Origin of the sequence: Sedimentibacter sp. MB31-C6 (assembly GCF_035934735.1) — a bacterium.
GTDB lineage: Bacteria > Bacillota > Clostridia > Tissierellales > Sedimentibacteraceae > Sedimentibacter.
Genome location: NZ_CP142396.1, coordinates 1,614,802 through 1,730,144 on the forward strand (window position 1 = coordinate 1,614,802; position 115,343 = coordinate 1,730,144).

General features: G+C 30.6%; 109 protein-coding genes, 1 tRNA gene, 1 pseudogene, 2 riboswitches and 2 other annotated features (2 of these 115 only partly in view). Of the genes and pseudogenes, 88 read left to right on the plus strand and 23 right to left on the minus strand.

The features are described from left to right. Together U8307_RS07715 and U8307_RS07720 are read left to right on the plus strand one after the other, a co-directional pair. Positions 1-558, plus strand: the 3' portion of a protein-coding gene (locus U8307_RS07715) for a nitrilase family protein (protein ID WP_326906690.1). 306 nt of this gene lie to the left of the window's left edge; the window shows 558 of its 864 coding nt (coding positions 307-864); its start codon lies beyond the left edge, outside the window; its stop codon occupies positions 556-558. Between the two features lie 213 nt (positions 559-771). Continuing rightward, a complete protein-coding gene (locus U8307_RS07720; protein WP_326906692.1) occupies positions 772-2,328 on the plus strand; it encodes a DUF4153 domain-containing protein in 1,557 nt (518 codons plus the stop codon). A gap of 69 nt (positions 2,329-2,397) precedes the next feature. On the opposite strand, the gene U8307_RS07725 is transcribed toward U8307_RS07720, so the two are convergent. Then, positions 2,398-3,501: a ComEC/Rec2 family competence protein gene (locus tag U8307_RS07725; RefSeq protein ID WP_326906694.1), complete on the minus strand. Its 1,104-nt coding sequence runs from the start codon at positions 3,499-3,501 to the stop codon at positions 2,398-2,400. Positions 3,502-3,722: 221 nt separating this feature from the next. On the opposite strand from U8307_RS07725, the gene U8307_RS07730 reads away from it, so the two are divergent. Both U8307_RS07730 and U8307_RS07735 read left to right on the plus strand, forming a co-directional pair. Continuing rightward, on the plus strand, positions 3,723-4,208 hold the full coding sequence (locus U8307_RS07730) for an acyl-CoA thioesterase (protein WP_326906696.1): 486 nt from the start codon (positions 3,723-3,725) through the stop codon (positions 4,206-4,208). 174 nt (positions 4,209-4,382) lie between these two features. Continuing rightward, positions 4,383-5,036, plus strand: coding sequence for an HDIG domain-containing metalloprotein (locus U8307_RS07735; RefSeq protein WP_326906697.1), 654 nt, complete (start codon positions 4,383-4,385; stop codon positions 5,034-5,036). Positions 5,037-5,082: 46 nt separating this feature from the next. Here the strand turns inward: U8307_RS07735 and U8307_RS07740 are convergent, their stop codons facing one another. Then, positions 5,083-5,418 carry a DUF6954 family protein gene (locus U8307_RS07740; protein WP_326906699.1) on the minus strand — a complete coding sequence of 112 codons (336 nt, stop codon included), beginning with the start codon at positions 5,416-5,418 and terminating at the stop codon, positions 5,083-5,085. A 286-nt stretch (positions 5,419-5,704) separates the two neighbouring features. Between U8307_RS07740 and U8307_RS07745 the strand changes: the two genes are divergently transcribed. The 3 genes from U8307_RS07745 to yyaC all read left to right on the plus strand — a co-directional run bounded on the left by U8307_RS07745 (position 5,705) and on the right by yyaC (position 7,595). After that, positions 5,705-6,490 carry a DUF975 family protein gene (locus U8307_RS07745; RefSeq protein ID WP_326906701.1) on the plus strand — a complete coding sequence of 262 codons (786 nt, stop codon included), beginning with the start codon at positions 5,705-5,707 and terminating at the stop codon, positions 6,488-6,490. Positions 6,491-6,559: 69 nt separating this feature from the next. Continuing rightward, positions 6,560-6,979 carry an OsmC family protein gene (locus U8307_RS07750; RefSeq protein WP_326906703.1) on the plus strand — a complete coding sequence of 140 codons (420 nt, stop codon included), beginning with the start codon at positions 6,560-6,562 and terminating at the stop codon, positions 6,977-6,979. A 52-nt stretch (positions 6,980-7,031) separates the two neighbouring features. After that, a complete protein-coding gene (gene yyaC / locus U8307_RS07755; protein WP_326906705.1) occupies positions 7,032-7,595 on the plus strand; it encodes a spore protease YyaC in 564 nt (187 codons plus the stop codon). A gap of 107 nt (positions 7,596-7,702) precedes the next feature. Here the strand turns inward: yyaC and leuB are convergent, their stop codons facing one another. The 5 genes from leuB to U8307_RS07780 all read right to left on the minus strand — a co-directional run bounded on the left by leuB (position 7,703) and on the right by U8307_RS07780 (position 14,007). After that, the gene (gene leuB / locus U8307_RS07760) at positions 7,703-8,761 is read right to left on the minus strand and encodes a 3-isopropylmalate dehydrogenase (RefSeq protein WP_326906706.1); all 1,059 of its coding nucleotides are present in this window, start codon (positions 8,759-8,761) and stop codon (positions 7,703-7,705) included. Between the two features lie 63 nt (positions 8,762-8,824). After that, positions 8,825-9,319 (minus strand): 3-isopropylmalate dehydratase small subunit, encoded by a 495-nt coding sequence (gene leuD, locus U8307_RS07765; protein ID WP_326906708.1) that lies wholly within the window; start codon positions 9,317-9,319, stop codon positions 8,825-8,827. Positions 9,320-9,346: 27 nt separating this feature from the next. Then, on the minus strand, positions 9,347-10,606 hold the full coding sequence (gene leuC / locus U8307_RS07770; RefSeq protein WP_326906710.1) for a 3-isopropylmalate dehydratase large subunit: 1,260 nt from the start codon (positions 10,604-10,606) through the stop codon (positions 9,347-9,349). Positions 10,607-10,623: 17 nt separating this feature from the next. Continuing rightward, positions 10,624-12,141 (minus strand): 2-isopropylmalate synthase, encoded by a 1,518-nt coding sequence (locus tag U8307_RS07775; protein WP_326906711.1) that lies wholly within the window; start codon positions 12,139-12,141, stop codon positions 10,624-10,626. A gap of 87 nt (positions 12,142-12,228) precedes the next feature. Continuing rightward, positions 12,229-12,487 (minus strand) — a binding site (T-box leader). 143 nt (positions 12,488-12,630) lie between these two features. Beyond that, positions 12,631-14,007, minus strand: a complete 1,377-nt coding sequence (locus U8307_RS07780; RefSeq protein ID WP_326906713.1) for a S41 family peptidase — start codon at positions 14,005-14,007, stop codon at positions 12,631-12,633. 136 nt (positions 14,008-14,143) lie between these two features. Between U8307_RS07780 and U8307_RS07785 the strand changes: the two genes are divergently transcribed. The 4 genes from U8307_RS07785 to dnaB are packed head-to-tail and all read left to right on the plus strand — an operon-like array spanning position 14,144 to position 18,926. Then, complete coding sequence (locus U8307_RS07785; RefSeq protein ID WP_326906714.1) at positions 14,144-15,106, plus strand: DUF2232 domain-containing protein; 963 nt, start codon at positions 14,144-14,146, stop codon at positions 15,104-15,106. Between the two features lie 23 nt (positions 15,107-15,129). Further along, complete coding sequence (locus tag U8307_RS07790; RefSeq protein WP_326906716.1) at positions 15,130-17,142, plus strand: DHH family phosphoesterase; 2,013 nt, start codon at positions 15,130-15,132, stop codon at positions 17,140-17,142. Further along, on the plus strand, positions 17,139-17,585 hold the full coding sequence (rplI, locus tag U8307_RS07795) for a 50S ribosomal protein L9 (RefSeq protein ID WP_326906718.1): 447 nt from the start codon (positions 17,139-17,141) through the stop codon (positions 17,583-17,585). The genes U8307_RS07790 and rplI overlap by 4 nt, the downstream gene beginning before the upstream one ends. Before the next feature lie 9 nt (positions 17,586-17,594). Then, a complete protein-coding gene (gene dnaB, locus U8307_RS07800) occupies positions 17,595-18,926 on the plus strand; it encodes a replicative DNA helicase (RefSeq protein WP_326906720.1) in 1,332 nt (443 codons plus the stop codon). A 115-nt stretch (positions 18,927-19,041) separates the two neighbouring features. On the opposite strand, the gene U8307_RS07805 is transcribed toward dnaB, so the two are convergent. Next, positions 19,042-20,589 (minus strand): DUF3794 and LysM peptidoglycan-binding domain-containing protein, encoded by a 1,548-nt coding sequence (locus tag U8307_RS07805; RefSeq protein ID WP_326906722.1) that lies wholly within the window; start codon positions 20,587-20,589, stop codon positions 19,042-19,044. 470 nt (positions 20,590-21,059) lie between these two features. Between U8307_RS07805 and U8307_RS07810 the strand changes: the two genes are divergently transcribed. Further along, a complete protein-coding gene (locus U8307_RS07810; RefSeq protein ID WP_326906723.1) occupies positions 21,060-22,661 on the plus strand; it encodes a CTP synthase in 1,602 nt (533 codons plus the stop codon). 39 nt (positions 22,662-22,700) lie between these two features. Here the strand turns inward: U8307_RS07810 and U8307_RS07815 are convergent, their stop codons facing one another. Beyond that, positions 22,701-23,573 carry a DMT family transporter gene (locus U8307_RS07815; protein ID WP_326906724.1) on the minus strand — a complete coding sequence of 291 codons (873 nt, stop codon included), beginning with the start codon at positions 23,571-23,573 and terminating at the stop codon, positions 22,701-22,703. Positions 23,574-23,707: 134 nt separating this feature from the next. Between U8307_RS07815 and cls the strand changes: the two genes are divergently transcribed. Beyond that, entirely contained in the window at positions 23,708-25,153 is a 1,446-nt protein-coding gene (gene cls, locus U8307_RS07820) for a cardiolipin synthase (protein WP_326906726.1), read from the plus strand. A gap of 104 nt (positions 25,154-25,257) precedes the next feature. Continuing rightward, on the plus strand, positions 25,258-26,148 hold the full coding sequence (locus tag U8307_RS07825) for a diacylglycerol/lipid kinase family protein (RefSeq protein ID WP_326906727.1): 891 nt from the start codon (positions 25,258-25,260) through the stop codon (positions 26,146-26,148). 46 nt (positions 26,149-26,194) lie between these two features. Here U8307_RS07825 and U8307_RS07830 read toward each other — a convergent pair whose 3' ends face one another. Continuing rightward, positions 26,195-26,887, minus strand: a complete 693-nt coding sequence (locus U8307_RS07830) for a 5'-methylthioadenosine/adenosylhomocysteine nucleosidase (RefSeq protein WP_326906729.1) — start codon at positions 26,885-26,887, stop codon at positions 26,195-26,197. Positions 26,888-27,056: 169 nt separating this feature from the next. Here U8307_RS07830 and U8307_RS07835 point away from each other — a divergent pair, with 169 nt between their 5' ends. The 6 genes from U8307_RS07835 (at position 27,057) to U8307_RS07860 (ending at position 33,238) form a co-directional block, all read left to right on the plus strand. Continuing rightward, on the plus strand, positions 27,057-27,305 hold the full coding sequence (locus U8307_RS07835; protein WP_326906731.1) for a GIY-YIG nuclease family protein: 249 nt from the start codon (positions 27,057-27,059) through the stop codon (positions 27,303-27,305). A gap of 62 nt (positions 27,306-27,367) precedes the next feature. Then, positions 27,368-28,192, plus strand: coding sequence for a DegV family protein (locus U8307_RS07840; protein ID WP_326906733.1), 825 nt, complete (start codon positions 27,368-27,370; stop codon positions 28,190-28,192). A gap of 111 nt (positions 28,193-28,303) precedes the next feature. After that, on the plus strand, positions 28,304-29,167 hold the full coding sequence (locus tag U8307_RS07845) for a nitroreductase family protein (protein WP_326906735.1): 864 nt from the start codon (positions 28,304-28,306) through the stop codon (positions 29,165-29,167). Positions 29,168-29,268: 101 nt separating this feature from the next. Continuing rightward, entirely contained in the window at positions 29,269-30,177 is a 909-nt protein-coding gene (locus U8307_RS07850) for a D-2-hydroxyacid dehydrogenase (RefSeq protein WP_326906738.1), read from the plus strand. 29 nt (positions 30,178-30,206) lie between these two features. Beyond that, on the plus strand, positions 30,207-31,229 hold the full coding sequence (locus U8307_RS07855) for a DmpA family aminopeptidase (protein ID WP_326906739.1): 1,023 nt from the start codon (positions 30,207-30,209) through the stop codon (positions 31,227-31,229). 17 nt (positions 31,230-31,246) lie between these two features. After that, complete coding sequence (locus U8307_RS07860; RefSeq protein WP_442985513.1) at positions 31,247-33,238, plus strand: LTA synthase family protein; 1,992 nt, start codon at positions 31,247-31,249, stop codon at positions 33,236-33,238. Here U8307_RS07860 and U8307_RS07865 read toward each other — a convergent pair. Then, positions 33,224-34,087, minus strand: coding sequence for a hypothetical protein (locus tag U8307_RS07865; RefSeq protein WP_326906743.1), 864 nt, complete (start codon positions 34,085-34,087; stop codon positions 33,224-33,226). The genes U8307_RS07860 and U8307_RS07865 overlap by 15 nt on opposite strands. 296 nt (positions 34,088-34,383) lie before the next feature. Between U8307_RS07865 and U8307_RS07870 the strand changes: the two genes are divergently transcribed. Both U8307_RS07870 and U8307_RS07875 read left to right on the plus strand, forming a co-directional pair. Then, positions 34,384-34,608: a glutaredoxin family protein gene (locus tag U8307_RS07870; RefSeq protein ID WP_326906746.1), complete on the plus strand. Its 225-nt coding sequence runs from the start codon at positions 34,384-34,386 to the stop codon at positions 34,606-34,608. Between the two features lie 51 nt (positions 34,609-34,659). Continuing rightward, on the plus strand, positions 34,660-35,727 hold the full coding sequence (locus tag U8307_RS07875) for a 1-aminocyclopropane-1-carboxylate deaminase/D-cysteine desulfhydrase (protein WP_326906748.1): 1,068 nt from the start codon (positions 34,660-34,662) through the stop codon (positions 35,725-35,727). Between the two features lie 242 nt (positions 35,728-35,969). On the opposite strand, the gene U8307_RS07880 is transcribed toward U8307_RS07875, so the two are convergent. After that, on the minus strand, positions 35,970-36,155 hold the full coding sequence (locus U8307_RS07880) for a DUF1858 domain-containing protein (protein ID WP_326906750.1): 186 nt from the start codon (positions 36,153-36,155) through the stop codon (positions 35,970-35,972). A gap of 259 nt (positions 36,156-36,414) precedes the next feature. Here U8307_RS07880 and U8307_RS07885 point away from each other — a divergent pair, with 259 nt between their 5' ends. The 9 genes from U8307_RS07885 to U8307_RS07925 all read left to right on the plus strand — a co-directional run bounded on the left by U8307_RS07885 (position 36,415) and on the right by U8307_RS07925 (position 46,153). Continuing rightward, entirely contained in the window at positions 36,415-37,356 is a 942-nt protein-coding gene (locus U8307_RS07885; protein WP_326906752.1) for a hypothetical protein, read from the plus strand. Between the two features lie 38 nt (positions 37,357-37,394). Then, positions 37,395-37,478: riboswitch (ZMP/ZTP riboswitch) on the plus strand. 50 nt (positions 37,479-37,528) lie between these two features. Further along, positions 37,529-39,763 (plus strand): formate C-acetyltransferase, encoded by a 2,235-nt coding sequence (gene pflB / locus U8307_RS07890; protein ID WP_326911570.1) that lies wholly within the window; start codon positions 37,529-37,531, stop codon positions 39,761-39,763. Positions 39,764-39,770: 7 nt separating this feature from the next. Next, on the plus strand, positions 39,771-40,502 hold the full coding sequence (pflA, locus tag U8307_RS07895) for a pyruvate formate-lyase-activating protein (RefSeq protein ID WP_326906754.1): 732 nt from the start codon (positions 39,771-39,773) through the stop codon (positions 40,500-40,502). Between the two features lie 96 nt (positions 40,503-40,598). Beyond that, positions 40,599-41,789: an aldo/keto reductase gene (locus U8307_RS07900; RefSeq protein ID WP_326906755.1), complete on the plus strand. Its 1,191-nt coding sequence runs from the start codon at positions 40,599-40,601 to the stop codon at positions 41,787-41,789. 119 nt (positions 41,790-41,908) lie between these two features. Next, a riboswitch (SAM riboswitch) is annotated at positions 41,909-42,010 on the plus strand. A 73-nt stretch (positions 42,011-42,083) separates the two neighbouring features. Beyond that, positions 42,084-42,554, plus strand: a complete 471-nt coding sequence (locus U8307_RS07905) for a YbaK/EbsC family protein (RefSeq protein WP_326906757.1) — start codon at positions 42,084-42,086, stop codon at positions 42,552-42,554. Positions 42,555-42,654: 100 nt separating this feature from the next. Continuing rightward, on the plus strand, positions 42,655-43,665 hold the full coding sequence (locus U8307_RS07910) for a methionine ABC transporter ATP-binding protein (protein ID WP_326911571.1): 1,011 nt from the start codon (positions 42,655-42,657) through the stop codon (positions 43,663-43,665). Beyond that, entirely contained in the window at positions 43,655-44,320 is a 666-nt protein-coding gene (locus U8307_RS07915) for a methionine ABC transporter permease (protein ID WP_326906759.1), read from the plus strand. Before U8307_RS07910 ends, U8307_RS07915 begins: the two co-directional genes overlap by 11 nt. 51 nt (positions 44,321-44,371) lie before the next feature. Beyond that, positions 44,372-45,256, plus strand: a complete 885-nt coding sequence (locus U8307_RS07920; protein WP_326906761.1) for a MetQ/NlpA family ABC transporter substrate-binding protein — start codon at positions 44,372-44,374, stop codon at positions 45,254-45,256. Between the two features lie 141 nt (positions 45,257-45,397). Then, positions 45,398-46,153: a tRNA threonylcarbamoyladenosine dehydratase gene (locus U8307_RS07925; RefSeq protein WP_326906763.1), complete on the plus strand. Its 756-nt coding sequence runs from the start codon at positions 45,398-45,400 to the stop codon at positions 46,151-46,153. Positions 46,154-46,233: 80 nt separating this feature from the next. On the opposite strand, the gene U8307_RS07930 is transcribed toward U8307_RS07925, so the two are convergent. Together U8307_RS07930 and U8307_RS07935 are read right to left on the minus strand one after the other, a co-directional pair. Further along, positions 46,234-46,371, minus strand: a complete 138-nt coding sequence (locus U8307_RS07930; RefSeq protein WP_326906765.1) for an LDCC motif putative metal-binding protein — start codon at positions 46,369-46,371, stop codon at positions 46,234-46,236. A 93-nt stretch (positions 46,372-46,464) separates the two neighbouring features. Beyond that, entirely contained in the window at positions 46,465-47,025 is a 561-nt protein-coding gene (locus U8307_RS07935; protein ID WP_326906767.1) for an NADPH-dependent FMN reductase, read from the minus strand. Positions 47,026-47,256: 231 nt separating this feature from the next. Between U8307_RS07935 and U8307_RS07940 the strand changes: the two genes are divergently transcribed. The 4 genes from U8307_RS07940 to U8307_RS07955 all read left to right on the plus strand — a co-directional run bounded on the left by U8307_RS07940 (position 47,257) and on the right by U8307_RS07955 (position 51,233). After that, positions 47,257-47,625: an ArsR/SmtB family transcription factor gene (locus U8307_RS07940; RefSeq protein WP_326906769.1), complete on the plus strand. Its 369-nt coding sequence runs from the start codon at positions 47,257-47,259 to the stop codon at positions 47,623-47,625. A gap of 12 nt (positions 47,626-47,637) precedes the next feature. Then, positions 47,638-49,761 carry a heavy metal translocating P-type ATPase gene (locus tag U8307_RS07945; RefSeq protein ID WP_326906771.1) on the plus strand — a complete coding sequence of 708 codons (2,124 nt, stop codon included), beginning with the start codon at positions 47,638-47,640 and terminating at the stop codon, positions 49,759-49,761. A 369-nt stretch (positions 49,762-50,130) separates the two neighbouring features. Further along, positions 50,131-51,003, plus strand: a complete 873-nt coding sequence (locus U8307_RS07950) for a DegV family protein (protein WP_326906773.1) — start codon at positions 50,131-50,133, stop codon at positions 51,001-51,003. A gap of 140 nt (positions 51,004-51,143) precedes the next feature. Beyond that, positions 51,144-51,233 (plus strand) — tRNA-Ser (locus U8307_RS07955). 84 nt (positions 51,234-51,317) lie between these two features. On the opposite strand, the gene U8307_RS07960 is transcribed toward U8307_RS07955, so the two are convergent. Further along, on the minus strand, positions 51,318-53,033 hold the full coding sequence (locus U8307_RS07960; RefSeq protein WP_326906775.1) for a methyl-accepting chemotaxis protein: 1,716 nt from the start codon (positions 53,031-53,033) through the stop codon (positions 51,318-51,320). A 437-nt stretch (positions 53,034-53,470) separates the two neighbouring features. On the opposite strand from U8307_RS07960, the gene dhaS reads away from it, so the two are divergent. Then, entirely contained in the window at positions 53,471-54,013 is a 543-nt protein-coding gene (gene dhaS / locus U8307_RS07965; RefSeq protein WP_326906777.1) for a dihydroxyacetone kinase transcriptional activator DhaS, read from the plus strand. Here dhaS and U8307_RS07970 read toward each other — a convergent pair. Continuing rightward, entirely contained in the window at positions 54,010-55,074 is a 1,065-nt protein-coding gene (locus U8307_RS07970) for a hypothetical protein (protein WP_326906779.1), read from the minus strand. The two genes, dhaS and U8307_RS07970, sit on opposite strands and share 4 nt — an antisense overlap. Before the next feature lie 213 nt (positions 55,075-55,287). On the opposite strand from U8307_RS07970, the gene U8307_RS07975 reads away from it, so the two are divergent. From U8307_RS07975 to U8307_RS07995, 5 genes are all read left to right on the plus strand, one after another. After that, positions 55,288-56,664: a radical SAM protein gene (locus U8307_RS07975; RefSeq protein ID WP_326906780.1), complete on the plus strand. Its 1,377-nt coding sequence runs from the start codon at positions 55,288-55,290 to the stop codon at positions 56,662-56,664. Positions 56,665-56,856: 192 nt separating this feature from the next. Further along, positions 56,857-58,125 carry a CCA tRNA nucleotidyltransferase gene (locus tag U8307_RS07980; RefSeq protein ID WP_326906782.1) on the plus strand — a complete coding sequence of 423 codons (1,269 nt, stop codon included), beginning with the start codon at positions 56,857-56,859 and terminating at the stop codon, positions 58,123-58,125. A 417-nt stretch (positions 58,126-58,542) separates the two neighbouring features. After that, positions 58,543-59,541, plus strand: a complete 999-nt coding sequence (locus U8307_RS07985) for an ABC transporter substrate-binding protein (RefSeq protein WP_326906784.1) — start codon at positions 58,543-58,545, stop codon at positions 59,539-59,541. A 33-nt stretch (positions 59,542-59,574) separates the two neighbouring features. Next, positions 59,575-60,456 (plus strand): ABC transporter permease, encoded by an 882-nt coding sequence (locus U8307_RS07990; RefSeq protein ID WP_326911573.1) that lies wholly within the window; start codon positions 59,575-59,577, stop codon positions 60,454-60,456. Positions 60,457-60,458: 2 nt separating this feature from the next. Then, complete coding sequence (locus U8307_RS07995) at positions 60,459-61,250, plus strand: ABC transporter ATP-binding protein (protein ID WP_326906786.1); 792 nt, start codon at positions 60,459-60,461, stop codon at positions 61,248-61,250. A 43-nt stretch (positions 61,251-61,293) separates the two neighbouring features. On the opposite strand, the gene U8307_RS08000 is transcribed toward U8307_RS07995, so the two are convergent. After that, complete coding sequence (locus U8307_RS08000; RefSeq protein ID WP_326906787.1) at positions 61,294-61,515, minus strand: hypothetical protein; 222 nt, start codon at positions 61,513-61,515, stop codon at positions 61,294-61,296. A gap of 144 nt (positions 61,516-61,659) precedes the next feature. Between U8307_RS08000 and U8307_RS08005 the strand changes: the two genes are divergently transcribed. Both U8307_RS08005 and U8307_RS08010 read left to right on the plus strand, forming a co-directional pair. Continuing rightward, the gene (locus tag U8307_RS08005; protein ID WP_326906789.1) at positions 61,660-62,079 is read left to right on the plus strand and encodes a hypothetical protein; all 420 of its coding nucleotides are present in this window, start codon (positions 61,660-61,662) and stop codon (positions 62,077-62,079) included. Positions 62,080-62,106: 27 nt separating this feature from the next. Beyond that, on the plus strand, positions 62,107-63,093 hold the full coding sequence (locus U8307_RS08010; protein ID WP_326906791.1) for a C39 family peptidase: 987 nt from the start codon (positions 62,107-62,109) through the stop codon (positions 63,091-63,093). A gap of 29 nt (positions 63,094-63,122) precedes the next feature. Here the strand turns inward: U8307_RS08010 and U8307_RS08015 are convergent, their stop codons facing one another. Beyond that, positions 63,123-63,851, minus strand: a complete 729-nt coding sequence (locus U8307_RS08015; RefSeq protein ID WP_326906793.1) for an MBL fold metallo-hydrolase — start codon at positions 63,849-63,851, stop codon at positions 63,123-63,125. A gap of 15 nt (positions 63,852-63,866) precedes the next feature. Further along, complete coding sequence (locus U8307_RS08020) at positions 63,867-65,585, minus strand: ABC transporter ATP-binding protein (RefSeq protein WP_326906794.1); 1,719 nt, start codon at positions 65,583-65,585, stop codon at positions 63,867-63,869. A gap of 311 nt (positions 65,586-65,896) precedes the next feature. Here U8307_RS08020 and U8307_RS08025 point away from each other — a divergent pair, with 311 nt between their 5' ends. From U8307_RS08025 to U8307_RS08050, 6 genes are all read left to right on the plus strand, one after another. Next, entirely contained in the window at positions 65,897-67,423 is a 1,527-nt protein-coding gene (locus U8307_RS08025; RefSeq protein ID WP_326906796.1) for an ABC transporter substrate-binding protein, read from the plus strand. Between the two features lie 27 nt (positions 67,424-67,450). Continuing rightward, positions 67,451-68,410, plus strand: coding sequence for an ABC transporter permease (locus tag U8307_RS08030; RefSeq protein ID WP_326906798.1), 960 nt, complete (start codon positions 67,451-67,453; stop codon positions 68,408-68,410). Then, positions 68,410-69,246, plus strand: coding sequence for an ABC transporter permease (locus U8307_RS08035; RefSeq protein WP_326906800.1), 837 nt, complete (start codon positions 68,410-68,412; stop codon positions 69,244-69,246). Before U8307_RS08030 ends, U8307_RS08035 begins: the two co-directional genes overlap by 1 nt. Next, positions 69,239-70,186: an ABC transporter ATP-binding protein gene (locus tag U8307_RS08040; RefSeq protein WP_326906802.1), complete on the plus strand. Its 948-nt coding sequence runs from the start codon at positions 69,239-69,241 to the stop codon at positions 70,184-70,186. Before U8307_RS08035 ends, U8307_RS08040 begins: the two co-directional genes overlap by 8 nt. Positions 70,187-70,197: 11 nt before the next feature. Beyond that, on the plus strand, positions 70,198-70,998 hold the full coding sequence (locus tag U8307_RS08045) for an ABC transporter ATP-binding protein (protein WP_326906804.1): 801 nt from the start codon (positions 70,198-70,200) through the stop codon (positions 70,996-70,998). A gap of 83 nt (positions 70,999-71,081) precedes the next feature. After that, entirely contained in the window at positions 71,082-71,870 is a 789-nt protein-coding gene (locus tag U8307_RS08050) for a tRNA1(Val) (adenine(37)-N6)-methyltransferase (protein ID WP_326906806.1), read from the plus strand. Between the two features lie 57 nt (positions 71,871-71,927). On the opposite strand, the gene U8307_RS08055 is transcribed toward U8307_RS08050, so the two are convergent. Together U8307_RS08055 and U8307_RS08060 are read right to left on the minus strand one after the other, a co-directional pair. Further along, the gene (locus tag U8307_RS08055) at positions 71,928-73,115 is read right to left on the minus strand and encodes a YibE/F family protein (protein WP_326906808.1); all 1,188 of its coding nucleotides are present in this window, start codon (positions 73,113-73,115) and stop codon (positions 71,928-71,930) included. Positions 73,116-73,204: 89 nt separating this feature from the next. Further along, positions 73,205-74,728 (minus strand): FAD-dependent oxidoreductase, encoded by a 1,524-nt coding sequence (locus U8307_RS08060; protein ID WP_326906810.1) that lies wholly within the window; start codon positions 74,726-74,728, stop codon positions 73,205-73,207. A 167-nt stretch (positions 74,729-74,895) separates the two neighbouring features. Further along, positions 74,896-75,112, plus strand: a binding site (T-box leader). Positions 75,113-75,192: 80 nt separating this feature from the next. Here U8307_RS08060 and ileS point away from each other — a divergent pair. Next, positions 75,193-78,324, plus strand: a complete 3,132-nt coding sequence (ileS, locus tag U8307_RS08065) for an isoleucine--tRNA ligase (RefSeq protein ID WP_326906812.1) — start codon at positions 75,193-75,195, stop codon at positions 78,322-78,324. 206 nt (positions 78,325-78,530) lie between these two features. Continuing rightward, on the plus strand, positions 78,531-79,838 hold the full coding sequence (locus U8307_RS08070; RefSeq protein ID WP_326906814.1) for a metallophosphoesterase: 1,308 nt from the start codon (positions 78,531-78,533) through the stop codon (positions 79,836-79,838). Positions 79,839-79,841: 3 nt separating this feature from the next. On the opposite strand, the gene aroD is transcribed toward U8307_RS08070, so the two are convergent. Continuing rightward, entirely contained in the window at positions 79,842-80,600 is a 759-nt protein-coding gene (gene aroD, locus U8307_RS08075; RefSeq protein WP_326906815.1) for a type I 3-dehydroquinate dehydratase, read from the minus strand. Positions 80,601-80,622: 22 nt separating this feature from the next. After that, entirely contained in the window at positions 80,623-81,501 is an 879-nt protein-coding gene (locus tag U8307_RS08080) for a shikimate dehydrogenase (RefSeq protein ID WP_326906818.1), read from the minus strand. A 397-nt stretch (positions 81,502-81,898) separates the two neighbouring features. Between U8307_RS08080 and ptsP the strand changes: the two genes are divergently transcribed. The 37 genes and pseudogenes from ptsP to U8307_RS08265 all read left to right on the plus strand — a co-directional run. Continuing rightward, positions 81,899-83,647: a phosphoenolpyruvate--protein phosphotransferase gene (gene ptsP, locus U8307_RS08085; RefSeq protein WP_326906820.1), complete on the plus strand. Its 1,749-nt coding sequence runs from the start codon at positions 81,899-81,901 to the stop codon at positions 83,645-83,647. 3 nt (positions 83,648-83,650) lie between these two features. Then, a complete protein-coding gene (locus U8307_RS08090; RefSeq protein WP_326906821.1) occupies positions 83,651-84,235 on the plus strand; it encodes a flavodoxin family protein in 585 nt (194 codons plus the stop codon). Between the two features lie 63 nt (positions 84,236-84,298). Then, a complete protein-coding gene (gene rlmD, locus U8307_RS08095; RefSeq protein WP_326906823.1) occupies positions 84,299-85,669 on the plus strand; it encodes a 23S rRNA (uracil(1939)-C(5))-methyltransferase RlmD in 1,371 nt (456 codons plus the stop codon). A 448-nt stretch (positions 85,670-86,117) separates the two neighbouring features. Beyond that, complete coding sequence (locus tag U8307_RS08100; RefSeq protein WP_326906825.1) at positions 86,118-86,471, plus strand: ArsR/SmtB family transcription factor; 354 nt, start codon at positions 86,118-86,120, stop codon at positions 86,469-86,471. A 1-nt stretch (position 86,472) separates the two neighbouring features. Beyond that, positions 86,473-87,885 (plus strand): mercury(II) reductase, encoded by a 1,413-nt coding sequence (gene merA / locus U8307_RS08105; RefSeq protein WP_326906827.1) that lies wholly within the window; start codon positions 86,473-86,475, stop codon positions 87,883-87,885. Between the two features lie 20 nt (positions 87,886-87,905). Then, positions 87,906-88,409, plus strand: coding sequence for a Csac_0668 family 2Fe-2S cluster-binding (seleno)protein (locus U8307_RS08110; RefSeq protein ID WP_442985514.1), 504 nt, complete (start codon positions 87,906-87,908; stop codon positions 88,407-88,409). 605 nt (positions 88,410-89,014) lie between these two features. Beyond that, positions 89,015-89,383, plus strand: a complete 369-nt coding sequence (locus U8307_RS08115; RefSeq protein WP_058491311.1) for an ArsR/SmtB family transcription factor — start codon at positions 89,015-89,017, stop codon at positions 89,381-89,383. Between the two features lie 145 nt (positions 89,384-89,528). After that, positions 89,529-89,750, plus strand: coding sequence for a cation transporter (locus U8307_RS08120; protein WP_003145146.1), 222 nt, complete (start codon positions 89,529-89,531; stop codon positions 89,748-89,750). A gap of 15 nt (positions 89,751-89,765) precedes the next feature. Further along, a complete protein-coding gene (locus U8307_RS08125; RefSeq protein WP_066084863.1) occupies positions 89,766-91,610 on the plus strand; it encodes a heavy metal translocating P-type ATPase in 1,845 nt (614 codons plus the stop codon). Positions 91,611-91,861: 251 nt separating this feature from the next. Then, the gene (locus U8307_RS08130; protein ID WP_326906854.1) at positions 91,862-92,551 is read left to right on the plus strand and encodes a hypothetical protein; all 690 of its coding nucleotides are present in this window, start codon (positions 91,862-91,864) and stop codon (positions 92,549-92,551) included. Between the two features lie 14 nt (positions 92,552-92,565). Further along, a complete protein-coding gene (locus tag U8307_RS08135; protein WP_326906856.1) occupies positions 92,566-94,236 on the plus strand; it encodes an antirestriction protein ArdA in 1,671 nt (556 codons plus the stop codon). Beyond that, on the plus strand, positions 94,229-94,528 hold the full coding sequence (locus tag U8307_RS08140) for a DUF4314 domain-containing protein (RefSeq protein ID WP_326906858.1): 300 nt from the start codon (positions 94,229-94,231) through the stop codon (positions 94,526-94,528). The genes U8307_RS08135 and U8307_RS08140 overlap by 8 nt, the downstream gene beginning before the upstream one ends. A gap of 65 nt (positions 94,529-94,593) precedes the next feature. After that, the gene (locus U8307_RS08145) at positions 94,594-94,881 is read left to right on the plus strand and encodes a hypothetical protein (protein WP_326906860.1); all 288 of its coding nucleotides are present in this window, start codon (positions 94,594-94,596) and stop codon (positions 94,879-94,881) included. Between the two features lie 153 nt (positions 94,882-95,034). Further along, on the plus strand, positions 95,035-95,373 hold the full coding sequence (locus U8307_RS08150; RefSeq protein ID WP_326906861.1) for a hypothetical protein: 339 nt from the start codon (positions 95,035-95,037) through the stop codon (positions 95,371-95,373). Positions 95,374-95,391: 18 nt separating this feature from the next. Continuing rightward, positions 95,392-96,252, plus strand: a complete 861-nt coding sequence (locus tag U8307_RS08155) for a DNA adenine methylase (protein ID WP_326906863.1) — start codon at positions 95,392-95,394, stop codon at positions 96,250-96,252. After that, a complete protein-coding gene (locus U8307_RS08160) occupies positions 96,239-96,736 on the plus strand; it encodes a hypothetical protein (RefSeq protein WP_326906865.1) in 498 nt (165 codons plus the stop codon). Before U8307_RS08155 ends, U8307_RS08160 begins: the two co-directional genes overlap by 14 nt. 17 nt (positions 96,737-96,753) lie before the next feature. Next, positions 96,754-97,311: a YodL domain-containing protein gene (locus U8307_RS08165; protein ID WP_326906867.1), complete on the plus strand. Its 558-nt coding sequence runs from the start codon at positions 96,754-96,756 to the stop codon at positions 97,309-97,311. A gap of 33 nt (positions 97,312-97,344) precedes the next feature. Continuing rightward, positions 97,345-97,575: a DUF6133 family protein gene (locus tag U8307_RS08170; protein ID WP_442985515.1), complete on the plus strand. Its 231-nt coding sequence runs from the start codon at positions 97,345-97,347 to the stop codon at positions 97,573-97,575. A gap of 17 nt (positions 97,576-97,592) precedes the next feature. Then, positions 97,593-101,558 (plus strand): S-layer homology domain-containing protein, encoded by a 3,966-nt coding sequence (locus U8307_RS08175; protein WP_326906869.1) that lies wholly within the window; start codon positions 97,593-97,595, stop codon positions 101,556-101,558. A 14-nt stretch (positions 101,559-101,572) separates the two neighbouring features. After that, positions 101,573-101,803 (plus strand): DUF6133 family protein, encoded by a 231-nt coding sequence (locus U8307_RS08180; RefSeq protein ID WP_326906870.1) that lies wholly within the window; start codon positions 101,573-101,575, stop codon positions 101,801-101,803. After that, positions 101,793-102,221 (plus strand): A24 family peptidase, encoded by a 429-nt coding sequence (locus tag U8307_RS08185; RefSeq protein ID WP_326906874.1) that lies wholly within the window; start codon positions 101,793-101,795, stop codon positions 102,219-102,221. The genes U8307_RS08180 and U8307_RS08185 overlap by 11 nt, the downstream gene beginning before the upstream one ends. A gap of 12 nt (positions 102,222-102,233) precedes the next feature. Beyond that, complete coding sequence (gene cpaB, locus U8307_RS08190) at positions 102,234-103,076, plus strand: Flp pilus assembly protein CpaB (RefSeq protein ID WP_326906876.1); 843 nt, start codon at positions 102,234-102,236, stop codon at positions 103,074-103,076. Between the two features lie 2 nt (positions 103,077-103,078). After that, entirely contained in the window at positions 103,079-103,891 is an 813-nt protein-coding gene (locus tag U8307_RS08195) for an AAA family ATPase (RefSeq protein ID WP_326906878.1), read from the plus strand. Between the two features lie 104 nt (positions 103,892-103,995). Further along, positions 103,996-105,438: a CpaF/VirB11 family protein gene (locus tag U8307_RS08200; protein WP_326911579.1), complete on the plus strand. Its 1,443-nt coding sequence runs from the start codon at positions 103,996-103,998 to the stop codon at positions 105,436-105,438. After that, entirely contained in the window at positions 105,435-106,364 is a 930-nt protein-coding gene (locus tag U8307_RS08205; RefSeq protein ID WP_326906880.1) for a type II secretion system F family protein, read from the plus strand. Before U8307_RS08200 ends, U8307_RS08205 begins: the two co-directional genes overlap by 4 nt. Before the next feature lie 6 nt (positions 106,365-106,370). Further along, on the plus strand, positions 106,371-107,243 hold the full coding sequence (locus U8307_RS08210; RefSeq protein WP_326906882.1) for a secretion protein F: 873 nt from the start codon (positions 106,371-106,373) through the stop codon (positions 107,241-107,243). A gap of 11 nt (positions 107,244-107,254) precedes the next feature. Then, positions 107,255-107,650 carry a DUF4320 family protein gene (locus U8307_RS08215; RefSeq protein ID WP_326906885.1) on the plus strand — a complete coding sequence of 132 codons (396 nt, stop codon included), beginning with the start codon at positions 107,255-107,257 and terminating at the stop codon, positions 107,648-107,650. Between the two features lie 8 nt (positions 107,651-107,658). Continuing rightward, positions 107,659-108,204, plus strand: a complete 546-nt coding sequence (locus tag U8307_RS08220; protein ID WP_442985516.1) for a hypothetical protein — start codon at positions 107,659-107,661, stop codon at positions 108,202-108,204. Between the two features lie 96 nt (positions 108,205-108,300). Continuing rightward, entirely contained in the window at positions 108,301-108,864 is a 564-nt protein-coding gene (locus tag U8307_RS08225; protein ID WP_326906887.1) for a DUF6550 family protein, read from the plus strand. A 64-nt stretch (positions 108,865-108,928) separates the two neighbouring features. After that, positions 108,929-110,620, plus strand: a complete 1,692-nt coding sequence (locus tag U8307_RS08230; RefSeq protein ID WP_326906889.1) for a hypothetical protein — start codon at positions 108,929-108,931, stop codon at positions 110,618-110,620. Positions 110,621-110,645: 25 nt separating this feature from the next. After that, complete coding sequence (locus U8307_RS08235; protein WP_326906891.1) at positions 110,646-110,987, plus strand: DUF3852 domain-containing protein; 342 nt, start codon at positions 110,646-110,648, stop codon at positions 110,985-110,987. Positions 110,988-111,067: 80 nt separating this feature from the next. Continuing rightward, positions 111,068-111,673 carry a TetR/AcrR family transcriptional regulator gene (locus U8307_RS08240; RefSeq protein ID WP_326906893.1) on the plus strand — a complete coding sequence of 202 codons (606 nt, stop codon included), beginning with the start codon at positions 111,068-111,070 and terminating at the stop codon, positions 111,671-111,673. A gap of 3 nt (positions 111,674-111,676) precedes the next feature. Then, on the plus strand, positions 111,677-112,291 hold the full coding sequence (locus U8307_RS08245) for a GNAT family N-acetyltransferase (RefSeq protein ID WP_326906895.1): 615 nt from the start codon (positions 111,677-111,679) through the stop codon (positions 112,289-112,291). Positions 112,292-112,369: 78 nt separating this feature from the next. Next, positions 112,370-113,248: an AraC family transcriptional regulator gene (locus tag U8307_RS08250; RefSeq protein WP_326906897.1), complete on the plus strand. Its 879-nt coding sequence runs from the start codon at positions 112,370-112,372 to the stop codon at positions 113,246-113,248. A 197-nt stretch (positions 113,249-113,445) separates the two neighbouring features. Next, positions 113,446-114,348 carry a conjugal transfer protein TrbL family protein gene (locus tag U8307_RS08255; RefSeq protein WP_066084918.1) on the plus strand — a complete coding sequence of 301 codons (903 nt, stop codon included), beginning with the start codon at positions 113,446-113,448 and terminating at the stop codon, positions 114,346-114,348. 20 nt (positions 114,349-114,368) lie between these two features. Continuing rightward, positions 114,369-114,725, plus strand: coding sequence for a DUF7768 domain-containing protein (locus tag U8307_RS08260; RefSeq protein WP_326906900.1), 357 nt, complete (start codon positions 114,369-114,371; stop codon positions 114,723-114,725). Beyond that, a pseudogene (locus U8307_RS08265) lies at positions 114,722-115,343 on the plus strand (DNA cytosine methyltransferase) (its annotated part continues 801 nt past the right edge of the window); the annotation flags it as partial. The gene U8307_RS08260 and the pseudogene U8307_RS08265, both read left to right, overlap by 4 nt.

The following is a 115,343-nucleotide window of genomic DNA, read 5'->3' on the forward strand; positions in this document are numbered from 1 at the left end:
GGAGTTGATTTGTATAATACTGCTGTATTAATTGGACCTAACGGTTTAATTGGTAAATACAGAAAACTTCATTTATGGGAAGAGGAATTTTTATGGTTTGAACAGGGGAATCTTGGTCTTCCTGTTTTTCATACTCCAATAGGCAGAATTGGTATGATTATATGCTATGATATGTGGTTTCCTGAAACATATAGAATACTTGCAGCGCAAGGTACTGATATTATATGTATACCTACTAATTGGACAAATAATGAGACTTTGCCTAATAATATGAAAAATTTTGGTCCTATTTTAGCGATGGCAGCAGCTCATAGCAGTGGTATATATATTGCAGCCGCTGATAGAGTTGGAACAGAAAGGGAAATGGTATTTCCAGGCAGAAGTTTAATTGTTAAAACATCTGGTATTTCAATTGCTGGTCCAGCAGATGATACAGAGCAGATTATATATGGTGATTGTAATTTTGCAAGAACTAGGGCTCATGGACAAAATAAATATAATTCAACTAAGAAAGATAGAAGACTAGATATATATGATGAATTTTTAGGATATAAATAATAGTAAAGAAGAGAAAAAATGCAGAACATCTTAAGTTCTGCATTTTTTAGTTTCTTTTAAAGTACCTTTAATATTGTATTAATGTCATTCTGAACTTCATAAATGTTGGCACTCTTTTAGTCAATAATTATTTATTGAAATACGATAAATAATTATTGACTTATAACAAATATTTGTTATAATTAAAATACAAATAATTTATTGGGGGCTGTTATGTATCAAGAAAATAATCATTATATGCCGGTAATGTGCAAAGGAGTAGATATGGATAGTAAAATAAAAGTAAGATTATCTTTATATGGGATTCTTTCAACGATTACATATATATATTTAATTTTGACTCCAAATCCTGGAATCAGTGTTCCAGTATTTATAATAATTCAATTTGTTTCCGTATTTTTTATTGTAAAAAACAAGAAAGAGGTAAAAAATAATAAAGGTATTTTAATAATGATACCTATCTTTGTATTATCTTTAAACCGTTTTATAAGTGCAAACAACATGTGGCAAACAACGAATTTCTTTGTAATTGTGTTTTTGTACAGTGTTATGTTTCTAATGTTTAATGAAAACTTTAATTTAAAAAATTTAAACATAGCAAACATATTTAAAATTATTTTAAATATGTTTGTACCTTTCTTTCACTTTATAGTTCCATTTAAATGGGTAGCTGAAAAATCTAAAAATAAAGAAAAAAATTTGCTTATAAAAAGAGTATTAATAGGTCTTTTTATATCAATTCCATGTGTATTGTTTCTTATAATAATACTTTCATCTGCAGATTTAATATTTTATAAAAATGTTATTTCATTTAATACATGGATTGCAAAAATGTTAAACTTTTTTTATATTTTTAAGTTTATTATCGGTTCATTAGTAGGGTTGTATTTGTTCGGTCATTTATATTCTGTTTTTGTTGAAAATGATAATGATATTACTGAATTAAATTATGAAAATTCAAATTCTGTTAAACAAATAAATGGTGATGTTATTATTTTAAATATTTTGTTAGGTTCAGTATTAATTATTTACTCAATGTTTATTATCATACAATTTAAGTATTTATTTTCATCAGGAGAACTCCCTTATGACCTTAACTATTCAGAATATGCAAGACGTGGGTTCTTTGAGTTGGTCTTTTTAAGTATTTTAAATATAGCCTTAATATTATTAACTACATTTTTATTGAAGGAAAAAATATATGTTGAAAAAAGTAAGTGGGGACAATTAACGAAGCTTTTATTAATATACTTATGTATATTAACTGGTGTTTTGCTTATTTCTTCTTTTTATAGGATGTCTCTTTATGATGGTGTATATGGATTTACAAGATTAAGAATATTGGTTTATTTATTCTTGATATTTGAAGGATTTGGATTATTAGCAACATTGATTTATATAATTCAACATAATTTTAATATATTAGCTATATATGTAGTTATAAGCCTTGTTTATTATTTATCTATTAATATAGTTCAAATTGATACTATTATTGCTAAAAGAAATATAGATATGTATTTCAACGGGCAAACTGAAACAATTGATGTAAATTATTTAATGAGTTTATCAATTGATGCTGCTCCTCAAATAATGAGGTTAATAGATAAAGATGTTGAGATTATTACTAAATCTAAAGCTATATCTTACTTTATAGGAATAAAAGAAAAGTATAGTAATTTAGAATACAATTGGCAAAGTTATAATTTGTCTGTGGAAAAAGCAAAGAGGTTATTAGAAGCTAACAAAGATAAACTGCAGCCTTATTCGTAAACATCATAGCAGAGAGACTCAGTGCTCTCTGCTATAAACAGTCATGAATGTTATATATACCATGCTAAACTATGGGTTGCATCTTCCGCATGGTTTGTATCCTTGATTTATTGCTTCTTTTCTTTCAGAAAAGATTACTTTATTGGAATCTTTCATATCATCTACAGAACTACAACTTGAGTCATGAAATACGAAGGAATTTTTATTTCCAACATATTGAATATTCTTCTCTGATTCATTATTAGTGCTTGAATTACTAGTTTTTTCAGAATCTTGAGTTATAACAGATGCAGATGTATTAATTGAAATTGATTGACCATTAGAAGTAGCAATTATAGTTCCTGATTCATCGATTCTATAAATATCAGAGTTCATAGAAGAAAGTTTTGATAAAGTTTCTTCATGGGGATGTCCATAACTATTTCCTTTTTCAGAGAATATAATTGAATATTTTGGAGTTACAGCTTGTATGAAATCACGACTTGAACTAGTCCTACCTCCATGATGACCAACTTTAAGCAAGTCAGAATCTAAATCATACCCCTTTCTAATCATTTCCAACTCCGAAACACTTTCTGCATCCCCTGTAAATAAATAAGAGGTATCTTCATATGTAAGTTTAGTTACAACTGAATATTCATTTAATTCAGAGTAATACATTGTATTAGGTCCTAATACTTCAAATTTTAAATTTGGAGAGTCAATAATTACTAATCCACCCGATGCCATTGTTACTGGTATATTATTTTCATTTATGGAAGACAGTGTATTTTCGTATAGTTTAGAATCATAAGATACATCGGGCATATATACATTATCTATATCTATATTTTCTATTATATCTATTGCAGATCCAATATGATCTTCATGTGGGTGAGTTAAAATCATATATTCTATATCTTCAATATTTAATTTATCTAAATAATTGATAATAGTATCTGCATCTCCCATATTTCCCGCATCAATTAAAATTTCTTCTTCATTTGGCAACTCAATAATTGTACAATCTGCTTGACCTACATCTATAAAATGTATTTTAAGTTCTTTGTCTAATATACTTTCATTGATTTTTTCTGTTTCTGTTTCATTGTCTCTAGATACATTTGCGTTACAGGAAATGCTGGTAAAAACAAGCATTAAAATAAATAATAAAACAATTATTTTCTTTTTCATATCAAATTCATCCTTTTTTTTGTTTTTATACTATATATGTAATAAAGTGTTTATTATGCTATAGGGCGAAAGGTGTATTATAACATATTAAGATATCTTTTTAAACATGAAAAATTACTGAATATTGTCAACTTGATTTAGCAAATAGTAAACTAAACTAAAAATTAATAGTAATTTATAATACGATTTGTTATAATTATTATTGACATCAAAATAAAGAGGTGATTATCATAGATTCTAAAACAGTAGAACAAACAAAAGTAGAAGTAGGTTGTTTAATGCAGCCAGAACAAGCAAATATAGCAGGTAATATACATGGTGGAGAAGTTTTGAAGTTAATGGATAATTCAGCGGGGATAGTTGCTTCAAGACATGCAGGTTCTAATGTAGTAACTGCAAGAGTTGACAGGGTGGAATTTCATTATCCGATTCATATAGGTAATTTTGTTAATTGCAAAAGCAAGATGACATTTGTTGGTAGAAGTTCAATGGAAGTTTCAGTTACGGTTTTAGTAGAAGATGTATTTAAAGACGAAGAGCCTAAAGTAGCCTTAACTGGTTATTTTACATTTGTTGCATTAGATTCAGATGGAAAACCAAGAGTTGTTCCATCTTTAGAAATTACTAATGAAGAAGAACAAAAAATTTACGATGAAAGCCAAAAAAGATATATGGAATTTAAAAAGTACAAAAACAATATAGAGTAAAGTTATTTTTAATCTTCAGAATTTGAAAAAACTATAAACTATTATTTTACAGTTTATAGTTTTTTTATTAATTTACTAAAAATGTTACCATATTGTTAAAGGATAATTTAAAATTGGTGTGGTATGATAGAATTATATTAAAATATTTTAAAAAATATATGACGGAGGAAATTAGTGCATCTTAAACAAAGAAAATTAAATTATAATTTAACTGATGATGAAACTAAGGAATATTTGTTTTATGAAATGAATAATCATTTATTGCTGGATGAAAAACCATCTGAATATTTCAATAGCATTTTAAACACTTCTATATTAAAGAAACTTCCTTTTCATATGTTATATAATTTGAAAAATGCTGATCAGTCACCTGTACACCATCCTGAAGGTAATGCTTGGAATCATACGATGTTAGTTATTGATTATGCAGCAAAAGAAAAGATTAAAAGCAAAAATGAAAAAATATTTATGTGGGCTGCCTTATTACATGATATAGGAAAACCGGATACAACTAAAATTAGAAAAGGTAAGATTACTTCATATGACCACGATAAGGTGGGAGCTGTATTAGCAATGGAATTTCTAAGAGAATTTGTAACAGACGAACAGTTTATTAATAAAGTAGCTTCTTTAGTAAGATGGCATATGCAAATTCTTCATGTAGTGAAAGAATTACCATTTGCAGATATAAAAACAATGAAGGAAGAAACAGATTATAAAGAAGTTGCTCTTCTAGGTTATTGTGATAGATTGGGAAGGACAAATGTAAATAAAGAAAAGGAAAAACAAAACATTGATACTTTTCTAAAAAAATGCAGGGTATTTTAAATAAATCTGAATGTCATAAAGGCATTCAGATTTACAAAAATCACATTTAGTTATGTATTTTTTTCCCGATACTTCCTCCAACAAAGGATGTCGTTAGAATTAAGAACATATAACCGATATACATAATATTGAATTCGCTAAACAAGTAAATTATTAAAAATACAATTCCAGGTAATGATAGAGTAATTACAAATTTCTTATAAGTGCTTTTATATAATAAACCTAATATACAGCTTAAGGCACCATAAATTAATAATATTACAAAGGCTGTATTTAGTTTTTCAAATATGTCCCCGTCTGCAAATATTGATACTATAACACCAAAGAAACCTAATACAAAACCTATCATTGCAGTTATTAATATACCTATTTTCGTTTTCATAAGTTCACCTCTCCTAAGAGATTATTTCTTTTAAACTTACTTTAATCTAATCTAATAATAAAATTATACATTAAGTATAAGGTAAAAACAATAGAAAAACATGGTTATAGAAATTCTGAGTATTGAATAATATATATATGTTATCTTGAGTTGTGTGAAATTAATGGTAGAGTTGAATATAATTATATGATATAATATATAAGGTGAAAAATACCTTTACATATTTGTGGAGATATGGAATAAGGATTGATTATACGACAACTAATATATAGGGGGATATTATTAAATGTGGACTAGACCTGAGCTAAAATCATTAGCGAAGAGCGCTTTAAAGGGGAATTATTGGAAGTCATTTTTTATAAGTATCGTTATTTTAATTGCTGGAGGTGGAAACGGCGGAGGTAATTCAGGGTATAATTTTCACAAAGAAGATATCGAAGGGTTTATTAATTTTAATCCTAATGCTATTGGCATATTTATAACTATAGCTTTATTAATTTTCGCATTTCGTTTGCTTATTGGGTATTCACTAGAGGTTGGTGGAATGAAATATTTTGTTCGTAGCGCTCAATACAAAAACACTGATGGATGTATTGGCTTTGCTTTTGATGGCCAAAATTTTAAAGGTATTGTATCTGCTATGTTTCTTAGGGCATTTTATATATTTCTTTGGTCATTATTATATATTGCAGCTATAGTTATAGCAATTTTTAGTCGAAAATTTATATTATTGTTATTTTCCCTTGTGTTAATAATACCTTCTATTGTAAAAGTGTATGCTTATTATATGGTTCCTTATATTTTATCCGATAATCCTAATATTGGTGCTAAAAGGGCTATCGAACTAAGTAATGAAATGATGATGGGTAATAAATTTGAATTATTTTGTTTGCAGTTATCTTTTATTGGATGGATTTTACTAGGATTACTTGCCTTTGGTATTGGTGTTTTATTTGTTAATCCATATATTCATGCTACTAATGCCCAATTGTACTTAGTTTTAAGAAGAAATGTTTTAGAAAGTAATTATACTAGCTATGAAGAATTAAATTTAGAAGAAGATTTTATATAGTTATAGAGATTATATATGTTATTATGAAAATAATGAAATAGATTAAATGACTACAGGAGGATTCAAACAGTGTTAAAAACACAGATAAATGCTAAATTAATAGGAAACATGGCTTTTGAAATGGATATTAATGGCCATAAGGTAACAACTGATACTACAGTTGAAAATGGTGGTAATAATTTAGGACCAAGTCCTAAGGCCTTGCTATTGGCTGGGCTAGTAGGTTGTTCAGGTATTGATATAATGTCTATGATAGAAGAAAATAAAATTAATGTCGATGATTTGAATGTTTATATTGAATCTGAAACAAGAGATGAGGATCCTAAAATATATAATTATATAAAAATATTATATAAATTTAAGGGTAAAAATTTATCTTTTAATGAATTAGAGAAAATTGTAAAGCTTTCAATGGAAAAATATTGTGGTGTAGCTGCTATGCTAGAGAAAGTAGTACCAATTACTTATGAAGTTAAAATAGAAGAATGATAGCATAAAAGCACCCCCTCCCGTATATACTAAATACGAGGGGGTGTTTCCTTTGAATCCAATAGAAGTTCATTATAAAAACAATTTCGCAAATATTAAAATAGGTCATTATTTATCAGAGTATTTAAATCAACATACGGCGATTATATGTATAGGTACTGATAAATGTATTATTGATAGTTTAGGACCTTTAATCGGAACAATGTTAGTTAAAAAAAATATATCTGTAGACGTATTTGGAACTTTAGATAAGCCTGTCCATGCTTTAAATTTAAATGAAAATATAAAGACAATTAAAAATAAGAAATATAATAATGTATTAGCTATTGACGCATGTTTAAGTAATAAGAAAAAGCAGGGTATAATAGAGGTAAGGCATGGTCCTATTAATCCTGGTAAAGGAATTGGGAAATATCTGCCTGAAATTGGGGATGTGTCAATAATTGGAATAGTTGATTCTAGTGAGAAGGAGTTTAATGATTTAGTTCAAGATACTAGACTTTCTTTAATTTATGAAATGGCTGAAGTTATAAGCGAAGGTATATTAACTGCTTTTAATATGAATAATAATATAGGAGAATATTTATGTGATCAAGCATCTCTGAGCAGAACATAAAATGTTGTAGAGTATTTTTTGTTATTCTGAATTTAGTGAAGAATTATTTCTTGAATTTAAGAAATTCTTCACTGAATTCAGAATAGATTTAATGAATTTTTTTGAAATTAGATATTTTCAACTATAATATTACCCATTTCTTGTGTGGTAATAATTTTTTCGCCTATTTTACCGATATCAGGTGTTCTGAAACCATCCTTTAATGCTTTCTTAACGGCATGTTCGATGTTATCAGATTCTTTTTGAAGATCAAAAGAGTATTTTAACATCATTGAAATTGATAATATTGTTGCAATTGGATTTGCTTTGTTAGAACCTGCTATATCAGGGGCTGAACCATGTACAGGTTCATACATTCCAAAATTATTGTCCCCTAAAGATGCTGAAGGGAGCATTCCAATAGATCCTGTAATCATACTTGCTTCATCTGAAAGTATATCTCCAAACATGTTTTCAGTTACAATTACATCAAATTGTTTTGGATTTTTTACTAACTGCATTGCAGCATTATCAACATACATGTGGTTAAGTGTTATGTCAGGATACTTTTTTGCTATTTCATTTACAGTTTTTCTCCATAGTCTTGATGTTTCTAAAACATTTGATTTGTCAACACTTGTAACTTGTTTATTTCTTGTTTGAGCAATTTTAAATGCCTGGTGTGCTATTCTTTCTATTTCATACTTTGAATATTCCATAGAGTCACAAGCATAATCACCTTTTGAATATTTTTCACCAAAATAAATTCCACTTGTAAGTTCTCTAACTATGACTATATCCATACCCCCTTTTATTATTTCAGGTTTTAAAGGACAAGATTCTTTTAAAACGTCAAACATAACTGCAGGACGAATATTAGAATATAAATTTAATTTTTTTCTTAATTCAAGTAGAGCTTTTTCTGGACGTTCATTACCTGGAAGACTGTCCCACTTAGGTCCTCCTACAGCCCCAAGAATTACAGCGTCACTATTTCTACATATTTCCAAGGTTTCATTAGGGAGGTTTTTTCCTACTTTGTCTATTGCTATACCACCTGCTAATACTTCATTGAAATCAAAGTTGTGATTGTATTTATCACCTATTTTATTCAAAATTTTTATGGCCTCTTCAACTATTTCTGGACCAATACCGTCACCTTTAATTACTGCTATTTTATATATCATAATTATACTCCTGATTGTTTATTTTAAATGAACGGGACGCATACAATGCGTCCCCTACGACGATTAGTTTGATAGTTTTTTATGTACGTATCCTACTAATCCACCATTATCAATAATTTGTTGTATAAACTGGGGAAATGGTTCAGCATTATATATTTCGTTTTTTGTATGGTTAGTAATTTTGCCACTTTTAAAGTCTACAGAAACTATATCTTCATCTTGGATTTTTTCTGCAGCTTCATCACATTCAAGTATGGGAAGACCTATGTTAAAAGAATTCCTATAAAAAATCCTACTATAGCTTTTTGCTATTACACATGATACTCCAGCTGCCTTAATTGCTATCGGAGCATGTTCTCTTGAAGAGCCACAACCAAAGTTTTTTAAAGCTACAATAATATCCCCATCTTTTACATTTGTTGCAAAACCTTTATCAATATCCTCCATGCAATGACTAGCCAGCGATGTTGGATCTATTGTGTTTAAATATCTTGCTGGTATTATTACATCTGTATCTATATCATTTCCATATTTATATACTTTACCTTTTACATTCATTTATATGACCTCCAAATAGTTTAATATTTATATTTCATTAGGATCAGCAATTTTGCCAACTATTGCAGAAGCTGCTGCTACAGCAGGGCTTGCTAGATATACTTCGGAGCCAACATGCCCCATGCGACCTACGAAATTTCTGTTTGTAGTAGTTATTGCACGCTCACCATCGGCTAGTATTCCCATATATCCTCCAAGACAAGGTCCGCAAGTTGGAGTACTTATAATTGCTCCTGAATCTATAAATATTTCAGCTAAGCCTTCTGTTATACATTGTTTGTAAATTGCTTGTGTAGCTGGAATGATTATTGTTCGTACATCAGGATGAACTTTATGACCTTTTAATATTTGTGCTGCCATTCTCATATCTTCAATTCTTCCATTTGTACAAGAACCAATTACAGATTGGTGGATTTTAACTTCACCTACTTCATTTATTATTCTAGTATTTTCAGGCAAATGAGGGAATGCAACAATTGATTTTAAAGTGTTTAAATCTATATCAATTACTTGTTCATACTCCGCATCTTCATCTGCCTCATAAATTGTATAAGGTTTTGTTGAATGTTCCTTCATGTATTTTATAGTTTTATCATCAACAGGAAAAATTCCGTTTTTTCCACCAGCTTCTATTGCCATATTTGAAATAGTAAATCTATCATCCATAGTAAGTTCTTTAATTCCTTCACCTGTAAATTCTAATGATTTATATAATGCTCCATCAACACCAATTTTGCCTATTAGATATAGAATAATGTCTTTTCCACAAACATATTTATTTGGTTTACCTGTTAAATTTATTTTTATAGCAGAAGGAACTTTTAGCCACATTTGACCTGTTGCCATTCCTGCAGCCATGTCAGTGCTTCCTACTCCTGTAGAAAATGCACCTAAGGCACCGTAAGTACAAGTGTGGGAGTCAGCTCCTATTACGGTGTTTCCTGAAACGACCAATCCTTTTTCTGGTAATAGAGCATGTTCAATGCCCATTTGTCCAACATCAAAGAAATTTGATATTTCTTGATTTTTACAAAAACATCTTGATGTTTTACATTGTTCTGCTGATTTTATATCTTTATTAGGTACGAAGTGATCTAAAACAACAACAACTTTATCTTTATCATAAACTTTTTTAGCACCCATTTTCTCAAATTCTTTAATTGCTACTGGTGTTGTAATATCATTTCCAAGAACTAAGTCTAAATTAATTTCAATAAATTGTCCTGCTTTAACTTCATTTATCCCAGCATGGGATGCTAAGATTTTTTGTGTCATTGTCATGCCCATTGTGTTCCTCCTTGTTATTAATTATTTTGATTTGTATATTTAATTTTATTTAAAGCGTTAATATATGCCTTTATACTTGCTTCAATAATATCTGTACTTAAACCTCTGCCTACATATGTTTGTCCATTTTCTTTTAGCCTTACGACGGCATCGCCTAATGCATCTTCACCTTCAGTTATCGAATTTAATGAAAAGTCATCTAATTCTAATTTTTTCCCATATACTTTTTCAATTGCTTTAAAGGAAGCATAAATTGGTCCTTCTCCTACAGCAACTTCCTCTATTATGGTATTGTCTTTTTTGATAGCAACTGTAGCAGTTGAAGTTATAACATTACCACTGTTAATTACATATTTTTCAAGTTCAAAAGCTTTTGGAACCTCAATTTTTTGCCTAGAAACTAAAGCGTCAATATCTTTGTCATATACATCTTTCTTTTTATCTGCAAGATTTTTGAATCTTTTAAATGCTTCATCTAATTCTTTTTTTGATAAGCTGTATCCAAGTTGTATTAATTTGTCATTAAAAGCATGTCTACCTGAGTGTTTGCCAAGAACTAACTTATTTGTATCAAGTCCTATTGATTCAGGAGTTAATATTTCGTAAGTTTTTTTGTTGTTAAGAACTCCATGCTGGTGAATGCCAGATTCGTGAGCAAAGGCATTTGCTCCTACTATTGCCTTGTTAGGCTGTACCTTTATTCCTGTAATTCTAGTTAATAGATTGCTGCTTTTAGTTATTTGCTTAGTATCTATTCTAGTATCAGCGTTGTAAAGGTCTTTTCTAGTTTTAAGAGCCATTACAATTTCTTCTAAAGCTGCATTTCCAGCCCTTTCTCCAATTCCATTAATAGTACATTCAATTTGAGTAGCTCCAGCCTTTATTGCAGCAATAGAGTTTGCAACACCAAGACCTAAATCATTATGACAATGAACAGATATGTCTACTGTTTTTAATGCAGGGCATCTATTTATAATATCTGTGATAAAGTTATAATATTCGTCAGGCGTTGTATAACCGACGGTATCTGGAATATTAATTGTAGTTGCGCCAGCTTTTATAGCCTTATTAAATACTTTAGCAAGAAAATCTATATCGCTTCTAGTAGCATCTTCTGCAGAAAATTCAATATCATTACATTTTAATTTAGCATAAGCAACCATACTTTCAACCTTTTCAACAACTTCGTCAGGGTTCATTCTTAATTTGTGTTTCATGTGTATTGGTGATGTTGCTAAAAAAACATGAATACGAGGATGCTTTGCATATTTTAAACTTTCAATTGCCTTGTCGATATCATCTTTATGTGCTCTAGCCAAACTTGTTATTATGCAGTTATTTATATTTTTTGAAATTTCTTGTATGGAGTTTAAATCTCCAGGTGATGCAGCTGCAAATCCGGCTTCAATAATATCTACATTCAATCTTTCTAATTGTTGTGATATTTCAATTTTTTCTTTTAAATTCATACTACAGCCAGGTGACTGTTCACCATCTCTTAAAGTTGTGTCAAAAATTTTTATAATTTTATCCATGTTAATCTCCTTAATTCTTCATAAAATCTCTGATTTGTCGACGAAACAGAGTAAAATAAAAAATCCGTCCATGAAAGTATTAATACTCTCAGGGACGGATATAATTCCGCGGTACCACCCAAATTGTTTTCTAGTTTAATATAAAATTAAATACTAAAAAAAGAAAACCACTCAAAATCAGATTCTAACAAATCCTTAGCCTTTAACGAGGCGACGTATTTTCCTACTAATTTCAGAAAATCAGCTCGGGAGCGAGTGTGTTTTCATGACAGTATCGGCTTTCAGCTAAGACCGACTCTCTGTGACGTGCCATTGTGAAAAGTTTTTTCTCCTTCACAGCTTTTATTTTTTAATTTTTATGAATTGTAACACCAGAAAAATTCTTTGTCAACAGTTTTTTTAAAAATTTTTTCTGTATTTTTGCAATTGTATTTATATAAAATACAACTAACGAATTATGTATACTGATTAACATATCTATACTTATTTTTAATTGTTTAATAGTTGTTCAATTGCTTTTTCAAGCTGTATATCTTCCATGCTACTGTTAGCATATTCTAATAATTCTGAATATAATTTGTTTTGTGTAGCTATATCAATTGTACCGTAAGCACTTAAATTATTATCATCTTGGAAGTTTTTCACTTGTTCAAATGATGTATTGTCATAAACACCATCAGGTTCATTTACGTCGTAACCTAAAGTCTGTAATATCATTTCAGCAGAAAGCACATCAAGGCTTACATCACCTAAGTTTGGTTTTTGCTCTTTGCTGAATTCAGGATATTTTGATGTATCTATTTTTGGATTTTCTACTACAATATGTGGTGTGATTCCTATTTTATGAACGGGAGTTTTATCAATTGAAAAATATTCTGCAGTAGTAAATTTAACACCTGAACCATTTTTCAAACGATACAGAGATTGAACTATTCCTTTGCCAAAGGATTTAGTCCCTACTATTACTCCTTCATTCTTATATTTAACAGCACCAGCAAAAATTTCTGTTGCACTGGCGCTTCCGCCATTTATTAAAACTGCTATATCATATTTTTGTTGTTTTAGATTACTTGAATAAACATATTCTTCTCCTGTTGCATAATCAACATATACCACTGGTCCTTCAGTAACGAATAAATTCAACATATCAATTGCTGCTTTTAAAGTACCGCCACCATTGTTTCTTAAATCTATTACAATATCTTTTATATTGCTTTCATCAAAAACATCAAGTTCTTTTTTTGCAAGTTCAACTGTATTATTAGCAAATTCAGTAATTTTAAGATAACCGATATTATTCTCTAAGATTTTTCCTTCTACAGTACTAGTAACGATTTTGTTTCGAATTACATCAAAATTTAAATTTTTTCCGTCACGAATAACGCCAATTTTTACTGTAGTGCCTTCAGGACCCTTAATGATAGCTGATGCTTCTCCAATTGTCATTCCTGTAATATCTAACCCATCAACATATTTTATAATATCTCCTGGCTCAATACCTGCTTTAATTGCTGGAGAATCTGCTAATGGAGTTAACACAGTAACTTGTCCTTCAGAATCAATAATTTGAACTCCAATTCCAGTAAATTCACCAGCAGTGTTATCAATCAATGATTGATATTCTTCTGGAGTATAATATACGCTATATTCATCTAAAACATTAAAAAAACCAACGTAAAGTCCATTGATAATATCGTCTTGATCTACTTCATACTGATAATCTTGTAGGACAAATTTAATTACATCTTGCATAAATTCGACATCTGATTCAAATTTTTCTTCGTCTAATTCTCTAGCAAAGGCGTAAGATGTTAGTGTAGATAGTATCATAATAATAGCCAGTATTAAACAAATTTTTCTCTTCATATAGCCACCTCTTTCAATATATTGTTATCATTAGTATAATGAAAAGATAAAGAAGTGTAAAGGAAAATTAATTTTGACTTTATAAAGAATTTAGGGTAAAATATTATAATTAAAGTATATTTGAATAGAGGGAAATATGAATAGAAACTTGAAAACTTCTAGTATTACTGAGGCTGCAATGATAACAGGAATACTAGTTATAGTAGCATATATATCATCTTTCTTTTCCTTTGTGTTATTTTTTTATCCTACACCAGCTATTTTTTTAGCTAAGAGGAAGGGATTGAGGTATGCCAGTCTATCTTTAATTGCAGCAGGTATTTTGATTAGCATGCTGTTAGGTTTACAAAATGGGATTACATTTTTAATTTTATATTCTCCCATGTCGATAGCTCTTGCATATGGTACTTGTAAAAATGAAGAACCAAATAAAACAATTTTGTATGGATCAGCAGCATTTATGATTTCATTTGTTATATTTGTATTACTGATGCAGGCAATTCTAGGAATAAGTTTTGTTCAGCAGTTAGAGTTAATGTATGAAGAAAGCATCAATATGACTAAGGATATGCTTATTGGTACTGCTGGAAATATAGATAATGAAAGTATAAGTGGTATTGCTGAAGAATTGGATAATATGGCTATAACTATGTCATATATTATTAATAATTTATTTCCTGCAATTTTAATAGTTTCATCAGTTGCTATGTCATATGTTAATTACATTGTAGCAAGTAAGTTTGCAAAGAGGTTTTCTATAGATATTAGACAACATACGGGTATAAGTCATTTTTCTTTTCCAAGAAATTTTATGATAGCAATGGCTGTGTTATTGTTACTATCTTATTTGATGAGTGTATTCAATATTAATGTAAGAATAATTCAATCAAATATATTTTTTATTGCATATATGGCTATGTTTGTACAAGGTTTTGCAGTTTTAAAATTCTTTTTAATAAAGTGGAATTTAAATAAAGTACTTATTACAATTATTTTAATACTTGTATTATTAGGGGCTATGTTTGGACAAATTCTTGTCTTAACTGGTGTTCTGGATTTAGTACTAGACTTAAGAAAGATTAAACATAATGCAATATAAATATTTGTATTGGAGGAATTAATATGGATGACAATAAAAAAACTCCAAAATTTCTAGAGGAAAATAGTTTTATCTACTTTATATTAACTATTGTAATTATTGCAATTTTTATTATTGAGAGGATGTATTATTATGCTGGGATTTTTGGACTAATATTAATTATAATTACAGCAATAACTTTAAAGAGACAAATAACAAATGAAAAAGATTTTAAAAAGTATATAATAAATTACACTAAAAATATTGAAAATCTATCAGTTAACTCATTTTATAATTTCCCTACACCTATTTGTGTAATTGGCAACCAAGGTAAACTTTTTTGGATTAATTCAAAATTTAATGAATTAGTTGGTGAAAATATAGAGAATCTTGAAAATATTACAGGTTTTTTTTCAGATTTTCCTATTGATTATTTAGAAGGAAAACAAGATGGGATAATTAATAATATTGAGTTACCTGAAGTTGGTAGAAATTTCAATATTATGTTCTATGAACTTGAAGAAGGTAAGTTTGGAGAAGGTAATTCTTATGTATTATATTGGATAGAAAATACTGCTTATACGATACTTAAAAATAAATATAACGATGAACGTCCAATAGCTATGTTGATTCAAATCGATAATTACGATGAAATATCTGAAAAGATGGACAAAGGTGAAAAATCTGCAATGACAGCAGAGGTTGAAAAAATACTTAATAAGTATGCTTCTGAAATGAATGGTTTTGTATTAAAATATGATACGTATAGATTTTTTATGATGATAGAAAATAAATATCTTGATGCTCTTGAATCAAAAAAATTCTCTATGCTGGAGGATGTTAAGGGATTAAAGAACGATGCTGATTATTATTTTACATTAAGTATAGGTGTTGGAGCTTATTCTAAAACTTTAGCACAATTAGTTGAATATGCCAAAGGTGCATTAGATGTTTCTTTAGGTAGAGGTGGAGATCAAGCTGTTGTAAAAAGAATTAATTCAGTTAAATTCTATGGCGGTAAAAGCAAGGCAGTTGAAAAGCGTACAAAGGTAAAAGCTAGAATAATATCCTATGCATTAAGACAAATTATAGACCAAAGTTCTAACGTAATTATTATGGGTCATAGAGTTGGAGATATGGACAGTTTAGGTGCATCAATAGGATTGTATAGTATTGCCAGAAGCAGAGGAAAGAAATCTTATATAGTTTTAAATAATGTGAATTATGCTTTGAAAAATATGTATGAAAGAATTAAAGTTGAAGATAGTCATTATTTAGAGTCAATAATAGATACAGAAACAGCGTTAAGTCTCGTAGAACAAAATACTCTATGTGTTGTTTTAGACACACATAGAGGAAGCTATACAGAGGCACCGGAACTATTGACAAATGTGGAAAAAATTGTACTCATTGACCATCACAGGAGAAGTGAAGAATATATAGAGAATACGTTGCTTGACTATATTGAGCCTTATGCTTCTTCAACATGTGAATTAGTATCCGAGATAATACAGTATATGGATGATCATATTAAATTGACTAAATTTGAAGCAGATGCTTTAATGGCTGGTATAGTTGTTGATACAAATTCTTTTACTTTTAAAACTGGTGTTAGAACTTTTGAAGCTGCATCATTTTTAAGAAGAAATGGAGCTGATACAGTAGATGTTAAACAGCTCTTTAATGATAGTCTTGATGCAATGAAAAAGAAAACAGAAATAATAGATAAATCAGAAATAAAGTATGGTGATATAGCAATATCATATATAGATGAAATTGCAGATGATTCAAATGTAATTGCAGCACAAAGTGCTGATGAACTTTTAACAATTAAAGACGTTGTAGCAAGTTTTGTATTAGTGAGAAATGAAGATTATATTAATATTAGTGGTCGCTCTATAGGAAATGTTAATGTTCAAGTAATTATGGAATACCTAGGCGGAGGTGGACATTTAAATATGGCAGGAGCGCAAATTCAAACAACTGATATGGAAGAGGCGAAAGCTAAACTGTATGAAGCAATAAGTTATTATAAAGAGGAGAGTGTTAATAAATGAAAGTAATATTATTAGAAGACGTGAAAAATGTAGGCAAAAAAGGAAAGATAATAAATGCAAAAGATGGATATGCAAGAAATTTCTTATTTCCTAAGAATTTAGCTATAGAAGCAACACAAGCAAATTTAAAAAACTTAGAAAATGTTAAGAAAAAACAAGAAGAAAAAGAAAGAGAAATATATGAAGAAGCTAAAAAACTAGAAGAAAGTCTTATGAAAGTTTCTATGGTAATAAAATCTAAGGTTGGAGAAAATGGAAAACTATTTGGCTCCATTACTACTAAAGAAATAGCTGAACAATTAGAAGTAGAAAATGGAATAACTATAGATAAAAGAAAATTTGAACTAGAAGAACCGATAAAGTCAGTCGGTAACTACTCTGTTAAAGTTAAGCTTCATCCACAGGTAACAGCTAAGATAAATGTTATTGTTACAGAAAATTAAGAGGTTAAAATGTCTGATTTAATAAATTTAGGTAAAGTTCCTCCACATAATTTAGAAGCTGAACAAACTGTGTTGGGTTCAGCATTAATAGATCATGTTGCAGTAGAAAAAATAATAAATCTTTTAAATACTGAAGATTTATATTTTGAGGCAAATAGAGAGATCTTTGAAAGTATAAAGCAGGTTCACATACAAAATATTCCTGTTGATGTTCTTACTGTTACAGAAGAACTGAAGAAAAGAGAAAAAGTTGATTATATTGGTGGTTTTGAGTATTTAGCAAAACTTACAGAAAATATTATTACTTCAAAAAATGTTGAGGCATATTGTAATATAATAAGAGAAAAATCAACTTTGAGAAAACTTATAAGTGCTTCGAATGAAATAATTGATAAGGGATATAAAGAAAATGAGGATATTCAAAAGATTATTGAATTAGCTGAATCAAGGATTTTTTCTATATCTCAAAATAGAAGTATTAATACCTTTGTTGAAATAAAAGATGTTCTATTAAGTGTATTTAATCAACTTGAAGAAAGAGCAATGCATAAAGGAAGTTTGACTGGTATAACTACAGGATATGATGACCTTGACAGAATGACATCCGGCCTACAAAGGTCAGATTTAATTCTATTGGCAGCAAGACCTTCTATGGGTAAAACTGCATTAGCCTTAAACCTTACGATGAATGCTGTAAAATCTGGGGCTTCTGTAGCTCTTTTTAGCCTTGAAATGTCAAAGGAGCAATATGTACAAAGAATCCTTAGTATGGAAAGTATGGTTGAAAGCAATAAACTTAGGACAGGCAATTTAGAAGATGAAGATTGGACAAGGCTTATATCAGTAATGAGTACTGTCTCAAATTATAAGGTGTTCATTGATGACACTCCATCTATTTCTATGTTTGAAATGATGTCTAAGTGTAGGCGTTTAAAAATTGAAAGTGGTTTAGATTTAATTGTTGTCGATTATCTTCAATTAATGACTGACGGTAGAAAAACAGATAGTAGACAACAGGAAATTTCTAATATTTCAAGGGGATTAAAGGCATTGGCAAGAGAGCTGGATTGCCCTGTATTGGCCTTATCTCAGTTATCCCGTGCACCAGAACAGAGAACTGACCACAGGCCTATAATGTCTGACTTGAGAGAGTCTGGGGCTATAGAGCAGGATGCCGACGTAGTTATGATGCTTTATAGAGATGAATATTATCATCCAGATGATACTGAGAAAAGAGGAATTACTGAAGTTATACTTACTAAACAGAGAAATGGTCCAATTGGAACAGTAGAACTTGCATGGATTGAACAGTATACGAAATTTGGAAATATACAGAAATAATTTTAATGACAAAAATATAAAATTAATTTTATCATTAATTTGAAGAAAGTGCGCATGCTGCGCACTTTCTTGTTATTTTATATTAGTTAATAAGTTATTGTATATGTAATGTCGGTTATACTTTTCTAGCAATTATAATTTTAGTACCAGGTGTTAATTCATCTTCAGGAGAAATTTCATTTATTTCATTTAAATAATTAATTGATACATTGTAATTTTTAGCTATATCCCAAATTGTTTCTCCTGGTTGAACTACTCTGAATATTAAACTAGGCATTTTGTTGTAGTCAAGTGGTCCTGTTTCAGTAATGTTACTGATTACTGTCAATTCATCAGTATCTTTAAATTTCATGTCAATATTAATTTCACAGTTTACTATTACTGAATTATTGCCCTTTCTATAAGCATTACATTTATTTATTTTTACATCAGAGAGTATGTCGCTTTTTGCTTCGTCATTATCTAAGTCAATTGAAGCAGTAAATGGCAATGATGCATAAGCACTATCAATTTTATTTACATCTCCATTTAAATATAATAAATTTACATCTAGGAAACCATCAACTATATATTTGTCATCAAATATTCTTTTTTCAGATATTTTAGGACTAATATTTACTGTGTAAATATCTTTAATTGTACCTGACACTACATCGAAGTTATTATCATATTTAATGTCAGTTTCTTTAATATCTTTAATAGAAGATAAATTAACTTTTTGAGAATTTAATTCTATTTGAGATTCTGTCGAGTAGCAATCCATGATTATATTTTTCTCAATTGTATCATAGAGTTTTGCTTCTACAGTAAAGTTTGCGTTAAATTCAATAATTTTTTTCTCATTGTCATAGTTTTCTGACACATCATATGTTAATTCATTTAATGATACTTTTATGTCTCTTAACATATCTTCGTTTGAATCTTTGATTTCAATGTAGTGTGTAAATGGAAATTCCTCTGAAACATATCCTGTAGAACTTAAGTTATTATCTTCAGTGAAAAGGAAATCAACTTTACATATTCCTTCTACAATCATCCTTTCATTCATAACATCTGCATTAGTTATATAAACTTCTGCATCTGCCTTAAGGATACTAGAAATTTCGTTAGAGCCTTTACTTAATTCAACTGCATCATTTACATTAATTTCTTCTGAAGATTGAATAACAGTATCTGTATATTTAATATTTTTTGTTTTTGCTTGAAAACTACCATCAGATTCTAAACTTGAAATATAATCAACAGGATGTTTGTTTATTACATCTGTATCGAGAATTACAACTGCCTTTATTAAAAAATTTCTTTCTGATATTAGTTCTGAGTCGATATAATCAATATATGTATAAACTTGACCTTCCATATTGTCAGTAGCTCCTGGCACAGTTATTTCTTCTGTAAAGGGAAGCTTACCAGAAGTTGAGCATACTGATGTTTCTTCATCATTAGAACGGTAAATAATATTATAAAGTAAATCTCCACTAACAGTTAAATTATCAGTGGTAACTGTCACACTGTTAATATTAATTTTACCTTCTGTTGAAACTATTTTTTCTATATCTGGTAGATTATCAGAAATATTTATTTCATTTTCTAATAAAGCTTCAGACGAATTTGAATCAACAATTTCATTAATTATAAAAGTATCGCTTAATAATTTAAACAAATCAAATCCTCCTTTATTAATGCTGATTTTATTTATTGCCTGACTGTAGACTAGCAAGGCCTACATCAATTCCCTGTAGCTAAACAGAATTCTCTTATAAATGTATATGCACTTTATTTTTCAATAGTACAATCATAATGAAAAAAAATAAAAAAGTAATTGACCTTTTAGCAATTTTCATATAAAATTGATTCGTGAATATCTTACATTCTTTTTACGAAATATAATTTAATAAATTAATGCTATTCTGAAAAAACCTTTAAAATATTTTTTTTGGAACAGCAAAATATATATCGGAATAGATTTAATAGAGACTAAAAAAAAAAACCCCTTTTTGTCTCTGTTTTTTATGTTATTAGATATTTTATATATGGGGAATTTTTTATTTTGGTAGCAAGTAGTGATTTATTTTATTAGAAGATGATTAAACAAAGAAAAAACAGAAATAATAGGAATTATAGGAGGATAAAATGCCAAAATACATTTTTATTACAGGAGGAGTCGTTTCTTCATTAGGAAAGGGAATAACAGCAGCTTCTTTGGGAAGATTGCTTAAAGCAAGGGGTTTAAATGTAACACTTCAAAAATTTGATCCATATTTAAATGTTGACCCTGGCACGATGAGTCCATATCAACATGGAGAAGTTTATGTTACAGACGATGGTGCTGAAACAGATTTAGACTTAGGACACTATGAAAGAATAGTTGATATAGATTTGACTAAATATAGCAGTATAACATCTGGAAAAATATATTGGTCTGTTTTAAATAAGGAAAGAAAAGGTGATTATTTAGGAGGAACAGTACAGGTAATACCTCATGTAACAAATGAAATTAAAAAGATGCTAAAAAGGGTTGCTACAGTTAAGGACGTTGATGTAGTAATAACAGAAATTGGTGGTACTGTAGGTGATATCGAAAGTTTACCTTTCTTAGAAGCTATTAGACAAATTCGTTACGAAGTAGGAAGAGAAAATGTAATGTATATACATGTTACTTTATTACCTTATTTATCAAAAGCTGGAGAACTTAAAACAAAACCTACACAACATAGTGTTAAAGAGCTTTTAAGTATAGGGATTCAGCCGGATTTACTTGTTTGTAGATCTGAAAAAGAAATAACATGGGATTTAAAGTCTAAAATTGCTTTGTTCTGTAATGTAGATAAAGAAAATGTAATACAAAATGCTGATGCAAATTCATTATATGACATACCCCTATTGTTAGAGAACGAAGGTTTAGCTAGACTTGTTTGTAATCATTTTGGTATAGTTTGTAAAGACCCTGATCTAACAGAATGGAAGGAAATGGTTAAACGTTCCAAAAATCCACAACATTATGTAAATATAGCTTTGGTAGGAAAATACGTTGAACTTAAAGACGCTTACTTATCTGTAGCAGAAGCTTTAAAACATGCTGGGATTGATAATTCAGCTGAAGTTAATATAAATTGGATACATTCAGCAGATATATCTGAAGAAAATTATGAAGAACTTTTAAAAGATTGTAATGGAATACTAGTACCAGGTGGTTTTGGAGATAGAGGAATTGAAGGAAAGGTGCTAGCTGCTAAATATGCTAGAGATAACAATAAACCTTTTTTAGGTATATGCTTAGGTATGCAGATGGCTGTTGTAGATTTTGCTAGAAATGTACTTCAATATAGTGATGCCAATAGTTCTGAATTTAATGAACAATCTGAACACCCAGTAATAGATTTGATGAATGATCAAAAAGATTTACAAAATAAAGGCGGAACTATGAGACTAGGCAGGTATCCATGTAAGTTAATTGATGGTACAAAAGCTAAAGAAGCCTATGACGGTGCTGATTTAATTTCAGAAAGACATAGACATAGATATGAATTTAATAATGAGTTTAGACAAGTTTTTGAAGATAATGGACTTATAATTTCTGGGGTTTCTCCTGACAACAAGCTTGTAGAAATTGTTGAATTAAAAGATCATCCATGGTTTGTAGGCGCCCAATTCCATCCAGAATTTAAGTCAAGACCTACAAGAAGTCATCCATTGTTTAAACATTTAATAAAGGCAGCAATAGAAAATAAATAATTTATTACTATAGATGGGCAGGACAATGTATCTGTCCTTTTATAATTGAGGTTTATTTTGTGATGTTATATAATATAAAACTCCGGAAATAATAATTGTTCCTCCAATAAATGTCGACATTGAAGGAATTTCTTTAAATATTATTAACGCGAGCGCACTGGAAAATATTGGTTCTGTTAAAGTTGAAACTGAAATTAATGTTGCAGATATATATTTCATAAGATAATTATAAACAGTATGTCCAAGAATAGAGCAAGAAAATGCAAGAGCTATAAATATTACAAATTCTTTTAGTGAATAAGGGTATAAAGGTGTATCAGTTAAAAGACATATTAAGAACAATACTATTGTAGATGCTGTATATACTATAAAAACATATGTACCAGCATTTAAATTCTTACGAACTATGCCTCCTATTACCAAGTATCCAGCTACAAAAATTGCACCCATAAAGGCAAGAAAATTTCCTAACATCATGCTGCTACTTAGACCCCCTGCTGTACCTAGGGTAATTATAGTTGTACCTAATAAAGACATTGCTATGCCGATGAACATATTTGAAGTAAATTTTTCCTTTAAAATTACGTAATTTGCAAGCGCAACAAAAATAGGACTGGAAGATACAAGAATTGTTGAATTAGCTATTGTTGTCATATTTATTGAAGTAATCCAAGTTGCAAAATGTAACGCAAGAAATATACCGCTTAGAATACATAAGATAAAATCTTGCCTTTTAATATTTTTCAATTCTATTCTATATTTTAAAACAAACGGTATAAAAAGCATCAGTATTGTAAAAAGCATCCTATATGCAGATATAACAAGGGAAGGTGCATTGGATATTCGAATAAAAATAGATGATAATGAAGTGAAAAATGTTCCAACTAAAACTAAGTATTTTAATTTATTCATGATAATTACCTACTTATATATTTGAAATTATACTAACATAATTACATTTAAAATACAATTAATGTTTAAGCGTAGAAAATATGGTAATAAATAGTATAATGAAGTAACGAAACGATTAACAACTGGAGGACGTTATGCTAAGTTTAATAGAATCATTTTCAATAATATATTTTATAAATATAATTATGGCTTTTATTATTATTTTTCTAGAACGAAAGGATCCTACTGCTACATTAGCATGGGTTTTAGTTCTTTTCGTATTTCCTGGTTTTGGCTTTATATTTTATTTATTATTAGCACAAAATTTCAGCCGTAAAAAGCTTTTTAAAATGAAAATTAAGGATAAGAAGACCTTTGGTAATTATTTAAAAGTACAGCAAGAATTATTTAACACAGGCAAATTACATCTTAATGATAAAAATGTAGAATCGTATATAGATATATTAAAAATGAATCTATTTGCAAACGAAACATCATTTACTCAAAATAATGATGTTGAAATTTTTATAGATGGCAAGGAAAAATTCTATGAGTTGTTTAAATGTATCGAGAGAGCTCAAAATCATATTCATATTGAATATTATATTATAAAAAATGACAACTTGGGAAATAGATTGTTGAATTTGCTTGCTAAAAAAGCAGAAGAAGGGATAGAAGTTAAGTTGTTGTTTGATTCAATAGGAGGCAGAAGTATTCCAAAGTCAACAATTGATAGACTTAAAATATCAGGAGTTAAAGTAGGTGCTTTTTTTTCTAGTAACATACCATTTTTCAACTTTAAAATTAATTTTAGAAATCATAGAAAGATAGTTGTTATAGATGGTAAAATAGGATTTATTGGTGGATTTAATATAGGGGATGAATATGTAGGATTAAATAAAGAAATAGGTTATTGGAGAGATACACATATTAAAATTACTGGTGATGCAGTAATAGATTTGCAAACACGTTTTTTTCTAGACTGGGGTCATGCTACAAATGAGGATATGTTATATCTTCCTAGATATTTTCCTGACAACGGAAATAATGGAAAAGTTGGAATTCAAATTGTAAGTAGTGGTCCAGATAAAACAGATGAGGTAATAAAAAGTAACTATGTAAAAATGATAAATTCAGCAAAGAAAAATATTCTAATTCAAACTCCATATTTTGTACCTGATTCCAGTATATTTGAAGCATTAAAAATTGCTGCTATGTCTGGTGTAGATGTTCGCATAATGATACCATGTAAACCAGATCATCCTTTTGTCTATTGGGCATCATATTGGTATTGTGGAGATTTGCTGCCATATGGAGTTAAAGTTTATACCTATGAAAATGGATTTTTACATGCTAAAACTATTGTAGTTGATGGAGTAATATCTTCAGTAGGTACAGCAAATTTTGATATTAGGAGTTTCAAACTTAACTTTGAAGGCAATGCTATAATTTATGATACAAAAATTTCAATTATGTTGGCAAACATATTTATGGAAGATCTGAATTACTCTATAGAACTTACTAGGGAGTTATATTTAGAAAGAGGATTATTTATAAGATTTAAAGAATCTATATCTAGATTGTTGGCACCATTGCTATAATTAGTGTTATAGTTGATAAAATAAACCTTACTTGGTATAATATTAATATGTATGTAATTGTTTTAAAGAAATACAGAAATTATGTTTCTAATAAGGATGGATAAATGAAAAGATATCTAGTAATATACAATCCTTCTTCTGGCAAGGAATTAGCAGCACAAAGAATATTTCAAGCATCGAGAATTGTATTGGAAAAGGAAGAGACAGAGTTTACATTTTTCGCCACAAAGAAAAAAGGAGATGCAGAAACTACTGCGTTTAGAGGGTGCAATGATGGCTATGACTTAATTATATCCTGCGGAGGAGACGGTACTGCACGAGAAGTAGTAAACGGAATAATGAAAAGTGGTAGTAAGAGTAAATTAGCAATAATGCCAGCAGGTACTGTAAATGATTTTGCAGAACAGCTGAATATACCTAAGAGTCCCATTGATTTTGCTAATCTTATTATTAAAGGAAATTATAAATCAATAGATGTAGGTAAAATAAATGAAGCTTATTTTCTAAACGTAGCTGGGGGAGGAGCTTTTACAAATATACCTCATAATGTTACCATAGAAGCAAAAACACTTTTAGGAAAGTATGCATATTATTTTCAGGCAGCAATTGATGTTCCAGGTCAATTAGAGAAAACGTACAATATAAAGTATACAATAGATGGTGAAGAGTTAAATGTTAATACTTTATTATTTCTTATTGTTAATACATCTGGAGCAGGAGGTTTTAAGAGTTTATGTCCTAAAGCAAAAATAGATGATGGACTTTTGGATTTAGTAGTATTTGAGAAGACAAATAATTCCGACTTACTTCAAATACTTACAAAAGTTTTTAATGGACAGCATATTAATCATCAAAAGGTCCATTACTTGCAGGGAAAGAATATAATAATAAATTCAGACAAGAAATTAACAATAGATACTGATGGAGATTTAGGAGGCTATGCACCAGCTGAAATAACATCTATTCAAAAAGCTATAGACATATTAGTTCCGTAGGGGACGCATTGTGTATGCGTCCCATGTTTTGCATATAATGCAAAAACTATATCATTTTCAAATAATTGTCGATTAATTCTATTGATTTTTTAGCAGCTCTTTGTACAAAAACTGGGAAATCCATATTAGCTGAACCATCTGCCTTATCTGACATTGCTCTCACTATACAAAAATCAATGTTATTCAAATAACAAACATGACCTATAGCTGCACCTTCCATTTCTGCACATAAGGCATCAAAATGATTTATTATATAATCTTTTTGTTTTGTATTACATATAAACTGATCTCCAGACGCAATAGTTCCAACATAAACATTTGTATTTTCTATATTGTTAGCAGCATCTTTTATCTTTTCAACTAAACTTTTCTTACATGGTATTTTTATCAAATTCAATCCTGAAATTAAACCAATAGGATCTCCTACTCCGGATGTGTCAAAATCATGTTGTACAACATAATCTGATATAACTAAATCTCCAATGTCCAACTTATTATTTAAACTACCTGCAACACCAGTGTTTATAATAACATTGGGGGAATATCTTAATATCATAGTTTGAGCACAAACTGCTGCATGAACTTTTCCAATGCCACACTTAGCAACTATTACTTCTTTGTCGTGAATTGTTCCTTGAAAATATGTAACACTGCTTATTTTTTCTTGAGTAATATTTTTCATTGAATCTTTTATTTCAGCTATTTCTACATCCATAGCTCCAATTATACCGATTTTCATGAGAACTTCCTCCATAATTAATAAAAACATTTTAATATAGAATATATTTAATGTCAATAACAATGAAAATGACTTTTGGATTAATAAATAGAAGATTAATATTAATTCTTAAATAATAATTAAAGATGTGGTAATATATATAGTATAATAGCAATTAAAGGGGACGAAAATGTTTTATACATATATTATAGAATGTAGTGATGGCTCTTTATACACTGGATATACAAATGATTTAGATAAGAGAATAATGACACATAATGAAAAAAAGGGAGCTAAATATACCAGAGGAAGAGTTCCGGTAGTATTGAAATATTATGAAGAATTCAACAATAAACAAGATGCTATGAAAAGGGAATCAGAAATAAAAAAGTTAAATAGAAAGAAAAAAGAAGAACTGATAAATTTTGATAAAATATAAATTTTGTTTGTATAAAATACTTATATTTGCTATAATATAGAAAAAGTTTAGGAGTGAGTTATATGGATAATAATTTAATCACAGATAGTTGTGTTGATTTTAATGATGATACTGAAAACACTCAAAGGGTTCCTTTTAAAATATTAATAGATGAAGATGAGATTGTTGATGAAGATTTAAATATTATTGACTTAATAGCAAAAATGAAAAGCAGTCATAATCATATTAAAACTGCTTGCCCTTCTCCAGATGATTTTATTAAGAGATTTAAGGAAAATAAAAATAATTTTGTAGTTACAATATCTAGTCAACTTAGTGGTTCTTATAATAGTGCTATGTTAGCTGTTGAAATTATGAAAGAAAAGTTTCCAGAAAGTTTTATCCATGTTTTTGATTCAAAAACTGCTTCTGCAGGAGAAACATTAATTGCTTTAAAGGTTAAGCAATTAATAGAAGAAAAGTTAAGCACCTTAGATATAATTGAAAATACTAATAAGTATATATCTAAACTTAGGACCTTATTTGTTTTAAATTCACTTGATAATCTTGCTAAAAATGGTAGGATAACCAATTTTAAGGCAATTCTTGCAAATATACTGCATATTGTTCCTATAATGGGCGAAGATGGACAAGGGAAAATTGTATTAAAGGAACAAGTTAGAGGTAAAAAGAAGGCTTTTAGTAGAATGATCGAAATGATAGGTGAATATAACATTAATTTTGAAGAAACAATTCTTGCTATAACTCACGTGAATTGTTTAGAAAAGGCTGAGCGATTAAGAGATGAAATAAAAGCGAAATATCCTTTTAAAGATATAAAAATTTTTAGAGCTGGTGGTTTAAGTACAGTGTATGCAGATGATGGTGGTATAGTTATAGCTTTTTAATCATATAAATTACGTATAATCAATTTACATTAATAATAAGTAAATTTTTCTGTTAAAATATCATAATATTGGGTATAAATAGGGAAAGATTAAAATTAATGGAGGGAATAAATGGATTATCGTAATATTATACCAAAAATTAAATCAATAAGAAATTACAAAGAAACATCTGTCAATTCAGAAATACTCGAAGAATTAAAAAAGTTCTATAAAAATGATAGAAATTTAATTAAGGATATTGAAATTGACATAATAATAAAGAACAACGAAGAAGTATATGAAAAAACAAAAGATGATGCTGGTTATAATGAATATATGATTAAAGCACCTCATTATTTGATAATTCTTTCAGAGGATAAAGAGCACTATATTGAAAATACTGGATATGTAGGCCAAAATATCATGTTAAAGGCGCATGAATTAGGTGTAGGATCATGTTGGATAACCTTTAAAGACGGAGAAAAGCTAAAAAGGAAATTAAATATTCAATCAGATAAGAAATTCACAGGCTTTATATCACTAGGATATGACGATAATAAAAATAAAGTCGTATATGAAAATGTATCAGAATATAATCCTTCAAGGGCTGAAGTCGATATAGTTGAAGATAATACTTCCCCAAGACGTGCTCTAAGAGATTTTGTATATATGAAAAAATGGGGAGAAAATGCAGAGGCGGATGAGTTAATAAACAGAGGTTTATTTAATGGATTAAATATGGCAAGGCTGGCTCCATCATCTAGAAATAGACAGCCTTGGAGATTTATAGTTGATGATGATGTTTTAGTATTGGCTCTGCAATCAGATTCATATATTGATAAGTATGAAGAAAAAATAGATGCTGGTATAGTAATGCTTTATTTTGAAGTAATTATAGACAGCACAATATTTGATTTATCGTGGCAGTTAGGTAAGCCAAATAAGAAATATGATATACCTGAGGACTTTACAATAGTTGGATATTGCAACGTTTAATCTGAGAAATTTGATATTGGGCGCTGAGCGCCCAATTTTTAAATATTTATTAAATTTACTTCAATGAATTAATAAATTCAAGTATAGAAGGGAGAAAAATAATGAAAGTAATAGTAACGAAATCATACTACGAAGTACTTGCTAAAAATTTTCCAGAAATTGAATTTTACTTAACTACTGAAGAATGTATTGAAGCCGATGCAATAATTGGTGAGCCAAGTGATATTAATGTAGAGTTTTTGGATAAACATCCAAATTTAAGGTGGGTACAGTCAATACGAGCAGGCTATGATAACATTGATATGAATTATATTAGAAAACGAAATATTATTTTTACTAATGGAAAAGATATATACAGTGTTCCAATTGCTGAAGATGTAGTTTGCAAAATATTGATGCATAATACTAATGCAATTAAATATTTAGAAAACAAAAGAAATAAAGAATGGAATTTTGTAAAAAACAGAAGAGAATTTTATGGTCAAACTGTTGGAATTATAGGCACAGGATCCATCGCTACAGAAATTGCAAAAAGGCTTCAAGGGTTCGGAGTAAAATTATTAGGTTATAAAAGAAATCCAGTTTCTACAATGGCATATTTTGATGAAATATATGATGGTAAAAAAGGATTAGAACATGTATTATCAAACAGCGATTATATAATAATTACAGTTGATTTAAATAAGGGTACGTTCCATATGATTAACAAAGATAATTTGAAGTTATTGAAAAAAAGTGCATCAATAATTAATATAGCTAGAGGAAGTATTATAAATCAGCAAGATTTAACCGAAGCATTAAGAAATAATGATATAAGTTATGCAGGATTAGATGTATTTGAAACAGAACCACTTCCGTTAGAGGATGAACTTTGGAATTTTGAAAATGTTTATATTACACCTCATGCATCTGGAGTTGTAATAAATAATATAGATAGGATAAATGAATTAGTAGTTGGTAATGTTAGAAGATTTATGAATAATGAACCTTTAGCATACATAGTGAAATAATAGCTGTATAATGACGGAGGAATGTAAAATTGGGATTAAATAATGATAGTGGTATAGTTATAGGAAAGATGAAGAAAGGTTCAAAGAACTTAATTACAGATGTTGAAGGAATAAAAGTTGGTCATGTTACTTTAGACGATGGAAACATAAAAACTGGCGTGACTGCAATATTACCCCATGAAGGAAATATATATAAAGAAAAGGTAATGGCATCATCATATGTAATTAATGGATTTGGAAAGAGTATAGGAATTCTTCAAATTGAAGAACTTGGAAATATAGAAACTCCAATTATAATGACTAACACGTTAAGTATTGGAACGGCAACTAATGCTTTAACAAAATATATGTTAGCTCAAAACAAAGATATAGGAAGTACTACAGGTACTGTAAATTGTGTTGTAACAGAATGTAATGATGGTAAATTAAATGATATTAGAGGACTACATGTTAGAGAAGAGCATGTTTTTGAGGCTATTAGAAATGCAGATTATGTGTTCGAAGAAGGTGCAGTTGGTTCTGGAACTGGAATGAGTTGTTATGGTTTAAAAGGTGGTATTGGTTCATCTTCTAGAGTTATTGAACTTGACAATAAAGAATATACATTAGGTGCTCTTGTTATGTCTAATTTTGGCTCAATTCAGGATTTAAATATAAATGGAGATAAAATTGGAGAAAGAATAGCAGACACCATAAAGGTGGAAGAAGATAAGGGTTCCATTATTATAATTTTGGCTATGGATATTCCTTTAAATGAGAGACAATTAAAAAGAGTTGCAAAACGTTCAGTAATTGGGTTAGGGAGAACTGGTTCGCATTTAGGAAATGGTAGTGGTGATATTTGTATTGCTTTTACTACATCAAATAAAATAAAACATTATTGCGATACAAATATACTCGAAATGAAAATGGTTGATGATAGTATAATAGATAAAATTTTTAGAGCTGCAATTGAGTCTGTGGAGGAAGCTGTAATTAGCTCATTATTTCATGCTGACACTACTGTAGGGTTAAATGGATTTACTAGAAAGAGTTTGAAAGGATATTTATAAAAAAAGTGAATATGACATTGAATGCAAAATTAAAAAAACAACTAACTTTGTTGTTTTTCCCTATATTAATTATATATTATGAAATAGTCCTCAAGGTATCAATTTTTGGGGATATATTTAATGCTGGATTATTAAATATGATTATGTTTTCTATACCAATAGGATTAGTTTTATATATTATTTCAACAAGTTTTGGGGTAAGAACAAATAAAATAATAATGATTTTATTTGTTTTATTCTTGACTTTTTACTATGAAGCTGAATACATTTATTTTAAAATTTTCTCAACATTTGCTTCTCTTTACTTTTTTATAGGGGCAGGAAAAGCTACACAATTTTCTGATGTATTATTTAATGCAATATATAAGAATTTATTTCAAATTATCATACTATTATTACCTTTGATTTTAATTGTAATTTTTTATAAAAAGGTTACTTTAAATAAGTCAAATAAAATTTTTAAATTAAAATTATTAGGAATTGCATTTATAATTCATATTTTTGTAATTGGTATAATTCAAACATCAAATGGTGGATCTTTAAATTCTAAGTATCTGTATTCTGAAACATTTATTATAGATAAATCTATTAATAGATTTGGTCTTTTAACTACTGGAAGACTAGACATGAAAAATATTTTATCAAGCTATAATTATAAGCCTCATAGTAATATAGCAAAAATAAATAATGAAAACAATAATGAACTTTCTAAAGAATCTTTAGCTAAAAAAGAAGCTAAAGTTGAAGAAAATTCAAATGTTGAACACAAAGAAGCAAAATATAACTTAACTAATATATCTTTAGATAAATTAGCTGAAAATGAGACAAGTGCTGAAATAAAAGATATGCATCAATATTTTAGTAATATTAAACCGACAAATGAAAATGAATATACAGGCATGTTTAAAGGGAAAAATTTAATTTTAATAACAGCAGAAGGATTTTCACCTTATGCTATTAATAAAGATATAACACCTACCTTGTATAAGATGCAGGAAGAAGGATTTAAATTTACAGAATTTTATACTCCTTTATGGGGAGTAAGTACATCTGATGGGGAATATGTAATATGTACTGGAATTCTGCCTAAGTCTGGAATATGGAGCTTTTACCGTTCTGCTCAAAACTATATGCCTTACTGTTTGGGTAACCAGCTAAATAATTTAGGTTACACTTCTTATGCATATCACAATCATTATTTTGATTATTATTTTAGGGATAAATCACACCCTAATATGGGATATTCATATAAAGGTCTTGGTAATGGGCTTAATGTTACTGAAACTTGGCCTGAATCAGATCTTGAAATGATAGATTTGACAGTACCTGAATTTATAGATACACAGCCATTTCATGTTTATTACATGACAGTAAGTGGACACCTTCAATATAATTTTGAAGGGAATTATATATCGTATAAGAATAAAGAAGTGGTAGATAATCTTGATTATTCTGAAAATGTTAAAGCATATTTATCTTGCAATATTGAACTTGATAAAGCAATGGAATCACTAATATATAATTTAGAACAAGCTGGGATAGCGGAAGATACTTTAATTGCCATCAGTCCGGACCATTATCCATACGGTTTAAGTAATGACCAAATTAGTGAATTAGCAGGACATCAAGTAGAATCAGAGTATGAATTATATAAAAGTGTTTTTTTGTTATGGTCAAAAGATATGAAAGCTGAAACTATTGACAAACCTTGTTCAAGTTTAGATATATTACCTACAATATCAAATTTAATGGGATTAAATTATGATTCAAGATTATTAATGGGCAGAGATATTTTTTCTGACTCAGAGCCATTAGTAATATTTTCAAACAGAAGTTGGATTACTGATAAAGTATATTATAATGCTGAAACTGAAGAAATAAAAGTAAGAGAAGGCTTTGAAACTAATTATGAATATATAGATAGAATTTCAGCAGAAGTAAAAAATCGTTTTAAGTACTCTGCTGAAATATTGGAGAATGATTATTATAGATTGTTATTTGATGATTAAGTTATGTTGACAGCTAGATGGGCATTGGGTATATGTAGAATTATTTATACAATTTGAATTAAATTTAATATTAAAAAAGTCTTCGGATTTAAGATAGTCTTTATTTTTTAAGGAAACTTTAAATCCGATTCTCTTTATCTCGGAAGGCTGTAGACTGCCAATATCCCATTTAAGAACTGTTTTTTTATCAAAAGTATATACGTTTTTAGGTTCGATGTTTGATGAATCAGCAATAAATTCTAAATCTTCATCAAGGATACACCTGACATATACACTTCTAGCCATGTCATATTGCCCTGTTTCACAATAGATATAAAATTTAGTACTTCCTCCTAAATCAATTTTGTCATCTTCACATTTTACTGATAATTCATAATCGTATGTTTCTGAAACAGTGCTAAATGAGTGGACAAAATTATCATTAATTAAATGTCCATTAAAATGTAGTTTACTTTCATGAGATATTTTTTCTCCTGAATTTTCAATTCCATTCTCAGTATATTTATCATATAATGCAACATCAAGGCTAATAATATTTTCTGAGTTTGGGGACAAAATAAAATTGTTAGCAAAAATAATTACATTGTTGTTTTCGGTTTTTGGATTTGGCTCGATGATTTTTACTGCTTCATGCAATAAGTTGTCTGGCCCAGAATATTGCATATTTTTCAAATAACGAATACCATTGCCTAGAGTTGCAGTAAAAGAACATAGCTTAGAATTATCAGTTGGATTATTTAATTTTATATGTATTTTGTATGTTTTTAAAGGTATAAATACTGAATTTGGAATCCCTGCTCCTTTTAAAATTTTTTTAGGAGTTTCTATAGAAATAGTGCATTCTTTCATTTGATTTCATTCCTTTCATACTTCATATATGATGAGTTATAATGATGTACTTAAACATTCGCACAATCTATACTATTCTTATTTATAATATTTGTGATTTATAATATTTATCTAAAATAAAAAAAATATGGAGTTTCAGGTGGATTTATGTTAAAATATTGCATATATTTACTAAAAAATTGTGACTACTGATAAGATATTGGTTATCGTTTTAGGTTTTCAGGTAAAATCATATTTATCGGTTTGTTGGAACAAGTGATATGAAATAATAAAATTAAATAATTCAGGAGGAAACTATGCCAAAAATAAAAATTTTTTCAAGTAACACATGTTCAAATTGTATAGCTGCAAAAGAATATTTTAAAGAAAAAGGTCTTGAATATGAAGAAAAGAATGTTTCAATTGACCCAGAAGCAAAAAAGGAACTAATATCAATGGGTTACATGGGAGTACCTATAATTTTTATTGATGATGAAGTTATACAAGGATTTAATAGAAGTAAATTAGAAGAGATTTTATAACATTGAAGTAATTGTGCAGCAATTCAAGGATTTTTTTGATTGGAGGAAATCATGAAACTAGAGGATTTACAAAGAATAGAAACAGGTTTTTACAATACGCCAATTCATAAGTTAGAAAACATAAGTAAAAAATATGGAATTAATTTATACATAAAAAGAGATGATATGACAGGATTTGCTTTAGGTGGTAATAAATTAAGAAAATTAGATTACTTATTAAAGGATGCATTAGATAAAGATTGCAAGGTGCTTCTTACCTATGGTGGACCTCAAACTAATCATGGAAGACTTACGGCAGCAGTTGCTGCCAAATTTGGATTAAAATGTGGTATTATAATGGATGGACCAGCCCCTAAGAAAGCATCAGGAAATCTTATTCTTGATAAGATGATGGGAGCAGATTTATTTTTTATGGATGATACGTCCTTTAAAAATGAATCAAAGGAAGTATATACAGATAAATATAAAAAACTTTTAGATAAAACAACTAATGAAGTTATTAAGATGTATGAAGACCAGGGAAATAAAGTTTATCTTATTCCTGTAGGAGGAAGTTCTCCTGTTGGGGCAGCTGGTTATGTTATGGCAGCAAAAGAAATTAAAGACCAATTAAAAGAAATGGATATTAAAATGGATTATGTGTTTTCTGGTTTTGGGTCTACAGGAACTTATGGAGGGTTATATCTTGGTTCAAAATATTTTGATGCAGGATTTACCCCTATAGGTGTATCGGTTTCCCACAAAAATGATTCTGAAATGCAGGAAAAAATTGAATACATCAAAGAAACTAATGAATTTTTAGAATTAGGCGTTGAAGTTACCATGGATGATATGTGGGTGGAAACTGGATATGTTGGAATAAGCTATAATGTTCCTGATCCTGTTACAAGAAAGTATGTATATGATATGGCTAAAGAAGAGGCTATAATTCTTGATCCTTGCTATACAGGTAAAACATTTAGAGGAATAATAGAGATGATTGAATCTGGAAAAATTTCTAAGGATAAAAATATTATGCTTCTACATACTGGAGGAGCTCCTGGAATATTCTCAGAGGGTCATTCGGAAGCTATGCAGGAGGAATTGTGGGGTAATCCTCAAAAAGAGTTTACTCTTTAATTTTGAAAACTAGTAATATTAAGTAAAATGTATTAAAAATTTACATACTATAAAATAAAAAAAGGTAAACACTATTACTATCAAGCAAACTAATTTAACAGCTGTTATATTGTTGCTTTTTAAATATAAAACCGGCATTTAATGCCGGTTTTTGTCTGTTAACAAACCGCAGTTTTGTCACCCTGTGTAGAGAAGAATCTCATATGCGGTTATTGTTGTTTTTTTGTTTTGCTATACGAAGTTTATTTATTTAAAGCAGCCATTAAATCATCAATTTTCATGCCGTGAACTGCAGCTGCTTCTTCTAATGTTTCCATCTGTGAACTTGGACATCCTACACAACCCATACCGTGTGACATTAATATCTCTGCAGCATCAGGTCTAGCTCTTAAAACTTCACTAATAGTCATATCTTTTGTAATTGCCATCGGTTTCCTCCTTATTTATAGTTACAAAAACTTTGTATATATAATTATACATTAAGGGTATGTGATATTCAATTAATTTTATAAAAAAAACATAATATTTTAATAAAAAAAAGCTAACGTTATCATTTGCTATAATGCTAAAAACTGTTTGAATCAAAGTATATATTGTGATATAATTTTTTTAAAATATAAGAAAATTAATTATATATATTTAAGACTTCTATAATCTTTTTAGCAGTAATACGAAGGAGAGTCTAATATGTACCAAAAATATAATGATAAAATTAGCAATATAAAAGAATGTTTACAAAAGAAAAATAAATTATCAGGGCTTCTTAAACAAACTGAGCAGGACTTAATTCATGAGAAGTTACAATTAAATAAATTATCAAATGCGTTAAAAAAGGAGAATAAGGATGTATTAAAACTAGAGACAGCTAGTATTGCTTCTTTATTTTATACTGTTTTAGGAAATAAAGAAGAACAGTTAGAAAAAGAGAAACAAGAAGCTTTGAAAGTCAAGTTGAAATATGATCAAAGCAGGCATAATGTAGATTTTTTATTTAATGAAACTAAAAGGATAGTTGATGAACTGTCAAAAATAGATGTATGTGAAAAAGATTATGAGGATTTAATAAATAAAAAGTTAGAAAGTATATATTCTGAAGATAAAGATTTAAGTGAAGAGATTAAAGATTTAATAAAACGTAAAGAAAATATAAATGCTAATATTAAAGAAATAGATGAAGCTATTAAAGCTGGAGAAGATGCTCTTCATTCTGTAGAAAATACAATTAAAGAGCTTGAAAAATCAGAAAATTGGGGAGTATGGGATATGTTAGGCGGAGGAATGCTTACTACAATGGTAAAGCATAGTCATATAGACGAAGCGCGATATCATGGTGAAGAAACCCAAAGGTTTTTAGGTAAATTCAAAAGAGAAATATCGGATATTAATATGGCTGTTACAAACTTTTCAATTGATGTTGGGTCTTTTGAAACATTTGCTGATTACTTTTTTGATGGACTTATTTTTGATTGGGTCGTACAATCTGAAATATGTAAGTCATTAGACTGTGCTAAGAATATTAAGAATCAAGTTGATAAAGCTATGTCAAAACTTTATGAGGAAAAAGTGACAGAAGAGTTTATGTTACACCAATTAAGCGAAAAGATAAATAATATGATTGAAAAAGCATAAGATTATATTGACAATATAGAAGGTTTAATGTACTATAGACATAATCACATGACTGGCGGAATTGTGGAGTTACCACGAGGGAGTGTGAATTAAATTATAAGTCGACCGCCTGGGCTATGCTCAGGTGGTTTTTTAATACCCCTGAGTAATTAATACTTAGGAGGAAGAAATGATAAGAGAAGAATGGAAAGGTTTTAATTTAGAAAACTGGACTAAAGAAATTGATGTTAGAGAATTTATTCAAAAAAACTATGTACCTTATAAAGGAGATTGTAATTTTCTATGTAAACCAACTATTAGAACAAAAAAACTATTTGCTATGGCTTCAGAATTAATGAAAAAAGAATTAGAAAATGGTGTATCAGATGTTGATACCGTGCACATATCAGGAATCGATAATTTTGAAGCAGGATATCTTGATAAGGAAAATGAAATTATCGTTGGATTTCAAACGGATGCACCATTAAAGAGAATGATAAATCCATTTGGTGGCATAAGGATGGTAGAACAGTCTTTAGAAGCTTATGGATATAATATGTCTGAAAATTTGAGAGACGTTTTTTATAAATATAGAAAAACTCATAATCAAGGAGTTTTCGATGTATATACCCCAGAAATTAAAATTGCAAGAAGTGTTGGGTTACTAACAGGATTACCTGATGCTTATGGCAGAGGAAGAATAATAGGGGACTTTAGAAGGATTGCACTTTATGGAATAGATTTTTTAATAATAAAAAAACAAGAAGAATATGAAAATATTACATTACTAATGACAGAAGAAAACATTAGGGCAAGAGAAGAAATTAAAGAGCAAATAAAGGCACTTAAAGAAATGAAATCAATGGCTAAAAAATATGGTATTGATATTTCACAACCATCAAGAAGTGCTTTAGAAGCGGTACAGGCTATTTACTTTGGCTATTTGTCAGGAGTTAAGGAAAATAATGGTGCAGCTATGTCTTTAGGTAGAGTAAGCACTTTTATTGATATATATATAGAAAGAGATTTAAAAAACGAAATAATTACTGAAATAGAAGCTCAAGAAATTATAGATCAATTTGTGTTAAAATTAAGAATGATTCGTCATTTAAGAACACCTGAATACAATGAATTGTTTGCAGGAGATCCAAATTGGGTAACAGAATCTCTGGGAGGCATGGGCGTAGATAAAAGAACGTTAGTTACTAAAACAACATTTAGATTTTTGCATACTTTAACTAATTTATCATCAGCCCCAGAGCCTAACATGACTGTATTATGGTCAAATAATCTTCCTGAAAACTTTAAAAAGTACTGCACTAAAATGTCAATAGAAACATCAGCAATACAATATGAAAATGATGATATTATGAGACCAATATATGGAGATGATTATGGTATTGCTTGTTGTGTATCTGCTATGCGCCTTGGAAAAGATATGCAGTTTTTTGGAGCAAGATGCAATCTAGCAAAATCACTGTTAATGGCTATTAATGGAGGAATAGATGAGATAAAGAAGGTAAAGGTAATAGAAAATATAGAAAAAATTAATATTAATTCAGAAACTTTGCAATATGAAGAAGTTCTGAATAATTATAAAAAGGTATTAACATATGTTGCTGAACTTTATGTTAATACTATGAACATTATTCATTATATGCACGACAAATACGCTTATGAAGCAGGTCTTATGGCATTACACGATTATAATGTAGGAAGACTTATGGCTTTTGGAGTAGCTGGACTTTCTATCGTTGCAGATTCATTAAGCGCAATTAAATTTGCTAAGGTTATGCCTATTTATGATGAAGATGGTATAGCAGTAGATTTTAATGTTGATGGTGATTTCCCTATGTATGGTAATGATGATGACCGTGTTGATAATATTGCTGAAGAAGTATTGGAGTTTTTCTCTACTGAGTTGAAGAAACATAAAACATATAGAAATGCTAAGCATACTCTTTCAGTATTAACTATTACATCAAATGTTGTATATGGTAAAAAAACAGGTTCTACACCTGACGGTAGGAAATCTGGAGAACCATTTGCTCCAGGAGCAAATCCAATGAATGGTAGAGATAAAAGCGGTATACTTGCTTCACTTAATTCAGTTGCTAAATTAAAATATAAAAATATATGTGAAGATGGAATTTCTAATACGTTTACAGTAGTACCAGAAACTTTAGGAAAATTAGATAGGCATAGAGTAGATAATCTTGTAAATATATTAGATGGATATTTTGTTCAAAAAGCTCATCATATAAATGTTAATGTTTTAAATAAAGATACATTATATGAGGCTATGGAAAATCCAGACAAATATCCCAATTTAACAATTCGTGTATCTGGCTATGCAGTTAACTTTAATAGATTAACTCGTGAACAACAAATGGATGTCATTAGTAGAACATTCCATGATAAAATGTAGGCATATTATGACAAGTGGATTTATACATTCAATAGAAACATTAGGAACATTAGACGGTCCAGGAATTCGTATGGTTGTTTTTCTTCAAGGATGCAAATTAAGATGTATCTACTGTCACAATCCGGATACATGGAATACACTGAAGACTGTATATAGCGCATCTCCTATGGAAATAGTTGAAAAAACTAAAAGATATAAACCATATTTTAAATTTAATAATGGTGGTATAACTTTTTCAGGAGGTGAGCCCTTATTACAACCCGAATTTTTGCTAGAATGTCTTAAGAGATGTAAAGAGGAGGGAATACACACAGTTATTGATACTGCTGGTGTTGGTTTTGGAGATTATAAAGAAATATTAAAATATACAGATCTTGTTATTTTAGATATTAAGCATTCACAACCAAATAAATATAAAAAAATTACTAACATGGATATTGATAACTATCATGAATTTAAAGAAGCAGTAATAAAAAACAAAAATAAAATTTGGCTTAAGCAAGTTGTAACACCTGGAGTTAATGATAATTATGTCGATATGAAGGAGTTTGAAAAAGAAGTAAATACTTTTCCTCAAAATATGGTTAAAAAAGTAGAGCTTTTGCCGTATCATACACTAGGTGTACAGAAATATGAAAGATTGAACATAAAATATAAATTAAAAGATGTGTTACCCTTATCTAAAGAAAAACTAGATGAATTAAAAACATTTTTGATAATTGAAAAATTAGTTAGATAAATATTAAGTAAATAATATAGTTTATGTATTAGGGTATTCAGTTTTTTAACAATGTAGTATAATCTTATATATAAAATATTTTGGAGACTGAATTATATGATAACAAAAGTTAATATAAAGAATGGGGATAAACTTTCTATTTTAGGTTTTGGGTGTATGAGATTACCAACTAAAGGTGGCGTTATAGATGAGGCTAGATCAATATCTATGATACACGATGCCATAGAAAAAGGTGTTAATTATTTTGATACAGCTTACTTTTATCATGCAGGACAAAGTGAATCATTGTTAGGAAAAGCATTATTAGGAGGTTATCGTGAGAGAGTTAAAGTAGCAACAAAATTGCCTCCATATATGGTAAAAAGTTTGGATAATGCAAAAAAAGTGATGTCAACACAACTAGCAAAATTGCAGACAAACTATATTGATTATTATCTGCTTCATATGCTTACAGATAAAGCAATGTTTGACAAAATGGTATCTTTAGGTGTAATGGATTGGTTAGAAGAATTAAAACTTAATAAAATAATTAACAATATAGGATTTTCATTTCATGGTAGTAAGCTGGATTTTGAATTGATATTAAAAGCGTATCCATGGGATTTTTGTCAAATTCAATATAATTACCTAGATGAAAATAATCAAGTTACAAAAGCTGGATTACAATTGGCAGGGACATTAGGTATTCCTATTATTGTTATGGAGCCATTACGTGGTGGAAAATTGGTAAATAATTTACCTAAAGAAGTTATAGATACATTTAATAGTTACGATTCAGAAAGAACACCTGCTGAATGGGCATTGAGATGGATATGGAATCACACTGAAGTAAATGTTGTATTGTCAGGTATGAGCAGTGAAATACAAGTAACAGAAAATATTAAAACAGCAGGAGATGCAAAAGCTAATTCATTTACAAAAGAAGAACTTGTAGTTTTTGAAAAAGTAAAATCTATTATGATGGACAAGATAAAAATACATTGTACAGGTTGTGGGTATTGCATGCCTTGTCCTCATGGTGTAAATATACCTGGATGTTTCTCTAGCTATAATGATAAGTATTTATTAAATGATAAATTATATCGTTGGAAGTATGCTCAAACTTTAGGTGCATTTTCTGCTAAGCCTTCCTTTGCATCACTATGCAAAGAGTGTGGAAAATGCGAAAATCATTGTCCTCAAAATATAGCTATCAGAAAGGAATTAAAAAAAGTTAACAATGAAATGGAAGGTATATTATTTAAATCACTACTTAATATCATAAGAAAAATTTTAAAAATAAGATAATGTTTTAAGTTATATTACCATAAATTAGTTAAATAACTCACTTTTTTAGAATTTCAAAAATAAATGTTGACAAAATTATATATATGTTATAAAGTAATCACTAACAATTGAATATTAACTTCTTATCTAGAGAGACGGAGGGATCGGCCCGTTGAAGTCTCGGCAACCTGCATTTTGCAAGGTGCTAATTCCGACAAAGATTATACTTTGGAAGATGAGGAGATGGTTTAGTAATTTACCCTCTCTTCTGAGAGGGTTTTATTATTTTAAATATTATTTTTAGGAGGTTGACGAATGTCTATAGATTTGGTAAGAGAATATTTAAAACAATTTAATAAGGACAATGACATTTTGGAAATGGACGAATCTACAGCAACAGTAGAATTAGCTGCACAAGCATTAGGAACAGAAGGAGCAAGAATTGCAAAATCTTTATCATTTCAAAATAAAGATGGAGCTATGATTATTGTAGTAGCAGGAGATGCCAAAGTTGACAATAAAAAGTTTAAGGAAGAGTTTGGATTTAAAGCTAGGATGCTTTCTTCAGATGATACAGTTAAGTTTACAGGTCATGCTGTAGGAGGTGTATGTCCCTTTGCTCTTCCAGGGAATATCAATGTCTATCTTGATGAGTCAATGAAAAGATTTAAAACTATGTTTCCTGCTTGTGGAAGTAGCAATTCAGCAATAGAGCTTACTTTAGAGGAATTAGAAAAATTATCAAAAAGCAAAAAATGGGTTGATGTATGTAAAAATTGGGGATGATATATGATATTGTTTGGAAACAAGGTAAAATTTATTTACCCACCAAGACAAAGAGGAAGGGAATCAGCTTCAACATATACAAATTAAGGAGGTGGGGATTATTACTCCATTAATACAAATAAAAGATTTAGGAAAAGAATACATAAGCCAAGGTAATACTGTAACTGCTCTTTCAGGAATCAACATTAATATTAACAAAGGTGATATTTATGGGATAATAGGTATGAGTGGTGCAGGAAAAAGTACTTTGGTAAGATGTATAAATTTTTTGGAAAAGCCTACAAAAGGTACTGTAATAATAGAAAATGAGGATTTATCAGTATTAAATGATAAGAAATTAAGAAATGTAAGACAAGAAATAGGAATGATTTTTCAACAATTTAATTTGTTGATGCAAAGAACTGTAGAGGATAATATTTGTTTTCCTCTAGAAATAAGTGGTGTAAATAAAAAAGAAGGAAGAAAAAGAGCAAAAGAATTATTAGAAATAGTTGGACTTTTAGATAAAAGAAAGGCATATCCATCGCAGCTTAGTGGTGGACAAAAGCAAAGAGTGGCAATCGCTAGAGCCCTTGCTACTAATCCAAAAATCTTACTTTGTGATGAAGCAACAAGTGCATTAGACCCTACTACTACCCGTTCAATTCTTTCCTTATTGAAGGATATAAATAAAAAATTAGGAATTACAATAATTATAATTACTCATGAAATGTCAGTAGTTGAAGAAATATGTGATTATGTGGCAATTATTGATAATGGTTATTTAGCAGAAGAGGGATTAGTAGAAAGTGTTTTTTCAAACCCAAAGACAGATGCCGCTAAAAAACTAGTATACCATAGTAATTCTGCAGTTGTGGAAATGAAAGGAAAGAGATGTATACGTATAGTATTTGATGGTAAATCTTCATTTGAACCAGTTATAGCTAATATGGTACTAGAATGTAGAGCTCAAGTAAATATTTTATTTGCCGATACTAAGGATATTAAAGGTAAAGCCTTTGGACAAATGGTGTTGCAGTTACCTGAAGATGACTTTCTAGCAGATAAAATTATAAATTTTTTAAAAGATAAAAAAGTTATAGTTGAGGAGTTGATAGATTATGTTAACTGATGGAATAATAAATGAAATAATAACTGGCACCATTGACACATTATATATGACATCCTTCTCTACTATTTTTGCATATTTGTTTGCTTTTCCTTTAGGGATTGCTTTAGTTGTAACAAAGAAGGACGGGTTGTATCCTTTGGTTTCAATTAATAGAGTATTAGATTTTATAGTTAACATTGGTCGTTCAATACCTTTTATTATATTAATACTTTTGGTAATACCAATTACAAAATTAATAGCTGGCAAAAGCTATGGTGCTACTGCAACAATAGTACCTCTTGTAATTGCTGCAATACCTTTTATAGCAAGATTAATAGAATCCTCATTGCAAGAGGTTGATCATGGAGTTGTTGAAGCAGCACAAAGTATGGGTGCTTCAATTTCAGAAATTATATTTAAAGTGCTAATACCGGAAGCAAAAACATCTTTGATAGTAAATGCTGTTATTGCAGCAGGTACAATAATAGGTTATTCAGCAATGGCAGGTGCTGTTGGTGGTGGAGGACTAGGTGATATTGCTATTAGGTATGGATATGAAAGATATAAAGCTGATGTTATGATTATAACAGTTGTATTATTGATTATTATTATGCAACTATTACAAATTATAGGTACTCAAATTGCAATTAAAACAGATAAAAGAAATATTAGATAAACATATGAATGTTGTAAATAATTTAGGATTAAAATTAAAGGAGAAAATGATATGAAAAAGTTTAGTAAAATATTAATAATAGGATTAGTAGTTATATTATCGTTAGGAATATTAGTAGCTTGTCAAGGTAATGAAGAAACACCAGAAAAAGATACTCCAGTTGAAGAAACACCTGATAAGGATAATTCAACTGAAGAAACAAGTAATGGTGGTACTATAAAAGTTGCGGCTTCACCTACACCACATGCAGAAATATTAGCTCAAGCTAAATCACTTTTAGCTGAACAAGGATATGAGTTAGAAATAGTTGAATATTCTGATTATGTACAACCAAATTTAGTTGTGGATAGTGGAGAATTAGACGCAAACTTTTTCCAGCACAAGCCATACTTAGATGACTTTAATGCAGGAAATGGAACTGAAATAGTATCTGTTGCTCCAATACACTATGAACCTCTTGCAATATATGCAGGAACATCCACAGACTTAACCAATATATCTGAGGGCGCTTCAATAGCTGTTCCTAATGATACTACAAATGAAGCAAGGGCTCTATTGTTGTTAGAAACGAATGGGTTAATTAAAATTAAAGAAGGTGCAGGACTATTAGCTACCAAAAATGATATCATTGAAAATCCTTACAATATTGAAATCGTAGAATTGAAAGCTGCACAAGTTTCAAGAGTTATAGAAGAAGTAGATTTTGTAGTATTAAATGGAAATTATGCTATTTCTGCAGGACTTAAAGTAGAAGATGCTGTGGCTAAAGAAGAACAAGATTCAGAAGCTGCACAAACATATGCAAATATATTATGTGTGAAATCAGGAGATGAAGATAGAGAAGATATTAAAGCATTAGTAGAAGTTTTAAAAAGTGGAGAAATAAAACAATTTATTGCTGATACTTATGAAGGAGCAGTTATAGCAATAGACTAATTAAAGTTTAATAAAAAAAAGTAACACCCAGGTATTGTTAAGAACATACTTGGGTGTTATTATAATATTAAATTAATTTTAAGTTTATGGTGAATACTAATATAAATTATAAACTTAAAAATATTCGAAAGGAAAGGTTTTATGCAAAATGAATTTTCAAGGACACAACTATTATTAGGCGAAGAAGCCATGAAAAAGCTAAAAGAATCTACTGTTGCAATATTTGGCATTGGTGGTGTTGGTTCTTATGTTACAGAGGCTTTAGTTAGAAGTGGTATAGGCAAATTTGTTTTATTTGATGATGATAAAGTATGTCTAACGAATATAAATAGACAACTAATTGCTACAAGAAAAACTATTGGAAGAAAAAAAGTTGAAGTTATGGCTGAAAGAATATTAGATATAAATCCAAATGCTGAAGTTATCACAAATGCATGTTTTTATATGCCTGAAAATGCAGATGATTACGATTTGACTAAATACGATTATATTGTTGATGCTATAGATACAGTAACGGCTAAAATAGAATTGATAATGAGATCTAAAACTAATAATATACCTATTATAAGTAGCATGGGTGCAGGTAATAAGTTAAATCCAACACAATTAGAAGTTGCAGATATATATAAAACTTCAGTTTGTCCTTTAGCTAGGGTAATGAGACAAGAACTAAAAAAACGAGGGATAAAAAAATTAAAGGTTGTTTATTCAAAAGAGCAACCATTAAAACCAAATGATAATATGAATCCTAGTTGTAAAACTAATTGTGTATGTCCACCAGGAACAACTAGAAAATGTACAGATAAAAGAGCAATTCCTGGTAGTGTTTCCTTCGTACCATCTGTGGCAGGACTTATTATAGCTAGTGAAGTAATTAAAGATTTAGTTGCTGAGTAAATAAATTATATAATGGGTAAATAATAAAAGCACTCAATATTTTTAAATTGAAAATATTAAGTGCTTATTTTATTAAATTATTAATTTTTATTTTTTTTAGTATTGTCATCATTTCTGTTTAATCCACAACAATCTAATTTTTCATTTCCAAAAGATTTATTATTTTCTTCTGCGAGTTTTTTAATAAAGTTATTGTAAATTTTTTTTAATTTATTCAAAATATCCTCCTAAGTTTATATTTATATTACATATTTTAACCAAATATTATGAAGATTATATGAAGAATAAATAGGAATTTTCAAATAACTTTATTATTTACTTCGTACAGTTTTCAAGGCATTACTCCAAGATATAACTTGTTCAAGTAATATACTTATTTCTTCTTCGTGTCTAGGGTCAGGTTTGAATTCGCTCATATTCACAAAATCAGTGAATAGTGACAGCATAACTTGAGCACGAACATCCGCCATTTGAAGTTCTCCTGCTATTTGTCTTAAATGTTCTACAGCACGAGCTCCACCAGCACTACCATAACTAACGAAACCAGCTGCTTTGTTATTCCACTCAGCAGCTAAAAAATCAATTGCATTTTTTAATGCTCCAGGAACACTATGATTATATTCTGCAGTTACAAATATGTAACCATCAAATTCATTAATTTTAGATGACCATATTTTAGTATGATTTTTAGAATACTGTTGCATTCCCGCTGGTAATGGTTCATCATAAAGTGGTAAATTGTAATCTGCAACATCAATTAATTCAAACTCTGCATCTTTTCTATTTTTTGAAAGATTATAAACCCACTTTCCAACTGATTCTCCAATACGTCCAGGTCGCGTGCTACCTATAATTATTGCTATTTTAATCATAATTCCTCCTCCATTATTTATACACATAAGTTATATTTAATTTTAAAACTATATTGTAATGATACCCAGCTTATTGAGTTTTAATCATTTATGTCTATATGTGCAACTAGTTATTTTGGTAATTTTACTTTTATAAGATATTAAAAGTATTGACAGTTAATATCTTAAGTGTTACTATATAATTAAACATATGAACCATTGCTCATACGTTCAAAGATAGAAAGGTGAATTATGAATAATAAAATGAATATTGAAAATTGTGATTGTACAATTATACATGATGATATTGTACGGAAAGTTAGCGATAACATGCCGGATGAAGAAGTTTTATATGATTTGGCTGAAATTTTTAAGGTTTTTGGAGATAAAACAAGAATTAAAATAACATATGCTTTATTTGCATCAGAAATGTGTGTTTGTGATATAGCAGCACTGTTGAATATGACTCAGTCTGCAATATCTCATCAGCTACGAGTTTTAAAACAAGCAAGAATAGTCAAATTTAGAAGAGAAGGAAAAGTGGTTTACTATTCATTAGATGATGACCATGTGAAGCATATCTTTGATCAAGGGTTAAACCATGTTTTAGGGAAGCATTAGGAGGCTATAAAGATGGATAGTATAAAAAAAGAATTCATTTTAGAGAAGTTAGGGTGCGCAAGTTGTGCAGCAAAGATGGAAAATCAAATTAATGCACTTGAAAATATAAATAATGCAACAATTGATTTTGTATCAAAAAAATTAGTGTTAGAAACGAATGAGGATGATGTAAATAATATTATTGATGAAGTCAAAAAAATAGTTACTAAAATTGAACCAGATGTAAAAGTAGTAACCATTGATAAATCTAATGAAACAAAGAAAAAAGTAGATAAAAATGAGGATGATGAAAATAAAAAAAATTTAATTAAAATAATAATAAGTGCTGTATTATTTGCAGCAGGGTTAATTTTGAAATTACCTGAATGGGCAACATTTTCTATATTTTTTGTTGGATATCTTGTAATAGGTGAAGAAGTTCTATTAAGAGCATTGAAAAATATATTGAAGGGGCAAGTTTTTGATGAAAATTTTTTGATGAGTATTGCTACAATTGGTGCATTTGTTATAGGAGAATATCCTGAGGGAATAGCAGTAATGTTATTTTATCAAATAGGTGAATTATTCCAAGATTTAGCTGTAGATCGTTCTAGAAAATCAATAAGTGATTTGATGGATATACGACCTGATTATGCAAATCTTAAAATTGGTGATGAGATAAAGCAAGTTTCTCCAGAAGAGGTTAAAATTAAAGATATTGTAATTGTAAAGCCTGGAGAAAAAATACCACTAGATGGTGTAATTATAGAAGGAAATTCAATGGTTGATACATCTTCATTAACAGGAGAGTCAGTACCAAGGGAAGTTGGGACAAGCAATGATGTACTTAGCGGATTTATAAATAAAAATGGCGTTTTAACTATTAGTGTTACAAAAGAATTTGGTGAATCAACTGTAGCTAAGATTTTAGATTTAGTTGAAAATGCTAGCAGTAAAAAAGCTCCAACAGAAAAATTTATTACAAAGTTTGCAAGGTATTATACACCAGTTGTTGTTATTACTGCGCTTTTATTAGCAGTATTACCACCATTAGTAATTAAGGATGCAGCATTTTCTGATTGGGGTTACAGAGCTTTGATTTTCCTAGTAATATCATGTCCTTGTGCACTCGTTATTTCAATTCCATTAGGATTTTTTGGTGGTATAGGAGGAGCATCGAAACGAGGAATTTTAGTTAAAGGAAGTAATTATTTAGAAGCATTAAATAATGTTGATACAGTTGTATTTGATAAAACAGGAACATTAACAAAGGGTGTTTTTAATGTAACTGATATTATAATGCAAAATGAATTCACAAGGGAAAGATTGTTAGAGATTGCTGCATATGCGGAAAGTTTCTCTAACCATCCTATAGCAACGTCGATTTTAAAAGCATATGGCAAAGAAATAGATAGAAGTATAATTGAAGATTATGATGAGTTAACTGGATATGGTATTAAAGTTAAAGTTGATGGCAAAGAAATACTAGCTGGAAATGTAAAATTAATGATTGAAGAGAATATTGATTATAGCAAAACTGATTCTATTGGTACAGTTGTGCATATATCACAGGATGGGATATATGCAGGTTGTATTATAATTTCCGATGAAGTTAAGGAAGATTCAAAGTTAGCAGTTAAAGAATTAAAAAATATTGGTGTCAGTAAAACGGTGATGCTTACTGGAGATTTGAAAACTGTCGGGAATAAGGTTGGAAAAGAGCTTGGGATAGATGAAGTATATTCAGAACTTTTGCCTGCTGATAAAGTTGAAAAGCTTGAAGAAATAAATAGTGTGAAATCTCCTAAAGGAAAGTTAGTTTTTGTAGGAGACGGTATTAATGATGCTCCTGTATTGGCAAGGGCAGATATTGGAATGGCTATGGGAGGTTTGGGCTCTGATGCAGCTATTGAAGCAGCTGATATTGTAATAATGACAGACGAACCTTCTAAGATAGCAATGTCTATTAAGATAGCAAAAAGAACTAACAAGATTGTATGGGAAAATATTATATTTGCTATAGGGATTAAAATTGTATTTCTTGCTTTAGGTGCTTTTGGATTAACATCTATGTGGCAAGCAGTTTTTGCAGATGTTGGAGTAGCTGTAATAGCTATATTAAATTCAATGAGAGCCATGAATGTAAAAAAAATATAACAAGTCAAAAAGATGTCTCTCCACCGTTGTAGGTGGGGAGCTTTTTTATTATATAGGAAAGTTCTTCTTTCCTATATAATAAAAAACGAGGATTGCAAAGGACGGAACGTCCTTGCCGTTAAGGGGGGTGCTCAGTAAAAATGCTTTAATAAAGCATTTTTACGCCGAAGGGGGACATAGGTCCCCCTAGCGGCGTTGCGAAGCAACTCTTTTTAAATGAAAAATACTAAATTCATGTATAAGTAAATATATTTCTATTGTAATGAAATTTGCATTATGGTAATATTAAAAATGAATAAGTATGTTTTAATATGTCGCATAAATAAATTTAGCAAAATAAATCTAAATAATAAACAGGGGTATAGTAAAATGAAGAATTATGTAATTTTTACTGAGTCAACAACAGATCTTCCAGCATATATGGTGGAAGAATTAGGTATAGAGGTAATACCTATGACATTTGGTTTTGATAATGAAACTTATCTTAATTATTCCGATCATAGGGAGTTGGGTATACTTGAATTTTATGAAAGAATTAAAAATGGTGAGAGATCAACAACAACACTTATTAATTCAATGACTTTTATAGAATATTTTGAGCCTATCTTAAAAAGAGGAGACGATATATTATATATAGGATTTTCCTCAGGATTAAGTGGTACATATGAATCTTCCCTATTAGCAGCAGAACAATTAATGGAGAAATATAAAGGCTCAAAAATTTTATGCGTTGATACTAAAGCTGCATCTATGGGAGAAGGGCTATTAGTGTATTCAGCAGTTAAAAAGAAAGAAGAAGGTTTAGATATAGAACAGCTTTATCAATGGGTCGTGGATAACAGATTAAAGTTATGCCATTGGGTTACAGTAGATGATTTGAATCATTTGAAACGTGGTGGAAGAATTAGTGCAGTAACAGCTACATTAGGATCTGCTCTTAATGTAAAGCCTATTATACATGTAGATGATGATGGTCATTTAATTCCAGTAGCAAACATTAGGGGAAGAAAAAAATCAATTCATGAATTGTTAGAGCATATGGTTGAAACATGTACAAATCCAGAAGAACAAGTTATATTTATAAGCCATGCAGATTGTTTTGATGATGTTGACTACTTAGCAAATATCATTAAAGATAAACTACATGTAAAAGATGTAATATTGAATTACATGGGTCCAGTTATAGGCTCTCATACAGGACAAGGAGCAATTGCATTGTTTTTCTTTGGCACTCATAGATAAATAATGTAATTGTGTTAAACAATGAATTATTTTAGTTAAAAAGATAGTTGTTGTATATTATTGGTTATATGAAAAGTTTGAAAATTAGTTGACATTTATTGATAATAAGGGTTATAATAATCTTTGCTGTAAAGCACATAGGAGAGTTGTCCGAGTGGTTGAAGGAGCACGCCTGGAAAGCGTGTATACGGGGAACCGTATCGAGGGTTCGAATCCCTCATTCTCCGCCAAATATTAAAAAGGTGTACAGGATTAAAGTCCTAGTATTTATAGTGAGGGTTTTGAATGTAAAATTCAAGACCCTCGCTTTTTTATTATTCAGATTCTATAAGATTAAATTTAGAAATAAGTTCTTTTAAAATATTAGATTGACCAGATAACTCTTCGCTTGCAGCTGCACTTTCCTCAGCAGTAGCGGCATTTGTTTGAACAACTGATGAAATTTGTTCTATTCCTTGGTTTATTTGAACAATTGCTGCAGTTTGTTCTTGCGAAGCTTCTGCAATTTCATTAATTAATGAAACAGATTCCATAGTTACTTTGGCACTCTTATCTAAAGAGCTAGCTGTTTTGTCAGCAATTTGAGATCCGTTTTCAACAGCTTTAATTGTTTCTTCTATTAAAACAGTAGTATTTTTTGCTGCTTCAGCTGATTTTCCAGCAAGGCTTCTAACTTCATCAGCTACAACTGCAAAGCCTTTTCCAGCTGTACCTGCACGAGCAGCTTCTACTGCAGCATTTAATGCAAGAATATTTGTTTGGAATGCTATATCTTCAATAATTTTGTTAATTTTTGAAATTTCAGAAGATTTTAAGGTAATTTTATTCATAGCTTCTACCATTTGATTCATCTGATTATTACTGTCATGCATTTCCTTTCCCGTAAATTCTGCCTTTTCATGTGCTGCTTTTGCATTTTCTGCATTTTTACTTACTTGTTCTGTAACTTCAGCAATGGATGCAGATAATTCTTCAATAGAACTTGCTTGTTCTGTTGCTCCCTGAGATAGTGCCTGAGCTGCATCTGAAACTTGCTCAGCTCCACTATACACCTGTTCTGATGATTGGTTTATCTGTAGTACTGTGGAATTTAAATTAGAAATCAGAGCATCCATACTATCTTTCAGTTTTTTGAATTGACCTTCATATTTTTTATAGAGTTCTATTCTTAAATTTCCTTTAGATATATTATTTAAAGCATCAGAAATTTCATCTATATAATCTTGATAATTTACTAATCTATCAATTGTTAGATTAAAGGCATTTGCAAGTTGGCCTACTTCGTCTTTTGATTGAACTGAAAGTTCAATATTGAAATTACCTTCTGCTATTTGTTGTGCAGCTACTGTAACTTTTTTGATAGGCTTGGAAATCCCGTTACTGATAAAAATGGTAAAAACAGCTGCAAGAATTAGTATAAATATTGTTAATATTACTACAGATCTGATAGTAGCTATCATTCCTTTATTTAAAATACTATTTACAGATTCGATGGGTACACCAACAAAGTAAACACCTATTATTTGTTTATTATTGTCGTACATAGGAGTATATCCGGTCATATATTTAGAACCTAATATATCAGCTTCACCAAAGTACATATTACCTTTTGAAATTTCTTGATATGCTTGTCCATTCCTATCTAATTCAGTACCAATTACTCTTTCGTTTTTGTCATCTTTAATAGTGGTTAATACTCTAGTGAATTTGTTATCATTTTTTGTAAAAACAGTTGCAAGGACATCCATATCCTGAGAAAACTTATCAATATACTCAAATTTTCCTCCTATAGACTGATTTTTGTCGTCAATTAATTCACCGTTAGTATTTAAACTGAGTGAACCAAATTGCTCTTCAAGGTATGTTTTAAGCATACTATTAGAACTTGTTAGTCTATCCTCAATCAATGTATTAATAATATCATTGGTAACGTTAAAACTTTGAAACAATCCTATAGTAACAGTAAGTATTGAAGAAATTGTGATTAAAGTAATAATTATTAATATAAGTTTTCCTTTTAAACTTTTCATTATGCTACCTCCTGAGAATATCTCATATTTAGTATAATTCTATTGCAATTGTCTTACATATTTTTTTACATAGTGTTTCCTCCTTTAAATTATATATATTATATTGCATTATATACCACAAAATCCTACATTTCAAACAAAAAATACAAATATATCCAATGTTATTTATTTTTTCATTATATTTTAATAAAATTTCAATAGAAGATGAAAAATATATGGAAATAAAAGTACAAAAATTTACGTAATATTGAGTAAATTTTTGTACTTTTTAATTATGTATTTAATTCAAGTTGTTAGATTTAGTTTTTTTAAAAACCTGTATTATTGTTGACATTTTAATAAAATATAATATAATACTAATTAATTAAGATGTGAATACAATATAGTGTTGAGTAAATGTAAATACACCTATTTGTAAGCAGAGGGGTGATAAGATTATGTCAGATTCTCAAATAACTAAACGAGCATTGGCTGATGCTATGAAGGAATTAATGTCTGTTCGTCCAATGAAGAAAATTAGTATAGGAGACATTGTTGAACGCTGCAATATGAATAGGCAAAGTTTTTATTATCATTTTAAGGACAAATATGATTTAGTAAATTGGATTTACTATACAGAATTTGTTGTAAAAGTTAAAGATAATTTATCTATGACTTCTTGGGAGTTTTTAGAGAAAATATGTGAATATTTTTATGATAATAAGAAGTTTTATACAAATGCATTTAAAGTTTCTGGTCAAAATTCATTTTCTGAATATTTTGTTGAAGTATTACATCCCATTTTAATTGTTCATTTAAACGACGTTTTTAATAAAAAGAAAAATGTAGATTTTTATGCTACTTTTTTTGCTGATGCTATAAGGGTTTCTATTTATCGCTGGTTAATAGAGGGAGCTAAAATTCCGCCTAAGGAATTTGTTAGTTTAATAAAAGCAGCTTTAACTGGAGCTGCTGTAAAGTTAGTAAATGATTTATATTAATCACAATTTGTACTTTGCTTTTTCATAGTTTTAGATAGAATTTCTTCAAATTTTATTGAACGAGTATTGTAACTAGTGATATTGTTTATATTAGATATTGATACCTTCCCATTACTTTTAATACATAAAAAACAGGATTCAACAGATATGTTTTTGTCGACATGAGCTATATCATTATAAAAATCCATAAGAATAACAGGTGCATTTCCTCCTAATCTTGAGTTAGAAACATATGAATTTACTTTTTCTTCAACCTTTTCACTACAATTTTCGTCTTTAATTAAAAATGCAAAATGTAAATCTATCTTATCTAACTCTGTAATATAATTTCCATTTATAATTTCATTATAAGATTCATAATTATAGTATCGATAAACACCATATAAACATTTATTTTTGCGCAAATACTTTATAGTAGATAAAAGGTCATAATTTTTTTGAATTGGAATTATTGCTGAATCTAAAATAAATAACATTATATTGGTATATGATTTTAATTTACATAAATTATTAGGCTTCAAGTATTTTGGGTTAAGGAATGCAACAAAAGCACAGTCTTTATTTTGTTCTAATATTGGAAAAAGATAATCCAATTTTATATGATTGTTTTCTATCATAAACATATAACTGTATATACCTATTTTTTTTCCTTGTTGAATTAAATTTAAAACTTCAGTATTTGTAAGTTGATTTTCGATTGCTTCATTAAAATCAAATACAATTGTCCATGGAATATTATATCCATGACTCTTTTCATAATTTCTAATACTATTTGCACCATAAGTCCAACTTCTATAACCAATATTCATTCCAAAATCAGTTAGTATATTATGATTAACATTTTTCACAGTTTTTTCTATGATTGTATAATATGAACTGTTATCATTATTTAATATATCATGAGCCAAGTTAAAGAAGTCTTTTTGAAAATGTCCAGTAGCAAAATATTCTCCTAAATCTAATAGATTCCTAACACCTCTTTTAGGATTATCGTTAATATAGCGTAATCCACTTCTTACTGCAGTTTTAATTACTGTACATAAAAGTTCTTGATTCATCATAATTTTTACTCCAATAGAATTGTTTTATTATAATATAAACCTTATTGAATAAATATAAAATAGACAAATTTAATAAATGTCAAAAAAATAGACAATATTTTTATTTGTCTAAAATTTTGACAATATATAGAAATGTCTAATGAAAATATTTATTATTTATATTAAAATGTGAGCATAAAGATAATTATATAGTATTTAGTGAGGTGTAAAATTATGAGTGATTTAAGCATAATTGAAAATTTGCAATCCTATGGTTTTAAAAAAGTTTTAGCTTATTTAGATGCAGACCCTGATAATAATATTCCTAAAATATTAGATTGGGTAAATAAATTTGATAAGGATAATGTAGTAGAAAGACAAATGAATTCAATAAAAAGAGCTTTAGATGATACTGATGGCAACTGGTATAAGTTAGTTAAAAGTCTGTATGATGATATTGATAAAGATGTAAGAAAAACTATGTTTGAAAACTTTATTGTCAATGCTACTATTATTGGTGGTCAACGTCAAAAGAGGGCAAGGCAAGAAAATAATTGTAATATACCATGGGCTATTTTAATGGATCCTACCTCTGCATGTAACTTGCACTGTACCGGATGTTGGGCAGCTGATTATGGTAATAAAATGAATATGGATTTAGATACATTAGATAGCATTATTCAACAAGGTAAAAAATTAGGAACTTATATGTATATTTACTCTGGTGGAGAACCTTTGGTACGTAAGGATGATATTATTAAATTATGTGAGAAACATGACGATTGTGCTTTTTTAGCTTTTACAAATGCCACATTAATTGATGAAGAATTTGCAGATGAAATGTTGCGAGTTAAAAACTTTTTACCTGCTATTAGCGTAGAAGGATTTGAGGAAGAAACTGATTTTAGACGAGGTGATGGGACTTACAAATCAGTTATTAAAGCCATGAATATTCTTAAGAATAAAAAGTTACCGTTTGGTATTTCTTGTTGTTATACTAGCAAAAATTCTGAAATTATCGGCAGTGAGGAATATATAGATGATATGATAGAAAAAGGAGCAAAATTCGCATGGTTTTTCACATATATGCCTATTGGAAATGACGCAGTACCAGAGTTGTTAGCAAATGCAGAGCAACGTGAATTTATGTATCATCAAATTAGAGAGTTCAGAAAGACTAAACCAATATTTACAATGGACTTTTGGAATGATGGAGAGTATGTTAATGGATGTATAGCTGGAGGACGAAATTATTTGCACATTAATGCAAATGGAGATATTGAGCCTTGTGCCTTTATTCATTATTCTGATACTAATATCCATGAAAGTACATTGCTTGAAGCTTATAAAAATCCATTGTTTATGCAGTATAAAAAGAATCAACCTTTTAATAATAACCATTTACGACCATGCCCGTTGTTGGATAATCCAGGAAGGTTGTCAAATATGGTTGATAATGCAAAAGCAAAATCAACTGACATGAAAAACCCTGAAGATGTACACAAATTAAGCGAAAAATGCTTAGATGTTGCTAACAAATGGGCACCAGTAGCAGATGATTTATGGGAGGAATCACAGAGAGATTGTGTTAAATGTACTGCATGTGAATAAATAATAATATGACACGTCTCCCTCGGTATGCATACAATGCATACCCTACAATGAAAATACGGACCTGTAGGGGACGCATTGTATGCGTCCCGCGATTATGCCTGAGAACTATTATTATATATAAAAGTTCTTTTTTTCTTGCTTAAATAATTATATTAGTTATAATTAAATAAAAGGGGGTGAAGGAGCAATATGAATTTTAAAATTGATATGCCTAATGAAGTTAAAAAAGCTTTAAATATATTGTGTGACAATGGATTTGAAGCATATATAGCAGGAGGCTGTGTTAGAGACAGTATTATTGGGACGGTTCCTTCTGATTGGGACATAACAACTTCAGCACTTCCAGAGGAAATAAAAAGCTCTTTTAAGGGATTTAGAATAATTGAAACAGGGTTAAAACACGGTACTGTTACAGTTATTATCAATAATATGCAATTAGAAATTACGACATATAGGATAGATGGAGAATACAGAGATAATAGAAGGCCAGAATCTGTTTTATTTACAGATAAAATTTCATTAGATTTAGAGAGAAGAGATTTTACAATAAATGCTATGGCATATAATGGAAATGGGTTAATTGATTTAAATGATGGTATAAAAGATATTAATTTGAAACAAATAAAATGCGTTGGATTACCTGATAAAAGGTTTAATGAAGATGGATTGAGGATACTTAGAGCCATGAGATTTGCTTCTACATTAAATTTTATGATAGAAGAAAACACTTCAAAAAGTATTCATAAGAACAAAAATCTTTTAAGAAATATTTCTGTTGAACGAATAGTAATTGAATTTAATAAACTCCTAACAGGAGAAAATTTCACAAGTGTAATGATTGAATATAAAGATGTAATATCAGTATTTATTCCTGAAATAAATGAAATAGACATAAAAACTTGGCAGTATACTTTAAAGCTAATGACAAATGTTTCTAATGATTTAGTATTGAGATTAACTATGTTGTTTATTCAGATAGAAAAATTGAATACAAGTGTTCCTTATATTTTAAAAAGATTGAAATATGATAAGTCAACTATAAAGACAGTTGAAATATTAATGACAAATTATAATAAAAATATACATCCAACATATGTTAATGTTAAGAGATGGCTCAATAAACTAGGAAAAGAAAATTTAATATATTTGTTAAAAATTAAAATAGGTGCAATGAAAAGCTTAAATATAGATGATGAAGCAGAATTAAATAAAATTTATGAGACAGAAAATATAATGGTTGATATAATAGAACAAAATCAATGCTATAGTCTAAATAACATGAACATTACTGGCAAAGATTTGATTGAAATTGGAGTTCGTGAAGGCAAAGAAATTGGATTGATATTAAATGTTCTATTAAACAAGGTTATAGATGAGGAAATAGAAAATAATAAGAAAATTCTTATTGAATATGCAAAGGATATAATAAATAATTTAAAAGTATCTATTGACAAATAAAAATAATAATGTTAAACTCCTAAACAATAATACAAAAACGAAACTGTTGAAGCGAAGATTAAACCAATATGTGCACTTACAGAGAGCAGGGAATAGATGAGAGCCTTGCAGAACGCAGTATGGCAAATGGATCGCTGAGGGTGAGGTGAAAGGGTAAACCGAGTATCTGAAACGTGTGCTTACGTTACAAGGCAGAAAATGTGTTGGCATTTTTGTTAAAGTGGATTGATTTTCAGTCAATTAAGGTGGTACCGCAGGAGTTATAACCTGTCCTTTTTAAGGACAGGTTTTTTTTGTATGGCTAAGCAAGTCAACTGCACCGAATTCTAAGTTTATGCGATGTAAAAGCAAATATATTTGTGAATGAAACTGTGAGTTTTTGTACTAAAAATTTGAAAATAAAAGGAGAAGAAAAAAATGAAAAAATTATTTGCAATTTTAATGATAGCAGCAATGTTATTAGCTTCTTTAACTGGATGTAGTACAAAGGCAAAAGGGGCAGAAGGTGAAGAATCAACAAAAGACAGTGATGATAAAATAAAAATAGGTATTGTTCAGCCAGTGGAACATCCATCATTAAATCAAATAAGAGAATATATTATTATTGGTTTAGAAGAACAGGGTTTAAAGGATAAAGTTGAAATAACTTACAACGACGCACAAGGTGACCAATCAAATATTAATACAATAGTATCTCAATTTGTTGGCGATGAAATGGATATTATAGTTCCTATTGCAACGGCTCCTGCTCAAAGTGCAGCTGCAGCAACAAAAGATATTCCTATAGTTTTTGCAGCAGTAAGTTATCCAGTTGATGCTGGATTGGTAAAGGATGTTAATATTACTGATGAAAATATTACAGGTGTATCGGATGCTATAGATATAAAAGAAATATTTGAATTAGCTTTAACATTGACTCCTGATATAAAAACTTTCGGTTTTATATATAACACTGGAGAAATAAATTCTGTTTCAAGTATTGAAGAAGCAAAGAAATATTGCGATAAAAATGGGTTGAATTATGTTGAATCAACGATAACAAATTCTAGCGAATTATTGCAAGGAGCTCAGTCTCTTATTGGAAAAGTTGATGCGATTTTCACTCCAACTGATAATACTGTTGCATCTGCAATGCCAATTCTTTCAGCAGAAGCAATGAATGCAAATATTCCAGTTTACACTGGCGCAGATTCCTTAGTTGCTGATGGAGGTTTTGCTACAGTAGGTGTTGACTATAAAGTGCTTGGAAGACAGGTGTCAGAAATGATAAAACGAATAATAGATGGCGAAAAAATATCAAATATACCAGTTGAGACTTTAAATGAATATACGAAAATAATCAATATTTCAACAGCAAAGGAAATTGGTGTAGAAATTTCAGAAGAATTAATTAAAGAATTTCATATTATTGAATAATGCAAATAAATGGAGGAATTTAAGTTGAGTTTAGTGTCTATTATAGGAGCAATTGAATTAGGGTTAGTTTATTCATTACTTGCTTTTGGAACATATATATCATTTAGAATATTAAATGTGGCAGATTTAACTGTAGATGGCAGTTTTGTTTTAGGAGCGGCTGTTTCAGCAGTGTTTACTTTTAAAGGAATGCCAATTACAGGTTTGATTTTAGCTATCTTAGTGGGGGCTATTGCTGGTATAGTAACAGCATTATTGCAAACAAAGATGGGTATTCAACCTATTTTAGCTGGAATATTAACTATGACTGGATTGTATTCAATAAATCTTATGGTAATGGGGGGAAAAGCTAATATACCATTGCTAAATAAAGAGAGTGTATTTACTTATGTTGAAGTATTTGTGGATAACAGGGCATACAAAATAGCCGTACTGTTGATAGTTGTCGCTATAATCTTTACTTTATTAAATATATTTTTCAAAACTCAGTTAGGTCTTTCTATAAGGGCAACTGGAGATAATGAGGATATGTGCAGAGCATCATCTATTGATACAGATTTTATTAAAGTAGTTGGGTTTGCAATTTCAAATGCAATTGTAGCATTGTCTGGAGCATTAGTCACTCAAATGCAACAGTCTGCAGACGTTAATATGGGTGCTGGGATGGTTGTTATAAGTTTTGCTTCAATAATAATTGGTAGTGTGTTTATAAGAAATAAAAATAATACATTAGGATTATTTTCTGTTATAATTGGTTCTTTAATTTACAGATTTATAATAGCACTTATATTAACTACTAATTTTCCTCCATCTTATTTAAAGTTAATTTCGGCATTAGTTGTAATAATCGCTCTTTCTATACCGAACATTAAGAAAAATATGAAAACTAATAAATTAAGAAAAGAGAGGGTTTAGGTATGTTAGAAGTTGTTTCTATTAGTAAAATATTTAATGAAAACACTCCTGATGAACATAAAGCTTTGGATAATTTGAATCTTAATGTTTCAGAAGGCGAATTCGTAACTATAATTGGTGGTAATGGTGCTGGTAAATCAACTTTGTTTAATGTTATATCAGGCAAATTTTTTACTGATGTAGGTAACATTAAGCTTGATGGTGAGGATATAACATATCTTTCAGAACATAAACGTGCGTATAATATAGGTCGCATATTTCAAGATCCGATGAAAGGTACATCTCCAAGTATGACAGTTGAAGAAAATTTAATTATAGCGTATATGAGAAGTGTTAAAAAAAATATTCTTGCTATACCATCAAAAAAGGAAAAAAAGTTAATAAGAGAACATTTAGCTCAACTTGGACTTGGATTAGAAGATAGAATGAGTACAAAAATTGGTTTATTGTCTGGAGGACAAAGACAGGCTGTAACATTAGCAATGGCAACTCTAGTTAAGCCAAAACTTTTATTGTTAGATGAGCATACTGCTGCTTTAGATCCTTTAAGTGCAAAATCTGTAATAGATTTGACAAAGAAGATTGTTTTAGAAAATAATATTACAACATTAATGATAACACATAATATATCTTCAGCCCTAGAAATGGGAACAAGAACTATAATGATGGATTCAGGCTCAATAGTGATAGATATAAAAGGTGAAGAACGAAAGAATATGTCGGTGCAGGATATACTTAACAAATTCAATCAAATTAAGAGTAAAGAATTCGATGATGATAATGTACTTTTATAATAGCCAAGGATAGTAAGCTTTACTATCCTCGGCTATTAATTTATTAATCATTGTAAATGAACTTTTCTTCGAATTCACATTCTGGACAATAGACAGTTATTTCACAGCTGTTAGCTGATAAAATTTTTACATTTGAAGCAACACTAGCATTTTCGTTTTTTCCTTTATATTTTACCTTTTTAGTGTCTTCTTCTTTTTTTGCATAATACCAATTATACCTTTTTCCACAGTTGGTGCATTTGCGTCTACCTCTAATTGCTAACATATTTCCACATCCTATTTATATAAAGTTCATAATGTACTTTATTATATTATTATAATAAAATTTTATCAAGAGTTCTTTTTGTTTATTGAAAAAGGTATAAAATGATGTTATCATAAATTAATAAATAATTATATGAGGTATCTTATGAATAAAAAAAAGTTAAAGGAAATGCAGCAGAAGTCTTGGTGGAATTATGCGTTATTAGTTGCAGGAATATTTGTATATACTCAAGGTTGCTCGATTTTAAAAAGTAATTTAGAATTTGCAATACCTGTTATTATATTTGGCTTACTAATGCATTCTAATAGTTTAAAAAAAATAATTCATAATCTATTATTAAAAGAAAAAGATAGTTCAGCAAATACCGACAAATATGAATTAGCATATGAAAGATCTAGTTTTATAGCAAAAATAATATTGTTTGTATTGCTAGGAACATTTGCTTTCTTTAGTTTTGGAAATCCTTTACACATTTATTATAACTTAATATTTGATATAGCGGTTGTTGCTATTTATGGAATAGTTTCAATTTCAGGATATAAAGTAAGTAGAAATAAAAAGTAATTTAAAATAAATAAAGGGATATTAACTATGGATTGGATTTGTGAAAATAATATGTTAATTGAAAATGAAACAAAAAACCTTATGCAAAAAGATGGCTGTTTAGAATTAAAGGAAAGTTGCAAAGAAGGTTATTTAGTAACTCCAATTATTGAAACTACTGAATTTACAGAAATAACTTTATCTTGGAATTCAAAAACTAATAAAGATAATTCAGTAGAGATTTTGATAAAACTTAAAATTGATGGTAATTGGACTCCATATATTAGTTATGGTATATGGGCAACAAATGGATACAATATAGGAATTAAAGAACATTATGATGATGATTTTGTAAAAGCTACTACAGATAAAATATTCATAAAAAACAACAAATATGCTAATGCAGTTCAATTGAAAGTTATATTTAGAGGAAAAAATCCTAGGCTCAGTTTATTAGCATTTAGTACAGATGGTGGAGATGATGAGCCATTAGCTGGAAATTATCTTAAGATAATTGATAATGTACCTATGATTTCTCAACTTGCCAGTGGTCATAAGGACAGCAATTCAATATGTAGTCCAACATCATTGACAATGATTTTAAAATATAATGGAAAGCTTCTTGATTTAGAAGATGTGACAAATGGAACTTTTGATACTGGAACAAAACTTTATGGTAACTGGCCTCAAAATGTTGCTTATGCTGGAGAACAGGGTATGAGGGCATATACTAAAAGGTGTAAATCTATTAATACTGTTAAGAATTTTATAGCTAAAGGAATTCCTATTGTTGCATCTGTTTGTTCCCAAGAAAAGAATCAACTTGAAGGAGCCTATTCAGCATTTCCTCATGGTCATTTAATGGTTGTTATTGGTTTTCAAATTAAGGATAATGTTGAATATATAGTAGTTAATGATCCAGCTGCAAAAAGTAATGATGAAGTTAGAAAATTTTATAATTTAGAACAGTGGATTAATGTTTGGAGACATTATATTTACGTAGTTACAAAAATTAACAAGGGAGATTCTTGGTGAAGAATCTCCCTTTGAATTTCAATTTGATATTACAAATAAACTTCTAAAAGATATTCGGCTAGTATTACTTCTCCTTTATAATGCTCTTTTGTTTGTATTAATAAATTATTTAAGTCTCCAAAGTGAGGTAAATGTGTTAATATTAGTTTTTTTACTTTTGACTTTTCTGCTAACATACCAGCTTCTTTGCTATTTAAATGTCCAGCCTTTTTACCATCCATATTAGCATAAAAACTACTTTCACAAATTAATATATCTGAATCAACAAAAAACTCATTTAATTCATTAAAGTATGAAGTATCTGATGTAAAAGAAAGTATTTTATTATCGCATATTATTTTTATGCTGTAGCTTTCAACAGGATGAACATTTTTAATAAAACTAATTTCAAAGGGACCTAATTTTAATATGCTTTTTTCATTAAAACATAGTCCTTTAGTATAATTTTCCCATTTTAATAGATTGAAGAACTCATTATTTGGAGCATAAATAGGAAGAGTATTATTAATTTCACCAAGCTGTGTTTTAATTTGTCTAGCATATTGTAGGGGGCCTATATCACAACAGTGATCATAATGATAATGAGATATTAAAACAGCATCTAATTCTCCTAAATCAATGACTTTCTGCAGAGAACTTACAACTCCACTACCACATTCTAATAATAATTTATAATCGTTATGCTCAATTAAATATCCTGAGGTTGCTTCTCCGACTTTTGGGAAACCTCCCCAATGACCTATAATTGTTATTTTCACTTTTACCTCCAAAGTTTAAGCTATGTTTTTGAATTGAGAATTATATAAATCCGCATAAACTCCATTTTCTTTCAAAAGTTTTTCATGATTTCCTTTTTCTATAATCCCTTTATCTGTTAATACTATAATTTCATCAGCATTTTTTATTGTAGATAATCTGTGTGCTACCACAACAGTAGTTCTTCCTTTTGAAAGCTCTTCTAAAGAATGTTGTATTAGAGATTCGGTATAATTATCTAAAGCTGATGTTGCTTCATCAAGTATTAGTATAGGTGGATTTTTTAAAAATACTCTTGCTATTGAAATTCTTTGTTTTTGACCACCGGATAATTTTACGCCTCGTTCTCCTACATAGGTATCATATCCTTCAGGTAATGTAAGTATAAAATCATGAATATTTGCTTTTTTAGCAGCTTCAATAACCTCTTCTTTCGAAGCATCATATCTACCACAATGGATGTTATCATAAATAGTTCCTGTAAATAAGAATACATCCTGTTGAACGATACCGATGTTTTTTCTGAGGGATTTACGAGTAAAGTTCTTAATATTTATGTTATCGATAAATATGTCACCTGCTTCAACTTCGTAGAATCTAGGTATTAAGTGACATAAAGTAGTTTTACCTCCACCTGAAGGTCCTACAAAGGCTATTGTTTCTCCTGCATTTATATTAAGACTAATATCTTTTAAAACCTTTTTATGATTGTTGTAAGAGAATGTAACATCATTGAACTGTATGTTACCTTTTACAGAGTCAATATCTTTTGCATTTAATTCATCTGTTTCCAATTCTTCATTCATAATTTCAGAGAATCTTTTAAATCCAGATATACCTGATTGATATTGTTCTACAAAGTTTACTAGTTTACGAATAGGATTTAAAAAGTTTCCAATATATAATATGAATGCTGCAAAGTCTCCAAAGTTAATATATCCTCTAAAGAAGAAAATTCCACCTGCACTTAAAACCAATATGTTTAGAAAGTCCATTATAAAGGATGAACCTGTATGAAATTCTGCCATTATTTTGTAAGCTTTTTTCCTAGCTGTTTGAAATTTTTGGTTATTTGTTTGAAATTTTTTAATTTCATTTTCTTTATTACTAAATGCTTTTGATACTCTTATACCTGAAATACTATTCTCTAATGTTGCATTAACTTCTCCTATAGTTACTCTTGTTTCTAAAAAAGTATCTGACATTTTTACTCGTAATTTCATTGCAATAAATACAAGAAAGGGAACAACAGAAAAAACTATTAATGCTAATGGTAAGTTTATTGTGCTAAGCATAATAAATGAACCTATCATCATTACTAGGGAAACAAATAAATCTTCAGGTCCATGGTGTGCAAGTTCAGATACTTCCATTAAATCATTGATTATTCTCGATGTAAGTGTACCAGTTTTATTTTCATCAAAAAAAACAAAGGGCAAATCCTGTAGATGTTCAAATACATCTTTTCTCATGTTTGCTTGCATGGTGACACCCATAATGTGGCCGTAATATGTAATGTAATAATTAAGTCCAACTTTCAACAAATATAGTATGCCTAAAATAATGAGCCAAGTTATCAGTAAACGTAAGTTTTGATTTGGAACGTATACATTTATTATATTTCTTGTAATCATTGGATAAAATAAATCAAATACTGCAATTGTAAAAGCACATATCATATCAATTATGAATATTTTCTTTACAGGTTTGTAGTATGATATAAAACTTTTAATCATATATATGTCTCCTTACTGCGTTATATTGAGATTATTTTTCTAGCAACTATATTATAGTGTAAATAAAATGTATTTGCAATGAAATGATATAAAATGTTTTTGGTTCAAATTTTGATATTTTATGACAATCTATTGACATTTCAAATGAAATATGTTAAATATAAAAAGATTAATATTATAATTTTCAAAAACTATTACGGATACATAATATATGATTTGATTTTAGTTTATGAAAGTGTGTAAATAATATTAAGAGTATAATTCAGTAAAAAATATTTAAAAAAAATTTTATTAACTGAAAGGACAAACAAATGAAAAAATTAATAGCTTTACTTATGGTGTTTTCATTATTATTAAGTTTTACAGCATGTAATAAATACAATGACATTTCTGAAAATGAACAACCAACCAATCCATCTGCAGAAGCAAAGACCGAATTAACTATGGCATATACAGTTGATCCTGAAGGTCTTGATCCTCACAGAACTGCAGCAGCTTCCACCTTTAGTGTAACAAATAATATTTATGATACGTTAGTAGGCGTAACACCTGAATGGGAAATCATACCTAGATTAGCAAAATCATGGAAAATTTCTGAGGATGGTATGTCTATTACCTTTGCTTTAAGAGAAGATGTATATTTTCATAATGACAGACAAATGAAAGCTTCAGATGTTGAATATTCGTTTAATAGATTAAAAGATGCCGAAAGTCCTAAGGCAAGGGATTATGCTAACATTATAAATGTTGAAGTTTTAGATGATTTTAATATTAAATTTTCAACAGAAACATTAGATGTAGAACTCTTGAAGAACTTTGCATATCCTTGGACTGCAATTGTTCCGGAAGAAGCAGTGGATAATTTAAAAACTAATCCTGTTGGAACAGGTGCTTTTATATTAAAAGAATGGGTTCCTCAACAACATATCATATTAGAAAGAAACGACAATTATTATGGAGATAAGGCAAAACTTGAAACTGTTAAATTAGTATTAATACCTGATGCCACTTCAATGATGGCTGGATTACAAGTAGGAGATTTGGATATAATACCTTTGACAGGTGATCAAGTTACAATGATAGAAAGTAACGATGACTATAAAGTATTATCAAAGCCTATGAATGCAGTTCAAATTATGTCTATAAATACTGATAATGAAATACTTGCTAATGAAAAGGTAAGACAAGCAATTGCATTAGCCATTAATAAGGATGAAGTTATTGAAGCATCAATGTTTGGATATGGAGATAAAATTGGATCTCATTTACCACCTACTTCACCTGATTATTATGATACAAATGATACAATGGAATATAATCTGGAAAGGGCTAGAGATTTATTAAAAGAGGCAGGTTATGAAAATGGCTTCGAAATTAAAATGTCACTCCCTAAAAATTATCAGTTGCATGTAGATGCAGGACAGGTAATTGCAGATCAATTAAGTAAAATAGGTATAAATGTAAAAATTGAGCTTATTGAATGGGGAACATGGGTAAGCGAAGTATATGGTGCAAAGAAGTTTGAAACCACTGTAGTAGGCCATACAGGCAGACTTGATTCCTATGATTTTTTATCTAGATATTATTCTGATAGCCAAGATTATATAAGTTTAAAAACTGGCGAGGTTGATGATTTGTTGAATCAAGCTCTTCAAGAATTAGATGTTGCAAAAAGAACAGAACTTTATCAAGAAATTCAAATTATACTTGCAAATAAGTTACCAGCAGTATATTTACAAACACCTCACACATTATTAGGTTTGAATAAAAATGTAGAAGGAATGGAAATATTCCCTATAGATATTTATGACTATAAAACTGTTTATTTCACAGAATAAGAACAATATGTTGTAGGGGGTAAATAAATGATTGGTTATATAATAAATAGAATAAAAAGTTCAATTGTTGTATTATTTGTAGTATCAGTAATTACTTTTGTGGTATTAATGATAATACCTGGTAATCCTGCTCAACTGATTCTTGGAACCGAAGCAACACCTGAGATGGTTGAGGATTTGCATACAGCAATGGGCCTTAATAGACCTTTTTATGAACAATATTTTGATTGGTTATTTGACTTTGTTAAATTAGATATGGGAATTTCTTATTTATATGGAGAATCAGTTACTGATTTGATATTTAATGCTTTACCAGTGACTCTTTCTGTATCTGTTTTTTCAATGGTAATTGCTACTTTAATGGCTTTTGTCTTTGGTATAATTTCAGCCATAAAAAAAGATAGCTTAATAGATTATTTTTCAAGAAGTATAATGCAACTAGGAACAGCCATTCCTTCCTTTTGGATAGGAATGGTTTTTGTAGTTTATTTAGGATTAAGAATGAAATTATTTCCTATATCAGGCTTTGTATCTCCTGAAGATAACTTTTTAGAATTTATTAGAAGTATTACACTTCCTTCAGTGGTTTTAGCTATTGGAGAAATTGGACTATTACTTAGAATAGTAAGAAGTTCAATGTTGGAATCCCTAAAACAAGATTATATGGATATGGCAAGGGTCAAAGGATTAAGTACAAGTAAAATATATATAAAATATGCGTTAAGAGGTGCTTTAATTGCTCCATTAACTATAATTGGAATGCAATTTGCCAAATTAGTAGGAGGGACAGTTGTTGTTGAAACAGTTTTTGCACTTCCTGGCATTGGGCGTCTAGTATTAACTGCAGTAGAGCATAGAGATATAGTTCTTTTACAAGGACTCGTAATGTTTATAACAACATTTGTTATAGTGATAACATTAGCAGTTGATGTAATAATAATGTTTATAAATCCAAGAATAAAATCCTTCCAACGAGGGGAACAGTAATGAAAAATAAAAGCATTAAAATAAATTTTAGTTTAATAATAGGTATTATTTTAGTTTTATGTGTTTTAATTACATGGGTATTATCCTTTTTTTATATGCCATTTTCACCTAATGAAATGAATATTTCTGAAAGATTTCATATGCCTGAAATAAGTGCAGAACATATTCTTGGAACAGATAATTTCGGTAGAGATATATTAAGCAGAATAATGGTAGGATCAAGAACTGTTCTTCTAGTCGGTATTGGTTCAGTAGGTTTAGGGGCAGTCGTAGGAATTGCATTAGGAGCATTAGCAACGATATTTAAAAAGGTGGTTGGTTCTATAATTATGAGAATTATGGATGGACTTATGGCTTTTCCAGGTATTCTACTTGCTATGATGCTCGTTACAGTAGTTGGAAGAGGCTCCCAAGGAGCTATTATTGCTATAAGTATTTTTATGATTCCTACATTTGCAAGGTTGGTTAATTCAATGATGCTGGATACTGAAAGCCTTTTGTATATTAAGGCAGCTAAAAGTTATGGAAGTTCAAATGGTGAAATATTTTTTAAACATTATATTCCTGCTATGCTTCCAAGACTTATTACGCAATTTAGTTCAGCAGTAGGTTCGGCAGTTATGATTGAAACTTCACTGTCATTTCTTGGACTTGGGATACAACCTCCAAATGCAAGCTGGGGATTGATGTTAAGTGAGTCAAGGCAGTTTTTTTTACAATATCCATATCTTGCAGTAGCACCAGGAATTGCGATAATTATAACTGTTTTAGGGTTTAATTTGATTGGAGACGGATTGAATGACATCCTTATACACAGGAGGTCTGAAAATGAATGAAATAGTAAAATTAAATAATTTAAATATAAAAGTTAATAAACATAATACATTAGTTAATAATGTTTCTTTAAAAATCAAAAAGGGAGAAATATACGGGTTAGTAGGAGAATCAGGTTCTGGCAAAACCCTGACAGCTAAGGCAATTATTAATTTACTTCCAGATAATCTTAGTTATAGTGCAGATGAAATTTGTATTGATGGAGAAAATATTAATAATATATCAAAATTAGATAAAAAATCACTTATAGGTAAAAATATTGGTTTTATACCACAAAATACAATCTTCTTTTTACATCCAATGATAAAAATTAAGAATCAAATTAGTGATGGTTATATAAAACATATGAAAAGAAGCAAAACAGAAGGATTGAAAAAAGCTTCAGAAATATTAAAGAAGGTTGGATTTAATGATCCTAATACTATATTAAATTATTATCCATGGCAATTAAGTGGTGGGATGAGACAAAGAGTTAATATAGCAATGGCAATTATGAACGACCCAAAGCTTATAATTGCAGATGAACCAACTACTGCTTTAGATAGTACAATACAAAGGCAGGTTATTGAATTGTTTAAAACTATAAATGAAGAAATGGGTATATCAATACTCATGATTTCTCATGACTTAGGTTTAATTAAGCATTATTGTCATAGTTTATCTGTTATGTATGCTGGACAAATAGTTGAATCTGGTTTAGCAGATGAAGTTTTTAATAATCCTAAGCATCCATATACCGAATTATTAATAAAAATTATACCTTCATTTAAAATTAAAAAGAATAAACCTCTTTCTGAAATTCCTGGGTATGTTCAGGAAATAGGAAGAGAAAGAGAAGGATGTATATTTATGGACAGATGCCCTAAAGCAATGGATATTTGCTCTAAAAGTGTTTCAGAATATAACATAAACAATCATTATTATAAATGTAATATTGAGTGAAGAGGTTAATTATGAAAAATAGCAATATAGTGCTTTCTGTAAAAAATATAAGAAAAGAATTTATAGTTAAAAAACATTTTTTAACTGGAAAAGTTAAAGATAAGGTTGTAGCTGTTAAAAATGTAAGTTTTTCAATACAAGAAGGTAAAACTTTGGGGATAGTTGGAGAGTCCGGAAGCGGTAAGTCTACAACCGGTGAAATTACAGGTGGATTGATGAAACCTACTTATGGCAAGGTTTTTTATAAAAATAAAAATATATATGAAATAACTAAAAAGGAATTTCAAGAATATAGGAAAAATGTGCAATTTATTTTTCAAGACCCTAAAGGTTCAATGGATCCAAACTATAAAATTTCTGATATAATTGCTGAGCCTTTACTAACATTAAACATTTGCAATAATAAAAGGGAAGCTTTAAAGTTAGTTGATGAAATATTAAGTAAAGTAGGACTAGATGATAATATTAAAAATAAATATCCATCAGAAATTAGTGGAGGGCAATGTCAAAGAGCAGCTATAGCCAGAGCTTTAGTTGTTAATCCAAGTGTTATTATTTGTGATGAGCCTGTATCTGCACTTGACGTATCTATTCAAGCACAAATTCTTAATTTACTTAAAAAACTTCAAAAAGAATATAATATATCATATATTTTTATATCTCATGATATTGGTGTTGTAAATTTTATGGCTGATAAAATAATGGTAATGAAAGACGGTAATGTAGTTGAAATGAATGAAGCGAAACAAGTATTGCTTCACCCTAAACAAAAATATACTAAAAAATTAATAGACAGCGCTTTTATAAATTAAAACGTAGGGACGCATTGCATGCGTACCGATTGTAATACATGCACCTTGTAATACATGCACCCCAAATGTAGGGGACGCATTGCATGCGTACCGCACCACATAATATTAAAAATAAGGAATTATCTATGGAAATAACATTAAAAGAAAATGAAAAAATTGAAGATTTACAATGTAACAATTTAAAAATTATTCAAAATAAAAAATGGTTTTGTTTTGGAATGGATGCAGTCCTCTTAACCAATTATTGTGATGTACGTAAAAATTCTCATATTGTTGATTTAGGCACAGGAACAGGGATAATACCTATTTTATTAAGTGGAAAAAAGGAATATTCGAAGGCTTATGGAATAGAAATTCAAGATGAAGTTGCAGAAATGGCTAAGAGAAGTGTATTATTGAATAACCTACAGGAAAAAATAGAAATTTTAAATTTGGATTTAAATAAAGTTACTGAATTTTTAGAACCATATTCCTTCGATGCGGTAATATCAAACCCTCCATATAAATTGAATAATAGCGGAATTGTTAATCCTAGTGACAAAAAAGCTATATCTAGGCATGAAATTACATGTACATTAGAAGATGTAATAAGTACTGCAGCTAAATTACTAAAACAATATGGAAAGTTCTATATGGTTCATAGACCTGATAGGTTAGCAGATATAATGTGCCTTTTGCGAAAATATAAATTAGAACCAAAGCAAATAAGATTTGTTCATTCAAAATCAGGAAAAAAGCCTAATATGATATTGATACGCGCATCTAAATATGGCAATCCTGAATTGAAATTTGACCCGCCATTGTATATCTATAATGATGATGGAACTTATACAAAAGATATTTATAAAATATATGGAATGAATAATAGTTAATAGAGATTTTTCTCTGCATTCATACACATTATTGTTTCTGAGAGCAGAGAAAAATCTTTATTTTTTTAATTCGTTTTCGGATAAAATAAAATTTTTATTATTATGGTTATAAACATATGCTGCGAAAAAAGAAGTAATTGGTATAGCAAATAAAATACCCATGCTTCCAATAATAGCTTGCATTACTTCAAAAACAATCATTTCTAAATTAAATAGTAATAAAATATCCTTGTAGTTAACTACTAACAACAAAACAACTGATAATGAACTGCCTATATAAGCTAATATTAATGTATTTGTCATAGTACCAATGGCATCCTGACCAATATTCAGTCCGGATTTAAGCATAGTTTTAAAGTTTTTGTTAATCATATTTTCTGATAACTCATTCATAGCTGATGCAATCGACATTGATACATCCATTACAGCTCCAAGGGATCCTATAACAATACTGCTCCAAAGAATTGCTATAAGGTCAATAGGCTTGTCCGGATTTATCATTAGTAAAAACATTGATTCTTCATCAATTAATCCTGTTAAATGTAGAAACTTACTTATTATTAAGGCAAACAATCCAGCTATAAAAAGGCCACCTAAATTCCCTATAATTGCGCATAATGTTTTTTTATTTGCTCCATTTATAATAAGTAAATTCATAAATATAATAAATATACTTACTATAGTTGAATTTAAATAAATATTGTTGCCTTTAAGTATAGATGGAACAAATACCATAAAAATTGCTAGGCATGTAAAAATAAGAGAAATTATAGTATTAACTCCTTTTTTGTGTCCAAATATAATAAGAAGAACAAAAAAGCTAATTAAAAGCCAAATAAGAATATTACTTCTGTCATATTCAATAAAAGTCCAAACTTCTTCTTCTCCTGTTCTAGATAATAAAGAAGATAAAAGAATATTATCTCCAGGTTCGATTTCCTTCGGATTAACTGCAATATTTTCATCAATGTATTGAATAGCTTCAATTGTACTTTCTTCAATATCATCATCTGATATTTTCGCTTTAAACTTAATAGTAGTACTTGACATACTTTCATAACCATAATCTAAAGTTTCTACCTTTTTATCTTCTATCGAAATAACTTGAGCTTTATACGATTTCTGATAACTTTCGTCGTTGAAATTTGTTTTATTAATGTTATAACCAGCTATAATGAAAACTATAGAAAATAATATTGTAGCTATATAGATAATTGTGTTTTTATATGATTTAATAAAATGCATATGTTACCTCTCAATAATTTTATAAACTAAATTTAATAAGAGTATAACATATGAAGTTTTATTTTAAAACAGCAAAAATTCAAGTAGTTTTAATTTTTTTCAATTTTTATTTTATCCAAAGGGTAAACGGATGGACCTTCTAATATATTTCCTCTTATATCAAATCTGGAACCATGGCATTCACAATCCCATGTCTTTTCTGCTTCGTTGAAGGATACTCCGCATTTCATATGTTTGCAAACTGGGTTTATACAGAATAATTCACCTCGTTCATTTTTATAAACGCCAACTTTTCTTCCATTATAGTTTATTATTTTTCCTTTTTCTTTTTCTATTTCAAATAAATTTTCCGGAACTGGCTTAATTCTTTTAAGGAAGCCTGATGCAATATACATACTAGATGAAAGAAACTCTTTAGAAGATAACAAGGGTGTAATTCTTGATGGATTGTATATTTCAGAGTAATCATCATCTATATTCAATATTTTATTACTAAGTATTAAAGCTGCAGCTGCTGAGTGAGTCATACCCCACTTTTTAAAACCTGTTGCTACATATATATTTTCAATGTTGTCTGAATATCTTCCTATATAGGGAATTTTGTCATATGTTATACAGTCTTGAGTTGACCATTTGGATAAAATTTGTGGATTTTTGAAATTATTCTTTAAAAAAGTTTCTAATTCCTTATAAGCATTTTCTTCGTTGTCTTTTGCACCAGCTCTATGATTAGCACCAGATAATATTAAAATATTATCATTGTTATCATAATGATATTTCATAGAATAAATAGGATCAGTAGGATTTATATACATTCCTTCAAAGGAAGCTGAATCGGTTTTTGCTGCAATGACATAAGATTTTTCCTGATAAAGTCTTAAAAAAAACAAGCCCATATTGTCCTCGAAAGGATAGTGAGTTGTAACGACAATTTTGTTAGCATAAATATTACCTTCTTCTGTTTTTACAACATGGTAATCACTGTGTGGTTCGATGCTTATAGCTCTAATATTTTCGTAAATCTCACAATAATCCAATAAAATATTATAAAGACTGTATAAGTACTTTAAAGGATTAAATTGTCCTTGGTTTTTTATACCTATGGCACCCAATGGTTTAACAGGCAAAGGTGCGTCTTCTGTATAAAAACCATCTATATTAAGTAACTTATATGCTTCTAATTCTGCTTTTAAAATTTTAAGTTCATTTTCCTTTGTTGTATAAACATAAGCTGTTTGTTCTTTATAATCACACTGAATATTATTTTCTGTAATTATATTTTTAATTAGATTTAATCCTTCAACATTAGCTTTTAAATATTGTCTAGCTTCATCTATACTAAAGCTATTTATTAAGTAATCGTATATTAAATTATGTTGCACAGTTATTTTTGCTGTTGTATATCCTGAAACACCATAACCTAAATTTGTTCCTTCAATTATAGCGATTTTGTATCCGCTGTTTCTAAGTAAATATGCAGTATTTAAACCTGTTAAACCTGCACCTATTATAAGCAAATCATATTTTTTGTCTATCAAATCTTTTTTATCATATTTTGTTTCCTTTTTATTAGTAGCAGTTTCATGCCAATATGAATTTCTTGGATATACCATAAGTCACCTCTTAAAATTTTTTATAAATAAGTTAAATGCATATTTATTATTGTTTCAGAAAAGTTATGATATATGCATGTCAATGAAAGACAATTAACAAAAAAATTATTTTATTCCTTGACATTATATTTAAATTAATATATCATAATACAGAAACTATATAATTATTAATAACTGTGATTGGAACAGTAGCTGTAGGAAGTATTTAAGAGAAATAATCATTTTGGTGAGAGGTTATAATTCTGAATACAGTAAAAATCATCCATGAGTTTAATTTCTGAATTAGCAGTAAGAAATTACGTATAAATGCGTTAAATTTTTGAGTGACATATATTTAATGTATTTATATGTAATTTGGGTGGTACCGCGTATTTCGTCCCATGTCTTTGACATGGGACTTATATTTTTATGTATATTTTATAATTTGTATATAATGTTTAAAATAATAACAGGAGGAAGACGAAATGAAGCTATTTAAAGATATATCAAAGGTAGCATATAAAGATAACGAGCATGAAATATCACAATATTGGAAAAAAATAGACTTGTTAAATCAGAGTGTAGAAACTAGAAAAGAAAAACAACCATTTATTTTTTATGAAGGACCACCTACTGCAAACGGTAAGCCAGGCATCCATCACGTAATAGCAAGAACATTAAAGGATTCTGTTTGTAGATACAAAACCATGGAAGGATATCAGGTTAAAAGAAAAGCAGGATGGGATACCCATGGATTACCTGTTGAAATTGAAGTTGAAAAACAGCTTGGATTAAAAGATAAACAAGATATCGAAAACTATGGTATAGCAGAGTTTAATAAAAAATGCAGAGAGTCTGTATTCACTTATGAAAGTCAATGGCGTCAAATGACAGAACGAATGGCATATTTGATTGACCTTGACAATCCATATATAACACTTGATAACAATTATATTGAATCAGTATGGTGGATATTAGATAAATTTAACAAAGAAGGGTATATGTACGAAGGACATAAAATACTCCCATATTGTCCAAGATGTGGAACAGGTCTTGCTTCTCACGAAGTTGCTCAAGGTTATGAAGAAATAAAAACTGCTACGGCTTATGTTAAATTTAAGAAAAAAGATGCAGATGAGTATTTCATTGCATGGACAACAACTCCTTGGACTTTATTATCAAATGTTACATTAGCTGTGCATCCAGATGTTGAATATGTAAAAGTAAGAACAAAAGATAAGGAAGATGTAAAAGGAGAAGTATATTACTTAGCAAAAGCTTTAATAGATAAAGTAATAAATGAAGAATACGAAGTTCTTGAAGTGATGAAAGGCAAGGACTTAGAATATCTGGAATACGAACAACTTATGCCTTTTGTCGAAATTCCTACAGGCAAAAAAGCATTTTATGTAACATGTGCTGACTATGTTACAACTGAAGATGGTACCGGTATAGTTCATACTGCACCTGCTTTCGGTGAAGATGACTACAATACTGGTGTGAGATATGGACTGCCTGTTGTTAACCCTGTAGATGATACAGGTAGATTCAGAGGAACACCTTGGACAGAAATGTTTGTAATGGATGCAGATCCAGCAATATTAAAATGGCTTAGACAAGAAGGAAAATTATTTAAAAAAGAAACAATTCTCCATAATTATCCTCATTGCTGGAGATGTCATACTCCTTTATTATATTATGCTAGACCGAGCTGGTATATTCAAATGACAAAATTAAAGGATAAACTTATAGAAAATAATAATCAAGTTGAATGGTATCCTGATTTTGTTGGTGAAAAAAGATTTGGCAATTGGCTTGAAAACTTAAATGATTGGGCAATTTCTAGAAGTCGTTATTGGGGAACTCCATTACCATTGTGGAGATGTACATGTGGTCATATTGAAAGTATTGGTTCAAGAAAAGAATTAGCAGAAAAAGCTATAGAAGAAGTAGACGAAAAAACAATTGAACTTCATAGACCGTTTGTTGATGACATTCATATAGTTTGTCCTGATTGTGGTAAGCATATGACAAGGGTTAAGGATGTAATAGATTGTTGGTTTGATAGTGGTTCAATGCCATTTGCACAACAACATTATCCTTTTGAAAATAAAGAAAATTTTGATGAACTTTTTCCAGCTGATTTTATATGTGAAGGTATAGATCAAACGAGAGGATGGTTCTATTCATTAATTGCTATATCAACCTTTGTTAAAGGTCAATCACCATATAAGAGGGTTCTTGTAAATGACTTGATTCTCGATAAGTTTGGCAAGAAAATGTCTAAATCTAAAGGTAATACTGTTGATCCATTTGAATTGTTTGATAAATACGGAGCAGATGCATTAAGATGGTATTTGTTATATGTATCACCTGCATGGTCTCCTACTAAGTTTGATGAAGATGGATTAAAGGAAGTATTAAGTAAGTTCTTTGGTACTATTAAAAATGTGTATAATTTCTTTACATTGTATGCTAATACTGACTCAGTTAATCCTAAAGAATTCTTTGTAGATTATAAAGATAGACCTGAACTAGATAGATGGATTATTTCGAAGTATAATAATTTGGTTAAATATTGTAGAGAAAGTATGGAAATATATGATTTAACTAAAACAGTTAGAGCTATACAAGAGTTTGTTAATGAAGAATTGTCTAACTGGTATATTAGACGTTCAAGAAGAAGATTCTGGGCAACAGAGTTAACAGAGGATAAAAAGGCAGTGTATAATACAACATATGAAATATTAGTTGGTATTGCACAATTAACTGCACCATTTGCTCCATATTTATCAGAAGAAATATTTAGAAATCTTACTGGTGAAACTTCAGTGCATTTAAGCTATTATCCAGAAGTAAATGATAACTTAATAGATGAAAATGTTGAAAAAAGAATGGATTTAGTAAAAGAACTTGTTAAGTTAGGAAGAGCTTCTAGAGAAAATGCAAGAATAAAGGTTAGGCAGCCAATTAGTAAAATCCATATAGATGGTAAATATAAAGAACTTATTTCTGATTTAGTACCTCTTATAATGGAGGAATTAAATGTTAAAGAAGTAATTTTTGAAGAAGATTTAAATGAATTTATGGATTTTTCATTAAAACCTAATTTTAAAGTAGCTGGACCTAAACTTGGTAGCAATGTAAAAGCCTTTGCTGGTGTATTAGCTAAAGCAGATGTTTTAGAAATAATATCTAAAGTTCAGTCAGGAGAAAATTATGAACTAGAAGTAAATGGTGAAAAAATATATCTTGATGAAGAAATAATAGATATTCGTATATCTGCAAAAGAAGGATACAATGTATCAACTGGTAACAATTTATTTACTATAATTGACACAAACCTCACTCAAGAACTATTAGATGAAGGATATGCTAGGGAATTTATATCTAAAGTTCAACAGATGAGAAAAAATAACGGTTATGAAATGATGGATAGAATCAAAATATTCTATGATGGCTCAGAAGAAATAGATAAAGCTGTTAATAGTTATATGACATTCATTAAAAGCGAAACATTGGCTGATTCAATAGAAAAAGTTAATGATGACACAATGGAAGTTCAAAATTTAAATGGCTTGGATACAAAAATAAAATTAGAAAAATCAAATAATTAACAAAACTAATGAGTTATAACTACGACATGGTACATACTATGTCGTAGTTTATTTTATACCAATACCGCAACGCAACGAAGGATAAGTAAATATTTACCATAATATATAACATGACAATAAAATGTTATTATTTACCAAATATAAAATTAGATTGTTATTAATTTGATTTATGGGTATAATGTATATAAGGCTGGGAGGGGATATGGTTGAAGAAAACTATTTTATTAATTCTAGTATGTATTATTATATTCTTTTTAGTCAATCCAGACATAATCTCACAAATGGCTTTTAAGATTAAGTTTGGAGATGATCTTATCTTATATGTTGTTTCAGACCTTCATTATTTATCAGAAAAATTATACGATAACGGAGAAGCTTTTAATAAATATGTTGAAAGTGGAGATAAACTTTTACAGTATACTGAAGTTTTCTTAAATGTATTCAAGGAAAAGGTTTTAGAGAATAAACCTGATTTTGTTGTGTTTGCAGGAGACCTAACAAGTAATGGTTCAAAAGTTAGTCATATGGATTTATCGGACAAACTTTCAGAAATTGAGGATTCTGGAACAAAAGTGTATGTAATCCCAGGGAATCATGATTTAAATAATACTAGGTCAATTTATTTCGACAAAGAAGAAGTACATAGGTCAGAAAATATAAGTAATGAAGACTTTGTAGATATTTATGGTCAATTTGGATATAATGAAGCTGCTTTTAGGGATAAAGAATCTTTAAGTTATTTGGCTAAACCTAATGATAAAGTTTGGCTTTTAATGCTAGATTCAACTAAGCCCTATCCTTATTCTGGAGGCAGATTAGAGAAATCTACTTTAGAATGGGTTAAAGAGTGCTCAAATTTAGCTAAAGAAGAAGATGTTAAAATGATAGCAGTAATGCATCATAGTTTAGTTGATCATAGTAAAATTATAAATTTTAATTATACAATAGACAATAGTAAAGAAGTAGTTGAACTAATGCATAAAAGTGATATAGATATAGTGCTAACTGGCCACATACATTTACAAGATATTAAATCTAATGAATATGAGGGCAGAACTCTATATGATATTTCTACTAGCTGTATTTCGATATATCCACATCAATTTGGGCAATTAAGTTATTCTCCATGGGAAGGTTATGAGTATAAAACTATGAAACTTAATATGGAGGAATATGCTAAAACAAATAATATGAAAAACGAATCTCTTGAAAAGTTTGAAGTATATTCGGAGAACTTTTTTAAAGTAAATTGTTGTAAAAATCAAAAAAACTGTGTAGAAGATATTGAAAGTTTAAGCGAAGATGAAAAAGCAAAAGTTGTTGAAACGGTATCTGAAATGAATAAAATGTATTTCGCTGGGTATAGAAATGAAGCGTTAAATAAAATTACAGAAACAGAGGGATTTAAATTACTTGAAAGCATTGAAGATTGTCCTGTAAAGAGATATGCAATGGCAATATTAAATGATGAAAGAGCTGATAATAATATACTTATTATCAACTTTGCTGAGTAAGGTTTAAAAGACTTTATGAAGTAGATTTAATATTTTATTGACATCCTCTACATTTAATTGACCTGGTGCTGAAACATCTTTTGCTGAAGCAAATGTCATACAAGAACCAAATAATTCTCCAGTTAATCTGGATATTACTCCTAGTGGGCCCATAGATATAGTAATAAATGGACGGTCACTTTTTATATTTTTCATTTCTAAAGTTGCGCTTAGCAGTGTTAATACATCATCTTCGGACGTGGGCATAACTGCTATTTTAGTTATATCAGCATCATACTGTTGCATTTTTACTAATCTGTTAACTAATTCATCTTTGGAAGGAGTTTTGTTAAAGTCATGATTTGACATTATTACTTTAACATTATGTTGCTTTGCTAAAGATATTAGTTTATTAATTACTTCCTTTGTACTGAAAAATTCTATGTCTATTATATCAATAAATCCACTTTCTATAGCAATAGAATTTAAGATAGAATAATTTTCTTCTGACATTTCATGTGCTCCCCCTTCTTTCTTTGTTCTATAAGTAAAGAGAATGGGCTTGTTAACAGAAAATCTGATTTTTTTAAGCATATCTACTACCATTGAAAAATTATCTACCTTATCATAGAAATCTACTCTGAATTCAATTAAGTCAAAGCATATATTGTTTAAGTGTTTAATTTCATCTGAAATTTGCTTATCTGTTCTCCCAATTAATGGAACGCATATTTTAGGTGGTCCTTCATTAAAAACCAAATTTTTCACTTGGACTTTTTTCATACTTTCTCTCCCGTATAATCAATTAGAATAATATTTTTTTGATGTGATTTATAGGCATCTCTTGACCAGTCCATAATTTAAATGAAGCTGCTCCTTGGAATAAAACCATCCCTAGCCCATTAATAATTTTGCATCCGTTTTTCTTAGCCATAGCTAATAATTTTGTTTCTCTAGGTGAATAAATGCAATCAAAAACCACTAATTCTTTTCTTAATATTGATGAATCTGTTATTAAAGATTGGTCTTCTTGTGGTTTCATGCCAACCCCTGTTGCATTAACCAAAATATCACTTGATTCAATTTGTTCTCTTAACTTACTTTTGTCTTCAAGTGCATATAAAGTTGAAATACAATTTGTATTATTATTAAGTTTTTTAATAATATTTTTAGTATTTGTTTTTAATTCGATATTACGATTGAAAATAGATAATTCTTTTGCTCCTTCCAAAGCAGATTGGACCATTATCGCAGTTCCAGCTCCTCCTGAACCTAAAATCGTAATTTTTTTCCCCTTGACTTCAATACCTTCCTCAGATAATGCTTTAATAAAACCAATTCCATCTGTTATATGACCAGTTAAAGTTCCGTTATCATTAACTACAGTATTCACTGACCCTGTTAATTTAGAAGCATCAGATAATTCGTCTAAATATTGAATTATTTTTATCTTATTTGGCATAGATACATTAAATCCCCTGACTTTTAAAGCTTTTAATCCATTAACAGCATTTTTTAATGTATCGTTATCTACTTCAAATGCAACATAAACATAATCTAACCCTAATCTTTTAAATGATTCGTTATGCATTGTTGGAGACAAACTATGTCTAACTGGATTAGCGATTAATCCTATTAATTCGGTTTGACCAGTAACTCTTTTTGTTGTAAATTTGCTATCCAATATGTTACCTCCATTTATAAGTGTTTTTTTCATTTATTATTATTGTAAACTAATATTTGTTTTTTTTCAATTAACTTTAAGTAACAATATAGATAAATTATCTTTTAAAGTCTGGGATATCAATAATGAAAACATTATCCTAGCATAGCGTTGAAATTTCAATATTTTCATTGACATAACTAACGGTAAATAATATAATTATATAAAATAAGGACAAATCTATTCATTCGCAAAATTACATCCAATCAATTATTAATTTATTTAGAAATTCCATGTATTAATATATTTTAATATGCAATATTTTAAAAACCATTAATATGGGTAGATTTATATTATTATTTATGTATCATAAGGGCTCAACAAGAACTGTATTTAATACTGAAAGGTTGTGAAGTTTATGAAGGGTTTAGGAGTATCTCAAGGAATAGGAATAGGTAAAGCTTTTGTTATAAAAAAGAGAGAATTAAATGTAGAAATAACTCATATAAATGATGTCGATGCAGAAATTAAAAGGTTAAATACTGCAATTAATTTAAGTAAAGATCAAATAAACAATATATATTTAAAAACGCTAAAAGAAATTGGTGAAAAAGAAGCCCAAATTTTCAAGTCGCATGAAATGATGCTTGAAGATGAGGCCTTTATAAATGAAATTAAAGAGAAAATAAAAAGCGAAAAAGTTAGCGCAGAATATGCTATTAAAGAAATAGCAAATATATATATTAATATGTTTGATAACATAAAGGATGATTATCTTAGAGAAAGAGCTGACGATGTTAAAGATATAATAGGAAGAGTATTACACAACTTATTAGGTGTTCAAACTACAGATTTTTCAAAGATGAAAGAAAATTCAATTATAGTGGCAAAAGACTTGACTCCTTCAGATACAGCACAACTTGATAGAAACAAGGTTTTAGCTATGATTACAGAAATGGGAGGCAAGACATCTCATGCTGCTATTATGGCAAGAATTATGGGTATTCCTACTGTTGTTGGAATAGAAGGAATATTAGATTTTGTACATAATAATGATAATATTATTTGTGATGGGAAAACTGGTAAAGTAATTATAAATCCTAATAAAAAACAACTAAAGTATTATATTCAAAAAAAATTAAATGAAGAAAAAATAAATAATGAGTTAAAAAAGCAAACAGGATTACCTTCTATAACAAAAGATAATTATAAAGTAGAACTTTTTTCAAATATTAGCACCCCTAAAGACGTAGCAACAGTTTTAGAAAATGATGCTGAAGGAATTGGTTTATTTAGAAGCGAATTTATTTTTATGAACAGAGACTGTCAACCAACTGAAGATGAGCAGTTTGAGCAATATAAAGAAGTTCTTGAAAAAATGAATAATAAACCTGTAATTATTAGAACTATGGATATTGGTGCTGATAAAGAAGTACCGTATATTGATATTCCAAAGGAAATAAATCCATTTTTAGGATATAGAGCAATACGAGTTTGTCTTGTAAATGTTGATGTATTTAGAACTCAACTAAGAGCAATTCTTAGGGCAAGTGTTTTTGGAAATGTTAAAATTATGTTTCCAATGATATCTACGATGAAAGAATTAAAAGATGCTAAGATAGTATTAGAAGAAGCAAAACAAGAATTAAAAAAAGAAGGAATATTATTTGATGATAATATAGAAGTAGGTATTATGATTGAAATACCATCTGCTGCTATAACGTCAGATCAATTAGCGAAAGAAGTTGACTTTTTTAGTATAGGTACTAATGACTTAATTCAATATACAATGGCAGTCGACAGAATGAATTCAAAATTATCCCACCTATACAGTCAATATCATCCTGCGCTTTTGAGATTAATAAATAATGTAATTACAAATGCACATAACGCAGGTATATGGGTTGGTATGTGTGGTGAAGCAGCCGGTGATTTTAAATTAATTCCAGTTTTTTTAGGAATGGGTTTAGACGAATTTAGTATGAATGCTCCATCAATTCTTAGAGCAAGATACATAATTCGAAATTTAAAGAAAAAGGACATGGAAAATATAGCAGAAGAAACACTTAATTTGGAAACTGCTTTGGATGTAGAAAATTATTTAAGTAATTTATTTGCTGAAGAAGAAGATAGCCATTTCAACAGAAGAAGTAAAGGGAGTAATTAGTATATGAATAACAAAAAAGTATCAGTAGTATTTCACAGTGTATGTGGAAATAATTACTTAATTGCAAAAGAATTCTATAAAGAATTCAGTAAATATAATGCAGAAATAAAAATTTTAAAAGTAGATGATCCAAACCTTGATAGCCTAGCAAGTCAATTTCCAATAGCAGGACAATATAAAGATGAAATAATGCAATTAGAATCAGCTAATGCCGAAAAGTTATTAGATAGTGATATAATAATAATGGGCTCCCCAACATATTTTGGGAATGTTTCAGGTGCAATGAAAGCATTTATGGATTCATTTTCACCATATTGGCCAGATGCTAAATTTTGGGGTAAGAAACTTTTCGCTTATTCAACCTGTGCTAATGGAGAAGGTGGAGGAGACATGTGTCTTAATGCAATAAATATATTTGGTCTTCATATGGGGATGATTCCAATTCCTATACCAGCAAATTTGCTTCCAAGTCAAAGTTATCCTGCTTACGGACTATTACATTATGTTGGAGATTATTCAAACCTTAGACCAAGTGGATTCACTATTACTGCAATTAAAGAAATTACAGAAAGATTATTAAAAATATAATATATATATTATGCTGACATGATTATTAATTATGTCAGCATAATCATTACAATAGGAGTTTAAATGAAAAAGGGAGATATAATAGAAGTAAAGATAGTTGATATTCAATTTCCAAACAAAGGAATAGCGACACACGAAGGACAGAAAATAATAATAAAAAATGCTATACCTGGTCAAAAGGTGAAGACAAGAATTAGTAAAATAAAAAAAGATAATATCGAAGCTAAGGTAGTAGAAATATTACTAAAGGCAGATTATGAGCAGGATGCCTTGTGTGATAAGTTTAACATATGCGGTGGCTGTGCCTATCAAAATGTACCATATGAAAAACAAATGCAAATTAAAGAAAAACAGGTAAAAACATTGTTAGATAGTGTATTAACAGAAAAGTATGATTTTCTTCCAATAGTACCAAGTCCTAAAATTACAGAATATAGGAATAAAATGGAGTTTTCATTTGGTGATGAAGTAAAAGAAGGACCTTTAACATTGGGAATGCATAAAAGAAATAGCTTTCATAGTATTGTAAATACAAATGAATGCTATATAGTAGATAATGACTTTCGACAAATATTATGTAGAATTTTAGATTATTTCCAAGGAAATAGTCAGTCCCATTATCGCAAAATGACGAAAATTGGATTTTTAAAATATTTAATAGTAAGAAAAACAGAAAAAACAGGACAAATTTTAATTAATTTAATAACTACTAGTCAAAGTACATTAAATGAAGAAGAATTTGTTGAAATTATATTAAATACTAAATTAGATGGAACAATAAAATGCATAGCTCACTCAATTTATGATGGAGTAGCCGATGTAGCAAAGGCAGATTCGATGAAAGTTTTATATGGAGAGGATAAGATTGTAGAGGAACTACTTGGGTTAAAGTTCAATATTTCATCCTATTCATTCTTTCAAACAAACTCTTTAGGAGCAGAAAAACTGTATTCAATAGCCAGAGATTTTATCGGAACTACAAAAGATAAAACCATATTCGACCTCTACTCTGGAACAGGAACTATCGGACAAATTTTAGCACCAAAAGCTAAAAAAGTAATAGGTATAGAATTAGTTGAAGAAGCTGTAGAAAAGGCTAACGAAAATGCAAAACTTAACAATCTTGACAACTGTACTTTTATAGCAGGTGATGTTTTGAAGAAAATAGATGAATTAAATGATAAACCTGATATTATAGTTTTAGACCCACCAAGAGAGGGCATACACCCAAAAGCAATCCAAAAAATAATAGACTATAAACCGGAAACATTCATTTATATTTCCTGTAAGCCAACATCCTTAGTAAAAGATTTGCCATATTTCTTGGAAAATGATTATAAAGTAGAAAAAGTACAATGTGTAGATATGTTTCCAATGACGCCGCACGTTGAGAGTATAATTCTGATGACGTATTGTGGCTCGAAGAAGAAATAATAGAGTTCAACCACAACATATAGTGGTTTTAGGACAGTTTTTGAGCGAATAAAGAGCAAAAAAACACCGTTTTTTGACCCTTAAAAATAGGCAAAAATATAGATGACATTAGATAGATTGAGTGATGATGGGGAAAAAATAGGAAAACAAGTATGGAAACATGGAATAATAATCTGATGGGCTGGAGGAAACTTTATATAATGTACGTCAGTAGAAAATTATGTATAGTTGATAGAATCTATGCTGCTAAATTCTATTGTACTCATGTTCATATTGTGGTAGAATAAACATATCAATATATATTGATATGTTTATTCTTATTAAGGATGAATTTTACTTTATTGTAAGAAACGATAATGTTTCAAAAAATACTAGAACAATTGTGTGGAGTATGACAATAGCTTTAGTTGAGCTAATTATACATCATGTTTTATTTAGGAGGTAAAGTATGCAAATTAGTGATGAACAAATTGAAGTATATACAAAATTCTTTCATGGATTATCAAATCCTACAAGATATAGAATTATACTTTCCTTAATAGATGGTCCTAAAAATGTGGGAGAATTAACAGAGGATATTGGGTGTTCTCAAAGTCTTATTTCAATGCAGTTAAAATGCTTGAAATGGTGCAACTATGTGAAATCGTCAAAGGATGGAAAGAATATTTACTACTCTATTTCAGATGAAAGAGTGATAGCACTTGTTAAATTAGGTCAATCTATAGCTGACGGAAATACGGATGAAATATGTACTTGTGAAATATTAAAAAATGAAAAGTATACCGAAAACAAGGAGGGATAAAATGAGCGAAAATGCAAAAGACTTTGATATAATTATTATTGGAGGTGGCTCGGCAGGGTTTGCCGCAGCAATTAAGGCTTCTCAGTTTAATAAAAAAGTTGCAGTTGTTGAAAGTGGAGTAATTGGAGGAACATGTTTAAATGTAGGATGTGTGCCTACCAAGAACTTGCTAAGAGCAGCAGAAATATATCATTTTGGAAAAGAGAACCCTTTTGCTGGCATCAATATGAAACAAGTAAGTTTAGATTTTAAAGAGATTATTATGCAAAAAGATAATCTGCTTGCAGAGCTTAGAAAAGAAAAATATATCGATATTTATGAAAATGACAAAAATATTACCTTACTTAAAGGTAAGGCTGAATTTATTAATCAAGATACCATACAGATAAATGAAGAACAGTATAAGGCTTCTAAATATATAATTACAACTGGTTCTAGGTCTTCTATTGCTAAGATTGATGGCTTAGGATGTGTAAAATACTTAACCAATATTGAAATTATGGAGTTAGATAAGTTACCTGAAAAATTAATTATTATAGGTGGTGGCTGGATCGCTGTTGAGTTTGCTCAAATGTTTTCTATGTTTGGTTCAAAGGTTACAATTCTACAAAGAAGCGGAAGAATAGTTAAAAATGAAGAGCCTGAAATTTCTGATGCCTTAGAAAAAGCACTAAAAAACCATGGAATAAATATTGTGACAGATATTTCATTTCAAAAAGTGTATGAAGAAAATAATAGAAAGTATGTAACTGTTATAAAAGACGGGAATGAACAGACTTTTGAAGGTGACCAATTACTAATAGCCACAGGGAGAACTCCAAACTCTGATAACATGGGGCTGGAAAAGGCAGGAGTAATAGTAGATGAAAAAGGTTATATAAAAATTAATGAATATTTACAAACATCAAATCCTAATGTTTATGCGGCTGGTGATGTTATTGGAAACTATATGCTTGTTACGGTAAATGCCCATGAAGGTTCAGTAGCGGGTGAAAATGCTACTCAGAACAATATAAGAAAGCCTAACTATAAAGCAGTTCCTCATGCAATATTTACTAGCCCTCAAGTGGCATCTGTAGGACTTAAGGAATCTGAAGCTATAGAGTTAGGATTAAAAGTTAATAGTAGGACTTTAGATATGGGATTAGTCCCAAAAGCAGCTGCAATTAGAAATACTCAAGGCTTTGTAAAGATGATTATTGACAAAGATACTAAAAAGATTCTGGGGGTTCATGTTATAGGTGAGTTAGCGGCAGATATTATCCAAGAGGCAACCTTAGCATTACAATTTAATCTCACAAGCACTGATATATCAAATACTATACACGTATACCCTACTATGTCAGAAGCAATAAAACTTGTTGCGCAATCCTTTGATAGGGATATGAAAAAACTTAGCTGTTGTGCTGAATAAGTAAAGGAGGAAGACAATCAATGATTGAAAAAGAAGAAGGCAATAATCCAAATATGTCTTGCTGTGGAAATGAATCAGAATCTATAACCATAGCAAAAAAAAATAATCTATGCCCTGTATGTGAAAAACAAGGAACTCTTGTAAAAAATATTACAGTAAATCATATGGTACTCAACGAGCTAACGGAGCAAGTTAGCGACAACGATTATTTTTTGTGTATGAGTGAGGAATGTGATATTACTTACTACAATACAAAATCTAATATCAAATTTAATAAACAGCAATTAAAAGTGCCCATATGGTTTAAGAAAGACGCTAATCCTAAATATGCGTGCTACTGTAGTAAAGTAACGGAGGAACAAGTTATAAATGCTGTCATAAAAGATGGTGCTACTAATATGAAAGAGGTTCTAAAGATTACGGGTGCAATGGGAAATTCACAATGTCAGAAGAAAAATCCATTAGGTAAGTGCTGCCATAAAATAATTCAGGATGCAATAGATAAGGGATTATCCATGAAATAATTTCTTTATATTAAGTTGCTTTATAAAGTTAGAACTGTAACAAAATTAATATTTTTTCTATAAATCCAAAACTAAATATAGCAATTCTAAGAGGCGAAGTCTTCGGTCAACTTATGATCGATAGGCTTCGTCTCTTTTTTATTTCAAAAACTAATAGAAGAATGGACTGAGAACAATGTCAAGATATTTCATGTATGGTACATCACTGGGAGGGATAGAGCAGCTGATGACGCTGGCACCTAATTTTCATCAAAGAAGAAGTGGAATAGTCATTAATAATCATTTTAATTGTGAAGGAGGTATTAAGAGTAGCAAATTTTTCTGGCGAACTATTTTTAAATCATAACCACGAGGGAAGATTTTATCATTCAATTCAGAAACAAGATATTGATATAGAGGATGGATTGCAAAGCTACCTTGCAGTAATATTTCTCCTAACTGCTGATGAAGTACTATGGAATATTTCAGAAACATATTTAAAAAACACTTGAATAAATGCTCATATAACTATTGACATATGAGAAAAACAATAATATAATAAATACACAACGTATGAATGTTTGCTCAAGTATTCAGATGAAATGATTTAAAAAAGAGGTGATAATATGACTGAAAAATTTAATTCAATTGAAAGATGTGACTGCAATGTAATTCATGAGGATATTGTAAATCAAGTTAGAGATAAAATGCCTCAAGAAGAAAGCCTTTACGATTTAGCAGAATTATTTAAAGTATTTGGAGATTCAACACGAATCAGGATACTATGGGCTTTACATGAATCTGAAATGTGTGTTTGTGATATCGCTGTATTACTTAACATGACACAATCAGCAATTTCCCATCAGCTGAGAGTCTTAAAACAAGCTAATTTAGTAAAAAACAGAAAAGAAGGCAAAGTAGTATATTATTCATTAGTTGACGATCATGTAAGAGAAATATTTGACCAAGGTCTAATTCATATCAACGAGAAGTAGTAATGCGGTAGAATAGAATATTTTTTGAAGATATTTGGGCAGATATTTAAGTCTTCATTTCAAATGAGCAATGCTTCAAGAAAATTTGAAAAAGACTTGTAGTATTCAAAATAAAATTACAAATAATATTTAGGAGGATTTAATAATGAAAAAGAAATTTATACTTGAAGGTTTAGATTGTGCAAATTGCGCGGCAAAAATGGAAAAGGCTATTAATGAGCTTGATGGAGTGAAAGAAGCTACTGTTAACTTTATGACCACAAAACTCGTTATTGATGGTGAGGATGAAAAAATGCCAACAATAATAGCAGAGGCCGAAAAAATAGTTAAAAAAATTGAACCCGATACAACTATGAAAAAGGCTTAAAGGAGGCTATTTAGTATGACAAAACGACTATGGCGAATAATTATTGGTGCAGCCTTGTTAGCTACAGCAGTATTGCTTAATTTAAATAACGAATGGTTACAGATTGCTCTCTTTATAATAAGTTACATTATTGTAGGTGGAGATGTTGTAAAAAGAGCTGTAAAAAATATTTTTAAAGGTCAAGTTTTCGATGAAAACTTTTTAATGAGTATTGCAACAATTGGTGCATTTTTTATTGGTGAGTATCCTGAAGGTGTTGCAGTTATGCTGTTTTATCAAGTTGGAGAACTGTTTCAAAGCTATGCAGTTGGCAAGTCGAGAAAGTCAATTGCAAGCCTTATGGATATTCGACCAGATTATGCAAATGTTAAAAAAGGCGATGAACTTGTCAAAGTTGACCCAGATGAAGTACAAATTGGAGATATTATTGTAATTAAAGCAGGAGAAAAAATTCCTCTTGATGGCAAGGTAATAGAGGGAAGTTCAATGATTGACACATCGGCACTTACTGGTGAATCTGTTCCTCGTGAAGTAGAAGTAGGAAGTGATATCCTGAGTGGTTGCATCAATATTAATGGAGTTATTACAGCAGAGGTTACCAAGGAATTTGGAGAATCTACTGTAAGCAAAATTCTTGATTTAGTTGAAAATGCAAGTAGTAAAAAATCCAATTCAGAACAATTTATTACTAAGTTTGCGAGATATTATACACCAGTTGTGGTTATAATTGCAGTTTTTCTAGCTATTATACCGCCTCTTGTTATAGACGGGGCGACTTTTAGTGATTGGATATATAGAGCACTAGCATTCCTTGTGGTATCCTGTCCGTGTGCTTTAGTTATTTCAATTCCTTTGAGTTTCTTCGGTGGAATAGGTGGAGCCTCAAAAAAAGGTATTTTAGTTAAAGGTAGTAACTACCTTGAAGCATTGGCTCAAACAGAGATTGTTGTTTTTGATAAAACAGGTACACTAACGAAAGGTGTATTTAATGTACAGGAAATTCATCCAGAAGGAGTTTCCAAAGAAGAGCTACTTGAATTAACTGCATATGTGGAGAGCTATTCCAATCATCCGATTTCACTTTCACTGAAACGTGCATATGGCAAAGAAATAGACAATGGACGTATTTCAGATGTAGAAGAGATATCAGGTCATGGTGTTATTGCAACAGTAGATGGCAAAAAGGTTATGGCAGGAAATATCAAACTTATGAAAATGATGGATATCCCTTATTTCAAGGGAGAGCTGATCGGTACTGCTGTACATGTTGCTGTTAATAATAAATATATAGGTTACATTGTAATTGCCGATGAGGTAAAGGAAGATTCAGCACAAGCAATCAAGGAACTTAAGGCAGCTAATATTAAGCAAACAGTTATGTTGACAGGTGATAATAAAAGTGTTGGTTCAAAAGTTGCTAAAGAGCTTGGTCTTGATAAGGTTTATGCAGAACTATTGCCAGCAGACAAAGTTGAAAAACTAGAAGAATTATTTTCACAAAAATCCACAAAAGGTAAACTCGCCTTTGTCGGTGACGGAATCAATGATGCACCTGTATTAGCTCGTGCAGATATTGGAATAGCAATGGGTGGTTTAGGTTCTGATGCAGCCATTGAAGCTGCTGATATTGTAATTATGACTGATGAGCCATCGAAAATTGCTACTGCAATGAAGATTTCTAAAAAGACATTAAAAATTGCAAATCAAAACATAGTATTTGCAATTGGAATAAAGATAATTGTTCTTATTTTGAGTGCTTTTGGAATAGCTACTATGTGGGCAGCTATATTTGCAGATGTAGGTGTAACTATCATTGCAGTATTAAATGCTTTTAGAGCTTTGAATGTAAAGAAGCTATAACAGTACAAAAAATGTTTTTTAATCGCTGATTAAGAGTGTAACATTCCATTAGCAGAAAATGAGCATATCTTTTATACTAACAATAACATGTAAAAACTTCAACAGCACTGAGATAAAATTCTTGGTGCTTTTGTTTTATATAAAATCCAAAACTAAATATAGCAATTCTAAGAGGCGAAGTCTTCGGTCAACTTATGATCGATAGCCTTCGCCTCTTTTTTATTTCAAAAACTATGAAGGGATTGAGAACAATGTCAAGATATTTTATGTATGGTACATCATTGGGAGGGATAGAACAGCTGATGATGCTGGCACCTAATTTTCCTAAAAGAAGAAGTGGAATAGTCATTAATAATCATTTTAATTGTGAAGGAGGTATTAAGATTTGTAATGGATGTATAGCAAAGGTTAAAAGCAGAGGTAACACCAATGATTGTTTTTGTTTTAAAGAAAAACTAGAGGCAGATAAAATTGTATATGCAGATCTGACAAAAGATTGCTTTGGAGGAATAAAAAACTATGCTCTAAAAGAAAGATTGAAATTACTTAGTAATAGATTTACTGGTCAACTATTTTTAAATCATAACCACAAGGAAAGATTTTATCATTTAATTCAGAAACAAGATATTGATATAGAGGATGGAGCGCCAAGCTACCTTGCAGTAATATTTCTTCTTACTGCTGATGAAGTATTATGGAACACCTCGGAGGATGCAGTCTGCTTAAATGGCTTTGATTTTTCAAGTATACATCTTAGACAAATCAGTACGGAAGAATATGCTCTATACCAAACAGCAAAAACTATATGGTCAGGAAAAGAATATATAAGAATCAGCGAGATAGCAGATAGGGAACTAATTGATGATACAACATTTAAGATAATAATTAACGCATCATTAATTGCAAAGTATGGTGCAAATGTATTTTCAATTAAAAAATAGGATGGAGGAGAGATATGCTAATTAGATTAAAAAGATTCGACAGAAAAGAAGATGAGTCAATTATGTTTAATTTCCCTTATGAGGAAAGTGAAATATCCAATGTATATAATCAGCTGGAGCTTAAAACTTCAATTGCTCCCAACTGCTATATTGAAGAAGTAGTTTATGATCCAGATATCAATGAAGTTCTAAAAGGTAAAGAGTGCAATATCGATGAATTAAATTTCTTATTTAAGAGGATGGATAGTTTTGATACAAAGGAAAGAAAGATATTTTTTGCTTCGGCCTTTGCAGAGAATCCTGAAACAATAGCAGAGTTAATCAATCAAAGCTTTAATACTCATTGCTATAGCCTTGTAAGTGACTTTAATAATCTGGAAACTGTAGGAAAAGATTTATATCTATCAGAAAAGCAAGCAGTAGCTACCAGAGAATTAGAAGAGCTTGATGGTGGATCCTTTGCAATGGAGGTAATAAAAAACAATACTAATTTTAGAATTACTCCTTATGGAGTCTTATATAAAAATTCAAATGTGCCAGAGCAAATATATAACGGCAAGCAGTTTCCCCCATACCATTGGAAAGAAACTGTAGCAACAATACATCTGACCGCAAAAGGTGCGAATGAATTTATCTATCTTCCTTGTTCTGATGTTGAAATTGAAAAGGCACTGATGAGATTAGATACTCCTTACTTACATGATTGTGAAGTTACAATTGATAGTCATAACTTTTCAGATAGGATAATAAATATTATTTCTGCTGATACAACACCATTAACTAAGATAGATACCTTAAATAAATTAGCAGAATATTATAAGGAAATAGGCAACCATGATATAGAATATTTTGAAAAACTTATGGACTATGTTAAACCTAGAACTGTTGATGAAATCTTTGCACTTGCAGATTCTATGTATGAATTTGAACTATTTGATGGTATCCATAATGTAGAAAACTATGGAAGATATATGATTTGTGACTCAGGTCATTTTGAATATGATTCAAATCTTGAAGAATACATTGATTTTAAAAGATATGGACAGCAGAAAATGGGCCATGAATTTGGAGCGCTTTCAGAGAAAGGATATATCATTTACCATGGATATAATCAAAAACTTGCCAATTTATTATTTGAAAATCTTGGAATGGTATTTCCTAAACAAGAAGAACTAAAAACCTTTAAACTGTTTATGCCTCTTAGGATAACAACATATGATATAGAAAATGAATATGGTTATAAAGAATATGCAAATGAACCACAGGAAATTTCAAATGCTGAAGTAGTTGAGTATCTAGATGTAATCCTGAAGGCAATAGAAGAAAACAATCTTCCAGAAGAAGAACAAAGAGGTCTGATGAGATATTATGATGACCATGATAGTGTTAATGCAAAAGTATCAAAGTATGTGTTCTCCGTTGAACTCGTAGAAGGAGAAGTAATAGGGGTAGCTTTTCTTACTTTAAATGATGAATTGACTCCAAAGGAGCTTGAAAAGATCAAAGATAATATAACTGGACAGGCATCAGATGGCTGGTGTGAAGGCTTTGAACAGAGAGAAATTAGTACAGAAATGGGAGATATTTATGTTAGCTTTTGGAACAGTGATAACTGGTTTATTAAGACAGCTGAGGAAATGGGTATAGAAGAAAATCAAAAAATGGGAGGTATGAAATTTGAATAATGATAGGAAACAAGTAGAAAGAATTAAGAACGGCTATCCTGTAGGGACACGAATTGAATTAATTTCAACAATGGATGATGTACAAGGCGTTGAAAAAGGTACAAAGGGAACAGTAATAGGGGTAGATGACATTGGAACCATACACATGAAATGGGATAATGGCAGAGGTCTTGGTCTTATTCCTGGAGAAGATAACTTAAAAGTGTTATCTCGTCCACAGGAAGAAGAGATGAAAGGGTCAGATGAGCCTTCCAAAGAACAATCACAAGGCATGGGAGGAATGAGTTTATAAAATATATTCTAGTAGATATGTTCAACAACTTGTGATATATTGTGGTGCTTGAAGGAGGTGGCATCATGGAAGATATCACTGAGATACTTAACAATGCAGTAACTGAGCGACTGGAGATAGCATATTTTGAATTGATTAAGGAAAATGAGGAAGTAAAGCTAGGGGTTGAAGCAGTAAAGGAATTATGTATAAAGCTATATGAAAATACCGATATTCCAATAGAAGTAAGGAGGCAGATTGAAGATTATAAAGACATATCAGACTTTGTAGAAAGGGAAATGCAAAAATTCATTTGTGTAGAAGGAATAAAAGATGGCATCAAGCTTTTAAGAGAACTTGGTGTACTAAGGTAGCACGGAAGATATCCGTGTTTTTTTAATATCTAAAAACAGATAAGGCCGATTGTTTGCTGTAAATTACAGCATAGCAGTCGGCCTTTTTTTGTTGCCCAAAAACAATCATATCCACAGTGTTATGAAACATGGCATGAGAAAGGAGGCGAGGAGGTGGAACATGATTTTTTAATTTATATGAAAGTGTATCATACAGGAATCCCTAAGGCAGTCCCCAGTGCATATCTACAAAGTAGATTCTGTATCAGTTCAAGAACTGTCAGGAAATTAGTCAATCAATTAAGAAATAATGGCAATCCCATATGCAGTGGTGACAATGGATATTATTATGCTGCTGATAGAAAGGAACTGCTTGCTAGTATAGGGCAGATGACAAGTCGAATTAGAGAAATTGCAAAAGCAAAGAGAGGACTAGTCAAAGCTTTAGAGCATTTTCCAGATGCAAACGGACAATTGATATTAGACCTTGATAAAGAGGTAAGAGAGAGGTGATGAAGCATTAATAGTTTTATGAGTTGGATAGGTGGCAAGAAGTCTTTAAGAGAATTAATTGTATCTCTCTTTCCCTTATATTATGAACGGTATATAGAAGTGTTTGGAGGTGGAGGCTGGGTATTATTTCATAAGCCGCCGGGCAATGATTTTGAAGTATATAACGATTTTAATGGACTCTTAACCAATCTTTATCGCTGCGTAAGGGAGAAACCAAACGAGTTAATAGATGCACTATATTTTGTGTTAAATTCTCGTGAGGATTTTGACATAGTAAAGGAGGCACTTGTAAGAGACAGTCCTACAAGTGATGTAATAAGAGCCTCATATTTTTATCAATTAATTCGCTATAGCTATGCATCAGGCCTTACTAGCTTCGGAAGTCAGCCTCATGACATGTGGAGTAACTTTCCACTAATTGAACAGGCACATAGAAGACTTAGCAAAGTAGTGGTTGAAAATAAAGATTTTGAAAAGCTGATAAGGCAGTATGACCGCCCTGTCAGCTTTTTCTATGCAGATCCACCGTATTTTGAAACAGAAAAATATTATAAAAATGTTGGTAAGGATGGATTTAAGAAAGAAGATCATATAAGACTCCGAGATACCTTGATGGGCATTGAGGGAAAATTCTTGCTTTCCTACAATGACTGTTCTTTTATTAGAGAGCTATACGATGCACCAAACATCCAGATTGAAAGCTACACCCGTATTAATAATATTAAACAACGCTATGATAATGGTGCCCAGTTTCCTGAAATACTAGTGGCAAATTATGATATGCACGAAAGGGAGATAAACTCTCCATCACAAATTAATTTATTTGAAATGAAAAATGGAATAGGAAAACAAGGAGGAATTTATAATGAAAATGATTAAAGAATGCTTTGACAACAACATTAGTTTACCAAATGAAGTACTCAATGCAGCAAACCTTACAGGATGTGAAGAAATTGAATTTAATGACTTAGAGAATGCTGTTGTAGCTATGAAAACAACAATGAACGCAATGGAGCTTATAAAGGTGGCTGAAGGACTTAAAAATCTCTCAGAAGAGTTAATTGTTCATCTAGCAGGGATTTGTGGGAGATGTCATGATTGCTCCTACTGTGAGAGGTTTGAAGAATTTGATGAGATTATTGTTCCAGATTATCTTCTTGAAGAAGCTGGTATTCCAAAGGATGCAAAGCTTTGTGCTTGTACAGAAGAAGACAGTGGTGAAATCATAGTGATGCAGGCAGATTATGACTATGATATAGCCGATGTACCAAAGTTTGTTATTGATATTTTTGAGATGTCAGGTATCTGCATCAGAGAATTAGAAGAAAGGATTATGATGGAGGATATTGTCTATGGAGATTAAATGATGGGAGGTAAATCATGAGAGGAATTGAGCTAAAGAATGACTGTATATTTTATTATGGAAATCCGTCAGGATATGTGGAAGACGGTACTGCAATAGTAGATTCTATGTTTCAGAATGAAGAATTTAGTAAGTGGCTTGGTAATCGTAAGCTTATAGCAAAGTGGACAGAGGGTGTATTTGAAAGACTTTCAAAAGAAGGTGTACTCCTTTTTAATAATGAAATGTCAGTACCACTTAAAGACTGTCGGATCTGGCAGCTAAGAGCTGATGTAAGTCCTGAATGTAAGTTTATTGGATATGAGGAACTTAAAGAAAACTTTGGAGATCCGGATAAAAGTAACTACGAGCTTGTATATGAAGGAGAAATAGAAACAAATGATTTAGAATCCATTTATGCAAAGTTTAATCTAAATCATCCCCATGGGTTTACTGGTCACTCGCTGTCAATGTCTGATGTAGTTGAGCTATATGGTGACAATGGCAGTGAGTTTTATTATGTAGATCGTTTCGGATTTAAAGAAATTGATTTTGAAGGAAAGGGTCAGATACAAGATATGAATATGAGTATTTAAAAATGAAGAATAAAAATAATGGAGGAAAACAGGATGAAAAATATGTTAAGAAAAGCAAATGAATTTATAACAAGAAAGGCTGTCGCAGCAAAGGTAGCAGTTAGTAATAACCGTGGAGAAGGATATATTGATACAGCTGTAAAAATCCTTGTTGCCGTTGTATTAGGAGCATTGCTCCTTGCAGGCCTGTATGCATTATTCGGTGAAGTAGTTATGCCAACATTAGAAGAGAGAATTAAAGAAATGTTTAACTATGTAGGCTAAAAGGGGGAAAGTTTAAAATGAATCATAAGTCAAAGAAAATAATAAATATTCTATTGGTAATTTGTATTTTAATTACCAGTTTTGTAGGCTCTGCCTATGCAACAAGGTTTGTATTTTCTGATAGCGTAGGTCATTGGGCTGAGGATGCAATTAATAATCTTGCAAGAAAGGGTGTAATTCATGGATATCCAGATGGACTTTCTCATCCGGATGAAATAATTACAAGGGGAGAATTTTCTGCTCTTTTAGCAAGAATCATGGAACTTGAGCCAAAGGAAACAAATACGGTTAATATAGTATTTGAGGATATTGTAGGACATTTTGCTCAAAAAGAAATTGAGGCACTTATTGATGCAGGTATTATCATCAAAGAAGAATATAGTGCTAAATATTTTCCAGATGAGCCTATTACTCGAATGGAAATGATTAAAATGTTAGTTAGAGCCATAGGTAAGGAAGAACATAATATGGATTGTACCTGTAATACAGGGTTTACTGATGAAGATGATTTGACAGAAGAAGAACGTGAGTATATCTGTGCTGGCAAACATTATAATATAATCTCTGGTTACCCAGACGGAACAATACGTCCTGACGGAGAGACAACACGAGGTGAAGCCTTTGAAATCCTTGATAAGCATGATGAAATTAAAGAGATAATCGAACATGAAGAGGCCACTGATAAAACAGAAGAAGATATTGTAGATTCTCCTGATGTGGAGCAAGAAGATAAGACTTCAGATAATGGTTCATCCTCAAATGGAGGTTCATCTTATGTTCCTGCACCGAAATATGATTATACACTTCCAAATACTGCTTATGTTGGAGAAGAAATAAAAATTATTCCAACTAGCAGAAATGTAAAATCCGTAGTATGGACAGTTACTAAAAATGGTATTCCTACTGAAATTTCCTCTGTGTTAGATGGAGAATTGAAAGCAGAAGGTGGAGTAATTAAAATTAAGTCTACAGGTAGTTATACATTTTCAGCTATGGCATTAAACAGTAGGGGCAGAACAGTTGTCTGTGAACAGACTGTCAGCATCTATCCAGTTATATCAGCACAATTTAGCTTGCCTGAATCAGCACATACTGATACTACAGTAGCTGTGGATCTTGTCACGGAGAATCTAGGAGAAAATTCCCTGATATGGACGATTAAAAAAGATGGCAAAGAAATAGACCTTGAAACTGTAATTACAGGAGAACTTACAGGTAGTGGTGGCTTAATATTATTTAAAACTAATGGAGTATATGAATTAAGTGCCACAATTACCGATGAGTTAGGAAAAGAAGTTACAGTATCAGATATTATTTCAGTATATTCATTAGCAGAAATAAAAATGGAGCTTTCAAATATTACCCATACGGATAAGACCATTACTTTAAAGACAGAAACAAAGAATGCAGAAGAGATGGAGATTGAATGGTCACTTACTCAAAATGGAAAAGAAGTTATTATTGAAGATTTCATTGAGGGCAACATCTCAATAGGAGAAAGCAATATACGTTTTAAAGAAAAAGGAGTATATAACCTAAGTATTTCATTGAGTGATAAGACCGGAAGAGTATTTAAGGAAACTGTAGCTATTACAGTATATCCTGTAGGCTCAGCCGGTTTTTATCTTCCCGAAATATTTCATACAGACGATACCATAAAGGTTGAAGCTACATTTGGAGAAATCGGAGATCATATTGCTGATTGGTCCCTTGTAAAAGATGGTAAGGAGGTTAAGCTTTCTGACTTCATCATTGGTAAACTTTCAAATGATGGTGGAATGATCCAATTTAATCAGAAGGGAGAATACACTCTAAATGCATCGTTCACTGATGATGGAGGAAGAACTTATAACTACAAGCAAGCACTCAAAGTCTATCCTGTGCCATCCGTGAGCTATGCACTCCCTAAATATGTTCATACTGATAGTGATATTAGTGTAGATGTAGATAGTGCAGAACTTGATGGACTAAAGATTGAATGGCTGGTTGATAATACCTTTGGCTTTCAGGACTGGTCAACCTATGTAGATGGTAAGTTAGCTAATAACGGTGGAAATATTCAATTTAAAAGAGCTGGCATATATGAATTGGTAGCTAGAATTACCGATGACACTGGCAGAGTATTTCTTTTTGAAGTGGGTGGTAAAACGGAAGTACTTCCTGTGTTAAATATAGGATTTGAACTGCCTGTCCTTGCATACACCGACAGCATAATTGATATTAGAACTCATGGCAACAATAACGTACTGCCAGTGGAATGGGGTATTACAAAAGACGATAAACCCATTTCTGAAAGTAAAGCATTTGATGGCAGCTTAAATGCACATGGTGGAAAAATCACTTTTCTTGAAGAAGGGGAATATGTTCTAACTACAACCATGACAGATTTTCTAAAAAGGAGTTTCTCACATTCCCAAAATATAACGATAAAGCCTGTTATAGAGTATAGTTTTACAATGCCTGAATCAATTCATTATGGCAAAGAGTTTGAAGTAAAAACCACTTCTGAAAACCTTGGAAATAATGAGGTTCAGTGGACATTAGAAAAAGTACGAGAACCAGTATCTTTTAGTGGAGAGCTTAGAAATGATGGAGGTAAGATTTCAATTGAGGATACAGGAGAATTTACTCTAATTGCTACAATTACAGATAGTGAAGGTAGGATATTTACTCATTTGGAGAATATCTCTGTTACTAATACTGCACCAACAGTGACGATAACTGCTACACCAACTAGAACCGTTAAAAATGGCAAATTCTTCGTTGATATTAAGGCAACGGCTAATGATGCAGATGGAGATGCAACAACCTTGGAATATGAAGGAACAACAGCTGATAACTACTATGCAGTAGGTACACACACCATTAAAGTACGAGCAAAGGACATGGCTGGCGCTTATTCACCATGGATGGAAAAGAGTTTTACAGTTATAAATTCAGCACCAACAGTAACATTAACTGCCACACCGACAAGAACCGTTAAAAATGGTAATTTCTTTGTTGATATTAAGGCAACTGCTAATGATGCAGATGGAGATGCAACAACCTTGGAATATGAAGGAACAACAGCTGATAACTACTATGCAGTAGGTACACACACCATTAAAGTACGAGCAAAGGATATAGCTGGTGCTTATTCACCATGGATGGAAAAGAGTTTTACAGTTATAAATTCAGCACCAACAGTAATACTCACGGCTGCACCAACTAGGACAGTTAAAAACGGTAAATTCTTTGTTGATATTAAGGCAACTGCTAATGATGCTGATGGAGATGCAACAACCTTGGAATTTGAAGGAACAACAACTGACAACTACTATTCAGTAGGTACACACACCATCCGAGTGCGAGCAAAAGATATTGTTGGAACATATTCACCATGGGTAGAAAAAAGCTTTACAATAGTAAACTCAGCTCCAACGGCTCCTGTAATTAGTAGAACTCCAAATGGAAATAGTGTTGCCCCTGGAACAAAGGTGACTATTACAGCTAGTAGTACTGATGCAGATAACGATCCAATCACTTATATTTGGGAAGGACGTAATGCAGAACAACAGGTATATCCGTTAGGGAAAAATGTAGTTCGTGTTAAGGCAGTAGATTCCACAGGTGCAGAATCTCCTTTGGCAGCAATTGTGTTCTTTGTTGCTGATTCTAATGGTGGTGGAGGAATGACTTTGACAGGTCCAGATTCTGTTATTTTAGAAAATGGATTAGAAGGTGCAACTATAACAGAATATACTTTTACTGTTCCACCTGTATCAGGACATAGCGGAAGTGACCATGGGCGAGTTAGAGGATACAATGTATTGACAAAGCAGTGGGATCAGCTTGATTATGGAACTACAAGTAATGGTATTACATTTAGTAGAAGTTTTGGTGCTGGTGTTTATTCTAAACTAGAATTTTATTACTATACAAACCATAACTGTATGTATAACAAATCAAATATCACCTATTCTGTTAACTATCACTTTGAATAAATGGAGGAATCGCTATGAATAAGATAATGATAAAAACAAAAAACTTTTTAGTAAGACAAGCTGTAGCTGTAAAGATTGCAATTAACAATAACAGTGGAGAAGGGTATATTGATACTGCAGTAAAAATCCTTATTGCCGTAGTTTTAGGAGCATTGCTCCTTGCTGGACTGTATGCATTATTTGGTGAAGTAGTAATGCCTACATTGATAGAACGTATTACAGAAATGTTTAACTATGCAGGCTAATAGCATCCTACAAGGGGTGCTGTTTTCTTCTCTGCTTTTGGCAGCATCCTATACAGATATTAAAAGAAGAGAAATTCCAGATACAGTCTGTGTACTTCTTGCATTAACAGGATTGCTGAAATTTAGTTACCTGAATCTATTAGGAATATTTATTGCATTACCTTTCCTTATAGCGGCAATGTTTAAAGAAAAAAGTATCGGAGGCGGAGATATTAAGCTAACTGCCGCAGTAGGGTTTGTCCTTGGATTTTGGAAAGGAATCTATGGGTTAATTATAGGACTTACCTTATTGATATTGTTTTATATCATATTAAGAATTTCAATAATCATCAGAAAAAAGCAGGTGGCAAAGAATTTATCTATGCCACTTGCTCCCTTTTTAGGGATAGGTTTTTTAATCATATATTTTATAAATTAGGAGGAATATACTATGAGTTTTTTAAGGAATAGAACAGTAGTTGGAGTGATTTGTATCGTATTGTCACTCCTTATATGTTTTGGTATTACACCATTATTTAATAAAGGGATCAGTCAAAATAAAGAAATTCTCCGTGTGACAAAGGAGATAAAATCAGGTGATGAAATCACAAAGGATATGGTCCAAGTAGTAGAAGTAGGTGGATTTAATCTGCCTGAAAATGTAATTCGTACCAAAGAAACAGCGATTGGTAAGTTTGTAGTTTCAGATTTAGGAATTGGAGATTATATTTTAAGTACAAAATTATCAGAGATACCAGCAGCTGAAAATGCTTATTTATATAATCTAGATGGAAGTAAACAGGCAATGTCCATAACTATTAAGACCTTTGCAAATGGTCTTTCAGGAAAGCTACAAAGTGGAGATATTGTATCTGTTATTGCCCCTGATTATAAAAAGCAAGGTGCAACAGTTATCCCAGCAGAGCTTAAATATGTAGAAGTGATTTCTGTAACAGCTTCATCAGGATATGACGCTAATACAAATGAACAAGGAATAGAAGACGAAAGAGAACTTCCATCAACGGTAACGCTCCTTGTAACACCTGAGCAAGGAAATATTCTGGCAGAATTAGAGGCAAATTCTAAATCCCACTTATCACTTGTATATCGTGGAAGTCCAGAGAATACAAAGAAGTTTATTGTTATGCAAGAGGAAATTATAGAAGCTCTCTATTATCCAGAACTAGAAGAACAAACTGAAGATGTATATGAAGAAGACATAGTAGAAGAGGCAATAGATAACTCAAACACATCCTCTGAAGGAGTAGAAGAAACAGGAAGTGAGGTAGAGTAAAGATGTTAAACTTTAAGAAAAATAGTATTTTTACTCGCAATTTAAAGGAAGAAAATATTCAGGAAGAAATCTTACATGGTGGTGTCCTAGCTGTTTGGGGGAGTCCCGGGAGTGGAAAAACAACAGTAGCTACAAAGATTGCAAAATATCTTGCGGATAAGAAAAAGAATGTAGTACTGGTATTGTGCGATATGACAGCTCCAATGTTACCTTGTATCTGTCCTTCACAAGAACTTGAATGCGAAAAATCATTAGGAAGTATCCTTGCTGCAACCCATGTAACAGAGCCACTTGTAAAACATAATATGATTACCCATAAAAAGCTATCATACATTACAATCCTTGGCATGTTAAAGGGAGAAAACGAATATACCTATCCGCCCTATTCAGAAGTACAAGCAAGAGAGCTAATTGATAGCCTTCGTGAAATCGCGCCATTTATTATTATAGATTGTGGCAGTTATATCGCAAATGATGTTTTATCTGCTGTTGCTCTAATGGAGTCCGATTCTGTATTAAGACTTGCCAATTGTGATTTAAAAAGTATCAGCTATTTATCAAGTCAATTACCTCTTCTTTGTGATGGAAAGTGGGATGCAGATAAGCAATATAAAATAGCTTCCAACATTAAACCACAGCAAGGGGTAGACCATATGAGTCAAGCACTTGGAAGTGTAGCCTTTAAGCTTCCACATTCACAGGAACTTGAGGAACAATACCTAGCTGGAAATCTATTCGATGAATTATCCATGAAGGACAGCAAGGCATTTCGCAAAGAAATTGAGAAGATAGCAAGGGAGGTGTTTGGGTGTTAGGCAAAATAAGAAATAGTTCTGTGCTTCTAAAGACAAAAGGGCAACAAAACGTGTCATCTATAAATGAAAAGGCAATATCAAAGACCACCAAAAGGGCAATTGAAATGCTGGAAACTCAAGGAGTAGAGGGAAAAATAGAAGAGATACAAGAAACACAAGAAGTTCATGAAACACAAAGGGAGTTAGGTTCTGAAAATAGAACTCACTCCCTGTTTTTTATCCCTGAAACAGAGGGTAAGGACTTTTCTACTGTTCTAAAGGACGTACAAGAATATATTTCAAGCAATTATTCTGTTCTTATTACTGATGGAACTATGAAGGATTCTAAAGAGCAGATGAAACGATATATCTCTAAATACGTTCAAGACAGCAGAATATCAGTAAAAGGTATGAGTGGCAATGAATTAATAGATGCACTTTATACAGAAATGGCTGAATATGGTTTTTTAACAAAATATATTTATGGAGAAGGCATTGAAGAGATAGACATTAACTCATGGAAAGACATTGAAGTCCAGTATTCTGATGGAAGAAATGAAAAACTTAAAGAACATTTTGATTCTCCTAAACATGCAATTAATGTAATAAGAAGAATGCTCCATGTTTCAGGTATGGTACTTGATAATGCTAGTCCAGCTGTCCTTGGTCATCTTACAAAGAACATTCGTATTGCAGTGCTTAAAACTCCCTTAGTGGATGAAGATGTTGGTATTTCAGCCTCTATTCGTATTGTAAATCCTCAAAGTATGAAAAAAGAGGACTTTGTAGATGGTGGTACAGCAACAAATCCTATGCTTGAATTTTTATCAGAGTGTATTCGCTATGGTATTTCTGTCTGTGTGGCAGGAGCAACCAGCTCTGGTAAAACAACAATTGCTGGATGGTTACTTACTACCATTCCTGATAATAAGCGAATATTTACTATTGAAAACGGCTCACGTGAGCTTGCCTTAGTTCGTGAACAAGAAGGAAGAGTAACTAATTCTGTTATTCATACCATAACACGTGACAGTGAGAATGAAAGGCAAAGAGTAGATCAGATTACTTTGCTTGATATGTCTTTAAGATTTAATCCGGATATTATTGTAGTAGGGGAAATGCGTGGAGCAGAGGCTAATGCAGCACAGGAGGCAGCGAGGACAGGGGTAGCTGTTCTTACTACCATCCATTCAAACTCTTGTGAGGCAACCTATCGCAGAATGGTATCCCTTTGCAAACGAGCAGTAGATATGTCAGATGAAACATTGATGGGATATGTAACAGAGGCTTATCCTATTGTTGTGTTTTGTAAACAACTTGAAAATAAGGAAAGAAAGATGATGGAGATAATGGAATGCGAGATCCTTCCAGATGGCACAAGGAATTACCGTCCATTATATCAATATGTGATTACTGAAAATCGTATGGAGGATGGGAAATTTATAATTAATGGTTACCATGAGCAGATCAATAGTATTTCAGATAGCCTTAGTAAAAGATTCTTGGAAAATGGAATGCCAATTGACATCATAGAAAAACTGAAAACAAAGGAGGTGGAAACTCTATGAGTACCATCTTGTTGATTGCCTGTATCGGAATGATTACAGGTTTTTTTATTTTATTTGGAATCTCACCAATGGAGTTCACGGAAAACATATTTAAAAAGCTGATAAGTAAGCCAAGGAGCATAAAGGATGAGATTAATGAGACTACAAAGCGAAAGAAGATATCTTTTTTAAGACGTGAAATCATGGAAGTAAAAGAGATTTTAAAAGTAACAGGGAGAGAGAAGAAATTTCCTATGCTTTGTGCCTTATCCTTATTATTGTTTGCAATAGGAGGCTCTATTGCCATCATGCTGGGTAACTCTTTCTTAGTACCAGTGATGGCAGTAGGCTTTATGTTTCTGCCATTTTGGTATATAAGGCTGACTCAAAGTTATTTTAAAAGGGACATTGCTGCAGAGTTAGAAACAGCACTGAGTATTATAACAACTGCTTATTTAAGAAATGAGGATATTCTTACAGCCGTTGAGGAAAATATGAACTACCTATACCCACCAGTTCTGTTTGTATTTAAGGGTTTCGTTTCGAGAATAAAACTGATAAACCCAGATATTATAGGGGCTTTGCAAGCCATGAAAGAACAGATTGATAATGCTGTGTTTCGTGAGTGGTGTGATGCTTTAATCGCTTGTCAGCTTGATAGGAGTTTAAAGACAACCTTAACACCCATTGTAAGTAAGCTATCGGATATGCGTGTAGTAAATGGAGAACTTGAAAACATGGTCTTTGAACCAAGAAAAGAATTTATTACCATGGTCATATTGGTCATCGGAAATATACCTCTTTTGTATTTTCTAAACAAAGACTGGTACCACACTTTAATGCATTCGGCTTTAGGACAGATTATTCTTTCTATTTGTGCTATGGCTATTTTTATATCAACAGCTTTCGTAATTAAATTAACCCAACCAATTGAGTATAGGAGGTAGCCGAATATGACAATTTTAATCTTTACATTTGGCATACTGCTTGCCATTGGTTTGTTTTTAATTTTTGCTGATTTGCTGAAATTTCCAAGCATTGCAACACAAAAGGCTATGTTATCTGCTGGTAAACAAGGGAAAGAAAAAGCGAAAACCGTAGATGCACTTCTTATGGGATGGGCAGTAAAGTTTGCTAAATATATTCCTATGGATGAGTATAAAAAAAGCAGAATGAAAAACACATTAAATGCTGCTGGAATGAATCTGACTCCAGAAGAGTTTATTTCATCAGCAATATTAAAGTCGGGAATAATTGCACTACTAATTATCCCTTGTCTCATGATACTTCCACTCATAGCACCGATACTTATGTTTTTAAGCATTATCACATATTTTAAGGAAATTCGTAAAGCAGATGAGATATTAAAGATAAAGAAAGAAAAAATTGAAGTAGAACTGCCAAGATTTGTAGCAACCATTACTCAGGAGTTAAAGGCAAGTAGGGATGTATTGTCTATTATAGAGAACTATAAGAAAAATGCAGGAGAGGAATTTGCTGATGAGCTGGATATCTTAACAGCAGATATGCGCTCTTCTTCTTATGAGGCAGCACTTACAAGGTTCGAGGCAAGGATTAATTCACCGATGCTATCGGATATAACGAGAGGGTTAATTGGTGTTCTTCGTGGAGATGATGGGTCTATGTATTTTCAGATGCTATCCCATGATATGAAGCAACTTGAACTTCAACGATTAAAAGCACAGGCTATGAAGATACCACCTAAGATTCGAGTGTTTTCCTTTGTAATGCTTATGTGTTTCTTGATGACCTATATGGCCATTATTGTATATGAAATTATACATTCCCTTAGTGGAATGTTCTAGGAGGTGTCTATGTGTTAAAAATCTTAAAATCCAAGCAAGGAGAGGGATATATAGATGTTGCAATTCTTGTGCTTTGCGCCATGCTTGTTATTGCTCTTGCAGTGAGAGTATTTCCAGCATATATCATAAAACAACAGGTAGATACCTTTGCTACAGAGCTTGTAAGGGAAGCAGAAATTGTAGGAAGGGTAGGATCAGAAACTACAAACAGGGAGCTTTTACTTCGAGAAAAGACAGGTATTACACCAGAGGTTAAATGGTCGAAGACAGGAAGAATTCAGTTAAATGAAGAGATAAGTGTTACTGTTACCTTTAAAACAAATATAGGTCTGTTTGGAGGTTTTGGGTCTTTTCCTGTTACCTTAAGAGCTGATGCTGCTGGGAAATCAGAAGTATATTGGAAGTAGGTGAAATCTTGCATAAAATAAAAAGAATATTATCCGATAAAAAAGGTAGTTCCTTTCCACTTGTTGTTGCAGTGACTTTGTGTCTTGTGATGATTTTTACAGGAGTATCAGAATACTTTAGGCTCATGATCATAGCACAGGGTGTTCGTGATGCTGTTCAAGATGCGGTAATTTCTACTGTCAATGACAATTATGATGATGTTTATCATGGAGTTCGTGAAGGGTATTCAGGAGGATATCAGCCTGTGGCAGATGACTTTGAAGAATCGCTTGATTATGGAGCAATTTATGATAGACTAGATACAATTCTAGGATTAAGTAGGAAAAGTGAGTATCATGTTAAGACCACATCAGAAGGAAAAATAGAGTTTAAAATATGGAATTTAGAAGTAGATATAAGGAATGCTCCATTAGCTTTAGGGGATAGATCAGATTCAAGATTTGAGGCGGATAGCAGCATAATGCTTGAAGTACCAGTATCCTTTGGAGGCAGACTTCTTCCAAGTATGAAGATAAAAATAAAGACAAGTGCTGGCTATACACCTAAGTTTTAAAGGATTTGAAGAATTTAATAGACTTTCAAGAAATCTTGTGGTAGTTTGTAGCTTGAAAGAAACAGATAATTTAGATTAACAAGGAGGCAGAAACCTATGAATAATATAAATGATAAGACCAAAAGGAGACTAATTGTAGCTAGTGGCTTAATAGTCAGTGTAATACTTATAGTTTTAATAACAAATCAGTTTAAGAAAGAACCCATAGAGGATGCAGTACTGCCAAATCAAAGCATAGAAACGAATGATATCATAGTAGAAAAACCTGTAATTACAGGAAAAGAAGATGAAATTATAGTGCCAGAAATTGAGATTCCAGATACGGAAAAGGCAGATAATGGTGCAATAGATACAGGCACTGAGCAAACTATTCAAAGAGATGTGGAAAAACCAAAAGAGCCTACAGAGGAACAGCTTACAGATCCAACACAGAAACCAAATGGTGAAAAAGTAGAAATACCACTTGAACCTGTAGAGCATGATAAAGTCGAGAAACCAGCAGAGGCACCAAAAAGTAATGATGAACCACAAGGTGGAGATACCAATAATGGAAAGATTTATGTACCTGGATTTGGCTGGATTGATGATGTAGGGGAAGGTCAAGGTACTACAGTAGACGGAGATGGAGATATTAATAAACAAATAGGAAATATGGATTAAATATATATAGCAATGATGAACACTGCAGAGATGTAGTGTTTTTTCTTTGCGGAAAGGAGAATAGATGAAACAGATACTAAAAATATTAATGATATTTATAATGATATTTAGTTTAACGATGCCCATTACTGTATTTGCCGTTGGAGATGGAAATATAGATTCTGGTGGTGGAGGAATGGGAGATGGAACGAGTACTGATAAATGGTCACCTGGTTATGATGGTGTACGTGTTACAGTAGTTCGAGCAAGTGATCATGCCGTAGTAACTACACCTATTGATTTTACTAATAAATCACCTACTAACGTTCGTCTGCATTTTGGAAAGGTTAGCAAGTTAAGTTATAACGGAGGCAGAGCCATTTCTCCTAGTGGACAAAGCTATACCTTTGTAAATCCCGCACAGGAGATGCCAAGAATAGTGAGTACGAATGGTAGTAGCAACATAGAAGCAATAAAGAAATACTTTTGCTCTGAATATACAATTAAAAGAGTTGCTGAAATTACAGGCATGAATTATGAAATTTTAATTGGTGGGGATTACAAATTACTTTTAGAACCAATGGCATATTACACATTTCAAAGTGTTATGATTGCTACCACTGCAACGGAAGCAGCCATGTATGATGAACAATTAAGTGGATTGCTTCGTAGCAAGATGGTATCTTTGTCTCATAAAAACTTGCCACTTGCTATGTTTCTAGAGGTAGGAGATTTGGGATACCCAGCATGGAGTGGAAGTACTACAAAAGCAGCATCCAATGCAGATATAAAATCCTCTCTAGGACTTGGAATTGTGCGATTTACAGAACAACCTGAACCACCAATTATAAATGCCTATGATTATGAATATAGAGTAAATACAGAGGTAATCACTTCCGTTATGATTAGTGGAGGACAGTCTGATCCTGACAGACCCACTCGTGTAAGCTTTATTATTGATGGAAGAACCTATAATGTTGGGAATGTATATTACCCAAGTGGCGACTCCCAGCTTGCATGGGTGAAGTGGACAACTCCCGATACGGAACAAGATATGGTAATAGATGTAATAGTGAATGGACCGGGCAGCACTACGAAATCAATTATTAATGTTAAGATTGTTGATTTAGATAAAAACCCACCACCAAATCCTGTTGCTGATGATAGAAATGACTCTTTTTCTTATTCCTCTGTTCCAAACAGAGCAGAGAAGACAAATGCAAATTGGAGTATATGGAGTCCTTGGTGGAGGGCATATTGGGTGTGGCATAGTACAGGAGAGGACTCGGGATATTGGTGTGACCATGGTTGGTGGGAGTTTGACCTTGACCAATATACAGCGAAGCTCTCAGGTGATATGAGTATTAAAAATGATAGTAAGAATCCTACTGCTAGTGGAAGTATTTTTAAAAGTGGATATGGAATCAATCAAACAGTGGCTGGAAATGTGAGTACTAATCAAAGTTCAGCTATAACGTATGCTCAAAATGCTGTTTCCTATTTCCCAGAATTTTGCTATGAAACCTACTGGAGATTGTTAGAACGTATTTCTGGTGGTTCAAATGCAAGGTTTGAGTTTAAGAAAAACAATTATTCCACTTATAAGAATCGTACACATTTTACCCCAATATGGATGCCAGATGGGTCTTATACAGTTAATAGTTGGCTTATAGATGCATGGACACCTGATGGAATGCTTTCAATGAATCTTACTGATACATTAACAATAAAGGGGAACTTGTGGCAAGACTGGCACATAGCACCCATAAATCCTTAAATACAGAAAAAGAAAGGTGGAACTTATGAAGATAAATAAGAAAGTAGCATTAACAATGTGCATGGTGCTGATTGGTATATTATTATTTAGTACTACAGCATTAGCTTCAGGTACAGGAGATGTAGCAGGAGCTATTGAAGGGACTTGGAAGGATGCATCAGCGCAGATAAAAACAGTTGTAAATAAAGTTGTATTTCCAGCAATTGACCTTATCTTAGCAGTATTCTTCTTTGCAAAACTTGGTACTGCTTATTTTGATTATAGGAAGCATGGACAATTCGAGTGGGCGGCACCAGCTATTCTGTTTGCATGTTTGGTGTTTACTTTAACAGCACCAGCATATATTTGGAAGATACTTGGGATGTAAATAAAAGAGCATATTGACAAATAATACTCTACATTTTATAATGAGTGAACAATAACTCATTAGAAAAAGGAGGTTTATATTTGCCAAGAACTAAAGAACAGTTTGAAGAAATGCGTAATAAAACAAGAGAGAAAATTCAATTAGCAGCAATGCAAATATTTGTTCAAAAAGGATATGGCTCTACAAATGTTCAAGAGATTGCGGACTTAGCAGGTATTAGTATAGGACTTTTATATCGTCATTATAAGACTAAAGAAGAATTATTTAATGAATTAGTTGAATACTCAATTAACGGGATTAAAGGGGTTTCAGATTTATTTAAGCAGGATGATTCGCCCAAAAAATTAATAATGCAATTTGTTGATATAGTATATAAAGATATGGTAGATGGAGATGAGCTGACGAACCTATTAATTCTTATGACACAATCAATCTTTTCAGGAGCAATTAATCATGTGGAAAATGAAATCAAAAAACAAGATGCTGAAATGCTTAATGCCACTTTAAATCTTATAAAAAGAGGGCAAGAAATCGGTGAGTTTCGTTCAGGAAATCCATATGAATTAGCTGTGTTTTTTTATTCAACTATACAGGGCTTAGCTACGATGAAGGTTATGTTAAAGGATAGTTTTATCATGCCATCCCCATCTATTATAATGGCCTTTTTATTAAAGGAAGGGGAATGATATATGCAATCAAAGGATAATAAATTTGAAATAATTAGAGCTGATAAAGCAGGTATAGATGTTAGAAAACAAATGGCACAAATATTTGCAGACGGGTTTAGCCAGTGGCTCGGATATTTTTCCAAAGATAAAGAGGTAATTGCAAAGGCTTTTGCACACATGTTTATTTTAGACCAATTTTATGTTGCTACAGTAGCGAATAAGATTGCAGGGATGGTTGCATGTACGGATTGTAAGACTCTATCGGTACAACTTAACAAAAGAGAATTAAGAAAACACTTTGGAGTTATAAAAGGCAGTATTGCAGGGATTGTTTTGAAAAAAGAGTTTGAAGCTCCTTTTGAAAATCCTCCAGAGGATACGGGATCTATCGAATATGTCGGAACAGTTTCTGAATTCAGGGGAAAAGGAGTAGCAACGCAAATAATTCAATATATCTTTGATAATACCCCTTATAGCGAGTATATTATTGAAGAGGTTGCTGATACTAATATTCCAGCAATGAACTTATACAAAAAAATAGGATTCGAAGAATATAAACGAACCCCAGTGTCACCAAAAAACGCCCCAAAAATAGGAATAAATTATTTAATTTCATTGAAATTAAGAAAGCTATAAACAGTCAAAAGTTGCACCGAAATTGTCGGGCACCTGGTTCTTTGTTTTGCTATGATATGTTCAATGGAGGTCATAGAAATGAACACACTGACACAAATGAATAAAGCAATGAGATATATTGAACAAAACCTTATGGGAGAGATTGAATTTGATGAAATGTCTAGAATAGCTTGCTGTTCAGAATATCATTTTCGCCGGATGTTCTCATTTTTATCAGGGATGCCGTTAGGTGAATATATTCGTCGAAGAAAATTATCCATTGCGGCAGTTCTGCTTAATGAAGAAGACAATAAAATTATTGATATTGCATTACAATTAGGTTATAACTCTCCTGATGCTTTCTCTAAAGCTTTTCAAGCAATGCATGGCATATCGCCGTCTAGAGTAAAAAAGGGAAATATTATTTTAAAAGCATTCCCTCCTATGACTTTCCAATTAACTATTAAGGGAGGCAATGAAATGGATTATCGAATTGTAGAAAAAGATGCATTTAAGATTGTAGGACTTAAAAAGAGGATTACTCTAATCTTTGAAGGAGTGAACCATCAAATGGATTCAGTTTTGCAAGGTTTAACTGATGAAGGAATTAAAGAGCTAAAAAGTCTTTGTGATATTGAACCTAAAGGTATGCTGAGTGTATCAACAAACTTTTCTGAAAGAACTGTTGAAGGAAGTGAACTTGACCAATATATAGGAGTGGCTACTACAAAACAGATATCAGCGCAATGGGATGTACTAGAAGTAGATTCAGCAAACTGGGCAGTTTTTACTGTTGTTGGTGAGTTTCCTAAAGCATTGCAAGATACATGGGCTCGTATTTATGCGGAATGGTTTCCTACCTCTGGTTATGAACTGACTGGTGGTCCTGAGATACTTTGGAATGAGAGTCCAGATACTAGCAAATCTAATTATAAAAGTGAAATATGGATTCCAGTGAGAAAATCTGATTCAATGTAATCAACAAGCAAATTAATAATTTACAAATTTTAGGCAAAAGAGCTTTTCAATATGAAAGGCTCTTTTGCTTTATAGTTTACACAATGACTTTTTAGTGGGTCTAATATATGTAGCAAATAATGATAATGAAGTAGGATAATTTAGTGCATTACATAAAAATGATGTGCTATTTTTTGTTTAGAAAGAGGTGAAGTGAAATGTTTATCTGGGATTTTCTCTTAGGGGATGTGATGGATCAAATCATTGATTGGTTCTACGGTCAGCTTATAGGTTTTCTTGCTGATTTCTTTGCCCAAATGGGAAATATGGGAGTAGAACTTTTCGAGATGAGCTGGGTACAGTCAATTGTTCTGTTCTTCTCTTACCTTGCTTGGTCACTTTATGGAATAGGACTTGTAGTGTCCTGCTTTGAAACAGGGATTGAGTACCAATATGGTAGGGGCAACGTGAAAGATGCAGCCTTAAATGCAATTAAAGGATTTATGGCAGTCAGCCTTTTTACTACAGTGCCTATAGAACTATTTAAGCTCTCGGTCAATTTACAAGCAAGTTTAACTGCTGGTATCACAGGATACGGAAGTGGAATTGGTGGACTTGCAACATCTATTATTGGAGAATTAAATAATGTAGGCGATATTACAAGTGTTGGTAGTTCGGGAATATTCGGTGGAATCACTATGATAACAAGTCCATTTATGGCTCTGTTTATTATTATCCTTATGGGATACGCAGTAATTAAAGTATTTTTTGCAAATCTAAAAAGAGGTGGAATTCTACTTATTCAGATAGCAGTTGGAAGTCTGTATATGTTTTCTGTTCCTCGTGGTTACATTGATGGCTTTATTCAGTGGTGCAAGCAGATAATTGGATTGTGCCTTACTACATTTCTTCAGGCAACGATACTAACTGCAGGACTTATGGTAGTAAAAGATCATGCATTGCTCGGATTAGGTTTGATGTTATCGGCAGGAGAAGTACCACGGATTGCTGGAGCATTTGGACTTGATACATCCACTCGTGCCAATGTAATGAGTGCAGTTTATACAGCACAGGCCGCTGTAAACACAACTAAAACTATAGTACAAGCAGTACCAAAATAAAAATAGAAAGAGAGGATTTAATGAAACTAATATATGTTGCATCTCCCTATAAAGGAGATATAAAAAAGAATATAGAATATGCGAAACAGGCTTGCCGATATGTGTTAAATGAAGGCAATGCCTTTTTTTGTCCCCACCTTCTCTACCCTCAGATTTTAGATGATAATAATCCAGAAGAAAGAAGATTGGGAATTAACATAGGAAAAGAATTCTTAGCAAAATGCGATGAACTATGGGCATTTGGCGGACATATTTCTCATGGGATGTTTGAGGAGATTGAATTTGCTAGAGAGATAGGTATTCCTATAAAAAGAATAATGAAACTAGATTTTGAAATAGAAGAAGAGACTGTATTTTGTATGAGGATGGATAGATGATTACCTTGGGGAGTCTTTTCGATGGGATCGGAGGATTTCCCCTTGCTGCTGTTCATAATGGAATTACTCCTATATGGGCAAGCGAAATTGAATCCTTTCCCATTGAGGTGACTAAAATACGATTCCCTGATATGCTCCATGTTGGTGATATTACAAAATTAAAAGGGGAAGAATTGCCTCCTGTTGACATTATTACAGGTGGTTCACCATGCCAAGATTTATCTGTTGCAGGTGCAAGGGCAGGGTTTGCTGGTGAACGTTCAGGATTATTTATGGAGCAGATAAGAATAACAAAGGAAATGAGGTGGGCAGATGAAAGAAGAGGAAAGGCAAATCACCTTATCAGACCTCGATACTTCGTTTGGGAAAATGTCCCCGGAGCATTCTCAAGTACAAACGGAGAAGACTTCCATGCGGTTCTCGAAGAAACCGCAAGAATTGCAGTCAGCAGCGTATCTATACCTAGACCTCCGGGAGGGATATGGAAATCTGTTGGGTGCGTATTGGGATATGAATTCACCATTGCTTGGAGAGTTCTCGATGCTCAATACTGGGGTGTCCCCCAAAGACGTAAAAGAATCTTTCTTGTCGCAGATTTTGGAGGACACACCGCACCCA

Bases quoted from the DNA above. Each gene is read 5' to 3' on its own strand.
- U8307_RS07720 (WP_326906692.1), top strand. From the start codon at position 772: ATGTATCAAGAAAATAATCATTATATGCCGGTAATGTGCAAAGGAGTA.
- U8307_RS07725 (WP_326906694.1), bottom strand. From the start codon at position 3,501: ATGAAAAAGAAAATAATTGTTTTATTATTTATTTTAATGCTTGTTTTT.
- U8307_RS07740 (WP_326906699.1), bottom strand. From the start codon at position 5,418: ATGAAAACGAAAATAGGTATATTAATAACTGCAATGATAGGTTTTGTA.
- U8307_RS07745 (WP_326906701.1), top strand. From the start codon at position 5,705: ATGTGGACTAGACCTGAGCTAAAATCATTAGCGAAGAGCGCTTTAAAG.
- leuB (WP_326906706.1), bottom strand. From the start codon at position 8,761: ATGATATATAAAATAGCAGTAATTAAAGGTGACGGTATTGGTCCAGAA.
- leuD (WP_326906708.1), bottom strand. From the start codon at position 9,319: ATGAATGTAAAAGGTAAAGTATATAAATATGGAAATGATATAGATACA.
- leuC (WP_326906710.1), bottom strand. From the start codon at position 10,606: ATGGGCATGACAATGACACAAAAAATCTTAGCATCCCATGCTGGGATA.
- U8307_RS07775 (WP_326906711.1), bottom strand. From the start codon at position 12,141: ATGGATAAAATTATAAAAATTTTTGACACAACTTTAAGAGATGGTGAA.
- U8307_RS07780 (WP_326906713.1), bottom strand. From the start codon at position 14,007: ATGAAGAGAAAAATTTGTTTAATACTGGCTATTATTATGATACTATCT.
- U8307_RS07785 (WP_326906714.1), top strand. From the start codon at position 14,144: ATGAATAGAAACTTGAAAACTTCTAGTATTACTGAGGCTGCAATGATA.
- U8307_RS07790 (WP_326906716.1), top strand. From the start codon at position 15,130: ATGGATGACAATAAAAAAACTCCAAAATTTCTAGAGGAAAATAGTTTT.
- rplI (WP_326906718.1), top strand. From the start codon at position 17,139: ATGAAAGTAATATTATTAGAAGACGTGAAAAATGTAGGCAAAAAAGGA.
- dnaB (WP_326906720.1), top strand. From the start codon at position 17,595: ATGTCTGATTTAATAAATTTAGGTAAAGTTCCTCCACATAATTTAGAA.
- U8307_RS07810 (WP_326906723.1), top strand. From the start codon at position 21,060: ATGCCAAAATACATTTTTATTACAGGAGGAGTCGTTTCTTCATTAGGA.
- U8307_RS07815 (WP_326906724.1), bottom strand. From the start codon at position 23,573: ATGAATAAATTAAAATACTTAGTTTTAGTTGGAACATTTTTCACTTCA.
- cls (WP_326906726.1), top strand. From the start codon at position 23,708: ATGCTAAGTTTAATAGAATCATTTTCAATAATATATTTTATAAATATA.
- U8307_RS07825 (WP_326906727.1), top strand. From the start codon at position 25,258: ATGAAAAGATATCTAGTAATATACAATCCTTCTTCTGGCAAGGAATTA.
- U8307_RS07830 (WP_326906729.1), bottom strand. From the start codon at position 26,887: ATGAAAATCGGTATAATTGGAGCTATGGATGTAGAAATAGCTGAAATA.
- U8307_RS07835 (WP_326906731.1), top strand. From the start codon at position 27,057: ATGTTTTATACATATATTATAGAATGTAGTGATGGCTCTTTATACACT.
- U8307_RS07840 (WP_326906733.1), top strand. From the start codon at position 27,368: ATGGATAATAATTTAATCACAGATAGTTGTGTTGATTTTAATGATGAT.
- U8307_RS07845 (WP_326906735.1), top strand. From the start codon at position 28,304: ATGGATTATCGTAATATTATACCAAAAATTAAATCAATAAGAAATTAC.
- U8307_RS07850 (WP_326906738.1), top strand. From the start codon at position 29,269: ATGAAAGTAATAGTAACGAAATCATACTACGAAGTACTTGCTAAAAAT.
- U8307_RS07865 (WP_326906743.1), bottom strand. From the start codon at position 34,087: ATGAAAGAATGCACTATTTCTATAGAAACTCCTAAAAAAATTTTAAAA.
- U8307_RS07870 (WP_326906746.1), top strand. From the start codon at position 34,384: ATGCCAAAAATAAAAATTTTTTCAAGTAACACATGTTCAAATTGTATA.
- U8307_RS07875 (WP_326906748.1), top strand. From the start codon at position 34,660: ATGAAACTAGAGGATTTACAAAGAATAGAAACAGGTTTTTACAATACG.
- U8307_RS07880 (WP_326906750.1), bottom strand. From the start codon at position 36,155: ATGGCAATTACAAAAGATATGACTATTAGTGAAGTTTTAAGAGCTAGA.
- U8307_RS07885 (WP_326906752.1), top strand. From the start codon at position 36,415: ATGTACCAAAAATATAATGATAAAATTAGCAATATAAAAGAATGTTTA.
- pflA (WP_326906754.1), top strand. From the start codon at position 39,771: ATGACAAGTGGATTTATACATTCAATAGAAACATTAGGAACATTAGAC.
- U8307_RS07900 (WP_326906755.1), top strand. From the start codon at position 40,599: ATGATAACAAAAGTTAATATAAAGAATGGGGATAAACTTTCTATTTTA.
- U8307_RS07905 (WP_326906757.1), top strand. From the start codon at position 42,084: ATGTCTATAGATTTGGTAAGAGAATATTTAAAACAATTTAATAAGGAC.
- U8307_RS07915 (WP_326906759.1), top strand. From the start codon at position 43,655: ATGTTAACTGATGGAATAATAAATGAAATAATAACTGGCACCATTGAC.
- U8307_RS07920 (WP_326906761.1), top strand. From the start codon at position 44,372: ATGAAAAAGTTTAGTAAAATATTAATAATAGGATTAGTAGTTATATTA.
- U8307_RS07925 (WP_326906763.1), top strand. From the start codon at position 45,398: ATGCAAAATGAATTTTCAAGGACACAACTATTATTAGGCGAAGAAGCC.
- U8307_RS07935 (WP_326906767.1), bottom strand. From the start codon at position 47,025: ATGATTAAAATAGCAATAATTATAGGTAGCACGCGACCTGGACGTATT.
- U8307_RS07940 (WP_326906769.1), top strand. From the start codon at position 47,257: ATGAATAATAAAATGAATATTGAAAATTGTGATTGTACAATTATACAT.
- U8307_RS07945 (WP_326906771.1), top strand. From the start codon at position 47,638: ATGGATAGTATAAAAAAAGAATTCATTTTAGAGAAGTTAGGGTGCGCA.
- U8307_RS07950 (WP_326906773.1), top strand. From the start codon at position 50,131: ATGAAGAATTATGTAATTTTTACTGAGTCAACAACAGATCTTCCAGCA.
- U8307_RS07960 (WP_326906775.1), bottom strand. From the start codon at position 53,033: ATGAAAAGTTTAAAAGGAAAACTTATATTAATAATTATTACTTTAATC.
- dhaS (WP_326906777.1), top strand. From the start codon at position 53,471: ATGTCAGATTCTCAAATAACTAAACGAGCATTGGCTGATGCTATGAAG.
- U8307_RS07970 (WP_326906779.1), bottom strand. From the start codon at position 55,074: ATGATGAATCAAGAACTTTTATGTACAGTAATTAAAACTGCAGTAAGA.
- U8307_RS07975 (WP_326906780.1), top strand. From the start codon at position 55,288: ATGAGTGATTTAAGCATAATTGAAAATTTGCAATCCTATGGTTTTAAA.
- U8307_RS07980 (WP_326906782.1), top strand. From the start codon at position 56,857: ATGAATTTTAAAATTGATATGCCTAATGAAGTTAAAAAAGCTTTAAAT.
- U8307_RS07985 (WP_326906784.1), top strand. From the start codon at position 58,543: ATGAAAAAATTATTTGCAATTTTAATGATAGCAGCAATGTTATTAGCT.
- U8307_RS07995 (WP_326906786.1), top strand. From the start codon at position 60,459: ATGTTAGAAGTTGTTTCTATTAGTAAAATATTTAATGAAAACACTCCT.
- U8307_RS08000 (WP_326906787.1), bottom strand. From the start codon at position 61,515: ATGTTAGCAATTAGAGGTAGACGCAAATGCACCAACTGTGGAAAAAGG.
- U8307_RS08005 (WP_326906789.1), top strand. From the start codon at position 61,660: ATGAATAAAAAAAAGTTAAAGGAAATGCAGCAGAAGTCTTGGTGGAAT.
- U8307_RS08010 (WP_326906791.1), top strand. From the start codon at position 62,107: ATGGATTGGATTTGTGAAAATAATATGTTAATTGAAAATGAAACAAAA.
- U8307_RS08020 (WP_326906794.1), bottom strand. From the start codon at position 65,585: ATGATTAAAAGTTTTATATCATACTACAAACCTGTAAAGAAAATATTC.
- U8307_RS08025 (WP_326906796.1), top strand. From the start codon at position 65,897: ATGAAAAAATTAATAGCTTTACTTATGGTGTTTTCATTATTATTAAGT.
- U8307_RS08030 (WP_326906798.1), top strand. From the start codon at position 67,451: ATGATTGGTTATATAATAAATAGAATAAAAAGTTCAATTGTTGTATTA.
- U8307_RS08035 (WP_326906800.1), top strand. From the start codon at position 68,410: ATGAAAAATAAAAGCATTAAAATAAATTTTAGTTTAATAATAGGTATT.
- U8307_RS08040 (WP_326906802.1), top strand. From the start codon at position 69,239: ATGAATGAAATAGTAAAATTAAATAATTTAAATATAAAAGTTAATAAA.
- U8307_RS08045 (WP_326906804.1), top strand. From the start codon at position 70,198: ATGAAAAATAGCAATATAGTGCTTTCTGTAAAAAATATAAGAAAAGAA.
- U8307_RS08050 (WP_326906806.1), top strand. From the start codon at position 71,082: ATGCGTACCGCACCACATAATATTAAAAATAAGGAATTATCTATGGAA.
- U8307_RS08055 (WP_326906808.1), bottom strand. From the start codon at position 73,115: ATGCATTTTATTAAATCATATAAAAACACAATTATCTATATAGCTACA.
- U8307_RS08060 (WP_326906810.1), bottom strand. From the start codon at position 74,728: ATGGTATATCCAAGAAATTCATATTGGCATGAAACTGCTACTAATAAA.
- ileS (WP_326906812.1), top strand. From the start codon at position 75,193: ATGAAGCTATTTAAAGATATATCAAAGGTAGCATATAAAGATAACGAG.
- aroD (WP_326906815.1), bottom strand. From the start codon at position 80,600: ATGAAAAAAGTCCAAGTGAAAAATTTGGTTTTTAATGAAGGACCACCT.
- ptsP (WP_326906820.1), top strand. From the start codon at position 81,899: ATGAAGGGTTTAGGAGTATCTCAAGGAATAGGAATAGGTAAAGCTTTT.
- U8307_RS08090 (WP_326906821.1), top strand. From the start codon at position 83,651: ATGAATAACAAAAAAGTATCAGTAGTATTTCACAGTGTATGTGGAAAT.
- rlmD (WP_326906823.1), top strand. From the start codon at position 84,299: ATGAAAAAGGGAGATATAATAGAAGTAAAGATAGTTGATATTCAATTT.
- U8307_RS08100 (WP_326906825.1), top strand. From the start codon at position 86,118: ATGCAAATTAGTGATGAACAAATTGAAGTATATACAAAATTCTTTCAT.
- merA (WP_326906827.1), top strand. From the start codon at position 86,473: ATGAGCGAAAATGCAAAAGACTTTGATATAATTATTATTGGAGGTGGC.
- U8307_RS08110 (WP_442985514.1), top strand. From the start codon at position 87,906: ATGATTGAAAAAGAAGAAGGCAATAATCCAAATATGTCTTGCTGTGGA.
- U8307_RS08115 (WP_058491311.1), top strand. From the start codon at position 89,015: ATGACTGAAAAATTTAATTCAATTGAAAGATGTGACTGCAATGTAATT.
- U8307_RS08120 (WP_003145146.1), top strand. From the start codon at position 89,529: ATGAAAAAGAAATTTATACTTGAAGGTTTAGATTGTGCAAATTGCGCG.
- U8307_RS08125 (WP_066084863.1), top strand. From the start codon at position 89,766: ATGACAAAACGACTATGGCGAATAATTATTGGTGCAGCCTTGTTAGCT.
- U8307_RS08130 (WP_326906854.1), top strand. From the start codon at position 91,862: ATGTCAAGATATTTTATGTATGGTACATCATTGGGAGGGATAGAACAG.
- U8307_RS08135 (WP_326906856.1), top strand. From the start codon at position 92,566: ATGCTAATTAGATTAAAAAGATTCGACAGAAAAGAAGATGAGTCAATT.
- U8307_RS08145 (WP_326906860.1), top strand. From the start codon at position 94,594: ATGGAAGATATCACTGAGATACTTAACAATGCAGTAACTGAGCGACTG.
- U8307_RS08155 (WP_326906863.1), top strand. From the start codon at position 95,392: ATGAGTTGGATAGGTGGCAAGAAGTCTTTAAGAGAATTAATTGTATCT.
- U8307_RS08160 (WP_326906865.1), top strand. From the start codon at position 96,239: ATGAAAATGATTAAAGAATGCTTTGACAACAACATTAGTTTACCAAAT.
- U8307_RS08165 (WP_326906867.1), top strand. From the start codon at position 96,754: ATGAGAGGAATTGAGCTAAAGAATGACTGTATATTTTATTATGGAAAT.
- U8307_RS08170 (WP_442985515.1), top strand. From the start codon at position 97,345: ATGAAAAATATGTTAAGAAAAGCAAATGAATTTATAACAAGAAAGGCT.
- U8307_RS08175 (WP_326906869.1), top strand. From the start codon at position 97,593: ATGAATCATAAGTCAAAGAAAATAATAAATATTCTATTGGTAATTTGT.
- U8307_RS08180 (WP_326906870.1), top strand. From the start codon at position 101,573: ATGAATAAGATAATGATAAAAACAAAAAACTTTTTAGTAAGACAAGCT.
- U8307_RS08185 (WP_326906874.1), top strand. From the start codon at position 101,793: ATGCAGGCTAATAGCATCCTACAAGGGGTGCTGTTTTCTTCTCTGCTT.
- cpaB (WP_326906876.1), top strand. From the start codon at position 102,234: ATGAGTTTTTTAAGGAATAGAACAGTAGTTGGAGTGATTTGTATCGTA.
- U8307_RS08195 (WP_326906878.1), top strand. From the start codon at position 103,079: ATGTTAAACTTTAAGAAAAATAGTATTTTTACTCGCAATTTAAAGGAA.
- U8307_RS08200 (WP_326911579.1), top strand. From the start codon at position 103,996: ATGCTGGAAACTCAAGGAGTAGAGGGAAAAATAGAAGAGATACAAGAA.
- U8307_RS08205 (WP_326906880.1), top strand. From the start codon at position 105,435: ATGAGTACCATCTTGTTGATTGCCTGTATCGGAATGATTACAGGTTTT.
- U8307_RS08210 (WP_326906882.1), top strand. From the start codon at position 106,371: ATGACAATTTTAATCTTTACATTTGGCATACTGCTTGCCATTGGTTTG.
- U8307_RS08225 (WP_326906887.1), top strand. From the start codon at position 108,301: ATGAATAATATAAATGATAAGACCAAAAGGAGACTAATTGTAGCTAGT.
- U8307_RS08230 (WP_326906889.1), top strand. From the start codon at position 108,929: ATGAAACAGATACTAAAAATATTAATGATATTTATAATGATATTTAGT.
- U8307_RS08235 (WP_326906891.1), top strand. From the start codon at position 110,646: ATGAAGATAAATAAGAAAGTAGCATTAACAATGTGCATGGTGCTGATT.
- U8307_RS08245 (WP_326906895.1), top strand. From the start codon at position 111,677: ATGCAATCAAAGGATAATAAATTTGAAATAATTAGAGCTGATAAAGCA.
- U8307_RS08250 (WP_326906897.1), top strand. From the start codon at position 112,370: ATGAACACACTGACACAAATGAATAAAGCAATGAGATATATTGAACAA.
- U8307_RS08255 (WP_066084918.1), top strand. From the start codon at position 113,446: ATGTTTATCTGGGATTTTCTCTTAGGGGATGTGATGGATCAAATCATT.
- U8307_RS08260 (WP_326906900.1), top strand. From the start codon at position 114,369: ATGAAACTAATATATGTTGCATCTCCCTATAAAGGAGATATAAAAAAG.